The organism is Jatrophihabitans sp. sgz311053 (genome assembly GCF_056135305.1).
In genome coordinates, this window is sequence record NZ_JBWAXP010000001.1 from 1 (window position 1) to 115,343 (window position 115,343).

Consider the following 115,343-nt stretch of genomic DNA (forward strand, 5'->3'; position numbering starts at 1 on the left):
AACAAATGCCCCCCACCCACACCCCGCAACGCCCCCGCCACACCACCGCCATAACCAGACCCGAACACCCCCGCAAACACACCCGTCGCCGAACCCCGCAACGAATCCGGCGCAATACCCGCGGTCTCCAGCGCCTCCCACGCCACCTCGAGCATCACCCGCTGCTGCGGGTCCATGGCCACGGCTTCCCGGGGTGAGAGACCGAAGAAGCCCGCGTCGAATTCCGCGGCATCGGTGAGGAAACCGCCACCGGTGCCGGCGAGCGCGTCGAGGTCCCAGCCACGGTCGGTCGGGTATCCGCCCACTACGTCCCGGCCGGTGGAAACGACCTGCCAGAGCCCGTCCAGATCGTCGATGCCACCTGGCAGGCGGCAGCCGGTGCCGACGATGACGATCGGGTCGTCGTCCTCGGCGCGGGTCCGGGCGGGAGCGGCGGCGAGCCGGGCCGGTGCCGCCGACGCATCCCGGCCCGCCGCGTTCCCGTCCAGCTCGGCGTGCAGGAAGTCAGCGAGTCCGGCCGGGGTCGGATGGTCGTAGACCAGCCCCACCGGCAGCGTGAGACCGACGGCAGTGGCGAGGCGGGTGCGGAGCTCGACGGCGGTGACCGAGTCCAGTCCCAGGTCCTTGAAGGTGCGCGTCACGGGCAGCGTCGCCGGATCCGGATGCCCCAGGACGGCGGCGACGTGCCGCCGGACCAGTTCGATCATCCCCTCGGCGGAGGCCGCGGGCGTCGCCGAACCCTCGTCACCCGGCTCGTCGGCCAGGGCGACCTCGGCCTCCCCGTCGGCGTGCAGCCAGAAGTGATCCCGGCGGAAGGCGTAGGTCGGCAGCTCGACCCGGCGGCCGCCGGGGAGCACCGCGCTCCAGTCGACGTCGACGCCGGCGACGTGCAGCGCGGCGAGGGAGTGCAGCATGCGGTCGGCACCACCGTCGTCGCGACGCAGCGTCGCGGTGACGACGCCGCCGGCGTCGGCGACGATGTCGGCCACCGGCGCGGTGAGCACCGGATGCGGTGACACCTCGACGAAGGTGCGGTGGCCGGTCTCGACCAGCTCGGCCACGGCGCGCGCGAACTGCACCGGCTGGCGCAGCGAGTCGAACCAGTACTGCGCGTCGACCTCGGTGCCCTGCAGGCGGCGACCGGTGAGAGAGGAGATCATCGGCAGCCGGGCGGGGCGAGGGGCGATGCCCGCGAGTGCGGCAAGGACCTCGTCGCGGACCGCGTCCACCTGCGGGCCGTGGGAGGCGTAGTCGACCGGGATGATCCGGTGTCGCGTCTCCGGATGCTTTTGCGCGATCTCACGCAAATCGGAGGGTGGTCCCGAGACGACCGTCGAGAGCGGGCCGTTGACGGCAGCGACGGTGGTGTCGCCCACCAGCCAGCCCCGCACCGTCTCGGCGTCGGCCTCGAGGGCCATCATGCCGCCGCGGCCGGCGAGCCGACGCAGCGCCCGGCTGCGCAGGACCACGACCCGGGCCGCGTCGTCCAGGGTGAGCGCTCCGGCGACGACGGCGGCCGCGATCTCGCCCTGGGAATGGCCGACGACGGCATCCGGCGTGATGCCGGCGGCCTGCCAGGTCGCGGCGAGACAGACCATGACGGCCCACAGCGCGGGCTGGACGACGTCCGCGGCGTCGAAGCCGAGCTCACCGGCGAGCGCATCGTCCAGCCGCCATTCGACATGCGGGCGCAGCGCCTCCTCGCAGTCGGCCAGCCGGGCGGCGAAGACGGACGAGACGCGGGCCAGCTCGCGGCCCATGCCGAGCCACTGGCTGCCCTGGCCGGGGAAGACGAAGGCGACACCGCCGGGTACCCGCGCGGGGCCGGTGATCAGCGACGACGCGGGCTCGCCCGCCGCCAGCGCGGCCAGCCCGAGCCGGCGCGACTCGTCGTCGACGTCGGCCCCGCCGAGCACGACCGCGCGGTGATCGAAGACGGCCCGGCCGGTGGCCAGCGACCAGGCGACATCGCCGGGATCGCTGCGGACGTCGGCGAGCCGGGACGCCTGGCCGGCCAGCGCCGTCGCATCCCGGGCCGAGATCGTCCAGGCCGTCGGCGCCTCGCGCAGCAACGGCTCGTGGGTGGAGGGGGCAGGTCCGGCGGGGTCGTTGGCTGGCGCCTCCTCCAGCACCACGTGGACGTTGCTGCCCCCGATGCCGAAGCCGGAGACGCCGGCGCGGCGCGGGCGATCGGTCGCGGGCCACGGCACCGGTTCGGTGAGCAGCCGGACGGGGGTGCCGTCGTCGGCGACGGCACCGAGGGGTGCGATGGGCGCGGTGGCGTCGGGGACGGCGGGCAGCAGCTCGTGGTGCAGCGACAGCACGGTCTTGATCACCGACGCCGCACCGGCGGCGGCGAGGGTGTGCCCCAGGTTCGCCTTCACCGCGCCGAGCCACACCGGGCGGCGACGGTCCCGGCCGTAGGTCTCGGCCAGGACGCCGGCCTCGGTGCGGTCGCCGAGCGGGGTGCCGGTGCCGTGCGCCTCCACCGCGTCGACACGGTCCCGCTCCAGGCCGGCGTCGGCGAGGGCTGCCTCGATGACGGCCCGCTGGGCGGCGGCCGAGGGGGCGGTCAGCGTGGCACTGGCACCGTCGCTGTTGGTGGCCGAACCGCGGATGACCGCGAGCACGCGATGACCCTGTCGCTGCGCCTCGGCGAGCGGCTCGACGACGAGCATGCCGGCGCCCTCGGCCCAGGCGGTGCCGTCGGCGGCTGCGGAGAACGGCTTGCAGCGACCGTCTGGTGCGAGCGCGCCGAGGCCGCCGAAGGCGACCACCGCACCCGGCAGCGCCATCACCGAGACGCCGCCGACAAGGGCGAGGCTGCACTCGCCGCGGCGCAGCGCGCCGACGGCCAGGTGCAGCGCGGCCAGCGAACTCGAAGCGGAGGTGTCCACGGTCAGCACCGGACCGCGCAGGTCGAGGGTGTAGGCGATCCGTCCGGAGAGGACCGCGCCGGAGGTCCCGGTGAAGAGCTGCCCCGCCACCGTGTCGGCGGCCTCGTGCTGCCGCGGTCCGTAGTCGCGAGACTCGGCCCCGACGAAGACGCCCGTCGCGCTGCCGCGGAGCGTCGTCGGGTCGATACCGGCCCGTTCCAGCGCCTCCCACGCGGTGGTGAGCGCGAGTCGCTGCTGCGGCTCCATCGCCGCGGCCTCGCGTGGCGAGAGTCCGAAGAAGGCGGCGTCGAACTGCGCCACCCCGTCCAGGAAGCCGCCCCGGTCCACCGTGCGCCGCAGCCGCTCGAGGTCCCAGCCCCGGTCGGTCGGCAGCGGGCCGCCGACCCGGCGCCCCGCCACCAGCGTCTGCCAGAGGTCGTCCGGTGAGTCGATGCCGCCGGGGAAGCGACACCCCATCCCGATGATCGCCAGGGGCTGTCCGGCTGGGTCTGTGGTGGCCAAGGTCCGCGGTCCCGTCGTCTGATCCCACACACGATTTCTCGGCACGTCGGGCGACGCGTCAGCAACGCTCGACGTCGTGCGGCGAGCCTCCCAGCGGGCCAGGGGATCCGTCAGCGACGTTCAACTGCGCGGCGGTCCAGCTGAACACGCGCGCCCGTCGCCGCCGGTGGTCATGCCGTGCTGGTGATCCGTCCGAGGCTGGGGGCGGCCAGCGAGATCGTCGGCGGGAACGGCCGCCGGTCGGCGACCAGGTGACGGAACTGCACCGGCTGGCCGTCGTCGGTCGCCTCCGGGACATGCACCGGCAGCTCGGCGAGGCAGTCACAGGCGTCGTCGGTGAAGCCGGCGAAGCGGTAGGCGATGTCCATCATCCGGTTGCGCGCCGTCGGGCGGAAGTCGGCGGCGAGGTGCACGCCGGCCTGCGCCGCGGCGTCGACGAGCCAGTTGAGCAGGGCGGCGCCGGCGCCGAAGGAGACCACCCGGCAGGAGGTCGCCAGCAGCTTCACGTGCCACACCGACTCGTGGTAGCCGAGCAGGATCACGCCCACCGCGCCGTGCGGACCGAACCGGTCGGCCATCGACACGGTCAGCACCTCGTGCTCCGGGTCGTCCAGCAGGGCCCGCAGGTCGGCGTCGGAGTAGTGCACCCCGGTGGCGTTCATCTGGCTGGTCCGCAGCGTGAGCTCCTCGACGCGCGACAGATCGTCGCCGTCGGCGCGGGAGATCTCCATGACGAGCTCCAGCGAGCGCAGGAACTCCTCGTCCGGCCCGGTGTGGGAGTCGCGCTCGGCGTCGCGCCGGAAACCGGCCTGGTACATGGACCGCCGGTTGCGGGCGTCGCTGGTGACCACCGCCGGGCTGAACTCGGGGCGGTCGGCGAGGCTCAGCACCTCCGCGGCGTCGTAGACCCGGACCTCCGGGTGGTGGAAGGTCACTTCGGCGCGCTCGGCGGGCTGGTCGTCGACGAAGGCGATGGTGGTGAGCGCGAACTTCAGCTCCTCGGCGATGGCCTGTACCGACGCGGACTTGGGGCCCCAGCCGATCCGCGGCAGCACGAAGTACTCGGCCAGCCCGAGCGCCTCCAGCCGGGCCATGGCGTGGTCGTGGTCGTTCTTGCTGGCGACGGACTGCAGGATGCCGCGGGCGTCGAGGTCGACGACGAGGCGTCGGATCTCGTCGGCGACCGCGACGTCGGGATCCTCCAGCAGCGTCCCCTGCCACAGGGTGTTGTCGAGGTCCCAGACGAGACACTTGATCAAGGTGGGTTCGGTCATCGGGTCTCTCCTGTCGAGGGTCGTTTCCGTTGCCCGGGCGGGCAGGGGTCAGCTCGCGACCGGCCGGTCGGCGAGGACCTCGCCGGAAACAGCGCCGGGAAGAGCGGCGGGGACAGCAGCACTGTCCAGGGCGTGGCGGGCGAGCAGCAGCCGGGAGATCTCGTTGCTGCCCTCGATGATCTCCATGAGCTTGGTGTCGCGGTACGCCCGCGCGACGACGTGACCATCGGTCGCGCCTCGCGAGGCCAGCACCTGGACGGCGGTCGACGCTGCGCTCGCGGCCTGCGTCGCGGCGACGTGCTTGGCCAGCACGGCGTCAAGCACCGCGTCCGGCGAGCCGTCGTCCCACGCGCGGCTCGCGCGGCGGCAGACCGCGTCGGTGAGCTGCGCGGCGATGTACAGCTCGGCGAGGTGCCCGGCCACGAGCTGGTGCTCGGCGAGCAGGGCACCGCCCTGCTCGCGGCTGCCGGCGAGGGCGACCGCAGCGTCCAGGCAGGCACGGACGATGCCGACGCAGCCCCAGGCCACTGACATCCGCCCGTAGGAGAGCGCCGTGGTGTAGAGCAGCGGCAGCGACTGCCCGCCACCACCGAGCACCGCCGCGGCCGGAACTCGCACACCGTCCAGGACGACCCGACTGTGCCCGGCGGCGCGGCAGCCCATCGGCTGCGGCACGAGCTCGAGGGTGACGCCGGCGGCGTCGGTCGGCACCATCGCCGCGGCCGCCTGCTCGCCGCAGCGGCCGAGCACCAGCACGTAGTCGGCGTACCGCGACGCCGTGACCCAGACCTTCTCCCCCGTGACGACGAACTCCCCGCCTCCGTCGGGTTCGATGCCGGTCGTCATCGCGGCGAGATCGCTGCCCGCGCCGGGCTCGCTGAAGCCGACGGCGGCGAGCGCACCCCCGGTCAGCTCGGCCAGGTACCGGCGCCGCTGGGTGGCGTCGCCGAAGCGCCGCACCGTCGCGGCCGCGATGCCGTGCGAGGTCATGACGCTGCGCACCGAGCTGCACTGCGCGCCGACGCGGGCGGTCAGCTCGCCGTTGGCGAGGCTGCTCAACCCGAGCCCGCCGAACCGCGGTGCGATCTCGGCGCAGAGCAGTCCGGCCGAGCCCATCGCCCGCAGCAGCTCCACCGGCAGCTCGCCGGCGACGTCCCACTCGGCAGGGCCGGGGCCGAAGAGCTCGGCCGGCAGCGTGGGACCGCCCACCGGCGGGGTCTCAGGCATCGCTCCCGGTCCCGGCGAGGCGGACCACCAGCGCCGTCATCGCGGCCACGCTGCGGAAGGAGTCGAGGGTGAGGTCCGGGCCGACGATCTCGATGTCGTAGGTGTCCTCGAGGTGGACGACGAGCTGCATGGCGAACATCGACGAGACCAGCCCTGCCGCGAAGAGGTCGTCGTCGACCGCGACCGGCGACTTGGTCCGCTCGGTGAGGAACGCCAGCAGCTCCGCCTCGACGGCGGTGGGGTCGACGGTGGTGTCGGAGGTGGTCTTCGAGGTGGTCTCCGAGGTGGTCTCCGAGGTGGTCATTGCGCAGCCTTTCGGTAGTCGAAGAAGCCACGGCCGGTCTTCCGCCCGTGGTGACCGTCCCGGACCTTGGCGAGCATCAGCTCGCAGGGCTCGCACTCCGGGTCGCCGGTCCGTTCGTGCAGGACGACGAGCGAGTCGACGAGGTTGTCGATCCCGATGAGATCGGCGGTGTGCAGCGGGCCGGTGCTGTGGCCGAGGCAACCCTGCAGCAGCTCGTCGACGGTCTCGGCCGACGCGACGCCCGCTTCGACGAGCATCGCCGCCCGATTGATCAGCGGGTGCAGCAGCCGGTTGATGACGAAGCCGGGGGCGTCGTTGACGACCAGGCCGGTGCGGCCCACAGCGGCGAGGAAGTCGGTGACCCGTGCCATGGTCGCGTCGCTGGTCGCCGTCCCGCGGATCACCTCGACCATCGTGATCAGGTAGGCCGGGTTCATGAAGTGGACGCCGACGAGCTCCTCGCCGCGCGGCACCCAGGACGCCATCTCGTCCACCGGGATGCAGGAGGTGTTGGAGATCAGCAGCGTCTCCGGCGCGACGATGCCGCCGAGCTCGGTCAGCACCTTCTGCTTGACCTCGGTCACCTCGGTGACGGCCTCGACGACGGTGGTGGCCGCCGCGGTGTCGGCGAGGTCCGTCGAGGTGACGAGGGTCGGCCGGTCGCGGCCGTCGGGGAGCACGCCCATGAGCTGCGCGTGCTTGAGCTTCTGCCGTACCGCCAGCTTCGCCGCGGCGACCCTCTCCTCGTCGACCTCGACGAGGACGACCGGGACGCCGTGGCCGAGGGCGAGGGCGGCGATGTTGGTGCCCATCACCCCGCCGCCGACGACGGCCAGCCGGTGCTGGTCGTGAGTGGAACGTGTCATCGGTTGCCCTCCTGCTCGGCGAGCCACTCGGCGACGGCCGCAGCCGTCGTCGGGGCGTGCTCGCGCATCATCGTGAAGTGATCGCCCGGCACGACCACGGTCGTGGCGGTCTCGGACGGCCCGCAGAGTTGCCAGTCCGCCGGCGGCGTCGCCGCGGCCCGGACGATCAGGGTCGGCACGTCCAGCAGCGGCAGCCCGCGCCAGTCGAAGCCGTAGTAGTGCGCCATCGAGGTCAGCCAGCCGTCCCCGCCGGCTCCGGACGCGTCGTCGGCCCCGGCGAGGACCGCGGCGGGCAGCGCCGCGAGCACCTCGTCCGGCACGCCGGCGGTGTCGGGGGTGAAGGTGTCCAGCAGCACGAGTCCGACCGGCGGGGTCCCCGCCGCGACGAGTCGGGCAGCGAGGGCGTGGGCGACGAGCCCGCCCGAGGAGTACCCGACCAGCGCGACCGGACCGTCGATCTCCTGCAGCGCGGCGCCGTAGGCCGCGAGCAGCGCCGCCGGGTCGGCCGCGACCCGGCCACCACCGGTGCAGCCGGGGACCGGGAGCGCCGCCACCGGCCGGGCGCCGGCGAAGGTGCGGCCGAAGCGTGCGAACTCGCGCGCGTCGGCGGTCCCGGCGAAGGAGGGCAGGCAGACGAGCCGGACCGCGGCCGGGCCGCGCGACACCGGCACCGCCGCCGGCACGTCGGCGGGGGCAGGTTCGGTGAAGCTGTCGCGGAACCGGGCCAGTCCCCGGATGTGCCGCATCACCTCGACGGCGCCCTCGTCGGTCGCGGCGGCACGCAGGTACAGCGCGGTGAGCGGGTCGGCTGACTCGTGACCGGCCTCGGTGGTCGGTGCGGCCGCTGATCCGGCGGCACCCGATCGCGCGGGGTCCGGCGCCAGCATCGTGACCAGCCGCTCGGTGAGCCGCCCCGGCGTGGGGTGGTCGAAGGCGAGTGCCCCGGTCAGCCGCAGTCCGGTCACGGTGGCCAGCCGGTTCCGGAACTCGACGGCCGTGAGCGAGTCCATCCCCTGCTCCAGGAAGCTGGCGTCGACATCGACGGCCTCGGCCGCACCGTGGCCGAGCACCGCGGCTGCCTGCTCCCGGACGGTGGCGAGCAGCAGCGCGGTCCGCGCGGGCCCATCGGCCCCGGCGAAGGCCTGCAGCAGCGTGGCGCGGGCGCTGTCGGTGGAGACCTCGCGGGCCCGTCGCGGCGCGGGGGCGAGCCCGTGCAGGACGGCCGGGAGCCGGCCGCCGGCGCGGGAGATCGCCCGCAGCGTCGGGACGTCCAGCGGCAGCGGCGCCAGCACCGCCTCGTCGCGGTCCAGGGCCAGATCCAGCAGCGAGAGACCCTGCCGGACGTCCAGGGCACCGATACCGGTCCGGGTGAGCTTGGCCCGGGCGGTCGCGTCGAGGCCCTGCTCCATGCCGCCGGCTGCCACCTCGCTCCACAGCCCCCAGGTCAGCGACAGCGCCGGCAGGCCCGCGGCCCGGCGCCGGGTGGCGAGGGCATCGAGGTAGCCGTTGGCCGCCGCGTAGTTGCCCTGGCCGGGGGCGCCGAGGGTGGCCGCGGCCGAGCTGAAGAGGACGAAGAGGTCGAGCTCCCGGTCGCGGGTGAGCCGGTCCAGGTGGAAGGCCGCATCGGCCTTGGGGCGCATCACGGTGTCGACCCGCTCGGCGGTCAGTGATCCGATCACGCCGTCGTCCAGGACGCCGGCGGCGTGCACCACGCCGGTGAGGTCGGGCAGCCGGTCCAGCACGGCGGCGAGCTCACCGGGGTCGGCGGCGTCGCACGACGAGACCCGGACCGAGACCCCCTTCGCGGCGAGCCCGGCGGCCAGGTCGGCCACGCCCCGGGCCGACGGGCCGGAGCGGCTGGTGAGCACGACGTCGGCGGCCCGACCGGTGTCGACCAGGTGCCGGGCGACGACGCCGCCGAGGCTGCCGGTGCCACCGGTGACCAGCAGCGTGCCCCCCGGACGCGGCTCGGCGGCGACGGTGAGCACGGCCGGGCCGGAGACGGTGGCGGCGCGGCGGACGTCGTGGACCGGCAGCGTCGGGGTGGCGGCCGTGACGAGGGCTGCCGCGGCGGCGGCCACGTACGACTCGTCGGTCATCGGCACCAGCCCAGTCGCCGCGACGGTGACGAAGGCGGCACAGGATCCGGCGAGTTCGCCCCGCACCCGGTCGCCGGTGGCAAGACCGGTGACACCCGCCCCGAGCCGGACGACGATACCGGCGAATCCGGGGGCGGCGTCGACGACGGCGGCCCGGACGGCGACCACCACCTCACCGGACGCCGGTTCCCGCACCTCGCAGGGTGCGATGTCCCACCCGACTCCGGAGGCCGCCGGCACCAGCTGCCAGGGGCCGGCGGGGAGGTCGGGGGCGGGGGCGGGCCGGGCCAGCCGCCGGGTGCGGACCTCGTCACCGCGTACCGCGAGCTCGGACTCCGCGGAGCCGAGGGCGGTGACCAGCGACGGGACACCGGACCCGGCGTCGGCCGCGGCCAGGTCGGCCAAGACGAGCCGCTCCGGATTCTCCGACTGCGCTGAGCGCACGAGCCCCCACACCGCGGCGGCGGCGGGGTCGGCGACGGCCTCCCCGGCGGTCGCGGCGACGGCGCCGCAGGTCACCAGCACCAGCCGTGCCGGCTCCAGCTCCGCCAGCTCCAGCCACCGCTGCACCGCGGCCAGCGCGGCCCCGGTGAGGCGCCGCGCGCGCTCCGGCCCGTCGGGCTCGTCGTCCGCCTCGGCCACCGCGAGCAGCACGGTCTCCGGTGCCGGCCGCCCCGCGGCGACCGTGTCGGCGAGGTCGTCCAGGCTGGCGTGGCGTCGCGCCTCGACGCGGGCGTCGGCGAGGCCGGTGACGAGTGCGTCGGCGACCGTCCCGGAGCCGATCACCGCCCAGTGACCCTGTGGCGCACGCCGGGCGGCGCGCACCGGGACCCACTGCACCCCGAACATGGCGTCGTCCGCGGTCTGCTCGGCGGGCAGGTCGGTCGCGGCGGACCGCCGCATGACGACGCTGTCGGCGGAGAGCACCGGCGCACCGGTGGCGTCAGCAGCGTGCAGCGTCACGCCGCCCTCCACGCGGCGCAGCCGCACCCGCAGGCTGCGGGCACCGGTGGCGTGCAGAGCGAGGCCGGACCAGTCGAGCGCCAGCCGGTGGTCGGCCGTGTCCCCGCTGTCGCCGGCGAGGGCGACGGCCTGCAGCGCAGCGTCGAGCAGCGCGGGGTGGACGCCGAAGACGTCGGCGTCGGCGGCGATGGCGTCGGGCAGGGCGACCTCGGCGAAGAGGTCCTCGTCGCGGCGCCATGCCGCCCGCAGACCGCGAAAGGCCGGCCCCGGCGCGTCACCGCCGGACGCCGCAAGGTCGTCTCGACCGTCGATCTCCAGCGGTGTGGCACCGACCGGCGGCCAGACCGACAGCTCCGGCGCCGGGATCTCGCCGGCGGGGGCGAGCATGCCGACGGCGTGGCGGGTCCACGGCGCCTCCGCCGCGGACCGCGAATGGACCGTGAGCCGGCGACGTCCGTCGCCGTCGGCGGCGCCGACGAGCGCCTGCAGCCGGACGACGGCGTCGGCGGGCACGACCAGCGGCGCCTCGAGGACGAGGTCCTCGACAACCCCGCAGCCGGCCTGCGACGCTGCGGCGAGGGCGAGCTCGGCGAAGGCGGCTCCCGGCACCACGGCGCTGCCCCGGACGACGTGGTCGGCGAGCCAGGGGTGAGTTCGCAGCGACAGGCGTCCGGTGCAGAGGATCTCGTGCTCGCCGGCTCGATCCACACAGGCGCCGAGCAGCGGGTGACCGATCGGCTCGAGACCGAGATCCTCCGCCCCGCCGGCGTTCGCACCGTTCGGCGCCGGCCAGTAGTAAGCGTGCGCGAAGGCATACGTCGGCAGCTCCACGACCCGGCCGGTGCCGAAGACCGCGGGCCACGCCACCGGCAGCCCGTGGACGTGCGCCTGACCGAAGGCGGCGAGCAGTCGCGCGGCGCCGCCGTCCTCTCGGCGCAGCGTGTCGACGAGCACCGGGTCGGGCAGCCCCTCGTCGGCGGCGAAGACCTCCTCCACGGCGGTGAGGCACACCGGGTGGGCCGACACCTCGACGAAGCTGCGGAAGCCCTCGGCCGCGAGCCCCGCGACGGCGTCGGCGAAGCGGACGGTCCGGCGCACGTTGGCGTACCAGTAGGCGGCATCCAGCGTCGCGCCGTCGGTCCAGCCGTTCTCGACGGTGGACCAGAAGCGGATGTCGCCGGCGGTGGGGACGATGTCGCGCAGCGTCTCGGCCAGCACCGCCTCGACGGGCTCGCAGAGCGCGGAGTGGGCGACGAAGTCGCTCTGCGGGATGCGCCAGCGCATGACCCGCTGCGCCCGCAGCTCGCGTTCGAACTCGGTCAGGGCCTCCGGCTCACCGGAGACGACGGTGGCGCTCGGGCCGTTGACGGCGGCGACGGCGAGCCGGTCGCCCCACGGCGCGATCAGCTCCCGGACCCGGTCGACGCCGAGGACAGCCGACAGCATCCCGCCCCGGACGTCGAGGTCGGTGAGGGCGCGAGCCCGCAGCGCGACCACCCGGGCGGCGTCGTCCAGCGACAGGATGCCGGCGACGGTGGCTGCGGCGATCTCGCCCTGGCTGTGCCCGATGACGGCGTCGGGGACGACGCCCGCCGCCTCCCACACGGCCGCCAGCGACACCATGAGGGCCCACAGCAGGGGTTGCATCACGGCCGCGGTCTCGGGTGAGGGAGCGCCCTCTGCGCCGGTGAGGACGGCAACCGGGTCCCAGTCGACCCACGAGTGCAACGCCGCCGCGCACTCGGCGAAGCGCGCCGCGAAGACCGGTGACTCGGCCAGCAGCGTGCGGCCCATGCCGGGCCACTGGCTGCCCTGTCCGGTGAAGACGAAGGCCACCTTGCCGGGGCCACCGGTAGGGACTGCGCCGACGACGGCGCCCGCGTCGGGCTGTCCGGTGGCGATCGCGGTGAGCCGGGTGAGCAGCTCGTCGCGATCCCGGCCCACCACGACGCCCCGGTGCGCGAAGGTGGCCCGGGTGGTGGCCAGCGACCACGCCGTGTCCGCCGCGTGCTGCGACGGCCTGGCGAGCACGAACTCGCGGAGCCGACCGGCCTGGTCCGCGAGGCCGTCCGCGGTGCGGCCCGAGACCGGCCAGGCGTACGCCACCGGGGCGAGGATCCCCGGCTCCGCGACGGCGGGGGTGGCGTCGGCGTCACCGGCCGGGGCGTCCGCGACGGCCGGCGGCTCCTCGATCACGACGTGGGCGTTGGTGCCGCTGATGCCGAAGCCGGAGACGGCGGCCCGGCGCGGACGGTCGCCGGCGGGCCAGGCGACGGGATCGGTGAGCAGCTGCACCCGACCGGCGTCCCAGTCGATGTGCGGCGAGCGCTCCTCGGCATGCAGGGTCCGCGGCAGCGTCGCGTGCCGCATGGCGAGGATCAGCTTCATCAGCCCGGCGGCGCCGGCGGCGGCCTGGGTGTGCCCGAGATTGGACTTGATCGACCCGAGCCACACCGGACGGTCCCGGTCCTGGCCGTAGGTCGCGATCAGGGCACCCGCCTCGATGGGGTCGCCCAGGACGGTGCCGGTGCCGTGCGCCTCGACGACATCGACGTCGGCGGGGGTGAGCCCGGCGTCGGCGAGCGCGGCACGGATGACGCGCTGCTGGGATGGCCCGTTGGGAGCGGTGAGGCCGTTGGAGGCGCCGTCGGAGTTGACCGCCGTCCCGCGGACGACGGCGAGCACGGGGTGTCCGAGGCGACGGGCGTCGGAGAGCCGTTCGACGGCGAGCATCGCCGCTCCCTCGCCCATCCCCATCCCGTCGGCGGCCGCGGAGAAGGGCTTGCACCGTCCGTTCTCGGCCAACGCCAGCGCCGCGCCGAAGCCGAAGGCGCCCGGCGTGGGCATGACGGTGACACCGCCGGCGAGCGCGAGGGTGCACTCGCCACGGCGCAGCGCCTGTACCGCGAGGTGCAGGGCCACCAGCGACGACGAGCAGGCGGTGTCGATGGTGAGCGACGGACCCTCGAGCCCCAGCGTGTAGGAGACCCGCCCGGAGAGGACGCTGCCGCCGTCGCTGGCCGGCGTGTAACCCTGCATCGAGCTCTGGGCCAGCACGTTGCCGTAGACCTGCAGCCAGCCGCCGGCGTAGACGCCGGTGCGGCTCCCCTTCAACGTCCCCGGATCGATACCGGCCCGTTCCAGGGCCTCCCAGGCGACCTCGAGCAGCAGCCGCTGCTGCGGGTCCATGGCCAGCGCCTCGCGGGGTGAGATCCCGAAGAAGCCGGCGTCGAACTCGGCCGCGGTGTGGACGAAGCCACCCTCCTGGCCGTAGAGCCCGCGGATGTCCCACCCCCGGTCGCGGGGGAACGGCGCGATGGCGTCGGTGCCGGTGGCGAGGACGTCCCACAGCGCCTCGGGGCTGGCGACGTCGCCGGGGAAGCGACACCCCATGCCCACCACCACGATCGGGTCGGTGTCGTCGGACGCCCGGGCGATGGCACCGGGGGCTGCCGGGGTCTGCCCGGCGGGGTCGGCATCGGCGCCGAAGAGCTCGGTGAGGACGTATCCGCCGAGCTGTGTGGCGGACGGGTAGTCGAAGACGACCGTGGCGGGCAGCCGCAGCCCGGTGCGGGTGGCCAGCCGGTTGCGCAGTTCGACGGCGGTGACGGAGTCGAAGCCCAGGTCCCGGAAGGCACGGTCCGCCGCGACCTCGCTCGCCTCGGTGAAGCCCAGCGCGGCGGCGGCCTCGGCCCGGACCAGGTCGCGCAGCGCCGCGGCGCGCTCGCCCCGGTCCAGCCGCCGCAGCTGGGTCAGCAGCTCGCCGTCGGCCCCGTCCTCCTCCTCGGGCGGTCGCAATGCCCGGATGGCGTCCGGCAGGTCGGCGAGCAGCGGGCTGGGCCGGTGCAGCGTGAAGGTGGGGGCGAACTGCGTCCAGTCGATGTCGGCGACCGCCAGCAGGCCGTCACCGTTGTCCAGGGCCTGCCCCAGCGCGGCGATGCCGTGGTCGGGGTCCATCACCCGCAGGCCGTAGCGGCGCAGCGCCTCGCCGGCGCCGCCCGCGCCCATGCCGCCGCCACCCCAGAGACCCCATGCCACCGAGGTCGCGGCCAGGCCGCGGGCGAGTCGGGCCGCGGCCAGCGCATCGAGCGCCGCGTTGGCGGCGGCGTAGGAGCCGAGCCGCCCGCTGCCCCAGGTCGCCGCGCCGGAGGAGAAGAGCACGAAGGCGTCGAGGTCTGCGGTGAGGTCGTCGAGGTGCCGGGCACCTCCCACCTTCGCCGCCGCGACGTCGGCCAACTCCTCGACGGTCGTGTCGGTCACCAGCGAGCCGCGGGCCACGCCGGCGGCGTGCGCGACCGCGGAGAGCACCGGACCGGTGGCCTCGATCCGCGCCAACAGCGCAGCGACCGTGTCGCGATCGGCGATGTCACAGGCGATGACATCGACAGCGCTGCCCCGCGCCGCGAGGTCGGCGACGAGCGCCGGGACGCCGGCCGCGGCGGGGCCGCTGCGACTGGTCAGCACCACCCGCTCGGCACCGCGGTCGGCGAACCAGGCGGCGGTCCGGGCACCGATGAGGCCGGTGCCGCCGGTGACCAGGACGGTGTCGCGCGAGGCGAACCGCGCGCCGTCTCGATTAAGCGCAGACGCGCGCGAAAGGCGGCGGACGAAGCTCCCCGTGCCGCGGAGGGCGATCTGGTCCTCGGCGCCGGTCAGCGCGTCGCAGAGGCGATCTGCCATCGCGTCGTCCCACTCCGCAGGCAGGTCGACCACGCCACCCCACCTGTCGGGGAGCTCCAGGCCGGCGACCAGGGCCAGCCCCCAGACGCTGGCGGCGGCGGTGCCGGGCTGCTCGTCGTCGGCGACGGCGACGGCGCCTCGGGTCACCGCGTGCAGCGGCGCGTCGATGCCGACGTCGCCGAGGGCCTGCAGCAGGGCAAGCGTCGCCGCCAGCCCGGTGGCGAGGACGGGGTGCTCCGGCAGCGCGCGCTCGTCGAGGGCGAGGAGCGAGAGGACGCCGTCGTAGTGGATCCCCTCGCCGGTCGGCAGGGCGGCGACGAGCTCGTGACGGGCGGTGGCGTCGGTGCGGACCACCTGCGGCTGCGCGCCGCCGGCCGTCAGGGCCTCGGCCAGCGTGGCGGTCTCGGCATCGTCGCGGCCGATGACCAGCCAGGTCCCCGTGAGCGGTGCGGCGGTGTGGTCGGGCAACGGCTGCCAGGTGATCCGGTAGCGCCAGTCGCGGACGGTGCGCTCGGCGCCGACGCTGTGACGGCGGTTCCGGAAGGCGCCGAGGGCGGGGAGCAGTCGGTCGAGCTCGGCGCCGTCGGAGGCGTCCAGAGCGAGCAGCTCGGCCAGCTCGTCGACGTCACCGCCGGCCACCACGCGCCAGAACTCGTCGTCCAGCGCCGGTGTCGTGAGTTCGGCGGGCGTGGTCTCGGGCCAGTAGCGGCGGCGTTGGAAGGCGTAGGTGGGGAGCTCGACGGTCCGGGTGGGGGTGAGGATGCTGGTCCAGTCGACGGGAAGGCTGCGGGTCCAGGCTTCGGCCAGGGAGGTGAGCATCCGGTCGGCTCCGCCGTCGTCGCGGCGCAGCGTCCCGATGACCACCGCGTCACTGCCGGCGTCACTGTTGGTGTCGGTGGCGGTGAGGGTGTCGGTGATGGCGCCGGTGAGGACGGCGTGGGGGGAGCACTCGATGAAGCTGTGGTGACTTGATCCGGAGAGTGTGTCGATGGCCCGGGTGAACCGGACCGGCTCCCGCAGCGAGCGGAACCAGTACCCGGCATCGAGCATGTCGTCCTCACCCAGCAGCTCACCGGTCAGCGAGGAGACCATCGCGATCTCCCCCGCCCGGGGCTCGATCGGCGCCAGGTCGGTGAGGATCTCCTCCCGCAGCGCATCGACCTGCGGGGAGTGGGAGGCGTAGTCCACCGGGATCACCTTCGCCCGCAGACCCCGACCCTCGGCCAGGGTCACGACCTGCGCCAGCACGTCCGGCGCACCGGAAACCACCGTCGCGGCCGGACCGTTCACCGCCGCAACCGAGACCCCCTCGATCCCCGCGACCAGCTCACGGACGGCTTCCTCCGAGGCGGCGATCGACACCATCCCCCCGGCACCGGCAATCCGCGCCAACGCGCGCGACCGCAACGCCACCACCCGCGCACCGTCACTCAGCGACAACCTGCCCGCCACCACAGCGGCGGCGATCTCCCCCTGCGAATGACCCACCACCGCATCCGGCACCACCCCCGCCGCAGCCCACACCGCAGCCAGCGACACCATCACCGCCCACAACGCCGGCTGCACCACCTCCGCAGCCTCAAACCCGAGCCGACCGTCCAGCACCTCGTCCAACGACCAGCCCGTGAACGGAGCCAACGCCGCACCACACTGCGCCAACCGAGCCGCAAACACCGGACACGCCGCCGCCAACCCGCGACCCATCCCCACCCACTGCGACCCCTGACCCGGAAACACCAACACCAGCCGACCAGCACCAGCCGACGACGCCACCCCGGTCACCACCGAAGCCGACGGCTGACCCGTCGCTACCGCCGCCAACCCCGCAGCACCCGCAGCACTGTCGGCACCGGTCAGCACCACCGCCCGATGCTCGAAGACCGACCGCGACACCACCAACGACCACGCCACCTCAGCCGCAGCCAGCTCCGGCCGCGCCACCAGGTGATCCCGCAACCGCCCCGCCTGGGCAGCAAGCGCGGAGCCCGTCCGCGCCGACAGCGCCCGGGGGAGGAGATCGGCGTCCAGCAGCGGCGGCCGCTCCGGAGCAGCCCCGGCAGCAACCACCTCGGCGGCGTCGCCGTCCGCGGTCTCGACAGCAGGCGCCTCCTCGACGATGAGATGGGCGTTGGTGCCGCTGATGCCGAAGGCGGAGACAGCGGCGCGGCGCGGCGCACCGTCGGCGGGCCAGGGCACCGGCTCCTGCAGCAGCGCGACGTTCCCCGCGTCCCAGTCGATCAGCGGTGAGGGGTTGCCGGCGTGCAAAGTCGCCGGGAGCTGCTCGTGCCGCAGGGCGAGCACGAGCTTGATGAGGCCGGCGACTCCGGCCGCCTGCTGCGCGTGGCCGATGTTGGACTTCACCGACCCGAGCCAGAGCGGCCGCTGCGCCGAGCGGCCCTGCCCGTAGGTGGCGAGCAGGGCCTGCGCCTCGATCGGGTCACCGAGGTCGGTTCCCGTGCCGTGCGCCTCGACGGCGTCGATGTCACCGGTGCCGATCCGGGCGCTGGCCAGCGCCGCCCGGATCACCCGCTGCTGCGACGGGCCGTTGGGGGCGGAGAGCCCGTTGGAGGCGCCGTCGGAGTTGATGGCGCCACCGGAGATGACGGCGAGGACCTCGTGCCCGTGGCGACGGGCGTCGCTCAGCCGCTCCAGCAGCACCAGACCAGCGCCCTCGGCGATCCCCATGCCGTCGGCACCCGCGCCGAACGCCTTGCATCGGCCGTCGCCAGCGAGGACGCGCTGCCGGGAGAAGCCGACGAACTCGGCGGGGTCGGCCATCACGGTGACGCCGCCGGCCAGCGCCAGCGAGCACTCCCCCGATCGCAGCGCCCGGGTAGCGAGATGGATGGCGACCAATGACGACGAGCAGGCGGTGTCGAGGGTGACGGCCGGCCCCTCCAGGCCGAGGGCGTAGGCGACCCGTCCGGAGATGACGCTGGTGACGTTGCCGGTGATGAGGTGGGCCTCCGAGCCGGCCGTCGCCGCACCCGCGCCCAGGTAGCCCGACGGCGCCGCGCCGGCGAAGACCCCCGTGGTCGAGCCGCGCAGCGTCTCGGGGGCGATGCCCGCTCGCTCGATGGTCTCCCAGGCGATCTCCAGCAGCAGCCGCTGCTGCGGATCCATCGCCAGCGCCTCGCGCGGGCTGATGCCGAAGAAGGCGGCGTCGAAGTCGGCGACGCCGTCCAGGAACCCGCCGCGGGCGACGTAGGTGGTGCCACTGCTGTCGGGGTCGGGGTCGTAGAGCGCGTCGGTGTCCCAGCCCCGGTCGGCGGGGAAGGTCGAGATGGCGTCGCCGCCAGTCGCCAGCAGGTTCCAGAGGTCCTCCGGAGAGCGGACGCCGCCGGGATACCGGCAGCCCATGCCGACGATGGCGATGGGCTCGCGGTCCCGCTCGTCGACCTCGCGCAGCCGTGCCCGGGTGGTCCGCAGCTTCGCGGTCACCTGCTTGAGGTAGTCGAGAAGCTTCTCCTCGTTCTCCACAGCCGTCACGTCCTTCTGCCGGTGGCCCGGTTCTCTCGCGTACGCGACACGGCGCCCTCAGCAGGTGAGTCGCGTCGCGCGGTCGATGTCAGTCGAAGTCGGTTGATGTCAGTCGAAGTCGGTGCCGTTGAGCTCGTCTTCGAGCAGGTCGAACATCTCGTCGGCGCTGGCCGCCGAGAGGTCGGTGCGGGTGTCGCGTTCCGTGCCGGACGCCGTCGTCCGGAAGCGCCGTGCCAGCGCCTCGAAGCGGGCCGCCACCTCGGCGCGGGCTGCCTCGTCGGGCGCGTCGAGCTCGGCAGCCAGCCGGTCGACCTCGTCCAGGGTGTCGGTGTACGTGCCGCCGGTGCCGAGCAGTCGGCCGAGTCGGTCGCAGACGAACTGACCGAGGGCCGCCGCGTTCGGGTAGTCGAAGACCACCGTGGCGGGCAGTTGCAGCCCCGTGGCGCCGGCGAGCCGATTGCGCAGATCGACAGCGGTGAGCGAGTCGAAGCCCTGGTCCCGGAAGGCACGTCCGGCCGGGACCTCGGCCACGTCGTCGAAGCCGAGGACGGCAGCCGCATGGCGTCGGACCAGCTCGACCACATGCGCGGTGCGCTGGGCGACGTCCAGTGCGGCGAGCTGACGGGCGAACTCGTCGGTCTCGCCCGCCTGCGCGTCGGTCTCTTCCCGTGCCCCCTCCCGCGCTTCGACGATGAGATCGAGCAGGGGCCGGTCCCGCTTCGCCCGGAACACCGGCGCGAAGCGCTCCCAGTCCACGTCGGCCAGCGCGAGGAAGGTGTCATCGTCGTCGATGACCTGTCCCAGCCCGGTGAGCGCGCGTTCCGGGTCCAGGAAGTTCATTCCCTGCCGCACCAGCCGTGCCGGCGTGACGCTACCGGGACGGGTCTGATCCAGACCAGCGTCGACAGCTGACCAGTCTCGGGTGTCCCAGACACCCCATGCGATCGACGTGCCGGGCAGCCCGCGAGAGCGGCGGTCCTCGGCCAGCGCGTCCAGGTAGGCGTTGCCGGCGGCGTAGGCGCCGTGGTCGTTGCTGCCCCACGTCGCCGAGATCGACGAGAAGAGCACGAAGGCGTCGAGGTCGAGGTCGGCGGTGAGCTCGTCCAGGTGGGACGCGCCCGTTGCCTTCGCCCCCATCGACAGCCGCAGCCCGTCGACGGTGGTGTCGGCGACCCGGGCGAGGTACGCCGCGTTCGCCGAATGCAGGACGGCGCAGAGCGGCGGCCCGGAGGCAGCGATGCCGTCGAGCAGGCCGGCGACCTCGTCGCGCTCGGCGATGTCGCAGGAGACGATGGCGACGTCGGATCCGGCATCCGCGATGCGTGCGGCGGTGCCGGCCGCATCCGGGGCCGACGGTCCGGAGCGGCTGGTGAGCACGACGCGGGGGGCACGGCGTTCGGCCAGCCACGTCCCGACCAGCGCACCGATCGATCCGGTGCCCCCGGTCAGCAGCACGGTTCCGGCCGGCTGCCACGGACGGCAGGACGCGGCGGAGCGCCGGTCACGGACGAGTCGCCGACCGAGCACCCCGGTGCGGCGCAGCGCGACCTGGTCCTCGACGCCGGCGAGCACGCGGCAGAAGCGAGCGGCCAGCGTCGGATCGGAGAGATCGCCGTCGGCCGGGAGGTCGATGAGCCCGCCCCAGTGCTCGGCGTGCTCCAGCCCGATGGTCCGGCCCAGGCCCCAGACCGGGGCCTGCTGCACCGAGGTCGTGACGTCGTCCGGACCGGTGGTCACCGCGCCTCGGGTGACGAGCCACAGCGGTGCCGCCACCCCGGCGTCGGCGCAGGCCTGGACGGCGGTGAGGGTCGCGGTGAGCCCGGCCGAGACGGTGGGAGAGCCGGGCAACGGCGTCTCGTCCCACGCCAGCAGGGAGACGACGCCGGCCAGCTCGGTGCGCGGGAGCTCCGCGGCGAGGGTCGCGCGATCGGTGGCGTCGGTGATCACGACGTCCACCTGTGCACCGCGTTCCTCCAGAGCTCGGGCGGTGTCGGCTGCCGCGTCGTCGCTCGGGGCGAGGATGACCCAGCGGCCGCTCGGTACGGTCGTACCGGCCTCCGGAACGGGTGTCCAGGTGATGCGATAGCGCCAGTTGGCCACCGTGGCGTCGTCCCGACCGCGGTCGCGCCAGGTGGTGAGGGCCGGCAGGACCTCGGCCAGCGCCCGGTCGTCGACGCCGAGTTCGGCGGCAAGCGAGGTGACGTCACCACCCTCGATCGCCGCCCACAGCCCGTCGACCGGGCCCTCGGACGCGGTCTGCGACCGAGCCTCGTGGGGCGTGATGTCGGGCCAGTAGCGGCGGCGTTGGAAGGCGTAGGTGGGGAGGTCCACGGTCCGGGTGGGGGTGAGGATGCTGGTCCAGTCGACGGGTAGGCCGCGGGTCCAGGCCTCGGCCAGGGAGGTGAGCATCCGGTCGGGTCCGCCGTCGTCGCGGCGCAGCGTCCCGATGACCACGGCGTCGGGGGAATCGAGGGTGTCGGTGATCGCGCCGGTGAGCACCGCATGCGGGGAGCACTCGACGAAGCTGTGGTGACCTGATCCGGAAAGCGTGTCGATCGCCCGGGTGAACCGGACCGGTTCCCGCAGCGAGCGGAACCAGTACCCGGCATCGAGCATGTCGTCCTCGCCCAGCAGCTCACCGGTCAGCGAGGAGACCATCGCGATCTCCCCGGCTTGGGGCTCGATCGGGGCCAGGTCGGTGAGGATCTCCTCCCGCAGCAAGTCCACCTGCGGGGAGTGGGAGGCGTAGTCGACCGGGATCACCTTCGCCCGCACGCCCTGCGACTCAGCCGCGGTCACGACTCGTTGCAGGACCTCGGGGGTGCCGGAGACCACCGTCGCGGCCGGACCGTTCACCGCCGCCACCGAGACACCGGCGATCCCCGCCACCAGCTCACGGACGGCTTCCTCCGACGCCGCGATCGACACCATCCCCCCGGCACCGGCAATCCGCGTCAACGCGCGCGACCGCAACGCCACCACCCGCGCACCGTCGCTCAGGGACAACCTGCCCGCGACGACGGCGGCGGCGATCTCCCCCTGCGAATGACCCACCACCGCATCCGGCACCACCCCCGCCGCAGCCCACACCGCAGCCAGCGACACCATCACCGCCCACAACGCCGGCTGCACCACCTCCGCAGCCTCAAACCCGAACTCACCGTCCAACACCTCGTCCAACGACCAGCCCGTGAACGGAGCCAACGCCGCACCACACTGCGCCAACCGAGCCGCAAACACCGGACACGCCGCCGCCAACTCCCGGCCCATCCCCACCCACTGCGACCCCTGACCCGGAAACACCAACACCAGCCGACCAGCACCAGCCGACGACGCCACCCCGGTCACCACCGAAGCCGACGGCTGACCCGTCGCCACCGCCGCCAACCCCGCAGCACCCGCAACACCCGCAACACCCGCAACACCCGCAGCACCCGCCGCACCCGCAGTACCGGTCAGCACCACCGCCCGATGCTCGAAGACCGACCGCGACACCACCAACGACCACGCCACCTCAGCCGGCGACAGCCCCGGCCGAGACAGCACGTGCTCCCGCAACCGCCCCGCCTGCCCCGCCAACCCCGCCACCGAACGACCCGACACCAGCCACGGCGCCACCGCCCCCACCAACGGCGCCGCAGCGTCGGGTCGGGCTGCCTCGGGGTCAGAGGTGGCCTGCCGTGGCGCCTCTTCGATGACGAGGTGCGCATTGGTGCCGCTGATCCCGAAGGCCGAGACGGCGGCACGGCGCGGCCGCTCCCCGGCCGGCCACGGCACCGACTCCGACAGCAGCCGCACCGCACCGGCATCCCAGTCGATCTTCGAACTCGGCTGCTCGGCATGCAACGTCCTAGGCAGCACCTCGTGGCGGAGCGCCTGCACCATCTTGATCACACCGGCCACCCCGGCCGCCGTCTGCGTGTGACCGATGTTCGACTTCACCGACCCCAACCACAACGGGCCAGCCCCACCCCGCTCCTGCCCATAGGTCGCCAACAACGCCTGCGCCTCGATCGGATCCCCCAACGAGGTCCCCGTCCCGTGCGCCTCCACCACATCCACATCCGCCGCGTTCAAACGCGCATCAGCCAACGCCGCCCGGATCACCCGCTGCTGCGACGGACCGTTCGGCGCCGACAACCCGTTCGACGCGCCGTCGGAGTTCGTCGCCGAGCCCCGCAGCACCGCCAGCACCGGGTGGCCGTGGCGCTGCGCGTCCGACAGCCGTTCGAGCAGGATCATGCCGGCGCCCTCGCCCCAGCCGATCCCGTCGGCCCCGTCGGCGAAGGCCTTGCAGCGGCCGTCGGCAGCCATACCGCCCTGCTGCGAGAACTCCATGAAGGCTCCGGGGGTGGAGAGCACCGCCACGCCACCGGCGAGCGCCATCGAGCACTCCCCCGACCGCAGCGCCCTGGCTGCCAGGTGCAGCGCCACCAGCGACGACGAGCACGCCGTATCCACCGTGACGGCCGGCCCCTCCAGACCGAGCGTGTACGAGACGCGGCCCGAGATGACCGCGGTCAGCCCGCCCGTGAGCAGGTACCCCTCGGCGCCGCTGTCACCCGCCAGCCCCATGCCGTAGCCGGCGTAGGTGGCGCCGACGAAGACACCGGTCCGCGACCCGCGCAGCGAGCGAGGATCGATCGCGGCGGACTCCACCGCCTCCCACGAGACTTCCAGCAGCATCCGCTGCTGCGGATCCATGGCCAGCGCCTCGCGCGGGCTGATCCCGAAGAAGTGGGCATCGAAGTCCGCGGCGTCGTGGACGAACGCCCCCTGCCGGGCGTAGGCGTCGCCGGCGGCAACACGCTGCGAACCGTACTGCTGCTCGACGATGTCCCAACCACGGTCGGCGGGGAAGCCGCCGACCGCGTCCCCGCCACCGACGACGAGATCCCAGAACTGCTCGGGGCCGGTGACACCGCCGGGATAGCGGCAGCCGATGCCGACGATGGCCAGCGGTTCGTCGTGCTCCGCGACAACCGTGGTGACCGGACTGACGCTGTCGGCCGTGCCGAAGAGCTGATCGACGAGCATGGCCGCAAGGGCGGTGGCGTTCGGGTGGTCGAAGACCAGCGTCGAGGAGAGCATCAGCCCGGTCCGGGTCGCGAGCCGGTTGCGCAGCTCCACCGCGGTGAGGGAGTCGAAGCCGAGTTCGGCGAAGGCACGGTCCGGCTCGACGGCCTGCGCCGTCGCGTGCCCCAGGACGGCTGCCGCCTCGCCCCGGACGATGTCGAGGATGTCCCGCAGCTGCACCGGCCGGGGTCGGTCACGCAGACTGCGGGCCAGCTCGCCGACGTGCTCGTCGTTGCCGTCCGCCGTCGCAGTCGCCAGCGCCCGGACGTCGGGGAGGTCCGCGATGAGCGGGCTGGGGCGACGGACGGTGAAGGTGGCCGCGAACCGCACCCAGTCGATGTCGGCCACGGTGACCGCAGCCTCGCCCCCGTCCAGGATTCGCGCGAATTCGCGCATTCCCTGCTCGGGGTCCATGACCCGCAGGCCGAAGCGCTGCAACTGCTCGCCCGCCGCGCCGTCGACCATGCCGCCGCCGCCCCAGAGTCCCCAGGCGATGGAGGTGGCGGCGAGGCCGCGGGCCCGCCGCGACTCGGCGAGCGCATCGAGGTAGGCATTGCCGGCGGCGTATCCGCCGAGGCCACCGCTGCCCCAGATCGCCGCTCCGGAAGAGAAGACGACGAAGGCGTCGAGGTCGGCGGTGAGCTCGTCGAGCCAGCGGGCACCGTCGACCTTCGCCCTCGTCGCCGAGACGAGATCGGCCCCCGTGGTCTCGCTGAGCAGACCACCCTCGCCGACACCGGCCGCATGGACGACCACCGACAGCGGCCCCGCCTGATCCAGCACGGTCGCCAGTCGGGGACGGTCGGCGACGTCGCAGGCGACGATCCGGACGTCCGCACCGGCCTGCGCCAGCTCGGCGGCGAGGGTGATCCCGGACCGCGGTCCCGACCGGCTGGTGAGCAGGACGGACGGGGCACCCCGGGCCACCAGCCAGCGGGCCACCTGGCCGCCGATGGCGCCGGTGCCCCCGGTGACGAGGACGGTGCCGTCGGTGTGGAACGGCGCGTCGGCAGCGGCCTCCTCCGGGACGGGGCGCCGTTCGAGGCGGCGAGCCAGCACCTGGCCGTCGCGGAGGGCGATCTGATCCTCCGGACCGCCGAGCACGCGGCAGAGGAGGGCCGCGGTCTCGTCGTCCACCGTGCCGGGCAGGTCGACGAGGCCGCCCCAATGCTGCGGGAGCTCGAGAGCGGCGACGCGGCCGAGACCCCACAGCTGGGCCTGCTCGGGAGCAGGGACCGGCTCACCGGCCACGGCGGCGACGGCACCACTGGTGACGACCCAGAGCGGCGCACCGAGCTCGGCGCGCAGTGCGGTGAAGGTCTCGGCGAGGCAGGCGGCGGGTTCGGCCGGTGCGCTCGGCACGAGCAGGACGCCGTCCAGCGACTCCCCCGCGAGGCTGGCGAGGTCGAGATCGGCCACCTCGCGGGTGATGACCCGGACGCCGGCGTCGGTCAGCGCACGCTCCACCTGCGGTGCCCGGCCCAGCAGCAACCAGCAGCCGGTGACGTCGCCCGCCACCGCCACCGGCTGCCAGGTGATCCCGTAGCGGCAGTCGTCCGTCGAGGCGGGAGCCACGATCGCGGGCCAGAAGCGCTCGCGCTGGAAGGCGTAGGTGGGGAGGTCGACGCGCTTGCCGGTGGGCAGCAGCCTGGTCCAGTCGACGGGCAGGCCGCGGGTCCAGGCCTCGGCCAGGGAGGTGAGCATCCGGTCGGCTCCGCCGTCGTCGCGGCGCAGCGTCCCGATGACCACCGCGTCGGAGGAATCCAGGGTGTCGGTGATCGCGCCGGTCAGCACCGCATGCGGGGAGCACTCGACGAAGCTGTGGTGACCTGATCCGGAAAGCGTGTCGATCGCCCGGGTGAACCGGACCGGCTCGCGCAGCGAGCGGAACCAGTACCCGGCATCGAGCAGCTCACCGTCGTCGAGGAGCTCGCCGGTCAGCGAGGAGACCATCGCGATCTCCCCCGCCCGCGGGGTGATCGGGGCCAAGTCGCTGAGGATCTGCTCCCGCAGCGCATCCACCTGCGGGGAGTGGGAGGCGTAATCCACCGGGATCACCTTCGCCCGCACACCCTGCGACTCAGCCACGGTCACGACTCGTTGCAGGACCTCCGGGGTGCCGGAGACCACCGTCGCGGCCGGACCGTTCACCGCCGCCACCGACACACCGGCGATCCCCGCGGTCAGCTCCGCGAGCAGCTCACGGACGTCCTGCTCGGAGGCGGCGATCGACACCATCCCGCCCGCACCGGCAATCCGCGCCAACGCACGCGACCGCAACGCCACCACCCGCGCACCATCACTCAGGGACAACCTGCCCGCCACGACGGCAGCGGCGATCTCACCCTGCGAATGACCCACCACCGCATCCGGCACCACCCCCGCCGCAGCCCACACCGCAGCCAGCGACACCATCACCGCCCACAACGCCGGCTGCACCACCTCCGCAGCCTCAAACCCAAGCTTCCCGTCCAGCACCTCGTCCAACGACCAGCCCGTGAACGGACGCAGCGCCGCACCACACTCCGCCAGGCGCTCAGCGAACACCGGACAGGCCGCCGCCAGCTCCCGACCCATCCCCACCCACTGCGAACCCTGACCCGGAAACACCCACACCAGCCGACCAGCCGACGACGCCGGCACCACCCCGGTCACCACCGACGGCGACGGCCGACCCGCCGCCAACTCGGTCAAACCCGCCCCGGCGAACGTCACCGCCCGGTGCCGGAACGCCGTCCGCGTCGTTGCCAGCGAGAACCCGATATCCACCGGGTCCGCGGGCGTCGCCGCCACGTGCTCATCGAGGCGGGCCGCCTGCGCGCGCAGGGCCGCAGGTCCGCGTCCGGAGACCGGCCAGGGGGCGGTGATCCCCGTCAGCAGCGGCGCGACCGGCGCCGCTGCCCCGGCATCGGCATCGGACTGCGCCGCGTCCTCCCCCTCGGCCGGGGGTGCCTCCTCGACCGGGGGAGCCTCCTCGACCGGGGGTGCCTCCTCGACCGGGGGTGCCTCCTCGACGATGACGTGGGCGTTGGTCCCGCTCATCCCGAAGGCCGACACCCCGGCCCGGCGCCGCCGCTCACCGGCCGGCCACGCCACCGGCTCCTGCAACAACCGCACCGCACCGGCATCCCAGTCGATCTTCGAACTCGGCTGCTCGGCATGCAACGTCCGCGGCAACTGCTCGTGCCGCAACGCCTCCACCATCTTGATCACACCCGCGACCCCGGCCGCCTGCTGCGTATGACCCAGATTCGACTTCAACGACCCCAACCACAACGGCCGCTCCCGATCCCGCCCATAGGTCGCGATCACCGCGTTCGCCTCGATCGGATCACCCAACGTCGTCCCCGTGCCGTGCGCCTCCACCACGTCCACGTCCGCTGCCGAGAGCTGCGCACTGTCCAACGCCGCCCGCAGCACCCGCTGCTGGGCGGGGCCGTTGGGGGCGGTCAGACCGTTGGAGGCACCGTCGGAGTTCACCGCCGTCCCCGACACCACCGCCAACACCGACCGACCCGCCCGCCGCGCATCGGACAACCGCTGCACCACCAACACACCGGCACCCTCAGCCCAGCCCGTCCCGTCAGCCCCCTCACCAAACGACCGACACCGACCATCAGCCGACAACCCCTGCTGCCGCGAGAACTCCGCAAACGTCCCCGCCGTCGCCATCACCGTCACACCACCGACCAGCGCCAACCCACACTCGCCACCCCGCAACGCCTGCACCGCCAGATGCAACGCCACCAACGACGACGAACACGCCGTGTCCACCGTCACCGACGGCCCCTCCAGACCCAGCGCATACGACACCCGGCCCGAGATGACGCTGCCGGCATTGCCAGTCATCAGGTAACCCTCGGCACCGCTGGTGTCAGCAGCGAAGCCGGCGGCATATCCCGAGGTCGCCGCCCCGGCATAGACGCCGGTGCGGGAGCCCTTCAGCGAACCCGGCTCGATCCCCGCCCGCTCCAACGCCTCCCACGACACCTCCAACAACAACCGCTGCTGCGGATCCATCGCCAACGCCTCACGCGGCGAAATCCCGAAAAACTCCGCATCGAACTCCGTCGCCCCATCAACAAACCCACCACGACGCGCATAACCACCACCCAGATCCCACCCCCGATCAGCCGGAAACGGACCCACCGCATCCACCCCACCGGAGACCACACCCCACAACGACTCCGGACCCAACACCCCACCCGGCAACCGACACGCCATCCCCACGATCGCGATCGGCTCACGGCCGCGGTCCCGGACCTCCCGCAGCTCGCGCTGGGTCTCGTGGAGGTTGGTGACCGTCCACTTCAGGTAGTCGCGCAGGGTGTCTTCGTCTGCCACCGTCGCCTCATTCGTCGTGGGTGGGGCGAGCGGGCCGTCCGTCAGGACCGGCCCAGCTCCCGGTTGATGAACTCGAACATCTCGTCGTCGCTCGCGTCACTGATGCGACCGGCGACGTGTTGAACACCCGGGTCGCTCCGCCGCGCCGTCCAGGACTGCAGCACCCGCTGCAGCCGTGCGGCCACGAGCTCGTGGTCGGTGTCGTCGGGGTCCAGGCCGGCCAGCAGCGCCTCGAAGCGATCCAGCTGCTCGCCGAGCGGGACGTCCGCCTCGTCGCCGGTCAGCAGGGAGCGCAGGTATCGCGCGAGCACGACCGGGGCGGGGTGGTCGAAGACGACGGTGGCCGGCAGCGTGACCCCGCTGGCCGCGCCGAGCCGGTTGCGCAGCTCGATGGCCGTGAGCGAGTCGAAGCCGAGATCCTTGAAGGCACGGTCGGCGTCGACCTGCTCCCCGGCGGCGTAGCCGAGCGCGGCCGCGGCCTCGCCGCGCACCAGGTCGACGAGCAGGCGTTCCTGCTCGGCGGGACCCAGTCCGTCGAGCCGCCGGGCGAGGCCCGCCTCGGGCGTCGCGGTCACCGGCTCGGTCGCGAGCGCCGCCTGCGCCTCCGGCAGTCCTGCCAGCAGCGGGCTCGGCCGCTGCACGGCGAAGGTCGGCGCGAAGCGCGTCCAGTCCACGTCGGCGACGGCCACCGCGACGTCACCGCCGTCGACGGCCTGCGCCAGCGCGGCCACCGCGACCTCCGGCGCCATCATGCCGAGGCCGCGACGGGCGAACTCCTCGCCCGCCGCGCCGGCGCCCATGCCGGCGCCGCTCCAGAGTCCCCACGCCACCGACGTGGCCGCGGCGCCGCGGCTGCGCCGGTTGTGGGCCAGCGCGTCGAGGTAGGCGTTGCCGGCGGCGTAGGCCGGCTGCAACGCACTGCCCCAGGTGGCGGCGATGGAGGAGAAGAGCACGAAGGCGTCGAGGTCAGCGGTGAGCTCGTCGAGCCAGCGGGCGCCGGCGACCTTCGCCGCGACGACCTGGCTGTGCTCGGCCGGCGTCGTGGCGACGAGGGGGGTGGTCTGACCGATACCGGCCGCGTGCACGACGGCGGCCAGGTCCTCGCAGCGGTCCAGGACCGCCCGGACCTGCGCCCGGGAGACCAGATCGCAGGCGAGGACGGTGACCTCGGTGCCGGCGTCGGCGAGATCCGCGACGAGGCCGGCCACGCCCGGCGCAGCCGGTCCGGAGCGGCTGGTCAGGGTCAGCGCGGGGGCCCCGCGGCCGGCGAGCCAGCGGGTGACGTGGCCGCCGATGCCGCCGGTGCCGCCGGTCACCAGCGTGGTGCCGCGTGGCTGCCAGCGGCGAGGCCGGGCCGGTCGGGGGGCGCGCTCGAGGCGCCGCCCGAAGAGTCCGCTGCGACGGATCGCGATCTGGTCCTCGCCGGTGACGCCGCCGAGGACTGCGCAGAGCGCGGTCGCCGTGGTGGCGTCCCAGTCGACCGGCAGATCGACGAGGCCGCCCCACTGCTGCGGAAACTCCAGCGCGGCGACACGTCCCAGGCCCCAGAGCTGAGCCTGGCCGAGGTCGGCGACTACCTCACCGGGCAGCGCGACGGCGCCGGAGGTCAGCACCCACGTCCGCGCCTCGGCGCCGGCCGGCAGCACCGCCTGCAGCAGCGCCAGCGTCCCGGCCACCCCGACGGGGACCTCGTCGACTCCGTCGATCGACGCCTCGCCGCCGGCCGGTAGCACGACCACGCCCGCCACGTCGTCGAGGGCGGCCTGGTCGCCGAGCAGCTCCCGCAGCGCGGCGACATCCTGCTCGGCGGTCCGCAGCAGGCGTGTCGTCGCGCCGGCCGCGGTGAGGGCCGCGACGCAGGGACCGTCGTCGCGGGTGGGGTCGGCGACGACGAGCCACGTCCCGGCCAGCGGGGTGCGGGCAGGTTCGCGCAGGGCCTCCCAGCCGATGCGGTAGCGCCACCGGTCGGAGGCGGCGTCACGCCGCTCGCTCTCGTGCCACGAGGCGAGCACCGGCAACGCCTCGGCCAGCGGGGTCTCCGCGGCGAGATCCAGCGACTCGTGGATCGAGGCCAGGTCGTGGCGGGCGACGGCGTCCCAGAACCGCGTCTCGCCATCGCTGCCGGCCGGGCCGGGACCACTGCTCGCCGCGAGGGGCTTCGGCCAGAACCGGCGCCGGTCGAAGGCGTAGGTCGGCAGCGCGACGGGACGACCGCCCAGCGCGGACCAGGCGACCGGAACCCCGCGGACCCAGGCCCGGGCCAGTGCCGTCGAGGCCGCGGCGACGGCGGGGGTGTCCTTGCGCATGACGGGGACGAAGTCGGCGTCAGCGGCGATGGCCGGGCCGAGAGCCGACAACGCCCCGTCCGGTCCCAGTTCCAGGAAGACCTCGACGCCGGCGGCGCTCATGCTCCGGACGGCGTCGGCGAAGCGGACCGGACGCCGTGCCTGCTCGGGCCAGTAGGACGCCGTGGGCGACTCCACCGGAGCACCGTCCAGCGCACCGATCCAGGGGATGCGGGCCGGCGACAGCGTGAGATCGCCGGCGATCCCGGTCAGCTCGTCGAGGACGGGGTCCATGTGGTGGGAGTGGAAGGCGTGACTGACGCGCAGCATCCGGACCCGGTGCCCCTGCTCACGGTGCTGCTCGACCAAAGCGCTGACAGCATCCTGATCACCGGAGACCACGACCGAGGCCGGACCGTTGACCGCAGCCAGGCAGATCCCCGCGGGCAGGAGGCCGAGCTCGTCCTCGGCCACCGCGATCGCAGCCATGGCACCCCCGGCCGGCAGCGCCTGCATCAACCGGGCCCGATGAGCCACCAGCCGCGCCGCGTCCGACAGCGACAGCACACCGGCAGCGTGAGCAGCAGCGATCTCACCCACCGAATGCCCGGCAACCGCCTCCGGCACGACCCCGACAGCAGCCAGCAGCGCCAGCAAACCGACCTCGACGGCGAAGAGCCCCGTCTGCGCGAACAGCGTGTCGCGAGCGCGCTCGTCCGCGCCGGGATCGACGGCGGGATCCGTGAGCAGGACACCCCGGATGTCACGACCCAGCTCGTCCTCGATCACGGCACAGGCCTCGTCGAACGCCACCGCGAAGACCGGACTGCCCTCGTACAGCTCACGCGCCATCCCGGCCCGCTGACTGCCCTGCCCCGCGAAGAGGAAACCGACCCGCGCCCCGGCGCGGGCGACGCCCGACACCACCTCGGCCACGGAGCGACCCTCGGCGAGTGCGGTCACGCCGGTCCGCAGATCCCCCAGCACGACGGCCCGGTGCTCCAGGGCCGCGCGGGTGGTCGCCAGCGAGTAACCGATGTCGGCGGGCGCGAGCTCGGGGTGGGCGGCCAGGTGATCGGCGAGCCGGCCGGCCTGGCGGGCCAGCGCGGTCGCCGAACGAGCCGAGAGCGGCCACGCCGAGGTGGCGAGGGCGGGTGGTGCCGGGACCTCGGCCGCAGCGCGCTCCGGCGCGTCGTCCGACGTCCCCTGGCCCGTCTCGTCCGGTCCCTCGGCGGGCGCCTCCTCCAGGACGACGTGCGCGTTGGTGCCGCTGATGCCGAAGGCCGACACCGCCGCCCGGCGGGGGCGATCACCGCGCTGCCACTCCACCGCCTCGGTCAGCAACCGGACCTTGCCCGCCGACCAGTCGACGTGCGGGGTCGGCTCGTCCACGTGCAGTGTCGCGGGCAGGTGGCCGTGCTGCAGCGCCAGCACCATCTTGATCACGCCGGCGACCCCGGCCGCCTGCTGGCTGTGGCCGATGTTGGACTTCACCGACCCCAGCAGCACCGGGCTCTCACGCTCCTGGCCATAGGTGGCCAGGACGGCCTGCGCCTCGATCGGGTCGCCCAGCGCGGTGCCGGTGCCGTGCGCCTCCACCACATCCACGTCGGCCGGCGACAGACCCGCCCCGGCAAGCGCCTGCCGGATCACCCGCTGCTGCGAAGGACCATTCGGCGCCGTCAACCCGTTGGAGGCGCCGTCCTGGTTGACGGCACTGCCCTTGACGACGGCGAGCACCTGATGGCCGTGCCGACGGGCGTCCGAGAGCCGCTCCACCAGCAGCATCCCGGCACCCTCGGCCATCCCCATCCCGTCCGCCGACGCGGCGAACGCCTTGCAACGACCGTCGGCAGCCAGCACCCGCTGCCGCGAGAAGCCCACGAACTCACTCGGGTCGACCATCACCATCACGCCACCGGCCAGCGCCAGATCGCACTCCCCCGACCGCAACGCCTGCACCGCCAGGTGCAACGCGACCAGCGACGACGAACACGCCGTGTCGATCGTGACCGCCGGCCCCTCCAACCCCAGCGCATACGAGATCCGACCCGAGAGCACGCTGCCGGTGTTGCCGGTGATCAGGTGCCCCTCCACGCCGTCGAAGTCCCCGGAGCCGAGGTAGCCGGACGGCGCGGCGCCGGCGAAGACACCGGTGGCCGAGCCATGGAGGCTCTGCGGGTCGATGCCCGCCTGTTCGAGCGTGGCCCAGGAGAGTTCGAGCAGGATCCGCTGCTGCGGATCCATGGCCAGCGCCTCGCGCGGGCTGATGCCGAAGAACTCCGCATCGAAGTCCGCGACCCCGGTGAGGAAGCCCCCCTCGGCGACATAGGACGTCCCCGGATTGTCCGGGTCGGGATCGAAGAGACCCTCGGTGTCCCAGCCGCGGTCGGCAGGGAAGCCGGTGATCGCGTCCCGCCCCTCGGCGAGCATCGTCCACAGCGCCTCGGGGCCCTCCAGGCCGCCGGCATAGCGGCAGCCCATCCCCACGATGACGACCGGATCGGTTGCCGGGTCGGCGGCTGTCCGGACGGGCTCGGTCCCGGCGGGGACGCCGAAGAGGCGGTTGACGATCTCGCCGGCGAGGACGGCCGGGGTGGGGTAGTCGAAGACGGCGGTGGCCGGCAGCGTGAGCCCGGCGGCCCCGGCGATCCGGTTGCGCAGCTCCACCGCGGTGAGCGAGTCGAAGCCCAGGTCGCGGAAGGCGCGGCCGGAGGCGATGCCGGTCGCCGAGTCGTGGCCGAGCACGGCGGCGGCGTGGTCGCGAACGAGGCCGGTGACACGGCGGAGCCGCTCCTCGGCGGAGGCGTCGCGCAGCGCGGCGGCGAGCGCGTTGGCGGCGGGAGCGGGGTCGTCGTCGGTGACGGTCCGGGCCTGCGGGATCCGCTCCAGCAGTGGACGTTCGCGGGCGGCGCCGAAGACCGGGGCGAAGCGCGCCCAGTCGACGTCGGCGACGGCCAGGAAGGTCTCGTCGTCGTCCAGCACCTGGCCGAGCGCGGTGAGTGCACCCTCCGGGTCGAGGAAGTTCACGCCCTGCCGCAGCAGTCGCTCGGGGGTGACGCTGCCGGGACGCTGCTCCAGCAGGGCGTTGACGGCATCCCAGTCCCGGGTGTCCCAGACCCCCCAGGCGATGGAGGTGCCGCGGAGGCCGCGGGCACGGCGCTGTTCGGCGAGGGCATCGAGGTAGGCGTTGCCGGCGGCGTAGGCGCCGTGGTCGTTGCTGCCCCAGGTCGCCGAGATGGAGGAGAAGAGCACGAAGGCGTCCAGGTCGAGCTGCGCGGTCAGCTCGTCGAGGTGCCGGGCGCCGGCCGCCTTGGCACCGAGCGAGACCGAGAGCCCCTCGATGCTGGTGTCGTCCAACGTGGTGACGTACACCGCGTTGGCCGAGTGCAGCACCGAGCTGAGCGCGGGACCGGTGCGCTCGATGGTGGCGAGCAGACCCGCCGTGCCGTCCCGATCAGCGGTGTCGCAGCAGACGACGTCCACGGTCGACCCGTGGTCGGCCACGGTGGCCGCGAGCGCGGCGACGCCCTCGGCGGCCGGCCCCGACCGGCTGGTCAGCACGACGCGTTCGGCGCCGCGATCGGCGAGCCAGGTGCCGACCCGGCCGCCGATGGAGCCGGTGCCGCCGGTGAGCAGGGCAGTGCCCCGCGGGGTCCAGGCCGGGCCTGTCGCCCGCCGGGTGGTGTCGCGGACGAGCCTGCGCACCAGGGTGCCGGTGGGCCGCACCGCGACCTGGTCCTCGCGGCCCGTCAGCGCGGTGCAGAGCCGGTCGGCGACGCGGGCGTCCCAGCTCGGCGGCAGGTCGATCAGTCCACCCCAGCGGGACGGGTGCTCCAGGCCGGCGACCCGGCCCAGCCCCCAGACCTGTGCCTGCACCGGGCTGGTGAGCACGTCGTCCGGGCCGGTGCCGACGGCACCACGGGTGAGTGTCCAGAGCGGGGCGTCGATGCCGGCGTCCCCGAGGGCCTGGACGACGGTGAGGGTCGCGGCGACGCCACGCGCCACATTCGGGAACTCGGGTAGCGGTGTCTCGTCCAGGGCGAGCGCGGAGAGGACACCGGCCAGCGGCGGCAGACCGCGCAGCCGCGACGCCGCCTCGCTCCTCTCGAGAGCGGGGGCGTCGGTGAGGTCGACGGTGACGACCTCACCACCGTGGGCAGTGACGGCCGCGGCGCAGTTGGCAACTGTGGCCGCATCACCCACGACCAGCCAGGTGCCGGTGAGGACGGCCGGGGTGTCGGCGACCGGCGTCCAGTCGATGCGGTAGCGCCAGTCGGCGACAGTGGAGTCGGCACGCTCGCGCCGCCGCCAGTCGGCCAGGGCCGGAAGCAGGTCGTCCACACCGGCCGGATCGCAGCCGATCAGCTCGGCCAGCTCGCGACCTGAGCCGTGGTCGACGGCGTCCCAGAAGCGCGACTCGGCAGCGTCCGCGGGGGTCTGCGGGACGGGGGCGCTTCGGGGCCAGTACCGGCGGCGTTGGAAGGCGTAGGTGGGGAGTTCGACCGTCTGGGCGGGGGTGAGGACGCTGGTCCAGTCGACGGGCAGGCCGCGGGTCCAGGCCTCGGCCAGGGAGGTGAGCATCCGGTCGGCTCCGCCGTCGTCGCGGCGCAGCGTCCCGATCACCACCGCGTCACTGCCGGCGTCACTGCCGGCGTCACTGCCGGCGTCACTGCCGGTGTCGCTGTTGGTGTCGCTGTTGGTGGCGGTGAGGGTGTCGGTGATCGCACCGGTGAGCACCGCATGCGGGGAGCACTCGACGAAGCTGTGGTGACCTGATCCGGAGAGTGTGTCGATCGCCCGGGTGAATCGGACCGGTTCCCGCAGGCTGCGGAACCAGTACCCGGCATCGAGCATGTCGTCTTCGCCGAGGAGTTCACCGGTCAGCGAGGAGACCATCGCGATCTCCCCCGCCCGCGGGGTGATCGGGGCCAGGTCGGTGAGGATCTGCTCCCGCAGCGCATCGACCTGCGGGGAATGGGAGGCGTAATCCACCGGGATCACCTTCGCCCGCACACCCGCCGCCTCAGCGGCCGCGACAACCTGCTGTAGGACCTCGGGCGCACCGGAGACCACCGTCGCCGCCGGACCGTTCACCGCCGCGATCGACACACCGGCGATCCCCGCTGTCAGCTCCGCCACCCGGGTCTCGGAGGCGGCGATGGACACCATCCCCCCGGCACCGGCAATCCGGGTGAGTGCGCGGGACCGCAACGCCACCACCCGCGCCCCGTCATTGAGGGAGAGACGTCCCGCGACGACGGCGGCGGCGATCTCACCCTGCGAATGACCCACCACCGCATCCGGCACCACACCCGCCGCAGCCCACACCGCCGCCAGCGACACCATCACCGCCCACAACGCCGGCTGCACCACCTCCGCAGCCTCGAACCCGAGCTTGCCGTCCAGCACCTCGTCCAACGACCAGCCCGTGAACGGCGCCAACGCCGCACCACACTGCGCCAACCGAGCCGCGAACACCGGACAGGCCGCCGCCAACTCCCGGCCCATCCCCACCCACTGCGACCCCTGACCCGGAAACACCAACACCGTCCGGCCGGCACCAGCCGACGGCGCGACACCGGTCACCACCGAAGCCGACGGCTGACCCGTCGCCACCGCCGCCAACCCCGCAGCACCCGCAGCACCCGCCGCACCCGCAGCACCCGCAGCACCCGCAGCACCGGTCAGCACCACCGCCCGATGCTCGAAGACCGACCGCGACACCACCAACGACCACGCCACCTCAGCCGGCGAGAGCTCCGGCCGAGACAGCACGTGCTCCCGCAACCGCCCCGCCTGCCCCGCCAACCCCGCCACCGAACGACCTGACACCAGCCACGGCGCCACCGCCCCCACCAACGGCGCCGCGATCTCGGCCCCGGCCTCAGGCACTCCGGACGGCACCCCGGCCGGCACCGCCACCGCAGCAGCCGGCGCCTCCTCCACGATCACGTGGACGTTCGTCCCACTCACGCCGAAGGCCGAGACGCCGGCCCGCCGCGGACGCTCTCCGGCGGGCCAGGCGACGGCGTCGGTGAGCAGCCGGACGTCGCCGGCATCCCAGTCGATGCGCTCGGAGCGCACATCAGCGTGCAGCGTCCGCGGCAGCTCTTCGTGGCGGAGCGCCTGCACCATCTTGATCACACCGGCCACCCCGGCCGCCGTCTGCGTGTGACCGATGTTCGACTTCACCGATCCCAGCCAGAGCGGCCGCTCTCGATCCCGTCCGTAGGTGGCGATGAGGGCGTTGGCCTCGATGGGGTCGCCGAGCGAGGTGCCGGTGCCGTGGGCCTCGACGGCGTCGATGTCGTCGGTGCCGAGTCCGGCGTCGGCCAGCGCTGCCCGGATCACCCGCTGCTGCGACGGACCATTCGGCGCCGCCAACCCGTTCGACGCGCCGTCGGAGTTGGACGCCGAGCCGCGCAGCACCGCCAGCACGCGATGTCCCTTCCGCTGCGCATCGGAGAGGCGCTCCAGCACGATCACGCCGGCGCCCTCGCCCCAGCCGATCCCGTCGGCACCCTCGGCGAAGGCCTTGCAACGGCCGTCGGCAGCCATGCCCTGCTGCCGCGAGAACTCGGCGAAGGCGCCCGGGGTGGAGAGCACCGCCACGCCACCGGCCAGCGCCATGGAGCACTCCCCGGATCGCAGCGCCTGCGCGGCGAGATGCAGCGCCACCAGCGACGACGAGCACGCCGTGTCGACGGTGAGGGCGGGGCCTTCCAGACCGAGCGTGTAGGAGATCCGACCGGAGATGACGGCGGTGAGTCCGCCCGTCATCAGGTACCCCTCGGCGCCGCTGTCGCCACCTTCGAGGCCCATGCCGTAGCCGGCGTAGGTGGCGCCGACGAAGACACCGGTCCGCGACCCGCGCAGCGAGCGAGGATCGATCCCGGCGTCCTCCAGGCTCTCCCAGGAGACCTCGAGCAGCATCCGCTGCTGCGGATCCATGGCCAGCGCCTCGCGCGGACTGATGCCGAAGAAGTCGGCGTCGAAGTCGGCGGCGTCGTAGACGAAGTTCCCCTGCCGCAGGTAGTCGGCGTCCGGGTCGCCGTAGCGCTGCTCGATGACGTCCCAACCGCGGTCGGTCGGAAAGGCGCCGATGGTGTCGGTGCCCGCGGCCAGCAGCTCCCACAGCTGCTCGGGCGAGGTGGCGCCGCCCGGGTAACGGCACCCCATGCCGACGATGGCGAGGGGCTCGCCGTCGACGGCGGCGGGGATCGGGGTGTCGTCGGTGACGGTGCCTTGACCGGTCAGCTCCCGGCGGAGCAGGTCGGCGACGGCCGCCGCGTTGGGGTGGTCGAAGACCAGCGTCGAGGGCAGTGTCAGGCCGCTCCTGGTCGCGAGCCGGTTGCGCAGATCTACCGCGGTGAGGGAGTCGAAGCCCAGCTCCTTGAAGGCGAGCCGTGATTCCAGTCCGGTGGCGTCGGCGCGGCCCAGGACGGCCGCGGCCTCGGCACGGACCAGCTCGGTGAGCTCGCGCTGCTGCTCGGCAGGCGGCAACCCCGCCAGCCGCCGGGCGAGCTCGGTGCCCGCGCCGCGGTCGTCCGAGGCCGGCTTCTCGCCGGCGACCGACGGCAGCTCCGAGAGCAGCGCGCTGGGGCGGTGGAGGGTGAAGGTGGCGGTGAAGGCGGGCCAGTCGACGTCGGCAACGGTGACGGTGGCCTCGTCGGCATCGAGCGCCTGCGCGAGCTCGTCGATGCAGCGAGCCGGGTCCATGGCCCGCATGCCGAGTCCGCGCAGCTGCGACTCCGCTTCGGCGCCCACCATGCCGCCGCCGCCCCAGAGTCCCCAGGCAATGGAGGTGGCGGCGAGGCCGCGGGCCCGCCGCGACTCGGCGAGGGCGTCGAGGTAGGCATTGGCCGCGGCGTAGCCGGCCAGCCCGCCGCTGCCCCAGGTCGCCGCTCCGGAGGAGAAGAGAACGAAGGCATCCAGGTCCCCGCCGAGCTCGTCGAGGTGGGCGGCACCGGCGACCTTGGCCCGGGTCACGTGCTCGAGGTCGGCGAGGGTGGTCTCGCCCAGGGGCCCGCCCGCGCCGACGCCGGCCGCATGCACGACGGCGGAGATGTCGACGCGGGAGAGCAGGGATGCCACCTGCGAACGCTCCGCGACGTCGACCGCCATGACCTGGACATCGGCGCCGGCCTGCGCCAGCTCGGCGGCGAGGGCGATGCCGGCCGCCGGACCGCTCCGGCTGGCGAGGACGAGCTCCCGAGCGCCGCGGCCGACCAGCCACCGTCCGACGTGGCCGCCGATGGCGCCGGTGCCCCCGGTGATCAGGGTCGCCGCGCGCGGCTGCCAGCGCCGGGTAGCCGGGACCGCCGGGGCGGGCACCAGCCGTCGCGCGTACGTACCGTCGCTGCGGAGGGCGACCTGGTCCTCGTCGCCGGTGAGGACGGCGCAGAGCCGGGCCCCGATCTCGTCGTCCACGGTGCCGGGCAGGTCGACGAGGCCGCCCCAGCGCTGCGGGAGCTCGAGGGCGGCGACGCGACCGAATCCCCATGCCCGGGCCTGCTCGACGGCGGGGAGGGTGTCGGTCGGCAGCACGGCCACTGCCCCGCGGGTGACGACCCAGATCGGGGCGGTGGACGGCCCCTGCAGCAGCTGCAAGGTGTCGGCCAGACCGTCATCGGCGGGGACGTGGACGATGCCGGCCAGCCCGTCGGCGGGCAACGCCTCGACGGTCGTCTCGCTCACCTCGGCACCGTGGTCGCGCAGTGCCGCGACGACGTCGGCATGCTGCGGACCGGAGCCGACGACGGCCCAGCGACCGGTGAGCGCGGCGGCGTCCGGCGTGATCAGCGGCGTCCAGGAGATGCGGTACCGCCAGTCGTCGGCGGCGGGGGTGGGAGCGGTCGTCGTGGGCCAGAAGCGCTCGCGCTGGAAGGCGTAGGTGGGGAGGTCGACCGTCTTGGTGGGGGTGAGGACGCTGGTCCAGTCGACGGGTAGGCCGCGGGTCCAGGCCTCGGCCAGCGAGGTGAGCATCCGGTCAGCTCCGCCGTCGTCGCGGCGCAGCGTCCCGATCACCACCGCATCACTACCGGCGTCACTCCCGGCGTCGCTGCCGGTGTCGCTGTTGGTGGCGGTGAGGGTGTCGGTGATCGCACCGGTGAGCACCGCATGCGGGGAGCACTCGATGAAGCTGTGGTGACCTGATCCGGACAGTGTGTCGATCGCCCGGGTGAACCGGACCGGCTCCCGCAGCGAGCGGAACCAGTACCCGGCATCGAGCATGTCGTCCTCACCCAGCAGCTCACCGGTCAGCGAGGAGACCATCGCGATCTCCCCCGCCCGCGGGGTGATCGGGGCCAGGTCGGTGAGGATCTCCTCCCGCAGCAAGTCCACCTGCGGGGAATGCGAGGCGTAGTCCACCGGGATCACCTTCGCCCGCACACCCGCCGACTCAGCAGCCGCGACAACCTGCTGCAGGACCTCGGGGGTGCCGGAGACCACCGTCGCGGCCGGACCGTTCACCGCCGCGATCGACACCCCGGCGATCCCCGCGACCAGCTCACGGACGGCCTGCTCCGACGCGGCGATCGACACCATCCCCCCGGCACCGGCAATCCGCGCCAACGCGCGCGACCGCAACGCCACCACCCGCGCACCGTCAACCAGCGACAACCGTCCCGCGACGACCGCGGCGGCGATCTCACCCTGCGAATGACCCACCACCGCATCCGGCACCACCCCCGCCGCAGCCCACACCGCAGCCAGCGACACCATCACCGCCCACAACGCCGGCTGCACCACCCCCGCCGCCTCGAACCCGAGCTTGCCGTCCAGCACCTCGTCCAACGACCAGCCCGTGAACGGCGCCAACGCCGCACCACACTGCGCCAACCGAGCCGCAAACACCGGACAGGCCGCCGCCAACTCCCGGCCCATCCCCACCCACTGCGACCCCTGACCCGGAAACACCAACACCGTCCGACCAGCCGACGAAGCCGGCACCACGCCGGTCACCACCGACGGCGACGGCCGACCCGCCGCCAACTCGGTCAGCCCCGCCCCGGCGAGCGTCACCGCCCGATACCGGAACGCCGTCCGCGTCGTCGCCAGCGAGAAGCCGACATCCACCGGGTCGACGTCCGGGTCGAGGTGGTCCTGCAGGCGGCCGGCCTGGGCGGCGAGCGCCACGGCGGAGCGGCCCGACAGCGGCCAGGGTGCCGCCGTACCTGACAGCAGCCCCGACCCCGGCGTCGCCGCTTCGGTGCCGGCTGGTTCGGTCGTCTCGGCCGGGGGTGCCTCCTCGACGATGACGTGGGCGTTGGTCCCGCTCATCCCGAAGGCCGACACCCCGGCCCGACGCCGCCGCTCACCGGCCGGCCACGCCACCGGCTCCTGCAGCAACCGCACCGCACCGGCATCCCAGTCGATCTTCGAACTCGGCTGCTCGGCATGCAACGTCCGCGGCAACTGCTCGTGCCGCAACGCCTCCACCATCTTGATCACACCCGCGACCCCGGCCGCCTGCTGCGTATGACCCAGATTCGACTTCAACGACCCCAACCACAACGGCCGCTCCCGATCCCGCCCATAGGTCGCGATCACCGCGTTCGCCTCGATCGGATCACCCAACGTCGTCCCCGTGCCGTGAGCCTCGACGACGTCGACGTCGGCCGGGTTGAGGCGGGCGGCGGCGAGGGCGGAGCGGATGACGCGCTGCTGGGACGGGCCGTTGGGGGCGGTCAGACCGTTGGAGGCACCGTCGGAGTTCACCGCCGTCCCCGACACCACCGCCAACGCCGACCGACCCGCCCGCCGCGCATCGGACAACCGCTGCACCACCAACACACCGGCACCCTCAGCCCAGCCCGTCCCGTCAGCCCCCTCACCAAACGACCGACACCGACCATCAGCCGACAACCCCTGCTGCCGCGAGAACTCCGCAAACGTCCCCGCCGTCGCCATCACCGTCACACCACCGACCAGCGCCAACCCACACTCGCCACCCCGCAACGCCTGCACCGCCAGATGCAACGCCACCAAGGACGACGAACACGCCGTGTCGACGGTGACGGCGGGGCCCTCCAAGCCGAGGGTGTAGGCGACGCGTCCGGAGATGACGCTGCCGGCATTGCCGGTCATGAGGTAACCCTCGGCGCCGCTGTCACCCCCGGCCAACTCCATCCCGTACCCGGCCGAGGAGGCTCCGGCGAAGACGCCGGTGCGGGAGCCCTTCAGCGAACCCGGCTCGATCCCCGCCCGCTCCAACGCCTCCCACGACACCTCCAACAACAACCGCTGCTGCGGATCCATCGCCAACGCCTCACGCGGCGAAATCCCGAAAAACTCCGCATCGAACTCCGTCGCCCCATAAACGAACCCACCACGACGCGCATAACCACCACCCAGATCCCACCCCCGATCAGCCGGAAACGGACCCACCGCATCCACCCCACCGGAGACCACACCCCACAACGACTCCGGACCCGACACCCCACCCGGCAACCGACACGCCATCCCCACGATCGCGATCGGCTCACGCTGGTCGGCCTGCATGCTGCGCAGCTGGCGTCGCGTCTCCTGCAGCTCTGCCGAGGCCTTCTTCAGGTAGTCGAAAAGCTTGTCCTGACTCTCCATCAGAGGCTCCCGAATTCGTTGTCGAGGAAGGTGAAGACTTCGTCCTGGCTGGCGGAGTCGAACTCGATCGCGCCGTCGTCACCGGAGGCGGGTTCGAGGCCGGCGAGGATGCCGCGCAGGCGTCGTCGGATGTCGTCGCGCAGGGCCTGGTCGTCCAGGCGGTCGAGGTCCGCCTCGAGGCGGTCGAGGCCGGCCAGGACCCCGGCGGGTCCACCGTCGTCGTCGCCGCCGAAGCCGCGGTCGAGGAGTCCGGCGATCGCGGCCGGGGTCGGCTGATCGAAGACCAGCGTGCTGGGCAGCTCCAGTCCGGTCACCGCCACGAGCCGGTTGCGCAGCTCGACGGAGGTGAGCGAGTCGAAGCCCAGCTCGGTGAACGGTCGCTCGTCGCCGACCGCCTCCGCCCCGCGGTGCCCGAGCACGGTGGCCGCCTCCGCCCGGACCAGGTCGAGCAGCCGCCGCTGCCGCTCCGCCGGGGCGAGGCTGGCGAGGGTCGCGGCGAAGCCGACCGACGCGTCGCCGCTCGCCGTCGGGGCCGCAGCACCCAACGCGGCGACGGCGTCGGGGACGGTGGTGAGCAGCGGGCTGGGCCGGCGCAACGTGAAGGTCTGCGCGAAGACCGGCCAGTCGACATCGGCGACCGCGATCGTCGTCTCGCCGGCATCCACGGCCTGCGCGAGCGCGCGGATGCCGCGGGCGGGGTCCATCGCGACCAGGCCGAAGCGGTGCAGCTGCTCGGCGGCCTCGCCAGCGCCCATGCCGGCCCCGCGCCATACCCCCCACGCCACCGAGGTCGCGGGTTCCCCGCGGTCGCGCCGGGCCAGGGCGAGCGCATCGAGGTAGGCGTTGGCGGCCGCGTATCCCGGTTGCATCGCGCTTCCCCAGGTGGCCGAGATGGAGGAGAAGAGGACGAACTGGTCCAGGTCGCCGGTCAGCTCGTCGAGCCAGGCGGCGCCGTCCGCCTTCGCGGCGAGCGACTCCGCCAGCCCGTCGGTGTCCAGCTCGCCGAGCGGGACGGCCTGACCGACGCCGGCCGCGTGGACGACGGCGCTGAGGTCGTCGACGCGGGCGAGCAGGCCAGCCAGTCGGGTGCGATCGGCGATGTCGCAGGCCACCACCGACACCGCGGTGCCGGCCCCGGCCAGGGCAGCCACCGCCGCGGCGACCTCCGGTGCGGCGGGACCGCGACGGCTCGTCAGCAGCAGGCGGGGGGCGCCGCGCTCGGCCAACCAGCGGCAGACGTGCCCGCCCACCCCACCGGTGCCACCAGTCACCAGCACGGTGCCGCGGGGGATCCAGGGTGTCGCGGCCGGCGCGGCGCCGGCCCGCTGCAGCCGGCGGACGTGGACGCCGTCGGCGCGCAGCGCGAGCTGGTCCTCCGACTGCCGGGCCGAGCCCGCCAGCACCCGGCCGAGATCGGCGACGTCCGCCCCGGCACCGAGCTCGACGAGGCCGCCCCAGCGCGATCCGTGCTCGAGGGCGGCCACCCGGCCCAACCCCCAGACGGGAGCGTGACGTGCATCGTCCGCCGCGCCGGTGACGACCCAGAGCGGCGCGTCGACGCCGAGGTTGACCAGCGCCAGCGTGTCGACCAGACCGCGGGTGAGCGCCGGGGAGTCACCGACCGCGGTGGTGTCGAGCGCGAGCAGCGAGACGATCCCCTGCAGCCCGGCGAGCTCGATGTCGGCGTCCCGGACCAGGTCGGCCAGTTCGGTCAGCGAGCACCGGCGGACGGCGGCCCCCGCAGCGGAGAGCGCCGCGACGACCTCGACGGCGTCGGCGGAGCCATCGGCGCCGTCGCCGCCGACGACCAGCCACTGGCCGGTGAGCTCGGCGGCGGGCAGCGTGACCGGTTCCCACTCGATCCGGTAGCGCCAATCGGCCACCGTGGCGGGACCGGGCTCGCCGTGACCGCGCCGGTGGATGTGGGCGGGCCAGAAGCGAGTCGCCTCGAAGGCGTAGGTGGGCAGCGGCACGCGCCGGCCAGGGGTGACCACGTCCCACCGCACCGGCAGGCCGGCGACGTCGAGGCGGCCGAGGGCGGTGAGCACGGCGTCGACCGCCGGCACGTCGGCGCGCAGGGTCGCCACGAACTCGGCGCCGGGACGGATGCCGGGCCCCATCGCCGTGAGCGTCCCGTCGGGGCCGAGCTCGACGAAGACGTCGATGCCGTCGGCGGCGAGGGTCTCGACCGCATCGGCGAAGCGGACCGCGCTCCGCGCCTGGTCGCGCCAGTAGCCGGCGTCGGGGGTGTCGGCCAGGGTGCCGTCGAGCGCCGTGGCCCACGGGACTCGCGGCGCACGGTAGGTCAGGCCGGCGGCGATCTCGGTCAGCTCGTCGAGGACGGTGTCCATGTGGTGGGAGTGGAAGGCGTGGCTGACGCGCAGCATCCGGACCCGGTGCCCCTGCTCACGGTGCTGCTCGACCAAAGCGCTGACAGCATCCTGATCACCGGAGACCACGACCGAGGCCGGACCGTTGACCGCGGCCAGGCAGACCCCCACGGGCAGGAGGCCGAGCTCGTCCTCGGCCACCGCGATGGCGGCCATGGCACCCCCGGCCGGCAGCGCCTGCATCAACCGGGCCCGATGAGCCACCAGCCGCGCCGCGTCAGACAGCGACAGCACACCGGCGGCGTGCGCAGCAGCGATCTCACCCACCGAATGCCCGGCAACCGCCTCCGGCACGACCCCGACAGCAGCCAACAGCGCCAGCAAACCGACCTCGACGGCGAAGAGCCCCGACTGCGCGAACAAGGTGTCACGAACACGCTCAGCCGCACCGGGATCAGCGGCGGGATCCGTGAGCAGGACACCCCGGATCTCATGACCCAACTCGGCCTCGATCAACCCACAAGCCTCGTCGAACGCCGCCGCGAAGACCGCACTGCCCTCATACAGCTCACGCGCCATCCCGGCCCGCTGACTGCCCTGCCCCGCAAAGAGGAACCCGACCCGCGCGCCCGGCCTGATCGTGCCGGTGAGGACGCCGGGGGCCGACCGTCCCTCGGCCAGGGCCGACAGCCCCTCGATCGGATCGCCGAGGATCACGGCTCGGTGGTCCGAGCGGGCCCGTGTGGTGGCCAGCGACCAGGCGAGGTCCACGCGGTCGGCCTCGGGGTGGGTCAGCAGGTGGTCCCGCAGCCTCGCGGCCTGCGCGGGCAGCCCGGACGGGGTACGGGAGCTGAGCGTCAGGACGGCGGCGCCCGTCACGCAGGCCACCGGTGCGACCGTCGTCGCCGGCTCCGCCTCGGGTGCCTCCTCCAGGACGACGTGCGCGTTGGTGCCGCTGATCCCGAAGGCCGACACCGCCGCCCGGCGGGGGCGATCACCGGGCCGCCACTCGGCGCCGGCGGTGAGCAGCTCAGCGGCACCGGCGGTCCAGTCGACGTGCGGGGTCGGCTCGTCCACGTGCAGTGTCGCCGGCAGGTGGCCGTGCTGCAGCGCCAGCACCATCTTGATCACCCCGGCGACCCCGGCCGCCTGCTGACTGTGGCCGATGTTGGACTTCACCGACCCCAGCAGCACCGGGCTCTCACGCTCCTGGCCGTACGTGGCGAGAACAGCCTGCGCCTCGATCGGATCGCCCAGCGCGGTGCCGGTGCCGTGCGCCTCGACCACGTCGATATCGGCACCGGTCAGGCCGGCGTCGCCGAGCGCGGCCCGGATGACCCGCTGCTGGGACGGCCCGTTGGGGGCGGTGAGCCCGTTGGAGGCGCCGTCCTGGTTGACGGCACTGCCCTTGACCACGGCGAGCACCTGATGGCCGTGGCGGCGCGCGTCCGAGAGCCGCTCCACCAGCAGCATCCCGGCACCCTCGGCCATCCCCATCCCGTCCGCCGACGCGGCGAACGCCTTACAACGACCGTCGGCAGCCAGCACCCGCTGCCGCGAGAAGCCCACGAACTCGCTCGGGTCGACCATCACCATCACGCCACCGGCCAGCGCCAGATCGCACTCCCCCGACCGCAACGCCTGCACCGCCAGGTGCAACGCGACCAGCGACGACGAACACGCCGTGTCGATCGTGACCGCCGGCCCCTCCAACCCCAGCGCATACGAGATCCGACCCGAGAGCACGCTGCCGGTGTTGGCGACGATGAGGTAGCCCTCGGTGGCCTCGTCACCGGCCATGATCGAGCCGTAACCCGAGGGGGCTGCCCCGACGTACACGCCGGTCGCCGAGCCGCGCAGCGAGTCAGGATTCACCCCGGCGTGCTCCAGCGTCTGCCAGGTCAGCTCCAGCAGGATCCGCGACTGGGGGTCCATGGCCAGCGCCTCGCGCGGGTTGATGCCGAAGAACTCCGCGTCGAAGTCCGCGACCCCGGTGAGGAAGCCCCCCTCGGCGACGTAGGACGTCCCCGGGTTGTCCGGGTCGGGGTCGAGGAGACCCTCGGTGTCCCAGCCCCGATCGGTGGGGAACCCCGAGATCGCATCCTCACCGCGAACCAGGAGCTGCCACAGCGCCTCCGGGTCGGTGATGCCGCCGGCGTAGCGGCAGCCCATCCCGACGATGGCGATGGGGTCGTCCGCGACGCTGCGCGTGGCGACGGTGCCCGGGGCGGCGGCGCCGGCGACACCACCGACGCTGCCGACGAGGCGGCCGACCAGCTCGCCGGCGAGACCGGTCGGGGTGGGGTAGTCGAAGATCAGCGTGGACGGCAAGGTGAGTCCGGTCGCGGCGGCGAGCCGGTTGCGCAGCTCCACCGCGGTCAGCGAATCGAAACCCAGCTCGCGGAAGGCGCGGGTTGCGGGGACCTCGGCGGCGTCGGGGTGCCCCAGGACGGCGGCGGCATGGGATCGGACGAGCTCCAGCACCGTCCGCAGCCGCTGCGCCGGCTCGGCGACGACGAGCTCGGCAGCCAGCGCCGACACCGGCTCGCCACTCTCCTCCTCGGCGGCGGCGGGCTCGCGCGCCTCGACGATGAGGTCCAGCAGCGGGCGCTGCCGGGCGGCGGTGAAGACGGGGCCGAAGCGTCGCCAGTCGACGTCGGCGACGGCGAGGTACGGCTCGTCCTCGTCCAGCGCCTGGCCGAGCGCAGTGAGCGCGCGGTCGGGGTCGAGGAACCTGACGCCCTGCCGCAGTAGCTTGGCCGGCGTCACCGAGCCGGGCTTGTGCTGGTCGGCGACGGCGTCCACCGCCGCCCAGTCGCGGGTGTCCCAGACGCCCCAACCGATGGCGGTCGCACGCTGGCCGCGGCTGCGGCGGCGCTCGGCCAGGGCGTCGAGGTGGGCGTTGCCCGCGGCGTAGGCGCCGTGGTCGTTGCTGCCCCAGGTCGCCGCGATGGAGGAGAAGAGGACGAAGGCGTCGAGGTCCCGGTCGGCGGTGAGCTCGTCGAGATGGTCGGCGCCGCCGGCCTTCGCGCCGAGCGAGGACGACAGCCCGTCGGTGTCGGTCTCGGCCAGCGGCGTGACGTAGACCGTGTTCGCCGAGTGCAGCACCGAGCTCAGCGCCGGACCGGTCGCGTCGATCCGGTGCAGCAGCCCGGCAACCTGCTCGCGACGGGCCACGTCGCAGGCGATGACCTCCACTCCGGTGCCGCTGCCGGCGACCTCGGCGGCGAGGCCGGCGAGTCCTTCGGCGGCCGGTCCCGACCGGCTGGTCAACACCACGCGTTCGGCGCCGCGGTCGGCCAGCCACCGGCTGACGTACCCGCCCGTCGACCCGGTGCCGCCGGTGAGCAGGACGGTGCCCCGCGGCCGCCACCGTGACGCGTCGGGCTGGTAGGCGGCCGCCCGGACGAGGCGCCGACCGAAGACCGCGGCGGGACGGATGGCGAGCTGGTCCTCTGCCCCGGCGGTACCGGCGAGGAGCGCGCAGAACCGGCCGGCGGCGCGCGCGTCGAGCTGGGCGGGCAGGTCGATGAGGCCGCCCCAGCGGTCGGGGTGTTCCAGACTGACGACGCGGCCGAGCCCCCACGTCTGCGCCTGGAGCGGATCGACGCCGTCGCCGTCGCCGGTGCGGACCGCGCCACGGGTCACCAGCCACAGCGGCGCGGCGATTCCGGCGTCGCCCATGGCCTGCACCAGCTGCAGGTTGGCGGCAGTGCCGTGCGGCACCTGCGACCGGACGGAGTCGGTCCCGTCGAGGGCGGCGGTGGAGACGACGCCGCGCAGCGGAGTCTCGATCGTGCGCAATGCGGCGGCGAGCGCGGCACGGTCGCCGAGCGCAGCCTCGACCTCGGGGCTGACGATGACCTCGGCACCGTGGTCGGCGAGCGCGCGGGCGCAGTCGTCGCCGGCGCCGACGAGGAGCCAGCCTCCGGTGAGGCGCGCCGGGGTGGGCTCGGCGAGCGGGGTCCAGGTGACGCGGTAGCGCCAGTCGGTGACGGCGGCGTCAGCCCGCTCGCGCCGGCGCCAGGAGCGCAGCCCGGGCAGCACCTCACCGAGCGCGTCGTCCGCCACGGCCAGGGTGTCGGCGAGCTCCCGCAGATCACCCTCTTCGACGGCCGTCCAGAACTCGCGCTCGGCGCGGTCGGCGGTGTCGTACTCGGGCGCCCGACGTGTCTTTTCGGGCCAGTAGCGGCGGCGTTGGAAGGCGTAGGTGGGGAGCTCGACGGTGTTGGCGGGGGTGAGGATGCTGGTCCAGTCGACGGGCAGGCCGCGGGTCCAGGCCTCGGCCAGGGAGGTGAGCATCCGGTCGGCTCCGCCGTCGTCGCGGCGCAGCGTCCCGATCACCACCGCATCACTGCCTGCGTCACTACCGGCGTCGCTGCCGGTGTCGGCGGTGCTGGTGGCGGTGAGGGTGTCGGTGATCGCGCCGGTCAGCACCGCGTGGGGGGAGCACTCGATGAAGCTGTGGTGACCTGATCCGGAAAGTGTGTCGATCGCCCGGGTGAACCGGACCGGCTCCCGCAGCGAGCGGAACCAGTACCCGGCATCGAGCGCGTCGTCCTCGTCGAGCAGCTCACCGGTCAGCGAGGAGACCATCGCGATCTCCCCGGCTTGGGGCTCGATCGGGGCCAGGTCGGTGAGGATCTCCTCCCGCAGCAAGTCCACCTGCGGGGAGTGGGAGGCGTAGTCGACCGGGATCACCTTCGCCCGGATCCCCCGTTCCTCGGCCAGGGTCACGACTCGTTGCAGGACCTCGGGCGCACCGGAGACCACCGTCGCGGCCGGGCCGTTCACCGCCGCGATCGACACCCCGGCGATCCCCGCTGTCAGCTCCGCCACCAGCTCACGGACGGCCTGCTCGGAGGCGGCGATCGACACCATCCCCCCGGCACCGGCAATCCGGGTGAGTGCGCGGGACCGCAACGCCACCACCCGCGCCCCGTCATTGAGGGAGAGACGTCCCGCGACGACGGCGGCGGCGATCTCACCCTGCGAATGACCCACCACCGCATCCGGCACCACACCCGCCGCAGCCCACACCGCCGCCAGCGACACCATCACCGCCCACAACGCCGGCTGCACCACCCCAGCCGCCTCAAACCCGAGCTTGCCGTCCAACACCTCGTCCAGCGACCAGCCCGTGAACGGCGCCAGCGCCGCACCACACTCGGCCAACCGAGCCGCAAACACCGGACACGCCGCCGCCAACCCGCGACCCATCCCCACCCACTGCGACCCCTGACCCGGAAACACCAACACCGTCCGGCCGGCACCGGCCGACGGCGCGACACCGGTCACCACCGAGGCCGACGGCTGACCCGTCGCCACCGCCGCCAACCCCGCAGCACCCGCAGCACTGTCGGCACCGGTCAGCACCACCGCCCGATGCTCGAAGACCGACCGCGACACCACCAACGACCACGCCACCTCAGCCGGCGACAGCTCCGGCCGAGACAACACGTGCTCCCGCAACCGCCCCGCCTGCCCCGCCAACCCCGACACCGAACGCCCCGACACCAACCACGGCGCCACCGCCCCCACCAACGGCGCCGCGATCTCAGCCCCGGCGTCCGGCACCCCGGACGGCACCCCGGCCGGCACCGCCACCGCAGCAGCCGGCGCCTCCTCCACGATCACGTGCGCGTTGGTGCCGCTGATGCCGAAGGCGGAGACGGCGGCGCGACGGGGACGGTCTGTCGCGGGCCACTCCCGCTCGTCCTGCAGCAGCCGGACGTCACCGTCGGACCAGTCGACGTGCGGTGTCGGCTCGTCGGCGTGAAGGGTGCGCGGGAGCCGGCCGTGGTGCAGCGCCTGCACCATCTTGATCACGCCGGCCACCCCGGCCGCCGTCTGCGTGTGACCGATGTTCGACTTCACCGACCCCAACCACAACGGGCCAGCCCCACCCCGCTCCTGCCCATAGGTCGCCAACAACGCCTGCGCCTCGATCGGATCCCCCAAAGAGGTCCCCGTCCCGTGCGCCTCCACCACATCCACATCCGCCGCGTTCAACCGCGCATCAGCCAACGCCGCCCGGATCACCCGCTGCTGCGACGGACCATTCGGCGCCGAGAGGCCGTTGGAGGCCCCGTCCTGGTTGATGGCGCTGCCGCGGATGACCGCCAGCACCCGGTGCCCGGCACGGCGGGCGTCGCTGAGCCGTTCCAGGGCGACCATGCCGGCGCCCTCGCCCCAGCCGATCCCGTCGGCCCCGGCGGCGAAGGCCTTGCAGCGGCCGTCGGCAGCCATGCCCTGCTGCCGCGAGAACTCGACGAACGAGCCGGGGGTGGAGAGCACCGCCACGCCACCGGCGAGCGCCATCGAGCACTCCCCCGACCGCAGCGAGCGGACGGCCAGGTGCAGCGCCACCAGCGACGACGAGCACGCCGTATCCACCGTGACGGCCGGCCCCTCCAGACCGAGCGTGTAGGAGACGCGACCGGAGATGACGCTGATCGCGTTGCCGGTGAGCAGGTACCCCTCGCCACCGGTGTCGGTGGCGAGCAGGTTGGTTTCGTACCCCGACGACGACGCGCCGACGAAGACACCGGTCCGCGAACCGCGGAGCCGGTGCGGGTCGAGACCGGCACTCTCGAGGGCCTCCCAGGACACCTCCAGCGCCAGGCGCTGCTGCGGGTCCATGGCCAGCGCCTCCCGCGGGCTGATCCCGAAGAAGGCGGCATCGAACTCCGCGACGTCGTGGACGAAGCCGCCCTGGCGGGCGTAGTCGCCGTCGGTGGCGGCGATGTCCCAGCCACGATCGGTGGGGAAGGACGACACCGCGTCGACGCCGCCGGCGACGAGATCCCAGAGCTGATCCGGTCGCGTGACACCGCCCGGCAACCGGCACCCCATCCCGACCACCGCGATGGGCTCGGTGTCGCCGGACTCGAGCTGCTTGACCCGCTCCCGCGACTGGTACAGGTCGGCGGCCAGCTTCTTCAGCGCATCGAGGAGTCGCTCGTCCTGTGCCATCACGCCACGCCCAATTCGTTGTTGATGAAGTCGAGGACCTCGTCGGCCGAGGCGCCGTCCAGCCGCCCGGTGACGCCCTCGTCCGTCGTCTCGGCACCCCCTGCCAGCCACGTGGAGAGCACCGTGCGCAGCCGGGCAGTGACGTCTGCGCGGAGCTCGCCATCGGCGGGAATGCCGGCCAGCGTCGCCTCCAGGCGGTCGAGATCGGCGTGGACGGGCTCGACCGCGTCCGCCCCGAAGAGGCGCGTACGCAGCTCGGCGGCGAGCGTCTTGGCGTTCGGGTAGTCGAAGACCACGGTGGTCGGCAGCGAGAGCCCGGTGGCGGCGGCGAGCCGGTTCCGCAGGTCGACGGCGCTGAGCGACTCGAAGCCCAGATCCCGGAACGCCCGGGTGGCTGCCACCGCCTCCCGCCCGGCGTGGCCGAGGACGGCGGCCGCCTCGGCGCGCACGAGGTCGGTGAGCTCGTGCAACTGCTGGTCCCGCGAGCGCAGGGCCAGCTCGGCGTCGAGGCCGGTCGCGTCGGCGGGCTCCACCGCGGGCACGGTGACGGCCTCGGGCAGGGCGGCCAGCAGCGGACTCGGCCGGCGCAGCGTGAAGGCCGGGGCGAAGGTGGCCCAGTCGACGTCGGCGACGGTCACGGCCGTCTCGTCCGCATCGAGGGCGTGCCCCATCGCACGTACCGCGAGCGCCGGGTCCATCGGGACGAGCCCGGCCCGCTGCAGCGCTTCGCGGTGGTCCGCGCCGAGGCCGTCGCCGTCCCAGAGTCCCCAGGCGATGGCCGTCGCGCGCCGGCCCCGGGCTCGCCGCGCCGCGGCGACCGCATCGAGGTGGGCGTTGGCCGCGGCGTAACCCGGCTGCAGGCTGCTCCCCCAGGTCGCGGCGGCCGAGGAGAAGAGGACGAAGGCGTCGAGTTCGTCGTCGCTGCCGGCGGTGAGCTCGTCGAGGTGGGTCGCCCCGGCGACCTTGGCCCGCATGACGTCGGCCAGCTCCTCAGCCGTGGTGTCGGCGACCGGGCCGCCGCCGCTCACCCCCGCGGCGTGGACGACGGCGGAGAGGGCAGGTCCGGTCGACCGGATCCAGTCCAGCAGTCCGGCGACGCGCTGGCGGTCGGTGATGTCGCAGGCGACGACCTCCACGCAGCTGCCACTCTCGGCGAGCTCGGCGGCAAGCGAGGCGATGCCGGTCGAGGCGGCGCCGCCGCGGCCGGTGAGCACGATCCGGGGTGCGGTGCGGCCGGCGCACCAGCGGGCGACGTGGGCGCCGACCGCGCCGGTGCCGCCGGTGATCAGGACGCTGCCCGACGGGAGCCACGGCGCCGTCGGGCGCGGCAGCGGCGCGTGGACGAGACGCCGGGCGAGCACCCCGCCGCCTCGGAGCGCCAGCTGGTCCTCGCCGCCGTCGGCGAGGGCGGCTCGCAGCTGAGCGGCGGTACGGTCGTCCCGGCGCGACGGCAGGTCGACGAGGCCACCCCAACGCTGTGGATGCTCCAGGGCGATGACACGTCCGAGACCCCAGACCTGAGCCTGCGCGGGGTCCGGTACGTCGACGGGATCGGTCGCCACCGCGCCACGCGTCAGCACCCAGAGCGGGGCGGCGAGGTCGGCGGTGCCGAGGAGTTGGGTCAACCTCAGCGTGTCGAGCAGCCCGTCCGGGACCACCGGGTGAGCGGCAGCGGCGGAGCGACCGACGGCGAGGGTGGAGACGACGCCGGTCAGGTCCGCGGGCAGGTCGCCCGCGGCGACCGCGGCCTGCACCTCGGCCAGGGTCATCGTGGTCACGGTGGCGTCGCCGCCACGCAACGCCGCGGCGATCTCGTCGGTGGCCTCGGCATCTCCCACGACCAACCACGACCCGCCGGGGACGCGGGCGGAGAGCGTCACCGGATGCCAGTCGACCCGGTACCGCCAGGACCCGAGGGTGACATCCCGACGCTCGCGGCGACGCCAGCGGGCCAGCGCCGGCGCCACCACCTCCAAGGTGTCGCGGTCGACGGCGAGGGTCTCGGCGAGCTCGCCGAGCTCGCCGCGTTCCAGGGTGGTCCAGAACTGCGAGTCGTCGCCGGCCACCGCGGCGGGCGTGGTCTCGGGCCAGTAGCGGCGGCGTTGGAAGGCGTAGGTGGGGAGCTCGACGGTGTCGGTGGGGGTGAGGATCGTGGTCCAGTCGACGGGCAGGCCGCGGGTCCAGGCCTCGGCCAGCGAGGTGAGCATCCGGTCGGGTCCGCCGTCGTCGCGGCGCAGCGTCCCGATGACCACGGCGTCGGGGGAATCGAGGGTGTCGGTGATGGCGCCGGTGAGCACCGCATGGGGGGAGCACTCGATGAAGCTGTGGTGACTTGATCCGGAGAGTGTGTCGATCGCCCGGGTGAACCGGACCGGCTCGCGCAGCGAGCGGAACCAGTACCCGGCATCGAGCATGTCGTCCTCGTCGAGGAGGTCACCGGTCAGCGAGGAGACCATCGCGATCTCCCCGGCTTGGGGCACGATCGGGGCCAGGTCGGTGAGGATCTCCTCCCGCAGCGCATCGACCTGCGGGGAATGCGAGGCGTAATCCACCGGGATCACCTTCGCCCGCACAGCCGCCGACTCAGCGGCCGCGACAACCTGCGCCAGCACCTCCGGCGCACCGGAGACCACCGTCGCCGCCGGACCGTTCACCGCCGCCACCGACACACCGGCGATCCCCGCGACCAGCTCACGGACGGCCTGCTCGGAGGCGGCGATCGACACCATCCCCCCGGCACCGGCAATCCGCGCCAACGCACGGGACCGCAACGCCACCACCCGCGCCCCATCGCTCAAGGACAACCTGCCCGCGACGACAGCGGCGGCGATCTCCCCCTGCGAATGACCCACCACCGCATCCGGCACCACCCCCGCCGCCTGCCACACCGCAGCCAGCGACACCATCACCGCCCACAACGCCGGCTGCACCACCTCCGCCGCCTCAAACCCGTACTCACCATCGAGAACGTCGTCCAGCGACCAGCCCGTGAACGGAGCCAGCGCCGCACCACACTGCGCCAACCGAGCCGCGAACACCGGACACGAGACAGCCAACTCCCGGCCCATCCCCACCCACTGCGACCCCTGACCCGGAAACACCAACACCGTCCGGCCGGCACCAGCCGACGGCGCGACACCGGTCACCACCGACGGCGACGGCCGACCCGCTGCCAACTCGCCCAAACCCCCGGCACCGAAGACCACCGCCCGGTGATCGAAGACCGACCGCGAGACCACCAACGACCACGCCACCTCGGTCGGCGAGAGCTCCGGCCGAGACAGCAGGTGCTCCCGCAACCGCCCCGCCTGGGCAGCACGCCGCTCGGCCGACGGGGACGAGAGTGGGAGCGCGACCGGGGCGTCCAGGAGCAGGCCGGTCTCGGATCCCGACAGCTCGGCGACCGACGTCGGCGCCTCCTCGATGACGAGGTGCGCATTGGTGCCGCTGATCCCGAAGGCCGAGACGGCGGCCCGGCGCGGCCGCTCACCGGCCGGCCACGGCACCGACTCCGACAGCAACCGCACCGCACCGGCATCCCAGTCGATCTTCGAACTCGGCTGCTCGGCATGCAGCGTCCGCGGCAGCTCCTGGTGCCGGAGCGCCTGCACCATCTTGATCACGCCGGCGACCCCGGCCGCTGTCTGCGTGTGACCGATGTTCGACTTCACCGATCCCAGCCAGAGCGGCCGCTCTCGATCCCGTCCGTAGGTGGCGATGAGGGCGTTGGCCTCGATGGGGTCGCCGAGCGAGGTGCCGGTGCCGTGGGCCTCGACGGCGTCGATGTCGTCGGTGCCGAGTCCGGCGTTGGCCAGCGCTGCCCGGATCACCCGCTGCTGCGACGGGCCGTTCGGTGCCGCCAACCCGTTCGACGCGCCGTCGGAGTTCGTCGCCGAGCCGCGCAGCACCGCCAGCACGCGATGTCCGTGGCGCTGCGCATCGGAGAGGCGCTCCAGCACGATCACGCCGGCGCCCTCGCCCCAGCCGGTGCCGTCGGCACCCTCGGCGAAGGCCTTGCAGCGGCCGTCCGAGGCGAGCCCCTGCTGGCGTGCGAACTCGCCGAAGGCACCCGGCGTCGCCATCACCGCCACGCCACCGGCCAGCGCCAGCGTGCACTCCCCGGATCGCAGCGCCTGCGCGGCGAGATGCAGCGCCACCAGCGACGACGAGCACGCCGTGTCCACCGTGACGGCGGGTCCTTCCAGACCGAGGGTGTAGGCGACGCGCCCGGAGATGACGCTGCCGGCGTTGCCGGTGAGCAGGTAGCCCGCCGCCTCGCTCGCGCAGGTGACCAGTTCGCTGTAACCCGACGCCGATGCCCCGGCGAAGACGCCGGTCCGCGAGCCACGCAGCGACTGCGGGTCGACACCGGCCCGCTCCAACGCCTCCCAGGACACCTCCAGCAGCAGCCGCTGCTGCGGATCCATGGCCAGCGCCTCGCGGGGTGGGATACGGAAGAAGTCGGCGTCGAAGTGACCCGCGTCGGGGACGAAACCCCCGCGGTGCGCGAAGGGCGACGAGCCGTCGTCGGGCAACCGCCAGCCCCGGTCGCCGGGGAAGCCGCCGACCGCGTCCACGCCGTCGACGAGCAGCTCCCAGAACCGCTCCGGCCCGTCGACGCCGCCCGGGTAGCGGCACCCCATGCCGACGATGGCGATCGGCTCGTCGACCGGCCGGACCGACGGCACCACCGTCGGTGTCTCGGTGCTGCCGACGAGTTCGTCGTGCAGATGGGCGGCGAGCGCCGCCGGCGTCGGCCGGTCGAAGACGACGGTGGCGGGCAGCCGCAGACCGGTGGCGGCAGCGAGGCGGTCGCGGAGCTCGACCGAGGTGAGCGAGTCCACCCCGAGGTCACGGAAGGGCCGTGCGGCGGCGATCTCGTCGAGGCCGTCATGGCCGAGGACGGCAGCGGTCTGGCGGCGGACCAGCTCGATCAGCTGCCGGTCACGCTCGGCCGGGGCCAGACCCCGCAGCCGGGACGCCAGCTCCGACTCGACCGCGGCCTCGCCGGAGCCGGCACGGTCGGCCAGGGCGGCGACCGCCTCGGGCAGCTCGCGCAGCAGCGGGCTCGGCCGGCGCAGCGTGAACATCGGCGCGAAGGACGACCAGTCGACATCGGCGATGGTGACGTGCGGCTCGCCCGAGTCGAGCGTCCGCGCCAGGGCCCGCACAGCCAGGGCCGGCGCCATCGGACGGATGCCGCGGCGCCGCACCGTCTCACCCGCTGCGCCGGCACCGAGGCCGGCGCCGTCCCAGAGCCCCCAGGCGATGCTGGTCGCCGGCAGGCCGCGAGCACGACGATCCGCGGCGAGCGCCTCGACCGCCGCGTTGCCGGCCGCGTAGCCGGGCTGCAGTCCGCTGCCCCAGGTGGCGGCGATGGAGGAGAAGAGCACGAAGGCGTCGAGCGGACGGTCGCCGACGAGCTCGTCCAGGTGCCGGGCCCCGTCGACCTTGGCCGCGGTGACGCGGGCGTGCTCCGCGACATCGGTGTCGGCGAGGGCGCAGGACTCGCTGACGCCGGCGGTGTGCACGATCGCGCTCAGCTCGGTGAGCCGGGCGACGATGGCGGCGACCGCCGAACGCTCGGCGATGTCGGCGGCGAGAACCTCGACATCGCTGCCGCGACCTGCCAGCTCGGCGGCCGAGCCCGCGACGCCGGGTGCCTCGGGACCGCGGCGCCCGACGAGCGCCAGCCGGGGGGCGGCCCGGTCGACGAGCCAGCGGGCGACGTGGCCGGCGAGTCCGCCGGTGCCACCGGTGACCAGGACCGTCCCGCTCGTCCGGAACCCGGCGCCGGTCGCTGCCGGCTGCGCCCCCCGGACGAGGCGGCGGGCTCGGATGCCCGTCGGGCGGATCGCCACCTGGTCCTCGTCGGCGGCACCGAGCACGGCCACCAGCCGGTCCGCGGCGGCGGCGTCCAGACGGCCGGGGAGATCGACGAGCCCACCCCACCGGTCGGGATGTTCGAGGCCCGCGACCCGGCCGAGACCCCAGAGCCGGGCTCCGTCGGGACTGACGCGGGCGCCGTCCAGGTCGACCGCGCCACGGGTGAGCAGCCACAGTGGCGCCGGGCAGCCGGCCAGCCCCTGGATCAGGGCGAGAGTGTCGGCGACGGCGGCCGGGACGCCGGCACCGGCGAGGTCGACGGACCCCGCGAGCGCGACGGCCGACACCACGCCGCGCAGGTCCGCGATGCCGGCGGCGACCTCGGCCACCTCCGCCACGCCGCAGCCGACCACGTCGGCTCCCCGCGCGCGGAGCGCGTCGGCGATCTCGCCCTCGTCACCGACCAGCAGCCAGCTGCCGGAGAGCCGATCCGCCGCGGGCGCCACCGGAACCCAGCTGGTGCGGTAGCGCCACCGGGCCGCGACGGCGTCGTCCTGCTCGTCGCGCCGCCAGGCCGTCAGGTCGGGAAGCAGATCGCGCAGCGGCCGGTCGGCGTCGAGCGGCAGCGCGGAGAGGTCCCCGCTGTCGACGGCCTGCCAGAACGTCGACTCCTCGCCGCCGTCGCGGTGGGCAGTGTCGCGCTCGGGCCAGAACCGGCGGTGGCCGAAGGCGTAGGTGGGCAGCGGCACGACCCGGCCGGTGAGCAGGCGGCGCCAGTCGACCGTGACACCGTGGACGTGGGCGCGCGCCAGCGCGGTGCGCAGCGCGGTCTCGGCCGGCACGTCCCGGCTCAGCACCGGCAGGAAGAGGGCGTCCGGCAGGGTCGCCGCCCCCATCGCGGAGACGGTCGAGTCCGGGCCGATCTCGACGAAGGTGCCGGCCCCCTGCTCGGCCAGCGCCTGCAGCGCGGCGGCGAAGCGGACCGCGCCGCGCGCCTGCGCGGGCCAGTACTGCGCCGTCGGCTCCGCCACCAGCGCTCCGTCCAGGGCGCCGGCCCACGGCAGGGTCGGGGCCGCGTGCGGCAGCTCGGCGGCCAGCTCGGCGAGCTCCGGCAGGCAGGGGTCCATGCGGTGGGAGTGGAAGGCGTGGCTGACGCGCAGCCGACGGACGCGGCGACCCCGCTGCTGCCAGCGTTGCGCGACGGCGTCCACGGCGGCCGCCTCGCCGGAGATCGCGACCGACCGGGGGCCGTTGACCGCGGCCAGGCTCACCCCGTCGGGGAGGCCGTCGGCGAGCAGCTCGTCCTCGGCGGCCTCCACCGCCGCCATCGCGCCGCCCGCCGGCAGGACCTGCATCAGCGACGCGCGGCGCGCGACCAGCCGCGCCGCGTCGGCGAGGCTCAGCACGCCCGCGGTGTGGGCCGCGGCGATCTCGCCGACCGAGTGCCCGGCGACGGCCTGCGGCCGGATGCCCCGCTCGGTGAGCAGGGCGACGAGACCGATCTGCAACGCGAAGAGGCCGGTCTGCGCGTAGAGCGTCTCGTCGGCACGGGCCTCGGTGGCCTCGCCGTGCAGGACGACGTCCCGGATGTCGCGGTGCAGCTCCGCCCCGACGAGGTCGCAGGCGCGGTCGAAGGCGGCGGCGAAGGCCGGCTCGGCGGCGTGCAGCTCGCGCGCCATCCCGGCCCGCTGGCTGCCCTGGCCGGCGAAGAGGAAGCCGACCCGACCGGAGCGGACGCTGCCGGTCGCTACCCCCGGCGAGGGACGGCCGGCGGCGAGTTCGGCGAGGCCGTCGAGCAGCTCGGTCCGGTCGGCGCCGAGCACGACGGCGCGGTGGTCGAAGGCGGTGCGAGTGGTCGCCAGGGACCAGCCCACGTCGGCGGGGTCCAGCTCGGGATGGGCCGTGACGTGCTCGTGCAGCCGCTGCGCCTGGCCCGCGAGTTGCCGCGGGTTGCGGGCCGAGACGAGCCACACCGGAGCCGAGCCGCCGGCCGGTGGCGCCTCGACAGGCGCGGCCGGAGCCTCCTCCAGGATGACGTGCGCGTTCGTGCCGCTGATGCCGAAGGCCGAGACCCCGGCCCGCCGCGGCCGGGGGCCGGCACGCCAGTCGGCGGCGTCCCGCAGCAGCTCGACCTGACCGGCCGACCAGTCCACGTGCGGGGACTGCTCGTCCGCGTGCAGCGTCGCGGGGAGCAGGCCGTGCTCCAGCGCCAGGACCATCTTCATCACGCCGGCGACGCCGGCGGCCTGCTGCGCGTGGCCGAAGTTCGACTTCACCGACCCCAGCCGCAGCGGGGCGGCCGCGCCGCGGTCCCGGCCGTAGGTGGCCAGCAGTGCTTGCGCCTCGATCGGGTCGCCGAGCGCGGTCCCCGTGCCGTGCGCCTCGACGGCGTCGACGTCGGCCGCCGCGAGCCGGGCGTCGGCCAGCGCGGCGCGGATGACCCGCTGCTGCGCCGCGCCGCTGGGGGCGGTGAGCCCGTTGGAGGCACCGTCGGAGTTGACGGCACTGCCCCGGACCACCGCGAGCACGCGGTGGCCGTGGCGGCGCGCGTCGGAGAGCCGCTCCAGCGCGAGCATCCCGGCACCCTCGGCCCAGCCCGTCCCGTCGGCGTCGGCCGAGAACGCCTTGCACCGGCCGTCCGCGGCCAGTCCCTGCTGCCGGGCGAACTCGGCGAAGACGGCCGGGTCGGCCATCACGGTCACGCCGCCGGCGAGGGCGAGCGTGCACTCGCCGGAGCGCAGCGCCTGCACGGCCAGGTGCAGGGCGACCAGCGAGGAGGAGCAGGCGGTGTCCACCGACAACGCCGGCCCCTCCAACCCGAGGGCGTAGGCGATCCGTCCGGAGAGGATGCTCGTCGCGGTCCCCATCATCAGGTGGCTGTCGCCGGCCAGGACGGTGCCCGCCCCGTACCCGGAGGCGGCGGCGCCGGCGAAGACACCGGTGCGCGAACCCCGCAGCGACCGCGGGTCCAGCCCGGCCCGCTCGAGCGCCTCCCAGGAGACCTCCAGCAGCAACCGCTGCTGCGGGTCCATCGCCAGCGCCTCGCGCGGCGGGATGCCGAAGAAGTCGGGGTCGAAGTCGGCGGCGTCGGCGAGGAACCCGCCGACCTGCGCGTAGTGCGCCTCGGGCTGCTCCCACCCGCGGTCCGTCGGGAAGCCGCCGACGGCGTCGGTGCGCGTCACCAGCAGCTGCCAGAAGCCCTCGGGCGTGCTCACCGAGCCGGGCAGCCTCATCCCCATCCCGACGACGGCGATGGGGTCGTCGGCCGGGTCGCTGCCGGTCCCGGCACCGGGCACGGCCGCAGCCTCGTCGTGGCCGCCGCCCAGCTCGCGGGCCAGGTACGCCGCGAGCGCGGTGGGGCTCGGGTGGTCGAAGACCAGGGTCGCCGGCAGGGCCAGCCCCGTCGCGGCCGCGAGCCGGTCGCGCAGCTCCATCGAGGTGAGCGAGTCGAAGCCGAGCTCCTTGAAGGCTCGGGTCGGGTCGACGTCGCCGGCCCCGGCATGACCGAGCAGCGCCGCCGTCTGCTCGCGGACCAGCTCGGTCAGCTGCTCGAGGTCAGGGCCCGGCTGCCGGGCGGTGACGTCGGCGGCCGCCACGGCGGACGGTGCCTCGTTCGGGATAAGCCCGGCCAGCAGCGGGCTCGGCCGGCGCAGCGTGAAGGAGGCACCGAAGGTGGCCCAGTCGATGTCCGCGACGGTGATGACGCCGCCGCTGGCGGCGGTGCCCGCCGGATCGTCGAGGGCGTCGGCGAGGGCGTGCAGCGCCTGCGCCGGCTCCAGGGGACGCAGTCCGCGCCGCCGCGCCTGCTCGCCGCCGTCACTGTCGCCGAGGCCGGCGCCACCCCAGAGCCCCCAGGCCATCGAGGTGCCGACCAGGCCGCGGGCCCGCCGCCCCGCGACGACGGCATCGAGGTGCGCGTTCGCCGCGGCGTAGCCGGGCTGCCAGGCGCTGCCCCAGGTCGCCGACACCGAGGAGAAGGTGACGAAGGCGTCCAGCTCGCCGGTGAGCTCGTCGAGGTGCCGGGCGCCGGCCACCTTGGCCGCCGTCACCGCCGCCTGCTCGGCGACGGTGGTCTCGTCCAGCGGGGTTGCCTGACCCACGCCGGCGGCGTGGAAGACCGCCGACACCGGCGCGGAGCCGGCGAGGAGGGCGGCGACGTGGTCCCGGTCGGCGATGTCGGCGGCGACGACATCGACGGTGGTGCCGGCGGCGGCCAGCTCGGCGACGAGCGCGGCGACGCCGGCGGCGGCCGGGCCGCGGCGCGAGGTGAGGGTCAGCCGCCGGCACGACCGTCCGGTGAGCCAGCGGGCGACGTGCCCGCCGAGGGCGCCGGTGCCGCCGGTGACGAGCACCCGGCCGCCGGGCGTCCAGCGGGTGCGGGCCGTCCCGGCGCGGCCGGCGGTTACGGCGCGCCGCAGCCGCCGGGCCAGGACGCCCTGCCGGCGGAGGGCGAGCTGATCCTCACCGGTCGTCGCGGCGAGCACCGCAGCGACCCTGGCCCCGGTGGCGGGATCGAGGTCGCCGGCAGCCGATGCCGCCGGCAGGTCGATCAGCCCGCCCCAGCGCTCCGGGTGCTCCAGGGCGACGACGCGCCCCAGTCCCCAGACCTGCGCCTGCGCCGGCACCGGGACCTCGTCGGGGGTGACGGCCACCGCACCGCGGGTGAGGAGCCAGAGGGGGACGTCCCGGACGGCCTGCGCCAGGTGCAGCGTCTCGACGAGGCCGCTGGTCAGCTCCGCGTGCTCGGGGTGTGGCGTCGCATCCAGGGCCAGCAGCGAGACGACACCGGCGAGGCCGTCGTCCGGCAGCTCCCCGGTCCCGTCGGCGCTGACGACCCGTGCCCCGCGCTCGCGCAGGGCGTCGGTGACCGCGGCGGCGACGTCCCGGCCGCCGGGACGGCCGCCGCCGACGACCAGCCACGTGCCCGTCAGGGCACCCCCGCTCGGTCCGTCGACGGCCTCCCACTCGACGGCATAGCGCAGCTGCGCCACCGCCTCGTCGTCCCGCTCCCGCCGCCGCCAGGACGCCAGCGGCGGCAACAGCCGGGGCAGGGTCGCCCGCAGCGTGTCGTCCGGCAACTCCAGCTCGGCGGCGAGGCCGGCGGCGTCGCCGCGCGCCACCATCTCCCACAGCCGGGAATCCGGTGCCGACGCGGCGACCGGCGGCCGCTCGCCGGGCCAGTAGCGGCGGTGCTCGAAGGGGTAGGTCGGCAGCTCGACGCGACGGCCCCCCGCCCGCCGCGCCCAGGCGACGGGCACGCCGTGGACGTAGGCGCGGGCCAGCCCGGTGAGCAGCGCGTCGGCGTCGGCGGACTGCCGGCCCAGTAGCGGCACGAAGGCGGCGTCCGGCATCACCTGGGCGCCCATCGCCGAGAGCGTCCCGTCCGGGCCGATCTCCAGGTACGTGGTGACGCCCTGCGCGGCGAGGGTCTGCAGCGCCGCCGCGAAGCGCACGCTGCCGCGCGCCTGCGCCGGCCAGTACGACGGGTCGAGCGAGTCGACGAGCGCACCGTCCAGCGCGCCTGCCCAGGGCAGCCGCGGCGCCGCGGTCGGCAGCGTCGCCGCGAGCCGGCCGAGCTCGTCCAGCACCGGGTCCATCGCTGCGGAGTGGAAGGCGTGGCTCACCCGGAGCCGGCGTGCCCGGCGACCCCGTGCCTGCCACCGGTCCACCACCGCCGCGACGGCGTCGACCGGGCCGGAGAGCACCACCGACGCCGGTCCGTTCACGGCGGCCAGCGAGAGCTCGGGCGCCGCGGCGAGGTCGGCGGCGACCTCGTCCTCGCTCGCCGCGAGCGCCGCCATCGCACCCCCGGCGGGCAGCGACTGCATCGACCGGGCCCGGTGGGCGACGAGCCGAGCGGCCTCGCGGAGCCCGAGCGCACCGGCGGTGTGGGCGGCGGCGATCTCGCCGACGCTGTGCCCGGCCACCGCCTCCGGGCTGATGCCGTACTCGGCCAGGCTGGCGACAAGCGCGATCTCGAAGGCGAAGAGTCCGGTCTGCGCGAAGAGGGTCTGGTCGGCACGGTCGTCGGCGCCGTCGCCGAGCAGCACCTCGCGCACCGGATGACCGAGCTCGGCCTCGATGAGCGCGCAGGCCTCGTCGAAGGTGGCGGCGAAGGCGGGGTCGGCGGCGTGCAGGGCGCGTGCCATGCCGGCGCGCTGCGCACCCTGGCCGGCGAAGACGAAGCCGAGCCGGCCACGTCGCGCCGTGCCGGTGACGACCCGCGACGCGCGACCCGCCGCGACCTCGTCCAGGCCGGCCAGCAGCTCGTCGCGGTCGGCGCCGATGACGACGGCGCGGCATTCGAAGGGCGTCCGGGTGGTGGCGAGGGAGAAGGCGACGTCCTGCGCAGCGAGGTCCGGCCGCACGGTCACGTGGTCGCGCAGCCGCTCGGCCTGCGCCGCCAGGGACGTCGGCGTCCGCGCCGACAGCGGCCAGACGACCGCGTCACCGGTCGGGGCCGTCGGGGCGGCGGCCGAGGTGGGGGCGGCGGGGGCTTCTTCCAGGATGAGGTGGACGTTGGTGCCGCTGGCTCCGAAGGCCGAGACGCCCGCCCGGCGGATCCGCTCGCCGGCGGGCCAGTCGACGGGCTGCTGCAGCAGGCGCAGGTCGCCGGCCGACCAGTCGACGTGCGGCGTCGGGTGCGCCGCGTGCAGGGTGGCGGGCAGCTGCTGGTGGCGCAGCGCGAGCACCATCTTGAGCAACGCCGCCGCGCCGGCCGCGGTCTGCGTGTGCCCGATGTTGGACTTCAGCGAGCCCAGCCAGAGCGGCCGGTCCCGACCGGTGCCGTAGGTGGCCAGCAGCGCGTCCGCCTCGATCGGGTCGCCGAGGGCGGTGCCGGTGCCGTGGGCCTCGACCGTGTCGATGTCGCCGGGCGCGAGGCCGGCCTCGGCCAGCGCCGCCCGGATGACGCGCTGCTGCGCCGGGCCGCTCGGCGCGGTGAGGCCGTTGGAGGCACCGTCGGAGTTGGCGGCGCTGCCCCGGATGACGGCCAGGACCTCGTGCCCGTGGCGGACCGCGTCGCCGAGGCGCTCCAGCACCACCAGGGCCGCGCCCTCGCCCCAGCCGGTGCCGTCGGCATCGGCGGCGAAGGAGCGGCAGCGGCCGTCCGCGGCGAGCCCACCCTGCCGGGCGAACTCGGCGAACATGCCCGGCGTCACCATCACCATGACGCCGCCGGCGACGGCGAGCGAGCACTCGCCGGCGCGCAGCGCCCGGGCGGCCAGGTGGACGGCGAGCAGTGAGGAGGAGCAGGCGGTGTCGACGGTGACCGCCGGCCCGGTGAGCCCCAGGGAGTAGGCGACCCGACCGGAGAGGACGCTCAGCGCGCTCCCCGCGACCAGGTGGCCTTCGGCGGCGGCCCGCTCCCGCGACACCCAGTCGTAGCCGGACGAGGTCGCGCCGACGTAGACACCGGTGCGTGACCCGTGCAGCGAGCGGGGGTCCATGCCGGCCTGCTCGATCGCCTCCCAGGTCACCTCCAGCAGCAGCCGCTGCTGCGGGTCCATCGCCTGCGCCTCGCGCGGCGAGAGGTCGAAGAAGCCGGCATCGAAGCCGGGCGCGTCGTGGACGAAGCCGCCCTGCCGAGCCTGCGCCGTCCCCAGCTCGGCGGTCTCCCAGCCGCGGTCGGTGGGCAGCGGCCCGACCGCGTCGACGCCGTCGGCGAGCAGCTGCCAGAGGTCCGCCGGGCCCTGCACGCCGCCGGGCAGCCGGCAGCCCAGCCCGACCACCGCGATCGGCTCGGCGGCGGCCGCCTCGACCTCGCGCAACCTGCCGCGGGTCTCGTGCAGGGTGGCGGTGACCTGCTTCAGGTAGTGGCGGAGCTTCTCCTCGCTCATGCGCGCACCTCGCCCCGGTTCCGTGTCCGCGTCACTGGATGCCGAACTCCTTGCCGAGGAAGTCGAAGACCTCGTCGTCGGCCGCGTCGGCCAGCCGGCCGGCCACCGACTCGTCCTGCTCGACCGCGCCGCCGTGACGCGACCGCCACTGCGCCACCGCCGCGTCCAGGCGCGTGCCCACCATGTCGCCAGTGGCGCTGCCGTCGCCGCCGTCGCCGCCGTCGGCGCCACTGGCGAGGAGCTCGGCCAGCAGGGCATCGAGGCGCGCCAGCACGTCGCCGGGGGTGTCGGCCTCGCCGCCCCCGACCAGCTCGGCGAGGCGGGCCCCGAGCGCGCGCGGCGTGGGGAACTGGAAGACCACGGTGGACGGCAGCGTCACGCCGGTCGCGGCGATGAGCCGGTTCCGCAGCTCGACGCTGGTGAGCGAGTCGAAGCCCAGCGCGCTGAAGGCGCGGTCCGGGTCGACGTCCGAGGCGCCGGTGTGGTCCAGGACCCGGGCCGCCTCGACCCGGACCAGCTCGGTGAGCTCGGGGGCGCGGCGGGCCGGCGGCAGCTCGGCCCACCGCTGCCGGGCCGACGTCTCCGCCGCCGGGTTCACCGGCACGTCGAGTGCGGCCACGACCTCGGGCAGGTCCCGGACCAGCGGGCTGGGACGGTGCAGCGTGAAGGTCGGCGCGAAGTGCTCCCAGTCGACGTCGGCGATGGTGACGGCCTGTTCGTCGCCGTCGAGGACGTCGCCCAGCGCCCGCAGCGCCAGCTCCGGCGACAAGCTGCGCAGGCCGTGCCGGACCGAGCCGTCGTCGGCGCCGGTCTGCCACGGTCCCCAGGCGACGGTGGTGGCCGGCAACCCGCGGGCTCGGCGTCGCTCGGCCAGGCCCTCGACGAAGGCGTTCCCGGCCGCGTAACCGGCCATCCGGGCGCTGCCCCATGTCGAGACGATGGAGCTGAAGACCAGGAACTCGTCGAGGTCGCCGGTGAGCTCGTCCAGCAGCGCAGCGCCGCCGGCCTTGGCGGTCCGGACGGCGTCCAACTCCTCGTCGGTCATCTCCGCCACCGGGGTCGACTGCCCGACACCGTCGGCGTGGATGACCGCCCGCAGCGCCGGGCCGTCGGCGGCGGTCCGGGCCAGCAGGCCGGCCAGGTCCGCGCGACGGCCGGTGTCGCAGGCGCTCACCAGGACGTCACCGCCACGACCGGCGATGCCGGCGGCGAGGTCGGCGACCTCGCGCTGCAGCGGCGACGGGGTGGTGAGGACGACACGTTCGGCGCCGCGGTCCGTGGCCCAACGGGCGGCGTGAGAGCCGACCGTGCCCAGTCCGCCGGTGACCAGGACCGTGCCCCGGGCGCGCCAGCTCTGCCGCGGCCGGGAGCGCTCGGCCCGGCTGAGGCGCCGCGCCAGCGCGGTCCCCGACCGCAGCGCGACCTGGTCCTCGGCGCCGGCCAGGGTCCGCGCCAGCAGCGGCGCCCACGGCTCGTCGTCGGTCGCGGGAAGGTCGAGCAGTCCGCCCCAGCGCTGGGGATGTTCCAGCGCCACCACCCGGCCCAGACCCCAGAGCTGGGCCTGCTCGGGAGCGACCACGTCGCCGGCGGTGGCGGCGACCGCGCCGCGGGTGACGACCCACAGCGGCGCCTCGCTGCCGAGGCGGCCCAGCTCCCGGAATAGCTGCAGCGTGGCGGGCAGGTCTGCGGTGGCGTCGTCCAGCGCGAGCAGTGACACCACCCCGCGGCAGTCGGCGGCGAGGACGGGATCGTCGGCGAGGACGGCCGCGTCGCCCGCGGTGACGACCTCAGCACCGTCGGCCCGGAGGGCCTCGACGACCGCGTCGAGTGCGGCGCCACTCCGCTCCGCGCCACCGACCACCAGCCAGCGCCCGGCTGGCAGCGTCCCGGCGCCGGTGACCGGAGTCCAGGTCACCCGGTAGCGCCACTCGTCGATCGCCGCCGCGTCGCGGTCACGGCGCCGGTAGGCGGCCAGCGCGGGCAGCAGCTCGCCGACGCGGGCGCCGTCCAGCTCGAGGGCGGCGCCCAGCTCGTCGGCGTCACCCCGCTCGACCGCTGCCCAGAACTGCGCGTCCGCCACCGGGGCGGCGGCGACCGGGGCCGGCGCCTGCGGCCAGAAACGACGGTGCCGGAAGGCGTAGGTCGGCAGCGCGACGCTCCGCCCACCGCCGACGACGGCCGACCAGTCGACGGTGGCGCCCCGCACGGCGGCGGCGGCCAGCGACTGCAGCACCCGCGGCGCACCGCCGTCGTCACGACGCAGCGTCCCCACCACGACGGCCGCGGCGCCGGGCAGGTCGTCCAGGGTGTCCTCGATCGCGGACACCAGCACCGGATGGGGCGAGGTCTCGACGAAGGCGCCAAGGCCGTCGGCGGCCAGCAGCCGCACCGCTCGCTCGAACTCGACGGGTTCGCGCAGGCTGTCGAACCAGTACCGCGGTGTCAGCTCGGTGCCGTCGAGCACGGCACCGGTGAACGACGACACCATCGTGACGTCGGCGGGCTGCGGCGTGATGTCGGCCAGCGCGGTGAGGATCTCCTCGCGCAGCCGGTCGACCTGGGCACTGTGCGAGGCGTAGTCGACGGGGATGCTCCGGGTGCGGACCTCCGCCGGGCAGGAGGCGGCCAGCTCGGCCAGCGCCGCCGGGGTCCCGGAGACGACGCAGGCATGCGGTCCGTTCACCGCGGCCAGTGCCAGCTCCGGCTGCCACGGCGCGATGCGCTCGCGCACCCGGTCCGCCGGCTCGGCGATCGAGAGCATGCCGCCCTGGCCGGCCAGCGCGGTGAGCGCGCGGCTGCGCAGCGCGACGACCTTCGCACCGTCGGCGAGGCTCAGCGCGCCGGCCACCACGGCGGCCGCGATCTCGCCCTGGGAATGGCCGACGACGGCGTCGGGGACGACGCCGGCCGCACGCCACACCTCGGCGAGGGAGACCATGACCGCCCACAGCGCCGGTTGGACGACGTCGGCGGTGGTGGGCAGCTCGGCGTCCCCGAGCAGCACCTCGGCCGGGGACCAGGCGACGTACGGTGCGAGCGCGGCGGCGCACTCGGCGAGGCGCGCGGCGAAGACCGGGGATGCCTCGGCCAGCTCGCGGGCCATCCCGCTCCACTGGCTGCCCTGCCCCGGGAAGACGAAGACGGCGCGCTCGGCGGCAGCGTCGGCGCGTCCCACCACGACGTCGGTGCTGTCGCCTCCGGTGGCCAGGGTGGCCAGACCGGCGACGAGCGGGGCGCAGCGATCGTCGTCGGTGCCGGCCGCGGCACCCAGGACGACGGCCCGCTCGTCGAATCGCGGTCGCGTCGTCGCCAGCGAGTGGGCGATGTCGCGCGGCGTCGCCTCCGGATGGGCGAGGACGTGCTCGCGCAGCCGGCCGGCCTGGTCGGCGAGGACGTCGACGTGACGCGCCGAGAGGGCCCAGGCGGCCACGCCGGTGAGGACCGCGGGGGCCGGGACGAGCTGCGGTTCCGGCTCGACGGGCGGCTGTTCGACGACGACGTGGGCGTTGGTCCCGCTCATGCCGAAGGCAGAGATACCGGCGCGGCGCGGCCGGCCCGCCTCCTGCCATTCCTGCGCGGCGGTGAGCAGCTGCAGGGCGCCCGAGTCCCAGTCGATGTGCGGCGACGGCTCGTCGGCGTGCAGCGTCGCCGGCAGCCGACGGTGCTGCAGCGCCAGCAGGATCTTCAGCAGCCCCGCCACACCGGCCGCTGCCTGCGTGTGACCCAGGTTCGACTTCACCGAGCCCAGCAGCAGCGGGGTGCTGCGGTCGCGACCGTAGGTGGCCAGCAGCGCACCGGCCTCGATGGGGTCGCCCAGGGCGGTGCCGGTGCCGTGCGCCTCGACCACGTCGATGTCCTCGGGGCGCAGTCCGGCATCGGCCAGCGCCGCCCGGATCACCCGCTGCTGGGACGGTCCGTTCGGTGCGGTCAGCCCGTTGGACGCCCCGTCGGAGTTGACGGCACTGCCCCGGACGAGGGCCAGCACCTCGTGGCCGAGCCGGCGCGCCCGCGACAGCGGCTCCACCACCACGACGCCGGCGCCCTCGGCCATCCCCATGCCGTCGGCGCCCGCGCCGAAGGCCTTGCACCGACCGTCGGCGGCCAACCCCCGCTGCCGGGAGAAGGCGACGAGGTCCCGCGGTGTCGCCATCACGGTCACCCCGCCGACGACGGCGAGCTCGCAGTCACCGTTGCGGATCGCACCGACGGCGGTGTGCAGGGCCACCAGCGACGAGGAGCAGGCCGTGTCGACGGTGAGTGCCGGCCCCTCGAGGCCGAGCAGGTACGCCAGCCGACCGGAGAGGATGCTGGTGGCGTTGCCGGTCATCAGGTGGCCTTCGAGCCCGACGCCGCTGGCGGTCCGCGCGAGCGTCGCGCCCAGCTGGTCGTAACCGGAGACGTAGCCGCCGACGAAGACACCGGTCCGCGAGCCCCGCAGCGAGGTCGGATCGATGCCGCCGCGCTCCAGCGCCTCCCACGTCACCTCGAGCAGCAGCCGCTGCTGCGGATCCATCGCCAGCGCCTCACGCGGCGAGATCCCGAAGAAGTCGGCGTCGAAGTCGGCCACGTCCCGCAGGAAGCCGCCCTCACGGACGTAGGCCGTGCCGGCGTGGTCCGGGTCCGGGTCGTAGAGCGCGTCGAGGTCCCAGCCCCGGTCGGCCGGGAAGCCGCCGATGGCGTCCCCACTGCGCTCCAGCAGTGTCCAGAGCTGCTCGGGCGTGCGCACGCCGCCGGGGAAGCGGCAACCCATGGCGACGACGGCGAGCGGCTCGGTGGGGCTCCCCGCCGCTCGGCCGCCGTCGGGAAGCGAGGGCTCCTCGCCCGAAAGCTCGGCCGCCAGCTCGCCGCGCAGTTCCCCGTGCAGGAACGCGGCGAGGGCGAGCGGGTCCGGGAAGTCGAAGAGCAGCGTGGCCGGCAGCGTGAGTCCGGTCGCGGCGGCGAGCCGGTTGCGCAGCTCCACCGAGGTGAGCGAGTCCAGCCCCATCTCGCTGAAGGCCCGGGCGGGGTCGATCACCGCCGGGTCGTCGTAACCCATTACCCACGCCGCCTCGGACCGGATCAGCGTGGTGAGCTCCCGCTCGCGCTCGGCGGCGGCCCGGCCGGCGAGCCGCGCCAGCAGCTTGGCGTGCGGGTCCGGCGTCTCGGTCACGGCCGTCGCCGCTGCCACGCCGGCACCCGCCTCGACGGCGAGCTCGGACATGAACGGCGCCCGCAGCAGCTCCCCCACGCCGCGGTCGGTGGCCATCGCGCCGAGGTCGAACGCCATCATGGTAAGGGCACCGACGGTGTCGTCCTCGATCGCGTCGGCGAGCGCGGCGACGGCCTGCGACGGCTCCATCAGCACTTCCCAGGTGTTGCGGGCCAGCCGCTGCCGGGCGCCCTCGCTGGCCTCGCCGACGCCACCGCCGGCCCACGGCCCCCAGGCCACCGACAGGGCCGGGCGGCCCTGCGCGCGGCGGCGCAGCGCGAGCGCGTCGAGGACCGCGTTCGCGGCCGCGTAGTTGCCCTGGCCGCCGTTGCCGAAGATCGCCGAGGTGGAGGAGAAGAGGACGAAGGCGTCCAGGTCGAGCCCGGCGGTGAGCTCGTCCAGGTACAGCGCGCCGGCGGCCTTGCCGCCGAAGGGTCCGGCCAACCGGGCCGGTGTCAGGCGGTCGACGACCCCGTCGTCCAGGGCGCCGGCGGCATGCATGACCGTCGACAGCGGCGATCCGGTCGCCGCGATCCGGTCCAGGACGGCGGCGAGGGCGGCGCGGTCGGCGGTGTCGCAGGCGAGGACCTCGACGGCCGAGCCGGCCTCGGCCAGCCGCGCGGCCAGCGCCGCCGCGCCGGCGGCGTCCGGACCGCTCCGGCTGGTGAGCACGAGCCGACCGGCGCCCCGGCCGGCCAGCCAACCCGCGACGTGACCGCCGATGGCGCCGGTGCCACCGGTGACGAGCGAGGTGCCGCGCGGGACGAAGCGGAGCCGCGAAGCCCCGAGCGGCGCGCGCACCAGACGGCGGGCCAGGACCCCCGAGCCGCGCAGCGCGACCTGGTTCTCCCGGCCGCCGGCGAGCACCGCGAGCAGCCGGGCACCGGTGCGCTCGTCCCACCGGGCGGGGAGGTCGACGAGACCGCCCCAGCGGTCCGGGACCTCGACGGCCGCGCTCAGCCCGAATCCCCAGACGGCAGCCTGCGACGGCTGCGGGGAGTCGGTGGCGTCGGCGGCCACCGCGCCACGGGTCAGCAGCCACAGCGGTGCCGGCTCGTCGAGATCCCCCAGCGCCTGGACCAGCGCGAGCGTCGCGAGCAGCCCCGCGCCGGGTCCGTCCTCGGCGGCGTCGGCATGGTCCGCGGCATGGTCGGCGGCATCGTCGGTGGGCAGGGCGCAGAGCGACAGCACGCCGGTCAGCGGCTCGTCGCCGCGCAGCAGTCCGGCCAGCTCGCCGCGGTCGGGGTCCCCGGCGGGGAGCTCGACGGTGCGGACGCGGCAGCCGTGGCCGCGCAGCGTGGCCACGCACGGGTGGTCGGCGAGACCGGTCGGCAGCACCACCAGCCACGACCCGCCCGGTGTCGCCGGTGCCGGTTCGGAGAGATGCCGCCAGCTCACCCGGAAACGCCAGTCGGCAGTCGCGTCCCGCGCAACGGCTCCGGCGGGCGCCACCGTGCCCGGTTGCCGCAGCGCCGGCCAGTAGCGGGACCGCTGGAAGGCGTAGGTCGGCAGCTCCACCCGGTCACCGCGCAGCACCTCGCGCCACGCCACCGGCACGCCGTGCGCGGCGAGCACGGCCAGCGAGCGGAGCAGCCGGTCCGGCCCGCCCTGCTCGCGTTCGATCGATCCGGTGACGACCGGCTCGGGACCATCGGTCGCGTCCAGGGTCTCGACGATCGCCGCGGTGAGCACCGGGTGGGCCGAGACCTCGACGAAGACGTCGTGACCGTCCTCGGCCAGCGCGGTCACCGCGTCGGCGAAGCGCACCTGCTCGCGGACGTTGTCGTACCAGTACTCGGCGGTCAGCTCGGTCCCGTCCACCCAGCCGGCCCGGACGGTGCTGAAGAACGGGATCTGTCCTGCCCGTGGCCGGAGGTCCGCGAGCTGCTCGGCGAGGACCGGCGCGATCGGCTCCACCAGCCGTGAGTGCGCGACGAAGTCGGTCGCCGGGATGCGCCAGCGCAGCACGCGTCGTCCCCGAAGCTCGCGCTCGAACTCGGTGAGCGCCGCGGTCTCCCCCGAGACCACCGTGCTGGCCGGGCCGTTGACGGCCGCGATGCTGAGCCGCTCCCCCCACGGCTGCAGCAGCGGACGGACGGCCGCCGCGGGCATCACCACCGAGACCATGCCGCCGCTGGCGTCCAGGTCACGCAGCGCTCGGGATCGGACCGCGACCACCCGGGCACCGTCGGCGAGCGTCAGCGCCCCCGCCACCACCGCGGCGGCGATCTCGCCCTGGCTGTGGCCGAGCACCGCGTCCGGTCGGACGCCGACGGCCTGCCACACCGCGGCCAGCGACACCATGACTGCCCACAGCACCGGCTGCATGACGTCGGCGGTCTCGAGCGACGGCGCGCCGTCGGCGCCGGCGAGGACCTCCTCGGGCGACCACGAGATGTGCGGGGCAAGGGCGGCGGCGCACTCGGCGAAGCGCTGTGCGAAGGCGGGTGAGCCGGTGAGCAGCTCGCGTCCCATGCCGATCCACTGGCTGCCCTGGCCGGGGAAGACGAAGACGACGCGGCCCTCGGTGTCCCGGCCGGTGATCGCGGCGCCGCGGTCGAGGACCTGCTCGGCCCCCACCGCGGCCAGCTGCGCAAGCAGCTCCTCCCGCTCGTGCCCCACGAGGACGGCGTGGTGACCGAAGCTGCCGCGGGTGGTGGCGAGCGACCACCCGATGTCGGCGGGGTCCAGCTCGGGGCGGGACGAGACATGGGCGTGCAGTCGACGTGCCTGCGCCGCCAGCCCCGCCGGGGTGCGCGCCGAGAGCCGCCACGCGGTGGCCTCGGGGTGCAGCGCGCGCTCGTCGGGCGGCGCCGGCTCGGCCTCGGTGGCGACGGCGTCGCCGGGGGCCTGCTCGAGCACGACGTGGACGTTGGTGCCGCTCATCCCGAAGGCGGAGACACCGGCCCGGCGCGGCCCGTCGGAGTCCCACTCGCGGTGCTCGTGGAGCAGGCGGACGTCGCCGGCGCTCCAGTCGATCTCGCCGGAGGGCTCGTCAGCGTGCAGCGTGCGGGGCAGCTGCCGGTGCTGCAGCGCCAGCACCATCTTGATCAGTCCGGCCACGCCGGCGGCGGTCTGGGTGTGGCCGATGTTCGACTTCGCCGACCCCAGCCAGAGCGGACGGCTGCGGTCGCGGCCGTAGGTGGCCAGCAGGGCGTGCGCCTCGATCGGGTCACCGAGGGTGGTGCCGGTGCCGTGCGCCTCGACGACGTCCACATCGTCGGGTCGCAGTCCGGCGTTGGCCAGGGCGGCGCGGATGACCCGCTGCTGCGACGGTCCACTGGGCGCGGTGAGCCCGTTGGAGGCGCCGTCCTGGTTCATGGCGATACCCCGCACCACGGCGAGCACGGGGTGGCCGTGGCGGCGCGCGTCGGAGAGCCGCTCCAGCGCGACGACGCCGGCACCCTCGGCCAGGCCCATGCCGTCGGCCCCGGCGCCGAAGGCCTTGCAGCGGCCGTCGGGGGCGAGACCGCGCTGCCGGGAGAAGCCGACGAACTGGTTCGGCGTCGCCATCAGCATCACGCCGCCGGTGAGGGCCAGCGAGCACTCGCCGGAGCGGAGCGCGCTGACGGCCATGTGCAGCGCGACCAGCGAGGAGGAGCAGGCCGTGTCGATGGTGACCGCCGGTCCTTCCAGGCCCAGCGTGTAGGCGATGCGACCGGAGATGATGCTGCCGGAGTGGCCCGTCACCAGGTAACCCTCGGCGCCGCCGTCGCCCTCGGCCATGCCGGTGCCGTAGCCGGTGAGCGCCGCGCCGACGAAGACCCCGGTCGCGCTCCCGCGCAGCGTGGCGGGGTCGATCCCGGCCCGTTCCACGGCCTCCCACGTCGTCTCGAGCAGCAGCCGCTGCTGCGGGTCCATGGCCAGGGCCTCGCGCGGCGAGATCCCGAAGAAGCCGGCGTCGAAATCGGCGCCGTCGTAGAGGAAACCGCCGGTGCGGGTGTACGAACGGCCCTGCCGGTCCGGGTCGGGGTCGTAGATGGCAGCGTCCCAGCCCCGGTCCTCGGGAAAGCCGGAGATCGCGTCGGTCCCCTCGGCCAGCAGCTGCCAGTACGCGTCGGGCGAGTCGACCCCACCGGGGAACCGGCAGCCGATGCCGACGATGACCACGGGATCGCCGTCATCGGCCGTGGCGACGGCGCGGGTGTGGGTGTCGGGCTCGGCCGGCTCGCCCCCGACCATGCGGGCCGAGAGCCAGCGCGCGAGCTCGGTGGGGGTGGGGTGGTCGAAGACCACCGAGGACGGCAGGGACAGCCCCGTCGCCGCGGCCAGCCGGCGGCGCAGGTCCACGGCGGTGAGCGAGTCGAAGCCGAGGTCGCGGAACGCGCGCGTCGCGGGGACGTCACGGCTGACGTCGTGACCCAGGGTCGCGGCGGCATGCTCGCGGACCAGCCCGGTCAGCCGTCGCACCCGCTCGGGCTCGGCGAGCCCCGCCAGCCGGCTCGCCAGCTCGCCGCGGGCCGCGGGATCGGCGGCCGTGGCACCGGCGGCGTCGTCCCGGTCGGCGCCGACCGGTCGGCTGGCCGGGTCGGCGGCGGCCTCGAGGTCGTCGAAGAGCGGTCGGGAGCGGGCAGCGGTGAAGACCGGGACGAAGGTGTCCCAGTCCATGTCGGCGATGACGCGGTGGGCCTCACCGGGAGCAGCCAGTACCTCGCCGAGCGCGGCGAGAGCGGGCGCGGGGGCGAGGAAGTTGGTGCCCTGGCGACGCAGGCTTGTCGGCGTGACGGCGCCGGGCTCGTCGGCACCGGCCGGGGTGAAGGCCTCCCAGTCGCGGGTGTCCCAGACCCCCCAGCCGACGCTGAGGGCGGGCAGGCCCGCCGCCCGCCGGGCCTCGGCGAGCGCATCGAGATGGGCGTTGGCCGCCGCGTAGCTGCCGTGGTCGTTGCTCCCCCACGTCGCCGCGATCGAGGAGAAGAGCACGAAGTCGGTGAGCTCGGTGGCGTCGCGGGTGGCCCGGTCCAGGTGGTCGGCACCGGCGACCTTGGCCGCGAGTGCCGCGGCCAGGGACTCCGGGCCGGTCTCGTCGAGGCGGGTGAGGTCGAAGACCGTCGCGGCGTGGACGACCGTCCGGAGCTCGGGCTCGGCGGCCACCAGCGCGTCGACCTGACGGGAATCGGCGATGTCGCACTCGACGACGGCCACGTCGGCGCCCCGGGCGGCGAGCCCGGCGACGAGGTCGGCACTCACGCCGGCCGCCCCACGACGGGTCGGCAGTACGAGCCGTTGTGCGCCCCGCGCGACCAGCCATGGCAGCAGGTGGGCACCGATCGAGCCGGTGCCCCCGGTGACCAGCGCCGTCCCGCCGGTGGTCCACTGCCGCCGGGACGATCCGGGCGCGCCGGATCCTGGCGGGGCAAGGCGCTGCAGCCGCCGGACGAACAGACCGTCGCGGCGCAGCGCGAGCTCGTCCTCGCCGCCGGCGCGGACGCCGCCGACCAGGGCCGCGCAGACCGCTGCGGCCGGCACCCCGTCACCGAGGTCGATCATGCCGCCCCAGCGCTGCGGCTGCTCCAGGCCGGCCACCCGACCCAGCCCCCAGACCTGCGCCTGCCGGGGTGAGGGCGCCTCACCGGGACGGACGGCGACGGCACCGCGGGTGAGCAGCCAGAGCGGGGCGGCGTCGGGACGTCGGGCGAGCGCCCGGACGAGGGCCAGCGTGTTCGCCGTGCCGACGGCGACCCCGGTGTCGGGATCGACGACGGCGTCGTCGAGGGCCAGCAGGGAGAGCACGCCGGCGACGGGTCCCGGCGGGAGTGCGGCGGCGAGGGCGTCGGCATCGCCTACGGACAGGTCGCCCGTCTCGACGTGGACCACCTCGGCCCCGGCCGCGGTCAGAGCGCTGCTCAGCGCCGTGGCGTCAGCGGCGCAGTCCCGGCCGGGCGTGACGAGCAGCCACGTCCCGTCGAGGCCGGCGTTGCCGGTGCTGCCGGGAAGCCACCGCACGCCGTAGTGCCACCGGTCCGACGGCGCCGGGGCGGGGGGCAGGGCGGGCCAGTAGCGGCGCCGCTGGAAGGCGTAGGTGGGGAGGTCCACCTGCTCGGCCGGGGGCAGCAGCCGCGACCACTCCACCGGCAGACCCCGGACATGGGCTTCGGCCAGGGAGAGCAGGGCTCGCTGCGCGCCGCCCTCGTCACGGCGCAGCGTGCCCAGGACGGTCGGTTCGCCGGTGCCGGCATCGACGAGGCAGTCGGTGATCGGCGCCAGCAGCACCGGATGCGGGGAGCACTCGACGAAGGTGTCGTGACCCGCGGCGCCGAGAGTGGCCACGGCGCGGGCGAACTCCACCGGTTCGCGCAGGCTGGCGAACCAGTAGTCGGCGTCCAGCTCGGTACCGTCGAGCCAGGCGCCGGTGAGGGCCGAGATCATGGGGATCTGCGCTGCCCTCGGCGTGACAGGCCCGAGCGTGGTGAGCAGCTCGTCGCGCAGCTCGTCGACCTGCGCCGAGTGCGAGGCGTAGTCCACCGGGATCACGCGGGTGCGGACCTCGCCACACGACGCGGCGAGCTCGGCCAGCGCCGCGGGCTCGCCCGAGACGACGGTGGCCCGCGGTCCGTTCTTGGCCGCGATGGACAGCCGGCCGCGCCACGGCTCGAGGCGCAGCGCCACCTGCTCGGCCGGCTCCGCGATCGACATCATCCCGCCCCGGCCGCTGATCGCGCGGAGGGCTCGACTCCGCGTCGCGACCACCCGCGCGCCGTCCTCCAGCGACAGCGCCCCGGCCACCACCGCCGCGGCGATCTCACCCTGGCTGTGGCCGAGGACCGCAAGGGGCCGGACGCCGCAGCTGCGCCAGAACTCGGCGAGCGACACCATCACCGCCCAGAGCGCGGGCTGCACGATCTCGGCGTCGTCGAAGCCGTGGTCGCCGGCGAGCAGCTCCGCCGGTGGGAACCGGGTCCAGGGCGCCAGCGCGGCGCAGCACTGGGCCAGCCGGTCGGCGAAGACCGGGGAGGCGGCGGCGAGCTCGCGACCCATGCCGAGCCATTGCCCACCCTGACCGGGGAAGACGAAGACGGTCCGGCCGGCGTCACCGGCGGTGCCCGTCACCAGCTCCGGGGCGGGACGACCCTCGGCCAGCGCGAGGAGGGCCGGCCGGGGATCGGCGGCCACCACCACGGCCCGGTGCTCGAAGGCGGCGCGACCGGTGGCCAGCGACCACTGCTGACCTCGCCCCGCCGCCAGATCCACCGCGGGCAGCAGCGCCCGCGCCTGGGCGGCGAGGGCCGCCTCGCTGCGGGCCGAGACGAGCCACGCCTGCGGGTCGGCGAGCACGACCGGCGGCACCTCGGCGGCAGCGTCAGCCGCCGGTGCGGCCGGCAGCGGCGGCTCCTCCACCAGGACGTGCGCGTTCGTGCCGCTGATGCCGAAGCCGGAGACGGCCGCCCGACGCGGCGTGTCCCGGGCGGGCCAGGCGACGGCGTCGGTGAGCAGTCGGACGGCGCCGGAGTCCCAGTCGATGTGTGGCGACGGCACCTCCGCGTGCAGCGTCCGCGGCAGCGTCTCGTGCTGCAGGCTCATGATCATCTTGATCAGACCCGCGACGCCGGCGGCGGCCTGGGTGTGGCCGAGGTTGGACTTCAACGAGCCGAGCCACAGCGGCCGGTCGGCGGGACGGCCGGCGCCGTAGGCGGCCAGCAGGGCCCGGGCCTCGATGGGGTCGCCGAGCGCGGTTCCGGTGCCGTGGGCCTCGACGGCGTCGACCTCGGTGGGCGAGACCTCGGCCGCGGCCAGCGCCGCCTGGATGACCCGGCGCTGCGAGGGTCCGTTCGGCGCGGTGAGGCCGTTGGAGGCGCCGTCGGAGTTGACCGCGCTGCCGGTGACGACCGCGAGCACCCGATGGCCGAGCCGCTGCGCGTCGGAGAGCCGCTCGAGCACGAGCAGGCCCGCCCCCTCGGCCCAGCCGGTCCCGTCGGCGCCGGCGGCGAAGGCCTTGCAGCGTCCGTCCGCGGCGAGACCGTGCTGCCGGGAGAACTCCGCGAAGAGGGTCGGCGTCGACATGACGGTGACGCCGCCGGCCAGCGCGAGATCGGCCTCGCCGCTGCGCAGCGCGCGGGCGGCCAGATGCACCGCCACCAGGGAGGAGGAGCAGGCGGTGTCGACGGAGATGGCGGGCCCCTCCAGCCCGAGCGTGAAGGCGACCCGTCCGGAGAGGACGCTGTTCGCCGTCCCGATCAGCACGTGTCCCAGGGCGTCGTCGGAGGTGATCGGCAGGCTGGTGCCGTAGCCCGAGGAGTAGGCACCCAGGTACACGCCCGAGCGGGTGCCGCGCAGGCTCGCGGGAGTGATGCCGGCGTGCTCCAGCGCCTCCCACGCGACCTCGAGGGCGAGCCGCTGCTGGGGATCCATCGCCAGCGCCTCACGGGGCGAGATGCCGAAGAAGGCGGCGTCGAAGTCGGTGGCGTCGTAGAGGAAACCACCGCTGCGGGTGGTGGCCTCGTCCTCGACACCGGCGTCGTAGAGCGACTCGACGTCCCAGCCCCGGTCCTCGGGGAAGGGCGCGATGACGTCGCGCCCCTCGGCGACGACGCGCCACAGATCCTCCGGGCCGCGGACGTCGCCGGGGAAGCGGCACCCGATCCCGACCACCGCGATCGGCTCGACCGCGCCGGCGGCGAGCTCGTGCAGCTGGCGGCGGGCCGACCGCAGGTTGGCGGTGGCCCGCTTCAGGTACTCGCGAAGCTTCTCTTCGTCTGCCATTGAGGTGTTTTCCCGGCCCGAGGACGTCTTCCGCAGTGAGGCGACGGCGCACGTCGGGTCCGCCGCAGCGGTCCGAAAATTACCGGCGGGTGGACGAACCGGACACCACGTTCAGCCGGTGCATGGAGCAGCTGAACAGGCCCGCACGAGGCGCGGACCGCCACGATGACGAAGGCCGCGGGAGGGCCTGGGGTCCCTCCCGCGGCAGCGCGGGGACGGCATCGCCGTCAGTCTTCGTCCGGGGTCACCACACCCCGGGGATGAGTCGCTTCGTGTGGCCGCGGTAGACGAGGTAGCGCCGTCCCATCACCCGGACGAGCAGCCGCTCCTCGACAGCGATGCGGCGCAGGATGGAGCCGAGCGGCAGCACCGCGGTGACGGCCACCGCAGGCCAGTTGCCTGCGGCGACGCCGTAGCCGAGCGCCAGCAGCAGCGCGCCGGCGTAGCTGGGGTGACGCACCCAGCGGTACGGGCCTCGCGTCACGATCGCCTGGCACGTCTCCACCTCCACGGTGGTGCGGAAACCGCTGCCCAGCTGGGTGATCGACCAGATCCGGACTGCCAGCCCCAGCCACATCAGGGCCAGTCCGATGGCGGGTCCCGCTGCGGCGTGGTCGACGAGGCCGATCTGCAGCGGGCTGTCGGCGGGGAGCACCGCCTGCAGCGCCGTCGCGGTGACGGTGGCCAGCAGCGTGAACGCCACGATCAGCCAGCGGGTGCCACGGTCCCGCGACGACGAGCCCTTGCCCTGGCGGTGGTCACGGACGACGAGGGTGATCTCGAGCAGCAACCACAGCAGCGAGGTTGCCTGGACGGCGGCGTACAACACGAGGGAGCCCCTTCTGTTCGGTCCGGTTCGGGACGAGGCGCGGTGGCCGGCGCAGGACTCGCCGGCCACCGCAGGTCAGCGGAAGGCCGCGCGGACGGTGCGGCTGTTGACGGTGGCGACGACGCCCAGCAGCAGCACGCCGCAGACGGCCTGTTCGGCCCGCAGCCAGACCGGGAAGGCGCCGGGCAGGGCCACGATGACGGCGATGACGGCGACCATGATCGCCGAGACGAGGCGCAGTCGCAGCAGCGCACGGGCACTGCCCCGCAGGGCGCCGACCACGAAGGAGAGCATCAGCAGCGACGTGACGGCGACGATGATGCCGCGGGTCCAGACCGCGCTGGTGACGAGATCGTGGTGGTTGCGCAGCGCCACGATGGCTCCCACGGTCGCCAGGCTCACGAGCGAGTACCAGACGACCAGCGACCGGGCGCGCTCCAGCGAGGTGCGGGCGCGGCTGTGGTCCAGGCGGGCGGCGGTCTTGACGGCGGTCATGTCTCCTCCAGAAACGGTGTGGTGATCGGTGCGGCCCCTTCGGGCCGGCTGGTCTTCTTCCAGCGACACGTCAACGATCCGCGACGAGGGGGTGCCGGCGGCAGTGAGCGCGGTCATCACGCCCGTATGACATTTGGCGTAGGGGAGATCCCTGATCCGACCGTCAGGGGTGGCCGACACGACACCGCACGGCTCGGCTCCGTCCACGAGACACGACGACGCCGCCCCCACAGGACGGGAGCGGCGTCGAGACGGCGGGACAGCCGGCGGCTGTCAGGGGCCATGCCCTAGTCGAAGAGGTCCGGCTCGGCCTGCGCGATGTACTCGAAGAGCGGCTGGAACTGGATCCAGCCCGCGTACTCGTGACCAGACTGCTGATGTGTCAGCTTCGCGTTCGCCGGGGAGATCTGGTGCACGGTGCCGGCGGCCTTCGCCGCGAGCTGGGCCTGCGCCGAGCGCTCGGCGGTGATGAACCACCAGGCGGCGGAGTCGACGGTCGAGCCGACCGTGAGCAGACCGTGATTGCGGAGGATGACCGCCTTGTGGGAGCCCAGCGTGCGGGCGATGCGCTCGCCCTCCTCCAGGTCGGTCACCAACCCGGTGTAGTCCTCGAAGACGGCGTGGTCGTCGTAGAAGACGCAGGAGTCCTGGGTGAGCGGTTCCAGGCCCTGGTCGGTGGCGGAGAGCGCCTTGCCGTAGGTGGAATGAGCGTGCGCGGCGCCGACGACATCGGGCCGGGCCCGGTGCACCGACGAGTGGATGACGAAGGCGGCCTCGTTGACGAGGTACTCGCCCTGGACCACCTTGCCCTGGTGGTCGACGAGCAGCAGCTTGCTCACCGAGGCCTGAGCGAACGGGATCGCGAAGGGGTTGACCCAGAAGTAGTCGCTGAACTCCGGGTCCCGTGCCGTGATGTGTCCGGCCACGCCCTCGTCGAAGCCGAAGCGGCCGAAGAGCCGGAGGGCCGCGGCGAGGCGTTCCTTGCGGTGACGCCGTTCGACTGCCGGGTCGTCGAAGGTCGGCGGCACCGTGGAACGGTAGTGGCGGACCAGCTGCTCTTCCGGGACGGCGACGAGGTCGGCCTCGGTCAGCTCGTCTCGCACCGTCATGCGACGGATTCCACCCGCTCGTCCTGGGCCAGCTCGACACCGTCGGCCGTGGCCTCGTCGACATGGGCGTCGTCGGCCTTGGCCTCGTCAACCTTGGCGTCGTCGACCGGGCCCGCCGGCTGTGCCGGCACGCTGAGGCCGGGGATCGAGAGGCCCTCCGCAGCGTGGACGACGTCGAAGGCCGACTGGATGGCCTCGGCGAGCGTCGCGGACTTCTCGTCGTCGATCTCGATCCTGGTGACGGACACGTCCGCGTTGGTCGGGAGCTGGTCGCCGACGAACGTCGTGGTGCCGACCAGCGAGTCGCGCAGCTGCGCCGTCTCCTGATCGTCGACCTCACGGTTCAGCACCAGCGAGAACTTGTAACCCATGCTGCCCACCTCGATTCTGTCTACGGCTTCGGATGTCGAGACGGCGGCGCCGGGCTGGCGCACCGGCGGGTTGCGGGCCCCGCCCGACCGTCCTGCGGTCACGGCAGGTTAGGGACACCCGCGCGAACGACGCAACGGAAGCGTTCAGCCGGGGAGGGCGCAGCTGAACACCTGCGGCGCGGGCCCCGTCGGCACGCGATATTGGGACGCGCCACGGCGAACGCGACAACCGAGACAGGAGCGCCATGTCCCCCCTGCCCAGTGGATCCGCCCGCCCCGACAACGGCCTCTGGGGCCGCCGGTACCGCGAGAACGCCGCCGCCCGCGCCACCCTGATGTGCTTCCCGCACGCCGGCGGGACCGCTCCGTTCTATCGACCGGTGCCCTTCGGTCTGACCTCGCCGGTCGACGTGGTGGCGGTGCAGTACCCCGGCCGCCAGGACCGCCGGTTGGAGACGCCGATCGCCGACATCGGCAGCCTCGCCGACGGCGCGTACGCCGCGCTGCGGGACGACACCGAGCTGCCACTCACCCTCTTCGGGCACAGCATGGGCGCCGTGGTGGCCTTCGAGGTGGCGCGCAGGTTCGAACGGGACGGCCGGCCGATCGAGGCGCTCTTCGTCTCCGGCCGCTGCGGCCCCGCCACCGAACGCGAGGAGCTGGTGCACCGCAACGGCGACGACGCCATCATCGCCGAGATCACCCGCCTCGACGGCTCCGCCTCGATCGTGCTGCAGGACAAGGACCTCATGGCGGCCGCGCTGCCCTCGCTCCGTGCGGACTACCGCGCGGTGGAGACCTATCGCTGCGCACCGACGGACACGGTCGCCTGCCCGATCGTGGCACTGACCGGGGACTCGGATCCCAAGACCAGCGTGACCGAGGCGGGCAGCTGGGAGCAGCACACCACCGGCGGCTTCTCGCTGCACGTGTTCCGTGGCGGGCACTTCTACCTCGTCGACGAGATGCCGGCCGTGCTCGCGCTGCTCGACCGGCACTTCAGCGGGCAGCTCGTCGCCACGTGATCCGGTCCCGCGGCCCGGGACCCCTCCCCACCTGGACGGCGTCGCCGCGGCGGGAGGATGCTGACCAGGTCGCCGTCGTTCGTCGCTGCCGACGGTCGACGTCTCGCGGCCGGGGTCGAGGGCGGAGGAGCCAGGGATGAGCGTCGGCAACGTCACGAGTCGGGACACCGCGACCGGCGGGGACTCCGCCGGTGACCTGATGGCCGACCTCGTGGCCGACGAGGAGCAGGCGACCTCCGGCCCCGTCGTGGGCCGGGGCCAGTTCGACGGCTACCGGCGGCTGGCCCTCGCCTCGACGATGCTCATCTATCCCGTCGTCACCGCGATCTTCATCGCCCAGGACTCCGACGGATCGCGGGCCGCCCTGGGCTTCGGCGTGGTCACGCTCTTCTGCCTCTGCTACGGCCTCACCGCCTACGCGGCCTACACCGGGTCATGGCGACGAGCCGGGGTCAGCTTCGGCTTGATGACCGTCCTCTTCTTGGCGGCGCTGCCGCTCGCGCGCGTCGGCGCGTTCTTTCTCTGCGCCGTCCTGGTGGCCATCGCGGTCTTCTTCCTGGGGCGCCGGCGCGCGGGGCCGATCGCGCTGGTCGCGGTCGCGGCGGCGCTGGTGGTCCCGGTGGCCGTCCGGCCGTGGCACAGCGGGCCGGGCTGGCTGCCCGCGATCATCATCGTCACCACCGCGCTGATCGTGAACGCCTTCTCCGAGACCGTGCGGGCCAATCAGGCGCTCATCGAGGCCCGCGCCGAGGTGGCCCGACTCGCCTCCCTCTCGGAACGGGCGCGGATCGCCCGGGACCTGCACGACCTGTTGGGCCACTCGCTGACCGCCATCGTCATCAAGGCGGAGGTGGCGCGCCGCATCGCGGCCAAGGAGGGCTCGGCAACCGCCCGCGAGATCGACGAGGTGGGCAAGCTGTCGCGGCAGGCGCTCGCCGAGGTCCGCGCCGCCGTCTCCGGCTTCCGGGACGTGAGCCTGGCCATCGAGCTCGCCCGGGGCAGGGAGCTGCTGCGCGCCTCCGGGATCACCGCCGACCTGCCGACCGCGACCGACATGGTCGACACGGCCTATCAGGAGCTCTTCGGCTGGGTGGTGCGCGAAGGCCTCACCAACGTCGCCCGCCACGCCCGCGCCGGACGGTGCACCGTCGTGCTGTCGGCCAATTCCATCGAGATCATCGACGACGGCACCTGCTCCGGCGAGGCCCCTCCCGGCAACGGCCTGTCGATGCTCCGCGAGCGGGTCGAGCTCGCCGGCGGCACCCTGACGGCGGGCCCGGTCTCCGGTGGGGGCTGGCGGCTCCGTGCGCAGGTGACCCCCCGGACGGAGGAGTCGTGACGATCAGACTGCTGCTCGCCGATGATCAGGAGCTCATCCGGGAGGGGCTGGCCTCGCTGCTCAGCCAGGAGGACGACTTCGAGGTGGTCGCCTCCGTCGGCCGCGGCGACGAGGTCGTCGCGGCCGCGCGGGAGGCCGACGTCGACGTGGCGCTGCTGGACATCGAGATGCCCGGCTTGGACGGGCTGGCGGCGGCGGCGGTGCTCAACACGCAGCTGCCCGACTGTCGGGTCATCATGCTGACCACCTTCGGCCGGGTGGGCTACCTGCGCCGTGCGATGGAGGCCGGCGTCCACGGCTTCGTCGTCAAGGACTCACCCTCCTCGGCCCTGGCCGACGCCATCCGACGGGTGCGGCAGGGCGAGCGCGTGGTCGACCCGGCGCTGGCGGTGGCCACGTTGGCGGCCGGCAGCTCACCGCTCACTGCCCGGGAACGTGACGTCCTCATCGCCGCACGCTCCGGCGCGAGCATCGCCGAGATCGCCAAACGGCTGTACCTCTCCGTCGGGACGGTGCGCAACTACGTCTCGGCGGCGACGAGCAAGACCGGCACCCGCAACCGCATCGAGGCGCTACGGGTGGCCGAAGAACGCGGATGGCTGTGACCGAAGAGTCACCCTTCCCGCACCCGTGAACAATTCATATCCCGGCACGTGAATCAATTACCGTACCAGTGCCGAACCGGTCCCCATTCTCCGCGATCTCCTTGACATCGGACATAGGGGAAAGCGAGGGTCGATTTCTGACATCGGCGTCACCTGCCGTGTACATCGCCAAGTGTTCTGGGGGACATATGGCACTCGCTGTTTTGTGCTGCGCAATTTCGCGCACAATTAATACACCGTTCACATACGCTCGCGCAATAACCACGCGCCGCATTCCGGCGGGTTCTCGATGACCGCCGTAGGCGTGGCCGTAGCCCGCCGCCTCGACACCGGAGATGCCTCGGCAGGCGGCGGCAGCGAGCCACTGCGCCTGGCCGACGCGCGCCGCCGCTTCGAGCAGGTCCCGGTCGCCGACCTGCTGCCGGCCGACTCGCCCCGCAGCAACGGCGTGGACCCGGAGCACGTCGCCCGGCTCAGCGCCGTCGACAAGCCGCTGCCCTCCATCCTGGTGGACCGCCGCACCATGCGGGTCATCGACGGGACGCACCGGCTGCTGGCCGCAGCCGCCGCCGGCCGCACCACCATCTCGGTGGAGTGGTTCGACGGGGCGGCCGACGACGCCTTCCTGCGGGCCGTCGAGGCCAACGTGACGCACGGCCTGCCGCTGTCGCGCGAGGACAGGCACGCCGCAGCGCGGCGCATCGTCCGGACGCACCCGCACCTGTCCGACCGTGCCATCGCCGACGTCACCGGACTCAGCGCCAAGACCGTCGCCGTGGTCCGCCGCGGCGTGGACGATCCCGAGGTCCGCACCGCCGCACGGCTGGGCCGCGACGGCAAGCTGCACCCGGTCGACAAGGTCGCCGGCCGCTACCGCGCGGCGGCTCTCATCGCCGCCAACCCCGAGGCGTCCCTGCGCGACATCGCGCGACGGGCCGGCATCTCCCCCGCTACTGCGAGCGACGTTCGCAAGCGGCTCGCCTCCGGGGAGCCGCCGGCGAACGAGGAACCGGGTGAGAGTGCCGCCGGCGGCGTCCGGGCCCCTGAGGTCGCCTCGGAGGTGCGCGCGGCCCTCTCCGCCCACGTGGCACCGCCGCGTCCGGATCCGGCCAGGCTGCTGGCGAACCTCGTCCGTGACCCGTCGATGCGCACCCGTGACGACGGCCGTCAGCTGCTGCGGCTGCTGCACCGGACCGCGGCCGAGCGTCGAGACCTCTCCGTGCTGGCCTCGAGCGTGCCGGCGCACTGCGTGGCGGCGGTCGACAGCCTCGCCCGCGACTATGCGCAGATGTGGGTGGAATTCGCCGAGGCGCTGGCCGAGCCCATGCCGTCGGCCTGACTCAACGCCGAGCGACAGAGGTCCGATCGTGTCAGTCATCGCCGATACCGAGACCGGTTACCGCCGTGCCGTCTCGCCCACCGAGTGGTGGTTCCTGGGTCACCCCGAGGAGTTGGCGCCCTCGCTGCAGGTCGTCGTCGAGGGCAGCGGATCGCTGACGCCGGACGAGCTCGCCGGCGCCGTCGCCGCGGCGTCGGCGGCCTGTCCCGGCTCGCGGCTCGAACGAGACGAGCAGACCTGGGTCGACGGCGGTCGCGCGCCTCGGGTTCGCTGCGGCACTGCCGAGACCCTGCTCGAGACGCTCCCCGCGGACGCCTGCGAGGTCGTGTTGGTCGACGGCGAGCCTCGGAGCATCGCCTTCCGCGCCGGCCACGCGGTGATGGACGCCAAGGGCCTGCTGCTCTGGGTCGCCGACGTCTTCCGAGCCCTGGACGGGCAGGAGCTACTGGGCGCGCCCGGCACGACCAGCGACCGGGACGTCTTCGCCGAGCTGGCCGAGTCGCCCGACCGGGTGATCCCCGAATACGCCTGCACCCCCGTGCTAGCCGGCTGCGAGCCGACCGACCACGAGCGGTGGATCGTCCGGCACCGGAGCCTGCAGGGCACCCTGCCCGGCGTCGTGGCCACCGTCGCCACGCTGCTGGTCCGGGCGATGGGCGAGCCGAGCGGCTCCTTCTTCGTCCCTGTGGATCTGCGCCATCTCAGGCCGGGTCCGGCCACGACCGCCAACGTCTCCGCTGGCTTCGCGCTGGAGGTCGCCGCCGACGAGGATGCGGCCACCGTGCACGAGAAGCTGCTGCGCGAGCTGGCCGACGGCGCAGCAGTCCGCACCGCTCCCCCCGTCGGGCTGCTGGAGATGCCGCTGACGGCTCTCGCCGAGGCGGTGACGACCATCGACCGGCGCGCCCGCGAACGCGACGCCTATCCGACGCACGCCGTGATCTCGCACGCCGGTCGTATCGAGCTCGGCCGGTGGCGCAGCAGCGCCTTCACGCCTCACCGCGCGTACCTCGTCGCGCGGCCGGCGCCGGGCGGCGCCCCGGACCTGAACATCCTGGAGACCGAGAACACCACCGAGATCTCGCTGGCCTGGTGGGACGGCCCCGAGACCGCCGAGCGCCTCGACGGCCTGCTGGACCAGCTCGTCGCCGGGCTCCGTCCGGCCGATGCCCGGGTCGTCGCCGACGAGACGCCTCCCCCCTCATCACGAGCCGCCACCACCGGCCCCGACGTCGTCTCCGGCTTCCTGGATCGAGCCCGCGCCACGCCCGACGCGATCGCGCTCTCCTCGGTCGAGGCGGACGTGACCTACGCCGAGCTGGAGCGGCAGACCGGAGTGATCGCCGCCCGGCTCCGCGAGCTCGGCTGCGGACCGGAGAGCGTCGTCGGCGTGCTCGGTGGCCGGTCGGCGACCGCCGTCACCGCCATATGGGGCACGTTGCGCTCGGGTGCGGCCTACCTGCCGATGGATGCCCACATCCCGGACGCGCGAGTCCGTTCCCTGCTCACCGACGCCGGCGCCGGGGTCTGCCTCGTCGAGTCGGTCCACGCCGACCGCGCCATCGAGGTGCCCGGCTGCACCACGGTCGTGATCGAGGACCTCGACCTCGCGACGCCGGTGGAGCTCGACCACGTGCCGCCCGCCGCCGACCAGCTGGCGTACATCATCTACACGTCCGGGTCGACCGGACGCCCCAAGGGTGTGGAGATCGAGCACGGCGCGCTGCGCAACTTCGCCGCCTGGGCCGGCGCGGCCTTCGGGATCGACGACCAGGCGCGGATCCCGCTGCTCGCCTCGCTCGGCTTCGACCTCTCCCTCATCACCCTCGTCCCGCCGCTGCTCGCCGGCGCGGCCATCGTGCTGCGACCCGGCGAGATCGGGGCGGAGCTGCTGCGCGAGTTGCTCACCGAGTCCCCGGCCGACAGCCTCGCCCTCACCCCGTCGCACCTCGCGCTCATCGGCTACCTCGGCTTGCGGACCGATCGCTTCCGCACCGTGACGACCATCGGCGAGCAGCTCACCCGGTCGACGGCGATGACAGCACGCCAGGCCTTCGGACCCGACTGCGTGATCGTCAACTCCTATGGCCCGACCGAGACCACCGTCGCGTTGACCGCGCATCGCTTCGACCCGGCGCGCGACACCGCCGCCGCGGTCCCCATCGGCGCGCCGATCGCCGGCAACACCGTCGTGCTGCTGGACGCCCACGGTCGGGAGTCCGACAGCGGCGAGATCTACATCGGCGGCGACCAGCTCGCCCGTGGCTACCGGGGCCGTCCCGACCTCACCGACCAGCGCTACGTGCGGCTCGCCGACGGCCGGCGCTACTACCGCACCGGCGACCTGGCCCGCCGGCTGCCGGACGACAACCTGGAATACGTCGCGCGGGTCGACGACCAGGTGAAGGTCAGCGGTCACCGGGTCGAGCCCGCCGAGATCGTCGCTGCCCTGGAGGCACACCCGGCGGTGGCGACGGCCGTCGTCGTCCCGAGAGCGGCCGGTGATCAGCGGACGCTCTGCGCCTACGTCGTCGCCGACGGGGTGAGTGCCGACGAGCTCGCCGAGCACCTCGCCACGCTCCTGCCCGCGTACATGATCCCCGCCGCCACCGTCTTCCTCGACGCCATCCCGCGCACCCTCAACGGCAAGGTCGATGCCGCCCGGCTGCCCGATCCCGTCTCCGGCGAGACGGCCGTGGGACCGCGCGATCCCCTCACCCGGCAGATCGCGGAGATCTGGGCATCACTGCTCGACATCCCTGCCGACCGGTTCGACGACTCCGCCAACTTCTACGAGCGCGGTGGCAACTCACTGCTCTTCCTGGCCATGGTGGCGACCGTCGCTCGGCAGGTCGCCGGTGTCGACATCGCCGCCCTCGGCGACGACTTCGGACGGATCGTGCGCGAACCCACCCTCGCGGTCACGGCCGAGATCCTCCGCAACCTCCCCGCGGCGACCGCCCTGGACGAGACCGCCACCGAGCCCGCGACCGAGCCCGCGACCGAGCCCGCGACCGAGCCCGCGACCGAGCCCGCGACCGAGCCCGCGACCGAGCCCGCGACCGAGCCCGCGACCGAGCCCGCAGCGAGTCGAGCGGCTGACCCACACGCCTGACAGCCCGGACGAACCCCCGTTCGCCTAGCATGTCGCCAGCGGCGTCGGCGCGCTTCGGAACCGCCGGCCGACCGGGACGAGGGACGGGGCTGACGTTGATCCGGGTCATGCTTGCCGAGGACACGGACATGGTGCGCGGCGCCTTGGCCGCGCTCCTCGAGCGCGAGGACGACATCGAGGTGGTGGCCCAGGTCGATCGCGGCGACCTCATCGAGAGCGCGGCGCTGCGCGTCCGGCCCGATGTGGCGATCCTCGACGTGGACCTGCCTGGCCTGTCGGGCATCGACGCCGCCGTCCGGCTGGCCACGGTGCTGCCCGACCTGCCCGTCCTGCTGCTGACAAGCCTGGCGCAACCCGCGGTCGTGCGGCGCGCGCTGGCCGCCAAGGTGCCCGGCTTCCTGCTCAAGGACTCTCCGCCCGAGGAGCTCGCGGCGGCCGTCCGCAAGGTGGCGCGGGGTCAGCGGTTCATCGACGCCGAACTGGCGCTCTCGGCCTGGGACGCCGGGGAGAACCCACTGACGCCCCGCGAGAACGAGGTGCTCCAGCTGGCGGCCGACGGCGCCAGCGTCACCCACATCGCCGGCGAGCTGCACCTCTCGGCCGGCACCGTGCGCAACTACCTGACCTCGTCGGTTGCCAAACTCGGCGCCGACAACCGGCTACACGCGGTCAATCTGGCGCGAGCCGCAGGCTGGGTCCTCTGACTCCAGCGTCGCCGCGCGCACCGGGAGCCGGACCGGCAGGGTCGCGGTGAGCACGAAGCATCCGGCGCCGTCGATGCCGATCCGCAGCGAGCCGTTGACCTGAGCCAGCCGGCTGCGAAGGTTCTGCAGACCACCCTCGCCGTCGCCGAGGACGACCGACCCACCCTCGCTGCGCGACCTCGCGATCACCAGCTCGTCGACGCCGTCGTTGCGGATGGTCAGCTCGATGTTCTCGCCCACCTGACCCAGGACGATGTCGCAGGTGGTGGCCTTGCTGTGTCGCAGCACGTTCGTGACGCCCTCGCGCACCACGGTGGCGAGCACGGTCTCGCAGGGCCCGGAGAGCACGGGCACGGTGACCGTCGAGTCGCCGTCGATCCCGCCCGAGGTCAGCACCGAGCGAGCCGAGGCCAGCTGTGCCTGCAGCGGTATCGCCCGGTAGCTCCGCGCGACCGCCCGGACGTCCTGCAGCGCCACCCGAGCTATCCGCAGGATGGCGGCGAGCTGCTCCTTCGCCTCGTCCGGCGCGGTCTCGACCATGCCGTGGGCCAGCTCACCCTTCAGCGTGATCGCGCTGAGGCTGTAGCCGAGCAGGTCGTGCAGGTCGCGCGAGAAGCGCTGCCGCTCCTGCTCGACGGCTGCCTCGGCCAGCTCCAGCCGAGCCTCGTGCAGATCGCTCACCAGGTCGGCCATCCTGCTGACGCTGTAGATCACCAGCGCGGTGAGGCCGTTGGCCACCACCGCGTAGACCACGTTGGTCCACTCCTGGCGGTCGACGATCGCCACGTAGGCGGTGAGGACCTCGAAGGCTCCGAAGATGGCGAAAGCCAGGCGCGCCGGCTGGACGAGCAGCAGCACCGACCCGAGGAAGAAGCCGGCGGCGCCGCCCCACGCCTCGCCGAGGTACAGCGTCGGCGCGTAGCTGATCACGGCCTGGGACGTGAGGCTGGCGACCACGATCCACCGGCGACGCGGTCGCAGCCGCCGGCTGGAGTGCATTACCTGCAGCAGGAAGAGCGCGGCGATACCGGCGTAGCAGGCGAGCCGGACATTGTCGGTGATGAGTTCGCCGTCGTCAGCGGCGACGAGCTGGCTGACGTTGACGAGCTGGATCAGCAGCACCGCCACCACGACGACGAGATTCATCGTGAACTGCAGGCGGGGCGCCAGGCTCTCGGCGGCCATTCGCGCCAGCGGCTGCGACTCCCGACGCGAGTCGGCTACGAACTGCATCGATGACCATCCGAGATACATGCCGGTGCGACGGGAGGGGGACCACGGCAGTCACCCGGGTCCCGGACCAGCCTCGTCGGGTCGCTGAACGGCCGGCCGCCGGGACCACCGCTGCGGAGTGTATCCACACAATGCGGGCAATGACGGTCCACCGGCGAATTCACGCAGACGACGTTGACGGCGCAATTTTTCTTCGCCGGATCGCCTGCGACAGCGGGGCTTGGCGGACCGCTCGCGAGTTAGCGACATATCGCGCAAATCGGTCACCCGCTTGCTACAGGAACATGGGACGAGGGTTCAGCTGGTCACGCGAGAGCGGCGACGGGATTCGCCCCAGAGCAACCGGGACGTCGTAGAGCCGGCCGGGGGCCAGCCTGCGCCAGAAGTGCCGAAGGCCGGGGACGAGGACCTTGACGACGGCGAGGTCGACGTCCGGACGGGTCTGGTCGAGGACGAGCAGCTCCAGCCGGTGACGCCGGCAGAGCTCGACCACCGCAGCGACATCGTCCGCGATGTCGTCGGTGGCCCGTGGAGGCATGGGGCAGGACGTGTCGATCTCGGCCGGGTCGAGGGCGGGACGGTCCGGGTCGGGCAGCAGGTAGGGATCGGTCTCGGGCGTCACCGTCTGCCACCACGAGACGAGGGCCGGGTCGTCGGTGGCGTACCGGCCGTCCCCCGGCAGCGCTGCGGAGATCAGCTGGTTCACCTCGGCGACCGCACGGCGGGTGGCGGTGACCGGGTCGACGTGCGCGCCGAAGCCGAAGCAGACGTCCGCCGATCCTTGCCGATCGCCACGCCGCGACACCGCGGCGACCACGGGAACGCCCAGCTCGGTGCTGAGGTCCAGGGCCACCAGCTGCCGACCCAGTCGCTCGTGCGCGGCGTGCTGGTCCCGCAGCCAGCGGTCGCCGCAGTCGGCGAGCTCCACGCCGCGCTGCCGGGTGCGGTTGTACCACCAGATGGCGACCGCATCGCGCTCGACGAGTTCCAGGAATCCCTGCACCACGGCCTCGGCCCGGCACCCCCCGGCGGCGTTGCCGTTGGAGTCGGCGACCACGAATCGTCCGCCCCGGCTGACGCCGTCGATGTCGTAATAGAGCATGGCCGTGGGCAGCAGCCGGTGCCGCTCGGCGGTGAGGGACCAGACCGGCGTCCAGTCGATCTCGGCCGACGGGTCGAAGGGTTCCGGGACGCGGTCGTAACCGGGAGCACCACCGGCCGGCGCGGGCGCTGTAGCGAGCTGGTACTGGCTCTCGTCGAAGAGCATGAGGTCGCGGGGATCGAGGGCGTCGTCCAGGTCGACGAAGCGCGCCGTACGGCGCGGCTCGTCGCCGTGCAGCTGCCCGCTGTAGCGCTCGAGAGCCTCGCAGAGCGCACCCGCCTTCGCGTCCGCGTCGGTCATGCCCTTGCCACCGCAGAGATGCCGCAGGGCTCGCCGCCCGGCAGACGAGGCCGCCGTGGTCGCCACATTGAGCCCCGAGACGTAGACGTGCATGCCCGGCGGGGCACCCGGATCGCGGCGCAGCTCGGGCACGATCCCGGTGACCGGATCGACGAGGTCGCGACAGGCCTCGAGCGTCTCCGCTGCGGTGCGGGTCCGTGCGCCGGCGGTGGTCGGCGTGCCGTCCGGGGCCGGGAGCTTGGGCCGGCTCTCGATGCGGAACGGCGCCATGACCTGCCGGCCGACCAGACCCGGATCGCCGCACCCCGCGCAGTGGGGCCGGCGCGGGGTGGGATGCCGGGAGACGATCGGCGCCGCAGCCGGAGCGAGGTCGTGCACCACGATCTCGGCGGTGGGGACGGGCAGCCCGAGAACCGCCTTGGCCAGCAGGAGCGCGACCTGGCGTGCGCCGATCGACTCGGTGAGCGCCGAGCCCGCAGCTGGCGGCTGCAGCCCGGCCAGCTCGGCCGAGCCGGTGGAACGCAGCCGATTCGCCCGCAGCCGGTGCGTCGCGCAGGCCCAGCAGGCGTCAGCCGGATCCGGGCCGACGAAGGGACCGAGCCAGGTGGCGGATCGGTGCAGGCAGACCGGGAACCAGCGCCGGCCGGCCTCGGCCGCGGCGCGGGCCAGGGCGGACAGCTCGGGCAGGAGGTAGTCGGTGGTGACGACGACGGTGAGCGGCGCCTGCTCCGTCGCCGGCTCAAGACATGCCGGGGCGGCGGTGGGCTGCAGGCCGGCGAGGCGGAGCGCCGCGGCCAGTTCGTCGGTCGGGGCACCCCCCACCGAGACCAGCTCGACGCGGGTTGCCGCCAGACGCTTCGCGGCGGCGTCCCCGTCGGCGCCGGCGAGGTCCCAGAACGTGGCGTCAGCGGACGGCTCCACTGGGTCGGCCGGGTCGGCGACGTAGCCGGCCAGGCCGACCCGCATCAGCATGCCCACCGTCCGGCCGACCTCGACGGCGGAGATCCGGGTGGCTGCCGCGCGACAGAGCTCGGCGAGGTCGCGCGTGCCGTCGAGCAGCGGGACGACGACGGCCGCCTCGGCACCGGGAAGGTCGACGACGCCGTTCTCACCGATCAGCGACACGCCCCCGTCGGCATCGATCGCCGGACGCAGGTGACGCCGCAGCGCGATGCGCTGCGGGGGCGGACCGAGCCCCTCAGGCAACCGACTCCGCGCGGGCATCCGGCGTGCTGAAGCACCAGGTGATACCGGGAACCCGGGACGTCACGCCGGGGCGGCCGGCGGTGGCCGTCCGGTCACCGAGCAGGGACCGTGCACTCTCCGGCAGGCCGCGGGCGGTGAGCACCGAGGCGGGGTCGACCCGGTAGCGCTCGGCGAGGGCGTCGTCCACGCAGAGGTCGAGCGCGAGGGTCGCCAGGGCTTCGGCGGTCCCGTCGACACGGGGGGCGTCCTGCAGGAGCGTCATGTGGTCCAGACCTTTCGGTGCGGGCAGCACGCGTGCCACCCGATGACTGACACAGGGAGGTACAGACCCAGTCTGTCTCCGGAACGAGCGGTTTGGCCACGCTGTTCCACACTGTTCACCTCGTGAGTCCGTCACATGTCTTCTATGAATGCGCCCTTTTCGGACAATTCGACTCGCCTTCGCGGCCCAGGTCGAAGATGCTCGGAGCATGGCTACCAAACTGAACTCCGGATCTCGCAACCTGGCGGCTATCGCGTCCCTGCTCCGCGTGTACGTCGTCGTCGTCATCGGCACCCTCGTGGCGCTGGGTATCCTCAGCGCCGTCAAGGCCGATCAGGCGCCGTCCGAGGCGTGGGGCCACGCCATCATCGTGGCCGTCTTCGCGATCCTCCTGCCGCTGCGGCTCCGGTCCGCGCAGAAAGGTAGCGTCGGCGCGCTCCGCGCCGTCGGCCTCATCTCCGCGGTGCTCTTCCTGGTCAACGTCGTCGAGGCCCTGATCCCGAACTTCGTGCCGCTCTGGATGCGCATCGAGATGATCGGCATCGCCGTCCTCATGGCGCTGATCATCGGGTTCGTCATCCGCGAACGCGTCTGAGTTCGCCGCGCTCGCCCGGGGATGCGAGCGGCGGGCACGACGATCTCGGCGATCTCCACGTAGGCCTGCGCGGCCGACGCCGATGTCCATCCTGCCCTGGCCGTCCGGGCGCACCGAGTCAGCGGGCCAAGTCTCTCCTCCGACGGCGGCCTCGGCGGATCGGCGGCCTCCCCGACCTGCCCGGGGCCAACCGTCATACCACCGTCATCATCGAATGCCGGACGTCCAGCAGGTCAGCGCTGGGCTCACCTACGACCGCTGCCGCCTCCGAGGTCTGAAAACGGAGACGACGCGAGCGACACCGTGCCGCCACAAACCGTCAGCCCTGCTCTGACCCAACATCATCGAGCCTTCCCGATCTCCTCGACGCATTCGGATTCACGCTCGACATGACGTGGAAATCAGGGTTCACGACACCCCGCACGCGTCGGTGCGGCCGCAGGACAACGTGCCCCTGGCAAGCCGTTCGACGAGCCGAGTGTCGGCATGGCGCCAGAACACCCGACGACGCACATCGTCGAGAGAGCTAACCGGCGAGCTCGACAGACTTAGATGTCCCCGTCCAGCTCAGATGTCCCCGGTCAGCCGACACGACGACGTTCCTCCGAGGGAGGCACCGCCGGGTAGAAGGGTTCGAGGTCGTCTGCGAGGGTTGCGAAGAACGCGACGAGATCATCGACTGCGTAGTCGTCCGTAGTTGCGCCCGGGGAGCAGAGCCCGCGCAACGTGTTGGACGCGAACTCGGCAGCGATCCGTTCAACGCTCGCCCCGGCCCCGGGGCGGTACCAGGCCCATACGTAGTTACACATTCCGAAGACCTGCATTGCGGTGAACGTGACGTCCTGGAAGTCGAACGTCGACGCCATGCTGCCGCGTCGCAGGATTCCCGTCATGATCGAGGTGAATTCATTGCGCAGTGTGCGCAGATTCTGGCTGTCGCCCTCGAACGGGAAGCGCGACTGTTCCCGCAGGAACGAGACGGTGCCGGCGCGATCGTCGCGGTGGGCCCGGACGATGCAATAGATCATCGCTGCGAGTTGCCGGTCGGGCTGTGCGACGTGATCGAGGATCCGGTACATCTCGCGAACCCGGCGCTCCATGTACTGCTGATGCGCAGCCACCAGGATCTGGTTCTTGGACGGGAAGTGGTGCACCACGGTGCCCTTGCTGATCCCGAGGGCGGAGGCCAGCAGGGACACGCTGGCCACTTCGAAGCCGTGTTCGGCGACCAGTTCGCTGAACTGGTCGATGATCTGCTGACGCGTCTCCGGACCGTTGCGTCTGTCCGGCACCCGTATCCCCTCCCGCCAGGGGCCACTCCGCTTTCGCGCGGCCCGCCTGCACTAGCTACGAGTCTGACAGCGTTCCGGCGGTCAGCATCTCCCGGATCCGAAATTTCTGGATTTTCTGGGATGGCGTGCGGGGCAGTGAGTCGACGAACACGACCCGGCGCGGCTTTTTGTACCCGGCGAGGTGAGTGCGGCAGTGCTCGATCACGTCCTCGGCGGTAATGGGTTGGCCGTTGGTCACGACGACTGCGCAGACCGCTTCCACATAGACAGGATCGGGCGTCCCCACCACAGCCGCGTCGATCACCGCCGGATGGCGCAGCAGGACGTCCTCGATCTCCGCCGGCGAGATGTTCTCCCCGCCGCTACGGATCATGTCCTTCTTGCGTCCGGCGATGCTGAGCGTGCCGTCGGTGACCACACCGAGATCTCCGGTGTGACACCACCCGTCGGTGAAGGTGGATGCCGTTTCGGCAGGCTTGTTCCAGTACCCGGCAGAATTGGCAGGACTGCGCGTCCAGATCTCGCCGACCTGGCCGGGTGGCAGCCGCTGCCCGGCGTCGTCACGAACCGACACCTCGACGAACGGATAGGCGCGGCCGACGCTGCCCGGCCGCTCGTAACCCATGCCGGGCGCGCTGCATGTAGCCATGGGAGTCCCCTCGGTCAGCCCATAGAGCTGGATGAGGTCTGCCGACGGCGTGATCGCCCTCAGCCGCTCGCACACCGAAGGCATGAGCGCGTCGCCGCCGGTGAAGATCCGCGTGACGCTGGACAGGTCATAGCGCTCGAGCGTCGGGTGATCGACCAGAACGTTGATCATGATGGGAAAGAGCAGCAGGTCGGTGACCCGCTTGCTACTTACGATGGTCAGAACGCGGTCCAGATCGAAGTTCTTGCTCCGCAAGATGACGCCGTGGCCGCCCATCGCCAGCGTGGGCAGGACGTAGTTCTCGAGGCCACCGATGTGGTAGAGCGGGCCGGTCACCATGGTTACGGACTCGGTGTCGAACTTCCACTCCATGACCTGTAGAGCGGCCCACCACGTGGTGGTCGAGTGGGTCCACAACACGCCCTTGGGCTGGCCGGTGGTGCCCGACGTGTACATGATCATCGCGCCGTCCTCCGCCGAGGGCAGCGCAACGTCCAGCGCGGACGTGTCGTTGTTCTCGAGCTCCTCCCACGGGCTGGTCCACTGCGGTCGCTCGGCGGCGGGCCCGAAGGCGATGTAGTGCTTTGCGGGAACGGATTCACGAATCTCGCTGAGCGGAGCCAGCAGCGTGCCATCGCCGAGCACGGCCGCCGAGCCGGAGTCGGTGAGGACGTAGCGCAGTTCCTCGACGCCGAGCCGGAAGTTCAACCGCACTGCGATGGCACCGATGCGCGTGATCGCGAAGTAGGCAATCCAGTACTCGACGCTGTTGAACATCAAGATCGAGACGCGATCACCGGGCCCGATGCCGAGGTCGAGCAACCGACGCGCGTAGGCGTTGGATCGTTCGCCGAGCTCCCGGTAGGACACCGGCGGTTCGTCCTCGAGGCTGAGCGCAGGACGATCGGGATCGAAGCGGGCGACGTCACCGTGGACGTGACGCAGGAAGAACGAGATGTCCATGGGTTCTCCGCTCAGAGTGCGGCCGGGACGTCGACCCGGACCTGGTAGATCCGTCCGTCGCGGACCGTGGTCTCGGCCGGCTGCCAGCTGTTCGACGTCGACAGGAAGAGCGTGTGTCCGTCCGCACCACCGATGGCACAGTCAACGGCCAATTCGTCACCCATGTCGATCTCGTCGGTGATCTCGCCACCCTCGACGACGCGGACGAACTTGTGCTCGACGATGGAGCTGATCCAGACGCCGTGCCCGCTGTCGACCGCGATGCCGTCCGCGGTGCTGGACTCCCAGAGCCGGGCCCACTCCCGACGGTTGCCCAGGCTGCCGTCCTCGGCCATGTCGAAAGCAGTGATGCAGTGCCCCCACGTCTCCGCCACGAGGAGGGTTCGGGTGCCGGGGAGCACGACGGTTCCGTTGGGGAAGGTGAAGCCGTCGGCACCCAGTTCGGCGGTGCCGTCGGGGCGGATGTGGAACACCTGACCGGGCTCGGCGGGCGCCTCGTTGTAGAAGTCGTAGCCGAAGCCCCCGAGGTAGCCGTGGCCGTCGGGTGAGACGCAGAGTTCGTTCGTGGGCCAGTCGGTCAGATGCGAAACCTCTGCCCAGGGCTCGGTCGTGCCGTCGTCGTTGATGTAGTAGATGGTGTTGTCGAGCATGGAGCTCACGACGAGGCGACCGTCTGCGGTCCAGCCCAGTCCGCTCGGCTGACCGTTCAGTTTCCCGACTTCGGTGGTTTGCCGAGACTCCGGGTCAAGGCGCAGGACCTGACCGGTGTGCATGTCGGAGAAGTAGAGGCTGCCGTCGTGCCAGCGGCTCCCCTCGGGGAACCGCAGTCCGCTGATGAGCAGTTCGGGCGTGTCCATAGCGATAGCTCCTATGACTGGATGAGGTGGAAGAGGGCGGATGGCGTCAGAGGACAGCCGCGCTGCGAGCGCGTCGCCGGGTGATGACCGCAGCCAACACCACAGCACCGAGCAGGGCGCAGCCGTTGAAGGTGGGCTGGACCCAGTCGGCCGCCCCGGCCAGGGTCAGACCGTTGACGATGACGGCCACGAGGTAGACGGCGACCACGGTGCCGAGCACGTTGAACGTTCCGGGACGGATGGTGGTGCTGCCCAGGAACACCGCGGAGAGCGCCGGCAGGGTGAAGCCCGGTCCGAGTTGCGGGCTGCCGGAGCCTTGCAGGCCGAGCTGGGCAACGCCGGCGAGGGCCGAGAGAGCCGCGCTGATGACGAGCGTGCTGCAGCGCAGCCGATTGACACCGATACCGACGAGTGCGGCGGCGCGGGCATTGGACCCGATCGCGTAGAGGAATCGTCCGAAGGGTGTGTAGCGGAGCATCACGAAGACCAGCGCGGCGATGAGTGCGAGACCGAAGAGCAGTTTGGGGATTCCGAGCCAATTGCCATTGATCGCCGACACCATGGAGTCGGGCACGCCAGTGATCACCTGGGACTTGCTGTACCAGAGCACGAACCCGGAGATGATCGTGGCGGACGCGGTGGTCACGATCAGCGAATTCACCCCGAGGTAGGCAACGATGTAGCCGTTGATCAGGCCGATGACCGCCCCGGCGGCTACGACGATCACGATGGCCAGCAGCGGATTCATGTGTTGCCGACCCATGAGGCCGGCGGCCAGCAGCGCCGAGGCTCCGAGCACCGCTCCGACGGACAGGTCGTACTGGCCCGCCACGATCGGAACGAGCACCGCCATGGCGACGACGCCGAGCACCGCCTGCCCGGCGAGCAGGTTCTGGATGTTGCTCTGCGTCGGGAAGGTGCCGCTGGTCGCCGGCAGTACGGCAAACATCAACGCGAGTCCGACCAGCAGCACGGGGACGGCAAAGCGCTCCAGCAGCCCGAGGGCCGATCGCCGCGGTGTCTTTCCGCCTGTGGCCGGTGGCGCCGCGACGGTCGGCTCGCCGACGGTCGACGCCGCGGCATTCGGCTCGCTGGCGGCAGAGTCGGCCTGCGGCGCCTTGTGCAATGAGTCAGGCATGGTGAACAACCTCTGCGATCGCGGGCACGGTAAGTTCCGCACCGGTGAGGGTGGCGACGAGGCGACCGCGCGCATACACGATCACCCGATGACAGTGCGTCGCCAGTTCTTGGAAGTCGGAGCTGACCACGAGGGCGCCGGCGCCGGCTGCGGTGGCGGCCGCGACGATGGCCCAGATGTCGGCGCGGGCGCCGATGTCGACGCCCTGGGTGGGCTCTTCGAGCAGCAGCAGCCGGGGATCGCGCACCATCCAACGGGCGACTGACACCTTCTGCTGATTGCCACCGGAGAGGCTGGTGACGTCGATATCGGCCTGCCGGGGCCACACGCCGAACCGCTCGATCGCCCCTTGCGTGGCCCGGCGTTCGCTGCGACGTGACAACAGTCCACGACGTCGATGCACCGGCAGCGAAGCCAGGAGCAGGTTCTCCGAGACGGGCAGTCCCGGGAAGAGGGCTTCGACGAGCCTCTGCGCCGGGAGGTAGGCGACCCCGGAATTCATCGCGGCGCGGGGGTCGGAGCTGTCGAGCGTCTTCCCGTCGAGCTTGATCTGTCCGGTGGTAGCGGGATCGACGCCGAAGACGGTCCGCAATATGGCTGACCCGGTCCGACCGCCGGCATCGACCAGCCCCACGACCTCACCGGATGTGACCTGCAGCGTGATCCCGGACAGGCGCCGGTTGCCCACCTGTTCGATCGAGAGCACGTCGGGCGCCGCCATGACGGGTGTGCGGGGACCTTGCACGTCGTGCTGGACGTCGGTGCCGGTGATCAGGCTGCCGAGGTCAGATTCGGTGGCATCACCGAGACGGTGGGACGCCGCGACGCGACCCTGTCGGAGGACGGTGATGCGGTCACAGACCGTGACGACCTCTCCGAGCCGGTGCGTGACGATGAGCATGGCGTGGCCCGTATCGGCGTAGCGGCGAATGCTGCTCATCAACTGCTCGGCCTGATCCGATGGCAGTGCAGCAGTAGGTTCGTCGAGCACGACGACTGCGCGCGAGTCGTCGCCGACGTCGTGCAGCGCGCGGGCGGCAGCGAGCAGCGTCTGCTGCACCAGCGTCAGGGCGCCTGCCTTGGCGCGCGGGTCGAGCCCGAGGCCGAAGCGATCGATGACCTCGGCCGCATCGTCACGCAACCGGGTCCAGGAGACCAGTCCGCGCCGAGCGCGCAGCCCTGACTCCAGGAACAGGTTCTCTGCCACCGTGAGATCGTCGACGATGCCGAGGTCCTGGTGGATGAAGCGTAAGTGCGCCTGACGGGCGTCGAGCGGCGACCAGTGATCCAGCTCGGCCGTCCGCCCATTGATCGCGATCGACCCTCCGGCGTCGGCGGGGACCACGCCGGCGAGGATCTTGATCAGGGTGGACTTCCCGCTGCCGTTGCCGCCGAGAAGGGCGTGGACCTCGCCGAAGTGAAGATCGAGATCGGCGTCGAGTAGCACCGGGACTGCGGTGTAGGTCTTCGTGACGGCCCTCGCGGCGAGGGCCGGGACGGACCCGGCCCCCGCCGTGCCCGGTGTGGCCACCGAGGCGTCCATCATCAGGCCGAGGCCTTCCACAGCGACTTGTAGGTCGAGATGTAGTCCACCGTCGGGGTGCCGTTCTTGACGTTGCCGTCGTAGTACTTGGGCGACGTGGGCAGGTTGTGCTCCTTGTCGATGGCCTGGGTTCCGATGCCCTGGTCGACCTGTGCCTTGCCGGAGAGAACGCGATTGAGGTCGTCGAGCGCTGCCCATCCGAGACGGGAGAACGGAAGTCCTGCCGCGAATGTCTGCGGGCCGCTACCGGCGATCTGGGCGACGTTGGGCTCGAGGCCGCCGACGCCGGCGAGGATGGTGCCGGGCTTCGCGGCCCGAGCAGCCTGGGCGACGCCGAGGGTGATGAGCGCGTCCACCGGAGCGAAGATGGCATTCGCGTTCGGCTGCTTGGCGACGCCCGCCGCGGCCTTCGACTGCACTCCGTTGCCGCTGTAGTCGGCAGCCATGATGGTGACGCGCTCGTAGCTGCAGCCCTTGCACGCCTTCATCGCGGTTTCGAAGCCCTGCCCGACGTACTTGTCGAAGAGCACGTCGTCTTCGTAGATCTCGACGACCTGCGCCTTGCCCTTGGTCTTGTCGATGATGTAGTTGGCGGCGGTCCGGCCGAGTGATTGCAGGTACGAGGCCAGCGAAGCCTTCGCCCCGCCGAGACCTAGCGACGCAGTGAACAGCGCCTTGCCGCCGACCGAGGGGTCGTTGCAGTCGAAGCTCAACAATCCGTAGACCGCGATGCCGGCGTTGCGGGCCTGCTGCAGGGGAGCCTTCACCGAGCCGCAGTCGATCGCGACCAGCACGATCGCGTTCGCCTTCGCGGCGATGGCCTGCTGGATGAGCGAGCTGTAGGTCGAGAAGTCGAGCTTGCCGTCGGCGACGGTGACGTTCCAGCCGACCGACTGCGCCGCGGCCTTCATCGCATTCGTGGGCGTCGCGCATCCCGGCGCGCCCTGGCTGCACGAGACGATCCAGAGGTTCTGACCGGACTTGATGGCCGGCCCCGAGGTGGGGAGAGATCGGTCGGTGCCGGTGTACGCGGCCTGTACCGCCTTGCTGTTCTTGCTGAGGAAGTCGGCCGAGGTGGTGCCACCTCCGCCCGAGTTGCCGCTGCTGCACGCAGCGAACAGCACGAGGCTGACAGCGGCTGCGGCAGCCGTCTTCAGACGAGAACGGTCGGGGTGCAACAGGCGGCGCATGGTGTCTCCTTCGACGGCCGACGATGTGACCTATGCAACGTGCAGCCGGAACGTATCGTACGACTGTACGAGTTACAAGACTTCCCACTAGGTCGCCAATTCGTCGGTAGATCGGCTACTCAGAGCTATTTTGCGGGTCGAAAGACCCTTGCTTGACGTTCTTACTCGTACGCCCATACGATCCGCTGCATTCAACTATCAAGCATCGGAGGATGCCGTGCGCGCCACGACCGCCGCAGTCGTCGGGATCGGCGAAGTCCCGTCTGGTCGGTTCCCGGACCGATCAGAGATCGAAGCCGCCGTCCTGAGCGCTGCTGCAGCGCTGAAGGACGCCGGGCTCACCCCGCGCGACATCGATGTCGTCATGCCCGTGGGCGCGCTGGCCTCGTCCCAGTTCAACGTCGACCTCGTCTTCTCCCGGATCTGCGAAGAGCTTGGGATGCTGCGCAGCGCTGCCATGAACGTGCAGGTCATGTCCGGCGGCGCCAGCAGCTCGACGATGCTGGCTGTTGCCGAGGCCCTCGTCACGACCGGGGCCGCGCGACGCGTCCTGGTCCTGCACTCGGACAAAGTCGGTTCCCTGCCGCCACAACGTGGCGTCGACCTCTTCGCCACGACCGGCGTTTCGGAGGAGTGGGAGCGGCCCTTCGGACACAACATGAACGCGGTCGGCGCCATGACCTCACGGCGCTACATGCACGAAACCAGCACCACAGAGGAAGAGCTCGCCGCCGTCTGCGTCTCGCTTCGCAAGTGGGCGATGCTGAACCCCCACGCGATGTACCGCAAGGACCTGACGATCGAAGAGGTCATGGGGAGCAAGATGGTGGCGACGCCGCTGCGCTCCCGCGAGTGCAACATGCTCGCAGACGGCTCCGCTGCCTACGTTGTTGCCGCCGCGGACGACGCCGCTGCCATCACCGAGACGCCGGTGTACGTGCGCGGTCACGGATCGTTGATCACCCACTACTCGCTCTCGCAGGACACGGACCTCGCCCATCTCGGCTTCCCGGAGGCAGCGAAACTGGCCTACGAGGAGTCCGGCCTCGGTCCCGACGACATCCACCTCGCCGCCTGCTACGACGCCTACCCCGTCTACCCGCTCATCGCGATGGATGCCCTCGGCCTGTGTCGTGGCGAGCGGGCCGGAGCCTTCGTCGCCGCGGGGCACACCAGCCCCGGCGGAGTCATGCCGATGACGACCAACGGCGGCATGCTCTCCCAGGGCCACACCGGTGCCGGGGGCGGCATCGCCGTCCTCGTCGAAGCATTCCGCCAGCTGATGGGCAAGGCAGGCGACCGCCAGGTACCCAACGCCGTCAATGCCGTCGAAACGGCCTCCGGCGGCACCTGGATGGATTCCCACGTCACCGTGTTGTCGAAGGAGCGCTGAACCATGACCAGCACCCGTCCGATCCCGATCCCCTCGTCCTGGAGTGCACCGTTCTGGGACGCTGCCCGCGACCATCGTCTCGCGTTCCAGTTCTGCCAAGACTGCAACAGCGCGATCATGTTCCCCAAGCGGCTATGCCCCCAGTGCCTCTCCGAGAACCTCACGTGGCGAGACTCCACCGGCCGCGGCGAGGTCTACACCTACGCCGAGCAGCAGGCTGGACCGCCGAGCGGATTCGAGGACCTCGTCCCCTACGTGGTGGCGATCATCCGCCTGGACGAAGGCGTGCAGCTCATGTCGAACATCGTGGGTGACGGCGCCTCCGACGTGCAGTGCGGTGACCGGGTCCGCGTCATCTTCCAGGCCGTCGAGGGCACCGACACCGTCCTGCCGCTTTTCGAGCTGGACCGCGAGCGCGCCGGTGCCTGAAGCGAAGGTTGCCGTAGTCACCGGCGGTGGGGCCGGCATCGGAGAGCGCAGCGCCACCCATCTCCTGAGTCAGGGGTGGGAAGTTCACACCCTCGACGTCTCCCCCGCCGGACCGGAGGGCGCCCGACACCATCAGATCGACGTCACCGACGAGGCGGCCCTGCTCGTCCTCGCCGAGCAGATCGGCCGCTGCAACGCGATCGTCGCCGCAGCCGGGGTGAACCTCCGCCCCCACGACGGTCCGGCCCAGCGCCTCGACCTGGATGCCTGGAACCGAACGCTGTCGATCAACCTGACCGGCACGATGCTCACGGTCCGCGCCTTCTACCCCCACCTGCGGGACGCCGGCGCCATCGTCACTCTCGGCAGTGTCGCAGGAATCGGCGCGATGACCTGGGCCGATGCGTACACCGCATCGAAAGGCGCCATCATCGCGCTGACGCGGTCGTGGGCAGTCGACTACGCGCGGTACGGCATCAGGGTCAACTGCGTGTGTCCCGGCTCGACGGAGACCGCGATGATGGAGGGCGTCCGCGAGCAGTTCTCGGCCGACTCCCGCGTCGAGTTGCCGCAACAACGAATGGCCACTCGTGACGAGGTCGCGTCCGTGATCGCGTTCCTGTGCGGCGAAGACTCGACCTACCTCTCCGGGGCGATCATCCCGGTGGACGGCGGGGCGACGGCGAACGTCGGCGGCATGCCTTTCCCCAAGCGTCGTCCGCGACCGTGACACCGCTGCCGCCCGGCCCGGCCTGGCTCTTCGTCCCCGGCGATCGACCGGACCGCTGGGCCAAAGCCGCCGCACGGGCGGACGCCGTCGTCGTCGACCTCGAGAACGCGGTGGGCGACGAGCAGAAGGCGCGGGCGACGGCACTGTTGGCCACTGTGCGTGATCACGTGGATCCTGCCCGGCTGATCGTCCGGGTCAATGCCGCAGAAACCACGTGGTACGCCGGCGATGTCGCGGCCGTGCGTGCAGCCCATATCAGGTACGTGATGGTGCCGAAGTTGCGGCGCGCTGACGATCTGGCTCGCGTCGCCCGCGACCTTCCCGACGCGCACCTCATCGCCCTGTGCGAGACAGCCGAGTCGATCGACAAGGTCACCGAGATCGCCTCGGCTGCTCGCTGCGTTGCCGTGATGTGGGGCGGTGACGACCTCGCCGCCGACCTCGGTGGCGCCCAGTCGCACTCGATGGACCACACCCTCACCGACACCTCCCGGTACGCGCGCGCCCGGTTACGCTTCGCCGCTCGCGCTGCTTGCGTGGCCGCGCTCGATGCGCCCGTGCTCGCCTTGCGCGCCGACGACGCTCTTCGGGTCGAAGCGCGTTCGGCGTTCGAGATGGGCTTCCACGCCAAGGCATGCATCCACCCCGATCAGGCCCGTGCGGTCAGGGCGGCGTTCACCCCGTCCGACGCCGAGGTGTCCCGCGCCGCCGGGATCATCGTCGCGGCCGAGCAGCACGGCGGCTCAGCCTTCGCACTTGACGGGCAGATGGTCGACGAGCCGGTCATTGCCCTCGCCAGACAACTGCTGTCGCGGCTCGGCGCCGCCGACCCTGGAGGAACCGCATGACGACTCTTCACTCCGACGCCCGGCAAGCGCTCGCCGGCCACCTGCGCGACGGCATGACCATCGCCGTCGGCGGCTTCGGGCTGTGCGGGATACCGCACGACCTGATCGAGGCGGTCCGGGACTCGGGCGCCTCGGACCTGACGATCGTCTCCAACAACATGGGGATCGACGGCGCCGGCCTCGGTCTGCTGCTGGAGAACGGGCAGGTGCGCCGCGCCATCTCGTCCTACGTCGGCGAGAACAAGCTTTTCGCCCGCCAGTATCTCGACGGCGACCTCGACGTCGAGTTCGTACCGCAGGGAACGCTCGCCGAGCGTATGCGCGCCGGCGGCGCCGGGATCCCGGCCTTCTACACCGCCACGGGTTACGGCACCGTGGTCGCCGACGGGAAGCCGACGGCCGAGTTCGACGGGCGCCACTATGTCCTCGAACGAGCCATCATCGCAGACATCGGTCTCGTCCACGCCCACCGGGGCGATCAGGCGGGGAACCTCGCCTACCGGCTCTCGGCGCGCAACTTCAACCCCGTCGTCGCCACATGCGCACGCATGTGTTTCGCCGAGGTCGAGACCCTCCTCGACTCCCATCTCGAGCCGGACTCCGTCATGACGCCCGGCATCTTCGTACAGCACCTGACCGTCGCTTCGCCTCGTACCGCGGCCATCGAACAACGCACCGTCCGCCCTCGACCCCTCACCACCTCCGGAGCCCACTGATGACGACGACCGCAACCGCGCAGACCCGTTGGTCTCGCGATGAGATGGCCGCTCTCGCTGCCGGCGAACTGCGGGACGGCGACTACGTCAACCTCGGTATCGGCATCCCGACGCTCGTTGCGAACCACGTCCCCGACGGCATGCGCGTCACCCTGCAGAGCGAGAACGGACTGCTCGGCATGGGCCCGTTCCCTTACGAGGGTGAAGAGGACGCCGATCTGATCAATGCCGGGAAGCAGACCGTCACCCTCGTCCCTGGCGCCAGCACCTTCGACTCCGCGAGCAGCTTCGCCATGATCCGCGGCGGCCACGTCGACCTCGCGATCCTGGGCGCCCTCCAGGTCGCGGCCAATGGCGACCTCGCGAACTGGACCGTGCCCGGTGCGCTCGTCAAGGGCATGGGCGGAGCGATGGATCTCGTCGCCGGCACTCGACGCATCATCGTCATCACCGACCACGTGGCCAAAGACGGCTCGCCGAAGGTCGTCGATCGCTGCACCCTGCCGCTGACTGGCGTCGGCGTGGTCGACAAGATCATCACTGACCTCGCCGTGTTCGAGGTCAGGTCGAGCGGGCTCAGACTCGTCGCCCGCGCCCCCGGCGTGTCGGAGGATCTCGTGCGGGCAAACACGGGGGCTGCGTTCACCTCGTGACCGGCTGCGAGGGGCACGGAAGCGGCCGGTGCACACGTTGTCGTCGTCGGCGAGGATCTGGCCCCGGAGCCCCGTAGCTATGTCGGGCGCAGCCGGGCCGCGGCAGACGTTCTGGCTCGACTCGCGCGCCATCGCCTGGGTCCTCACGCAGAAGTCGAAGATGAACCGAAACACCGTCAACCATCAACCGAAAGCACACAGAATTCTGGAGCCGCCTGCGGGATTCGAACCCGCGACCAACCGCTTACAAGGCGGTTGCTCTGGCCAGCTGAGCTAAGGCGGCAGGGGGCCAAGGCTACCGCCCGACCGATACCGAGCGGAGTCACATCGGACGCGGTGATGATGCGGGTCATGGCGTTCTCCACCTCGGCGTCGGCCCGACCGCAGCAGCCCGCCGACCTGCTGCGACAAGCCCGCGCCCGCGTCCTGGCCGCGGTCGACGACCCGGTCCCTGCCGAGCCTGCTCCGGTGACCTCGCTCGTCCCGCTGCGCGCCCTGCCCGCCGAGGTCGCGGCCATCGTCGAGCAGCGGCAGCGCCATGGCCTCACCGCCACCGGCAGGGACTTCGACCGGCAGCGCTGGCTCCGCCTCGCCATGCCGGCGGCCGTCCTCGCCGGACCGGCGCTGGCCGCGGCGGTCATCGGCCTGCTCACCGGACACGGCGCCCTCGCGGCGGTGGCCGGGATCGTGACCGTCCTGCTGGTGGTCGTCGCGGTGCTCGGGTCGCGGCACGCCGCCGCCGACCCGCTCTACCTGGGACCGCGGGAGCGCCGGGCCATCGCGGCGGCGAGCTGCTGGCAGCCGACCACCGCCCTGCCGCCGGGGCGCCCGGCCGCGGTACTGGCACAGGCCACCGCCGCCGCACGGCGCATCGTGGCGACCGAGGCGTGGCGCGACGGCCGGCTCGTCGCCGCCGGCGTCGCGCTGCCGCTGGGGGCCGAGCTCGACCGGGTGGAGCGGGCCGCGGCCACCGATACCGCGGTGGATCGGGTCGCGGTGCTGGCCGCCTACGCCGACGTCGTCGAACAGCTCGGCGACTCGCTGCAGCCCGACGACGTCGAGGCGCTGGGGTTCCTGCTCACCTCGCCGCCCGACACGAGCGACCGAAGCTGAGCCTGGTTGCACGCCTCCCCGCGGCACCCGGCACACTACCTACGGTTGCGTAACTTCGTCCGGGAGACCGAGTGAGCCGTCTGCACAAGCCCAAGGCCGGGTTCTGGATCCGACTCTGCGTCGTCATCCTCTATCCGTTGGACGGGCTGCTCTTCAAGATCCGCTGGCGCCATCTGGATCGCATGCCGTCGCCGAAGCAGACCGGCGTGCTCATCGCCATGAACCACATCTCCGTGGTCGACACGGTGCTGATGGCACGCCTGGTCTGGCAAAGCGGTCGCGTGCCCCGCTTCATGATTAAGTCCGGGGTCTTCGACTACCCGGTGATCGGCAAGATCATGAGCGGCGCCGGACAGATCCCGGTCTACCGGGGCACCCGCGACGCCGCCGACTCGCTCCGCGACGCCGTCGCCGCCCTCGAGCGGCACGAGGCCATCGTCATCTACCCCGAGGGCACCACCACGAAGGACCCGGCCGTCTGGCCGATGCAGGGCAAGACCGGCATCGCCCGGCTGGTGCTGCTCGCCCCGGACATCCCGGTCGTCCCCGTCGGCCAGTGGGGCGCGCAGAAGGTCGGCAACCGCGGCCTGCAGAAGCTCGGGCTGAGCCTCAAGCGCCGCACCGCCGAGGCCTCGATCGGCGAGCCCCTGGACCTCAGCCACTGGCGCGGCGCGGAGCCGACGGCGGAGAACCTGCGGGCCATCACGGACGAGATCATGGCCGCGGTCCGCACCCAGGTCGCGACGCTGCGCAACGAGCCGGCGCCGGTCGACTTCTTCGTCCCGACCCGCACCTACGTCGACAAGGGCAAGGCCACGAAGAAGCGCTCGGCCTGACCGTCACGCCTGACGGCGCCGCCGGGCGATCTCGGCGAGCGTCACTGCGGCGGCGACCGAGGCGTTCAGCGACTCCGCGGCCGCGGACATCGGGATCGACACCGTGAGGTCGCAGGTCTCGGCGACCAGCCGGGACAGGCCCCGTCCCTCGGAGCCGACCACCACGACGACCGGCTCGGTGGCGAGCTCGAGGTCGTCCAGCGTGGTCGTGCCGTCGGCGTCGAGCCCGACGACGAAGAGCCCGGCCTCCTTGCACTGCTTCAGCGCCCGCACGATGTTGGTGACCTGCGCGATCGGCAGCCGCGCCGCGGTGCCGGCCGAGGTCCGCCACGCCGTCGGGGTCACCGACGCCGACCGCCGCTCGGGGATGACGACGCCGTGCGCGCCGAAGGCGACGGCCGAGCGGATGACGGCGCCGAGGTTGCGCGGATCGGTGACGCCGTCCAGCGCGACGAGCAGCGGCGGGACCCCGGCCTCGGCCGCCTCGTTGAGCAGATCGGTCAGATCGTGGTATGTGAACGGCGGCACCTGCAGCGCGATGCCCTGGTGCAGGATCCCGCCGGTGCGGCGGTCCAGCTCGGCCCGGCTGACTTCGAGCAGCGCCAGGTTGCGGTCGCTGGCCAGTCGCACCGCCTCGGTCACCCGCTCGTCGGCCTCGATGTTCTGCGCCAGGTAGAGGGCGGTCGCCGGGATACGCGCCCGCAGCGCCTCGGCCACCGGATTGCGCCCCACCAGCAGATCGGAGCCGACGGCGTCCTGCTTCGGCTTGCGCTTGGTCCCGGCGCTCTCGCGGGCGTCGCGAGCCGCCCGCCGCGCCGCGGGGTGACCCTTGCGCTCCTCGGCACGCGGGGTTGGGCCCTTGCCCTCGAGCCCGCGGCGGCGCTGCCCGCCGGAGCCGACCTGCGCCCCCTTTTTCTGCTTGCGGATCGCGCCTCGTCGTTCGGAATTGCCGGCCATCAGCCCACCGTCCAGCGGGGGCCGTCGGGGGTGTCCTCGATGGCGATGCCCGCATCCTTGAGTTGGTCGCGGATGGCGTCCGCGGCCTGGAAGTCCTTGCGTGCCCGAGCGGCCTGCCGCTGTTCGAGCGTCAACCGGACGAGCGCGTCGACGGTGCCGGAGAGGTCGCCGCTCGACTCGTCGGTCCACTGCCGGGGCGAGAGGCCGAGCACCTCGGTCATGGCCAGCACCTCGGCCAGCCGCTGCCGCACCACCTCGCGATCGTCGGAGCGGTTGCCGTCCCGGACCGCCTCGTGCAGCACGGCGAGGGCCGCCGGGACGCCGAGGTCGTCGTCCAGTGCGGCCGCGAACGCCGCCGGCACCTCGCCTGCGACCACCTCGCCGCAGACCTCGCCGGCCCGCTCGACGAAACCCTCGATGCGCCGGTAGGCCGCCGCCGCCTCGTCCAACGACGAGTCACTGAACTCGATGGTCGATCGATAATGCGCAGCGCCGAGGTAATAGCGCAGCTCGACCGCCCGACGCTCCTTGACGATCTCGCGGACCTGCAGCGTGTTGCCCAGCGACTTGCTCATCTTCTCGCCCGCCATCGTGACGAGCCCGTTGTGCAGCCAGTACTGCGCGAAGCCGTCACCGGCCGCCTTGGACTGCGCGATCTCGTTCTCGTGGTGCGGGAAGACGAGGTCCAGGCCGCCGCCGTGGATGTCGAAGGCGGGGCCGAGGTACTTCGTGGCCATGGCCGAGCACTCCAGGTGCCAGCCGGGGCGCCCGTCCCCCCACGGCGTCGGCCAGGACGGCTCACCGGGCTTGGCCGACTTCCAGAGTGCGAAGTCGCGGGGGTCGCGCTTGCGGGCATCGCCGACGGAGTCGCCGGCCGCCTGCATCTCGTCGACCTTCTGCCCGCTCAGCGACCCGTACTCCGGGTAGGAGCGGACGTCGAAGTAGACGTCCCCGTCGGCCACGTAGGCGTGACCACCGTCGATCAGCCGCTGCATGAGGACGATCATCTCGGGGACGTGCCCGGTCGCCCGCGGCTCGTAGGACGGCGACAAGCAGCCCAGCGCCTCCTCGGCGTAGACGAGTTCGCGCTCGTTGCGGAAGGCCAGCGCCCACCACGGCTCGTCCGCGCCGGCGGCCTTGGTGATGATCTTGTCGTCGATGTCGGTGACGTTGCGGACGAAGCTGACCTCGTGACCGCTGTGCGTCAGCCAGCGCCGCAGGATGTCCATGTTGATCCAGTTGCGGACGTGGCCGATGTGCGGCGGTCCCTGGACGGTGAGTCCACAGAGGTAGATCGACGCCTTGCCGGGCTCGAGCGGCTCGAAGAGCCGCGTCGACCTGCGCGCGGTGTCGTAGAGGTGCAGACTCACCCGCACATCGTACGGATCGCGCGACCGCTCACGCCCGGCGCCGCGTGGGCGCCCGCGCCAACTGTGCCAGCACCTCCGCGGTTCCGGTGCCCTCGACTGCGCTGTACACGACCACGAGCTGGCCCGGCGCCGCCGCGACGGAGAGCGTGTCCCACCGCAGCGTCGCCCGTCCCGGCGGCAGGTCGATCCGTTTCGTGCCACTCGTCTTGGCCGCGACATCGCCCCGCGCCCAGAGCTCGGCGAAGAGGCGGCTGCCCAGCGACAGTTCGCCGACGAGCTCGGCGAAGCGGGGGTGGGCGGGATCGGCGCCGGCCAGGCTGCGCAGGTTCGCCACGGTCTCGGCGGCGAGGTCCTCGTAGTCCGGGTAGCGCCCCGGCGTCCGAGGGTCCAGGAAGATCGTCCGCAGCATGTTGCTGCCGGGCGCCAGGTCGAGGCTGTCGTGCAGCGGCAGCCCGGCCTCGTTCACCGCTAGCAGGTCCATGAAGCGGTTCATGACGATCGCAGGCTGCGGCCACGCGGCGATGAGGTCCACCACCTCGGGCGCGGGTGCCGAGTCGTCGAAGCAGACGTCGGCTCGGACGTCGGCCAGCGCGGCGAGGTGGTCGCGGCCGGCGTCGTCGAGGCCGAGCACGTCGCCCAATGCCCGGATTACCGCCGCAGACGGGTTGCGATCGCGCCCGCGTTCGAGGCGGATCAGGTACTCTACGCTGATCCCCGCCAGCCCGGCGACCTCTTCGCGCCGCAACCCCGGCGTGCGCCGCGGACCCACGGTGCGCAGTCCGAGCGACGCCGGGTCGACGCGTTCGCGCCGGGTGCGCAGGAACTCGCCGAGTCCGTTCGGGTCCCTCGCCACCCGGACCACGCTAGCCCGCCGCAGCGGCCGTCGACAGGTAGTGGCGAGACCCCTCTCACCACGGTCTGGCCGCCGGTCCCGTGCCCCGCCACGGTGGGTCGCATGAGAGCTGACGAACCCACCCTGCAGGACCGCATCGCCGTCGTCACCGGGGCGGGGACCGGCATCGGCGCCGCCACCGCCCGCCTGCTGGCCCGCCGGGGAGCCACGGTCGCGCTCCTCGGCCGCCGGGCTGACCGGCTCGTCACCGTCGCCGACGAGACCGGTGGCCTGGCCGTCGCGGCAGACGTCGCCGACCCCGCTGCCCTCGAGGCCGCCTTCGGCCGGATCCACGCCGAGCTCGGCGTCCCGGACCTCGTGGTCGCGAATGCCGGCGCGATGCTGGCGGCGCCATTCACCGCCGGCGCCCGCGACGAGTGGTCCCGGATGCTGGAGGTGAACGTCCTGGGTCTGCTCGACACCGCCCGGCTGGCGACCGACGGACTGCTCGCCGCCGCCGCGGCGGGACGGCCGGCCGATCTCGTCCTCGTCAGCTCGGTCGGCGCGCACCTCGTCATGCCGACCTACGCCGTCTACACCGCCAGCAAGGCAGCGGTGTCCCATCTCGCCCGCACCTTGCGCGCCGAGCTCGGGCCGCAGGGGGTGCGGGTCCGGGCAGTGGAGCCGGGACTCACCGAGTCCGAGCTGGGTCATGACATGGCCTCGGCCGAGAGCCGCGCCGCGCTCGACCGCTTCCGCGCCGAAGTGCCGTCCATCCCGGCGGAGGCCATCGCCGAGGCGATCGCATGGTCGGCCGGGCTCCCCGCCGAGGTGAACGCGGCGTCGCTGGAGGTGCTCCCCACCGTCCAGGGCTGACCGGCGGCCAGGACCGATGCGGCAGAGTGAGGGCGTGGACGAGAAGCTGCGCACCGAATCCCTCGTCGTCTCCGTGGGCCGACCGCACGAGCCGGGGGCCCCGCTCAACGAGCCGATCACACCGGTGTCGGCCTACCGCTTCGACGGCACCGACAACCCCTACGCCCGGCACGCGGTCTCGCCCTCGGTGACCGCCTTCGAGGCCGTCGTCGGCGAGCTGGACGGCGGCCGCGCCCTCGCCTTCGCCAGCGGCATCGCGGCGCTGGACTGCCTGCTCGATCGGCTTCCCGCCGGCGCAACCGTCGTCGTCCCACGCGAGGGGTACGGCGGTTACGTGGGGCTGTACCGGTCCCAGCACGACCTCGGCCGGCTCACCGTGCGACAGGTGGACGTCACCGACCATGCCGCGGTGCGCGACGCCGCCGTCGGCGCAGCACTCGTCTGGGTCGAGACCGTCTCCAACCCGCTGATGACGGTGGCCGACCTGCCGGCGCTCGCCGGCATAGCCCACGACGCCGGGGCGTGTTTCGCGGTGGACGCCACCTTCAGCACGCCGCTGGCCGTCCGCCCGCTCGACCTGGGGGCCGACGTGGTGATGCACTCGGCCACCAAGTACCTCGCCGGGCACTCCGACGTGCTGCTGGGCGTCCTCGTCACCCGCGACGACGAGCTGCTCACCGCCCTGCACGACCGCCGCACGCTGGCCGGCAGCACACCGGGCGTCCTCGAGGCCTATCTCGCCACCCGCGGCGTGCGCACGTTGGCGATCCGCATGGAACGGGCATGGGCCAATGCCGCCGCCCTGGCCGAGCGGCTGGCGGCCCATCCGGCGGTATCGCGGGTGCGCTATCCCGGCCTGCCGAGTCATCCCGGCCACGAGGTCGCCGCACGGGACCACCGCGCCTTCGGTGCCGTGGTCTCCTTCGAGCTCGCCGACGCCGAGGCCGCGGAGCGGGTCTGCGCCTCGGTGCGGCTCGTCACGCACGCCACCAGCCTCGGCGGCGTCGAGTCGACCATCGAACGCCGCGCCCGCCACCCCGGCGACGCCGCCTACGGCACACCGGCGGGACTGCTGCGCCTCTCCGTCGGCATCGAGCACGTCGACGACCTGTGGGACGACCTCAGTCGCGCTCTCGGCTGAGCAACGCGGTCGCCAGCGCCGCCCGCCCCTCGCCCCGGCCGGTGAGTCCCAGGCCGTCGGTCGTGGTGGCCGAGACCGACACCGGCGCGCCTACCACGGCGGTGAGGGCGGCCTCGGCCTCGGCACGTCGCGGCCCCACCTTGGGATCGTTGCCGACCACCTGCACGGCGACGTTGCCGATGCTCCAGCCCGCGGCGCTCAGCAGGCGCACGACCTCGGTGAGCAGGGTGGCACCGGAGGCGTCGGCGAAGCGGGGATCACCGGTGCCGAAGACCGCGCCCAGGTCACCGAGCCCGGCCGCCGACAGCAGCGCATCGCAAGCCGCGTGCGCGGCGACGTCGCCGTCGGAGTGGCCCTCGCAGCCGTCGACGCCCGGCCACTGCAGCCCCGCCAGCCAACAGGGGCGTCCGGGCTGGATCGGGTGCACGTCGACACCGATCCCGGTGCGGAATTCGCTCATGACTGCGCAATCCTGCCCGCGACCGCCTCGGCCACGGCGAGGTCCCAGGGCCGGGTGATCTTGAACGCCTCGTCCGCACCCGGCACGGCGACGACCTTGTGACCCAGCGCCTCGACCAGCGCCGCATCGTCGGTGACCTCGAGGTGCGCCCCGTCGGCATGCGCCCGGACGAGCACGTCGCGCCGGAAGGCCTGCGGGGTCTGTACGGCGACGAGGCTGCTGCGGTCCACCAGACCGGCGAACGATCCGTCGGTGTCGATCCGGCGCACCGTGTCATGGATACCGACGACGGGGATCGCGGCGTCGGCCCCGTCCGAGATCGCAGCCACGACGGCGGTGATGACCTCCGCGGGGACGAAGGGACGGGCGACGTCGTGGACGAGGACGATGTCGACCTCACCCGTCGCGGCGAGGCCGGCCGCGACCGAGGCCTGCCGGGTGGCACCGCCGGCGACGCTGCCCGGCAGGCTGGCGACGCGATCGGCCGGCGCGACGACAACGATCTCGTCGACCGCCTCGTGCGCGAGGAAGCGCTCGGTGGCGTGCGCCAGCAGGGTCTGCCCGCCGACCGCCACGAACGCCTTGGGGACGTCGGCGCCGAGCCGTTGTCCGGAACCCCCGGCAACGAGAATGGCGGCGACGGTCAGTCGACCGTGCGCCGCCATGCTCGAGCGTGGATGTGGTGGGTGGAGAGTGTTACGCGACCGCTTCGGCGAGGACCTCGTCGAGGACGACCTCGGCCTTGTCCTCGTTGGTGCCCTCGGCGAGCGCGAGCTCGCTGGTGAGGATCTGCCGCGCCTTGGCCAGCATGCGCTTCTCGCCAGCGCTGAGCCCGCGGTCACGGTCCCGACGCCAGAGATCGCGGACGACCTCGGCCACCTTGTTCACGTCGCCGGAGGCCAGCTTCTCGCCGTTGGCCTTGTACCGGCGCGACCAGTTGGTGGGCTCCTCGGTGTGCGGGGCGCGAAGCACCTCGAACACCTTGTCCAGCCCCTCCTGGCCGACGACGTCGCGGACGCCGACGACCTCGGCGTTCTCGGCCGGAACCAACACCGTGAGATCGCCCTGGGCGACCTTCAAGCGGAGGTAGGTTTTCTTGACTCCTTGCAGAAGTCGCTCTTCGATCGCCTCGATCAGAGCGGCTCCGTGGTGCGGGTAGACAACGGTCTCGCCGACCTTGAAAGTCATGTGGTAAGGCCCCTTTCGCTCCCTCCAGGGTAACACGCAGCACATCGACCTGACCCGACGAAATTTCCGGGCCGGTGGCCATGCAGGCCCGCAAACACGGG

Annotated in this window: 47 protein-coding genes and 1 tRNA gene; 17 read left to right on the top strand and 31 right to left on the bottom strand. The window is 73.3% G+C overall.

The features are described 5' to 3' along the window. The 15 genes from AC0NZQ_RS00005 to AC0NZQ_RS00075 all read right to left on the bottom strand — a co-directional run. Positions 1–3,398 (bottom strand): type I polyketide synthase (locus AC0NZQ_RS00005; RefSeq protein WP_474527552.1); only part of this gene is annotated, 3,398 nt, incomplete at its 3' end. A gap of 170 nt (positions 3,399–3,568) precedes the next feature. Next, entirely contained in the window at positions 3,569–4,672 is a 1,104-nt protein-coding gene (locus AC0NZQ_RS00010; RefSeq protein WP_474527553.1) for an HAD-IIIC family phosphatase, read from the bottom strand. 48 nt (positions 4,673–4,720) lie between these two features. Continuing rightward, positions 4,721–5,899, bottom strand: coding sequence for an acyl-CoA dehydrogenase family protein (locus AC0NZQ_RS00015; protein WP_474527554.1), 1,179 nt, complete (start codon positions 5,897–5,899; stop codon positions 4,721–4,723). After that, complete coding sequence (locus AC0NZQ_RS00020) at positions 5,892–6,203, bottom strand: phosphopantetheine-binding protein (RefSeq protein WP_474527555.1); 312 nt, start codon at positions 6,201–6,203, stop codon at positions 5,892–5,894. Before AC0NZQ_RS00020 ends, AC0NZQ_RS00015 begins: the two co-directional genes overlap by 8 nt. Beyond that, on the bottom strand, positions 6,200–7,069 hold the full coding sequence (locus tag AC0NZQ_RS00025) for a 3-hydroxyacyl-CoA dehydrogenase family protein (RefSeq protein WP_474527556.1): 870 nt from the start codon (positions 7,067–7,069) through the stop codon (positions 6,200–6,202). Before AC0NZQ_RS00025 ends, AC0NZQ_RS00020 begins: the two co-directional genes overlap by 4 nt. After that, positions 7,066–18,291 carry a type I polyketide synthase gene (locus tag AC0NZQ_RS00030; RefSeq protein WP_474529368.1) on the bottom strand — a complete coding sequence of 3,742 codons (11,226 nt, stop codon included), beginning with the start codon at positions 18,289–18,291 and terminating at the stop codon, positions 7,066–7,068. Before AC0NZQ_RS00030 ends, AC0NZQ_RS00025 begins: the two co-directional genes overlap by 4 nt. A gap of 108 nt (positions 18,292–18,399) precedes the next feature. Then, entirely contained in the window at positions 18,400–27,711 is a 9,312-nt protein-coding gene (locus AC0NZQ_RS00035; protein WP_474527557.1) for a type I polyketide synthase, read from the bottom strand. 41 nt (positions 27,712–27,752) lie between these two features. After that, on the bottom strand, positions 27,753–41,585 hold the full coding sequence (locus AC0NZQ_RS00040; protein WP_474527558.1) for a type I polyketide synthase: 13,833 nt from the start codon (positions 41,583–41,585) through the stop codon (positions 27,753–27,755). Further along, positions 41,585–50,890: a type I polyketide synthase gene (locus AC0NZQ_RS00045; protein WP_474527559.1), complete on the bottom strand. Its 9,306-nt coding sequence runs from the start codon at positions 50,888–50,890 to the stop codon at positions 41,585–41,587. Before AC0NZQ_RS00045 ends, AC0NZQ_RS00040 begins: the two co-directional genes overlap by 1 nt. Beyond that, complete coding sequence (locus AC0NZQ_RS00050) at positions 50,890–64,554, bottom strand: type I polyketide synthase (protein WP_474527560.1); 13,665 nt, start codon at positions 64,552–64,554, stop codon at positions 50,890–50,892. Before AC0NZQ_RS00050 ends, AC0NZQ_RS00045 begins: the two co-directional genes overlap by 1 nt. Before the next feature lie 31 nt (positions 64,555–64,585). Then, the gene (locus tag AC0NZQ_RS00055) at positions 64,586–78,439 is read right to left on the bottom strand and encodes a type I polyketide synthase (RefSeq protein WP_474527561.1); all 13,854 of its coding nucleotides are present in this window, start codon (positions 78,437–78,439) and stop codon (positions 64,586–64,588) included. A gap of 244 nt (positions 78,440–78,683) precedes the next feature. Further along, positions 78,684–79,268: a methyltransferase family protein gene (locus tag AC0NZQ_RS00060; protein ID WP_474527562.1), complete on the bottom strand. Its 585-nt coding sequence runs from the start codon at positions 79,266–79,268 to the stop codon at positions 78,684–78,686. A 75-nt stretch (positions 79,269–79,343) separates the two neighbouring features. Continuing rightward, positions 79,344–79,763, bottom strand: coding sequence for a hypothetical protein (locus AC0NZQ_RS00065; RefSeq protein ID WP_474527563.1), 420 nt, complete (start codon positions 79,761–79,763; stop codon positions 79,344–79,346). Positions 79,764–80,050: 287 nt separating this feature from the next. Next, entirely contained in the window at positions 80,051–80,872 is an 822-nt protein-coding gene (locus AC0NZQ_RS00070; RefSeq protein ID WP_474527564.1) for a class II aldolase/adducin family protein, read from the bottom strand. Further along, entirely contained in the window at positions 80,869–81,243 is a 375-nt protein-coding gene (locus tag AC0NZQ_RS00075; RefSeq protein WP_474527565.1) for a hypothetical protein, read from the bottom strand. The genes AC0NZQ_RS00070 and AC0NZQ_RS00075 overlap by 4 nt, the downstream gene beginning before the upstream one ends. Before the next feature lie 245 nt (positions 81,244–81,488). Between AC0NZQ_RS00075 and AC0NZQ_RS00080 the strand changes: the two genes are divergently transcribed. From AC0NZQ_RS00080 to AC0NZQ_RS00105, 6 genes are all read left to right on the top strand, one after another. Next, positions 81,489–82,268, top strand: a complete 780-nt coding sequence (locus tag AC0NZQ_RS00080; protein ID WP_474527566.1) for a thioesterase II family protein — start codon at positions 81,489–81,491, stop codon at positions 82,266–82,268. Positions 82,269–82,404: 136 nt separating this feature from the next. Then, positions 82,405–83,607, top strand: a complete 1,203-nt coding sequence (locus AC0NZQ_RS00085; protein ID WP_474527567.1) for a sensor histidine kinase — start codon at positions 82,405–82,407, stop codon at positions 83,605–83,607. Continuing rightward, on the top strand, positions 83,604–84,212 hold the full coding sequence (locus AC0NZQ_RS00090) for a response regulator transcription factor (protein ID WP_474527568.1): 609 nt from the start codon (positions 83,604–83,606) through the stop codon (positions 84,210–84,212). Before AC0NZQ_RS00085 ends, AC0NZQ_RS00090 begins: the two co-directional genes overlap by 4 nt. Before the next feature lie 289 nt (positions 84,213–84,501). Beyond that, positions 84,502–85,551 carry a ParB N-terminal domain-containing protein gene (locus tag AC0NZQ_RS00095; RefSeq protein ID WP_474527569.1) on the top strand — a complete coding sequence of 350 codons (1,050 nt, stop codon included), beginning with the start codon at positions 84,502–84,504 and terminating at the stop codon, positions 85,549–85,551. A 28-nt stretch (positions 85,552–85,579) separates the two neighbouring features. Then, on the top strand, positions 85,580–88,666 hold the full coding sequence (locus AC0NZQ_RS00100) for a non-ribosomal peptide synthetase (protein ID WP_474527570.1): 3,087 nt from the start codon (positions 85,580–85,582) through the stop codon (positions 88,664–88,666). A 95-nt stretch (positions 88,667–88,761) separates the two neighbouring features. Continuing rightward, the gene (locus AC0NZQ_RS00105; RefSeq protein ID WP_474527571.1) at positions 88,762–89,370 is read left to right on the top strand and encodes a response regulator transcription factor; all 609 of its coding nucleotides are present in this window, start codon (positions 88,762–88,764) and stop codon (positions 89,368–89,370) included. On the opposite strand, the gene AC0NZQ_RS00110 is transcribed toward AC0NZQ_RS00105, so the two are convergent. The 3 genes from AC0NZQ_RS00110 to AC0NZQ_RS00120 form a co-directional block, all read right to left on the bottom strand. Continuing rightward, a complete protein-coding gene (locus tag AC0NZQ_RS00110; protein ID WP_474527572.1) occupies positions 89,326–90,603 on the bottom strand; it encodes a sensor histidine kinase in 1,278 nt (425 codons plus the stop codon). The two genes, AC0NZQ_RS00105 and AC0NZQ_RS00110, sit on opposite strands and share 45 nt — an antisense overlap. 274 nt (positions 90,604–90,877) lie before the next feature. Then, complete coding sequence (locus AC0NZQ_RS00115; protein WP_474527573.1) at positions 90,878–93,229, bottom strand: TOMM precursor leader peptide-binding protein; 2,352 nt, start codon at positions 93,227–93,229, stop codon at positions 90,878–90,880. Then, a complete protein-coding gene (locus tag AC0NZQ_RS00120) occupies positions 93,204–93,473 on the bottom strand; it encodes a hypothetical protein (protein WP_474527574.1) in 270 nt (89 codons plus the stop codon). The genes AC0NZQ_RS00115 and AC0NZQ_RS00120 overlap by 26 nt, the downstream gene beginning before the upstream one ends. Positions 93,474–93,681: 208 nt before the next feature. Between AC0NZQ_RS00120 and AC0NZQ_RS00125 the strand changes: the two genes are divergently transcribed. Next, the gene (locus AC0NZQ_RS00125) at positions 93,682–94,068 is read left to right on the top strand and encodes a hypothetical protein (protein WP_474527575.1); all 387 of its coding nucleotides are present in this window, start codon (positions 93,682–93,684) and stop codon (positions 94,066–94,068) included. 581 nt (positions 94,069–94,649) lie between these two features. Here AC0NZQ_RS00125 and AC0NZQ_RS00130 read toward each other — a convergent pair. Genes AC0NZQ_RS00130 through AC0NZQ_RS00155 form a run of 6 tightly spaced genes read right to left on the bottom strand, consistent with a single transcriptional unit; the run spans position 94,650 to position 101,700 of the window. After that, positions 94,650–95,360 (bottom strand): TetR/AcrR family transcriptional regulator, encoded by a 711-nt coding sequence (locus AC0NZQ_RS00130; protein ID WP_474527576.1) that lies wholly within the window; start codon positions 95,358–95,360, stop codon positions 94,650–94,652. 55 nt (positions 95,361–95,415) lie between these two features. Then, positions 95,416–96,972 carry a class I adenylate-forming enzyme family protein gene (locus AC0NZQ_RS00135; protein ID WP_474527577.1) on the bottom strand — a complete coding sequence of 519 codons (1,557 nt, stop codon included), beginning with the start codon at positions 96,970–96,972 and terminating at the stop codon, positions 95,416–95,418. Between the two features lie 11 nt (positions 96,973–96,983). Next, on the bottom strand, positions 96,984–97,829 hold the full coding sequence (locus AC0NZQ_RS00140) for an SMP-30/gluconolactonase/LRE family protein (RefSeq protein ID WP_474527578.1): 846 nt from the start codon (positions 97,827–97,829) through the stop codon (positions 96,984–96,986). Between the two features lie 46 nt (positions 97,830–97,875). Beyond that, positions 97,876–98,967 (bottom strand): ABC transporter permease, encoded by a 1,092-nt coding sequence (locus AC0NZQ_RS00145; RefSeq protein ID WP_474527579.1) that lies wholly within the window; start codon positions 98,965–98,967, stop codon positions 97,876–97,878. Further along, the gene (locus tag AC0NZQ_RS00150) at positions 98,960–100,513 is read right to left on the bottom strand and encodes a sugar ABC transporter ATP-binding protein (RefSeq protein ID WP_474529369.1); all 1,554 of its coding nucleotides are present in this window, start codon (positions 100,511–100,513) and stop codon (positions 98,960–98,962) included. Before AC0NZQ_RS00150 ends, AC0NZQ_RS00145 begins: the two co-directional genes overlap by 8 nt. Further along, positions 100,513–101,700 (bottom strand): sugar ABC transporter substrate-binding protein, encoded by a 1,188-nt coding sequence (locus tag AC0NZQ_RS00155; RefSeq protein ID WP_474527580.1) that lies wholly within the window; start codon positions 101,698–101,700, stop codon positions 100,513–100,515. Before AC0NZQ_RS00155 ends, AC0NZQ_RS00150 begins: the two co-directional genes overlap by 1 nt. 217 nt (positions 101,701–101,917) lie before the next feature. On the opposite strand from AC0NZQ_RS00155, the gene AC0NZQ_RS00160 reads away from it, so the two are divergent. The 6 genes from AC0NZQ_RS00160 to AC0NZQ_RS00185 are packed head-to-tail and all read left to right on the top strand — an operon-like array spanning position 101,918 to position 106,469. Continuing rightward, positions 101,918–103,093 (top strand): thiolase family protein, encoded by a 1,176-nt coding sequence (locus tag AC0NZQ_RS00160; protein ID WP_474527581.1) that lies wholly within the window; start codon positions 101,918–101,920, stop codon positions 103,091–103,093. A gap of 3 nt (positions 103,094–103,096) precedes the next feature. Then, positions 103,097–103,522, top strand: a complete 426-nt coding sequence (locus tag AC0NZQ_RS00165) for a Zn-ribbon domain-containing OB-fold protein (protein ID WP_474527582.1) — start codon at positions 103,097–103,099, stop codon at positions 103,520–103,522. After that, a complete protein-coding gene (locus AC0NZQ_RS00170; protein ID WP_474527583.1) occupies positions 103,515–104,252 on the top strand; it encodes an SDR family NAD(P)-dependent oxidoreductase in 738 nt (245 codons plus the stop codon). Before AC0NZQ_RS00165 ends, AC0NZQ_RS00170 begins: the two co-directional genes overlap by 8 nt. Next, positions 104,249–105,100 carry an HpcH/HpaI aldolase/citrate lyase family protein gene (locus AC0NZQ_RS00175; protein WP_474527584.1) on the top strand — a complete coding sequence of 284 codons (852 nt, stop codon included), beginning with the start codon at positions 104,249–104,251 and terminating at the stop codon, positions 105,098–105,100. The genes AC0NZQ_RS00170 and AC0NZQ_RS00175 overlap by 4 nt, the downstream gene beginning before the upstream one ends. Then, a complete protein-coding gene (locus AC0NZQ_RS00180) occupies positions 105,097–105,816 on the top strand; it encodes a CoA transferase subunit A (RefSeq protein WP_474527585.1) in 720 nt (239 codons plus the stop codon). The genes AC0NZQ_RS00175 and AC0NZQ_RS00180 overlap by 4 nt, the downstream gene beginning before the upstream one ends. Then, complete coding sequence (locus AC0NZQ_RS00185; RefSeq protein WP_474527586.1) at positions 105,816–106,469, top strand: CoA transferase subunit B; 654 nt, start codon at positions 105,816–105,818, stop codon at positions 106,467–106,469. Before AC0NZQ_RS00180 ends, AC0NZQ_RS00185 begins: the two co-directional genes overlap by 1 nt. A gap of 206 nt (positions 106,470–106,675) precedes the next feature. Here the strand turns inward: AC0NZQ_RS00185 and AC0NZQ_RS00190 are convergent. Next, positions 106,676–106,752: transfer RNA gene (locus AC0NZQ_RS00190), tRNA-Thr, on the bottom strand. Positions 106,753–106,820: 68 nt separating this feature from the next. On the opposite strand from AC0NZQ_RS00190, the gene AC0NZQ_RS00195 reads away from it, so the two are divergent. Beyond that, entirely contained in the window at positions 106,821–107,582 is a 762-nt protein-coding gene (locus tag AC0NZQ_RS00195; RefSeq protein WP_474527587.1) for a hypothetical protein, read from the top strand. A gap of 71 nt (positions 107,583–107,653) precedes the next feature. After that, positions 107,654–108,418, top strand: a complete 765-nt coding sequence (locus AC0NZQ_RS00200) for a lysophospholipid acyltransferase family protein (RefSeq protein WP_474527588.1) — start codon at positions 107,654–107,656, stop codon at positions 108,416–108,418. Between the two features lie 3 nt (positions 108,419–108,421). Here the strand turns inward: AC0NZQ_RS00200 and rlmB are convergent, their stop codons facing one another. Genes rlmB through AC0NZQ_RS00215 form a run of 3 tightly spaced genes read right to left on the bottom strand, consistent with a single transcriptional unit; the run spans position 108,422 to position 111,598 of the window. Then, positions 108,422–109,375 (bottom strand): 23S rRNA (guanosine(2251)-2'-O)-methyltransferase RlmB, encoded by a 954-nt coding sequence (rlmB, locus tag AC0NZQ_RS00205; RefSeq protein ID WP_474527589.1) that lies wholly within the window; start codon positions 109,373–109,375, stop codon positions 108,422–108,424. After that, positions 109,375–110,745 carry a cysteine--tRNA ligase gene (gene cysS / locus AC0NZQ_RS00210; protein ID WP_474527590.1) on the bottom strand — a complete coding sequence of 457 codons (1,371 nt, stop codon included), beginning with the start codon at positions 110,743–110,745 and terminating at the stop codon, positions 109,375–109,377. Before cysS ends, rlmB begins: the two co-directional genes overlap by 1 nt. Before the next feature lie 28 nt (positions 110,746–110,773). After that, positions 110,774–111,598, bottom strand: coding sequence for a helix-turn-helix domain-containing protein (locus AC0NZQ_RS00215; protein WP_474527591.1), 825 nt, complete (start codon positions 111,596–111,598; stop codon positions 110,774–110,776). Positions 111,599–111,700: 102 nt separating this feature from the next. Between AC0NZQ_RS00215 and AC0NZQ_RS00220 the strand changes: the two genes are divergently transcribed. Continuing rightward, positions 111,701–112,453: an SDR family oxidoreductase gene (locus AC0NZQ_RS00220; protein ID WP_474527592.1), complete on the top strand. Its 753-nt coding sequence runs from the start codon at positions 111,701–111,703 to the stop codon at positions 112,451–112,453. A gap of 34 nt (positions 112,454–112,487) precedes the next feature. Beyond that, a complete protein-coding gene (locus AC0NZQ_RS00225; protein WP_474527593.1) occupies positions 112,488–113,594 on the top strand; it encodes a trans-sulfuration enzyme family protein in 1,107 nt (368 codons plus the stop codon). Here the strand turns inward: AC0NZQ_RS00225 and ispF are convergent. Genes ispF through AC0NZQ_RS00240 form a run of 3 tightly spaced genes read right to left on the bottom strand, consistent with a single transcriptional unit; the run spans position 113,575 to position 115,242 of the window. Continuing rightward, positions 113,575–114,054 carry a 2-C-methyl-D-erythritol 2,4-cyclodiphosphate synthase gene (ispF, locus tag AC0NZQ_RS00230; protein WP_474527594.1) on the bottom strand — a complete coding sequence of 160 codons (480 nt, stop codon included), beginning with the start codon at positions 114,052–114,054 and terminating at the stop codon, positions 113,575–113,577. The two genes, AC0NZQ_RS00225 and ispF, sit on opposite strands and share 20 nt — an antisense overlap. After that, on the bottom strand, positions 114,051–114,719 hold the full coding sequence (gene ispD / locus AC0NZQ_RS00235; RefSeq protein ID WP_474527595.1) for a 2-C-methyl-D-erythritol 4-phosphate cytidylyltransferase: 669 nt from the start codon (positions 114,717–114,719) through the stop codon (positions 114,051–114,053). The genes ispF and ispD overlap by 4 nt, the downstream gene beginning before the upstream one ends. A gap of 31 nt (positions 114,720–114,750) precedes the next feature. After that, positions 114,751–115,242 carry a CarD family transcriptional regulator gene (locus tag AC0NZQ_RS00240; RefSeq protein ID WP_460604623.1) on the bottom strand — a complete coding sequence of 164 codons (492 nt, stop codon included), beginning with the start codon at positions 115,240–115,242 and terminating at the stop codon, positions 114,751–114,753. Between the last annotated feature and the right edge of the window lie 101 nt (positions 115,243–115,343).

What these genes read in the sequence shown, in the direction of transcription:
- AC0NZQ_RS00010 (WP_474527553.1), bottom strand. Translation starts at nt 4,672, where the DNA reads ATGACCGAACCCACCTTGATCAAGTGTCTCGTCTGGGACCTCGACAAC.
- AC0NZQ_RS00015 (WP_474527554.1), bottom strand. Translation starts at nt 5,899, where the DNA reads ATGCCTGAGACCCCGCCGGTGGGCGGTCCCACGCTGCCGGCCGAGCTC.
- AC0NZQ_RS00020 (WP_474527555.1), bottom strand. Translation starts at nt 6,203, where the DNA reads ATGACCACCTCGGAGACCACCTCGGAGACCACCTCGAAGACCACCTCC.
- AC0NZQ_RS00025 (WP_474527556.1), bottom strand. Translation starts at nt 7,069, where the DNA reads ATGACACGTTCCACTCACGACCAGCACCGGCTGGCCGTCGTCGGCGGC.
- AC0NZQ_RS00040 (WP_474527558.1), bottom strand. Translation starts at nt 41,585, where the DNA reads ATGGAGAGTCAGGACAAGCTTTTCGACTACCTGAAGAAGGCCTCGGCA.
- AC0NZQ_RS00045 (WP_474527559.1), bottom strand. Translation starts at nt 50,890, where the DNA reads ATGGCACAGGACGAGCGACTCCTCGATGCGCTGAAGAAGCTGGCCGCC.
- AC0NZQ_RS00050 (WP_474527560.1), bottom strand. Translation starts at nt 64,554, where the DNA reads ATGAGCGAGGAGAAGCTCCGCCACTACCTGAAGCAGGTCACCGCCACC.
- AC0NZQ_RS00055 (WP_474527561.1), bottom strand. Translation starts at nt 78,439, where the DNA reads ATGGCAGACGAAGAGAAGCTTCGCGAGTACCTGAAGCGGGCCACCGCC.
- AC0NZQ_RS00065 (WP_474527563.1), bottom strand. Translation starts at nt 79,763, where the DNA reads ATGACCGCCGTCAAGACCGCCGCCCGCCTGGACCACAGCCGCGCCCGC.
- AC0NZQ_RS00070 (WP_474527564.1), bottom strand. Translation starts at nt 80,872, where the DNA reads ATGACGGTGCGAGACGAGCTGACCGAGGCCGACCTCGTCGCCGTCCCG.
- AC0NZQ_RS00075 (WP_474527565.1), bottom strand. Translation starts at nt 81,243, where the DNA reads ATGGGTTACAAGTTCTCGCTGGTGCTGAACCGTGAGGTCGACGATCAG.
- AC0NZQ_RS00080 (WP_474527566.1), top strand. Translation starts at nt 81,489, where the DNA reads ATGTCCCCCCTGCCCAGTGGATCCGCCCGCCCCGACAACGGCCTCTGG.
- AC0NZQ_RS00085 (WP_474527567.1), top strand. Translation starts at nt 82,405, where the DNA reads ATGAGCGTCGGCAACGTCACGAGTCGGGACACCGCGACCGGCGGGGAC.
- AC0NZQ_RS00095 (WP_474527569.1), top strand. Translation starts at nt 84,502, where the DNA reads ATGACCGCCGTAGGCGTGGCCGTAGCCCGCCGCCTCGACACCGGAGAT.
- AC0NZQ_RS00110 (WP_474527572.1), bottom strand. Translation starts at nt 90,603, where the DNA reads ATGCAGTTCGTAGCCGACTCGCGTCGGGAGTCGCAGCCGCTGGCGCGA.
- AC0NZQ_RS00115 (WP_474527573.1), bottom strand. Translation starts at nt 93,229, where the DNA reads ATGCCCGCGCGGAGTCGGTTGCCTGAGGGGCTCGGTCCGCCCCCGCAG.
- AC0NZQ_RS00120 (WP_474527574.1), bottom strand. Translation starts at nt 93,473, where the DNA reads ATGACGCTCCTGCAGGACGCCCCCCGTGTCGACGGGACCGCCGAAGCC.
- AC0NZQ_RS00125 (WP_474527575.1), top strand. Translation starts at nt 93,682, where the DNA reads ATGGCTACCAAACTGAACTCCGGATCTCGCAACCTGGCGGCTATCGCG.
- AC0NZQ_RS00135 (WP_474527577.1), bottom strand. Translation starts at nt 96,972, where the DNA reads ATGGACATCTCGTTCTTCCTGCGTCACGTCCACGGTGACGTCGCCCGC.
- AC0NZQ_RS00140 (WP_474527578.1), bottom strand. Translation starts at nt 97,829, where the DNA reads ATGGACACGCCCGAACTGCTCATCAGCGGACTGCGGTTCCCCGAGGGG.
- AC0NZQ_RS00145 (WP_474527579.1), bottom strand. Translation starts at nt 98,967, where the DNA reads ATGCCTGACTCATTGCACAAGGCGCCGCAGGCCGACTCTGCCGCCAGC.
- AC0NZQ_RS00150 (WP_474529369.1), bottom strand. Translation starts at nt 100,513, where the DNA reads ATGATGGACGCCTCGGTGGCCACACCGGGCACGGCGGGGGCCGGGTCC.
- AC0NZQ_RS00155 (WP_474527580.1), bottom strand. Translation starts at nt 101,700, where the DNA reads ATGCGCCGCCTGTTGCACCCCGACCGTTCTCGTCTGAAGACGGCTGCC.
- AC0NZQ_RS00165 (WP_474527582.1), top strand. Translation starts at nt 103,097, where the DNA reads ATGACCAGCACCCGTCCGATCCCGATCCCCTCGTCCTGGAGTGCACCG.
- AC0NZQ_RS00180 (WP_474527585.1), top strand. Translation starts at nt 105,097, where the DNA reads ATGACGACTCTTCACTCCGACGCCCGGCAAGCGCTCGCCGGCCACCTG.
- AC0NZQ_RS00185 (WP_474527586.1), top strand. Translation starts at nt 105,816, where the DNA reads ATGACGACGACCGCAACCGCGCAGACCCGTTGGTCTCGCGATGAGATG.
- AC0NZQ_RS00195 (WP_474527587.1), top strand. Translation starts at nt 106,821, where the DNA reads ATGGCGTTCTCCACCTCGGCGTCGGCCCGACCGCAGCAGCCCGCCGAC.
- rlmB (WP_474527589.1), bottom strand. Translation starts at nt 109,375, where the DNA reads ATGGCCGGCAATTCCGAACGACGAGGCGCGATCCGCAAGCAGAAAAAG.
- AC0NZQ_RS00220 (WP_474527592.1), top strand. Translation starts at nt 111,701, where the DNA reads ATGAGAGCTGACGAACCCACCCTGCAGGACCGCATCGCCGTCGTCACC.
- ispF (WP_474527594.1), bottom strand. Translation starts at nt 114,054, where the DNA reads ATGAGCGAATTCCGCACCGGGATCGGTGTCGACGTGCACCCGATCCAG.
- ispD (WP_474527595.1), bottom strand. Translation starts at nt 114,719, where the DNA reads ATGGCGGCGCACGGTCGACTGACCGTCGCCGCCATTCTCGTTGCCGGG.
- AC0NZQ_RS00240 (WP_460604623.1), bottom strand. Translation starts at nt 115,242, where the DNA reads ATGACTTTCAAGGTCGGCGAGACCGTTGTCTACCCGCACCACGGAGCC.